This window comes from Amycolatopsis sp. CA-126428 (assembly GCF_002904335.1).
GTDB lineage: Bacteria > Actinomycetota > Actinomycetes > Mycobacteriales > Pseudonocardiaceae > Amycolatopsis.
Map to the genome: position 1 here is coordinate 1 of NZ_PPHF01000169.1, position 106,422 is coordinate 106,422.

Here is a 106,422-nt window from a genome sequence, read left to right on the forward strand (position 1 = left end):
GGGCTGTGTGTGCCGGGCGGGGCTGTGTGTGCCGGGCGGGGCTGTGTGTGCCGGGCGGGGCTGTGTGTGCCGCCTGGCTACCGAGAACAGGTACGCGGGCAGCCGTCGCACTCGGAGGACGATGGCAGCAAGTACGAAAAGCAGCAGCTCTCGCGCCGCCGCGTCCACTCGCGGTGGCCCTCCGGGCCCTCCCTCAAGCGCAACGTCGACGCCGACGTCAGTGGCGCGTACCGCGCGTCGAGCACCAGGGCCGCGTCCGCCACGCCCGCTCCCTCGGCCTCCGGGGTCCCGCCCTGGCGGCCCGCCCACCACAGCGAGTTCTCCAGCGCGTCCGTCGCCGCCGCCCACAGGGTTCTGCGGCCCAATCTGCTGAGCGGTGCGTACGCCCGGACGAACTGGGCCGCGTGAGCCAGGTAACGGGCCCGGAGGACCGCCGCCAGTGCGCGCTCGTCGCGGACCACCGTCGCCTCGGGGCGGGCCGAGCCCGGGTCGGTCGGGAGGCAGTGGAACGCGTCACCCAGCACCGCCATGCCGTCCGGGTGCGGGCGGTCGTCCGCCAGGCGGAACGCCAGCTCCGTGGGCTTCAGCGATGGCACCCGGCGCTCGTGGTGCCACAACAACCCCGCGACGTACGCCGGGACGTGCAGGTACCACGTCAGGACCCAGCTGGCCGTGGTCGGCGAAGGCGCCGAGGAGTGCTCGCGCAGGAGCCAGTCGCCCAGCAGGCCGCGCCACTCGTCGAAGTACGCCGGCGTCTCCAGCAGCTCCGAACAGCGGATCCAGCCGGCCGGGACGTCGCGGCGCAGCTCGGTGCGTTCCTGCAGGCCGGAGACCCGCCGCAACGACGACGCGAGGCCGTCGCCGACCTCGCGTGCGTCACGGAAGGACCGCTGCTGGCTCAACCGCGGCCCTCCTTGTGGCGCCGTAGTGGATTAGGCGTGCCTAACCTTACAGACTTCCGCAAGCTCCGCCAATCGGGTGGGGGACTCTCAGCGTGCGGACTGTTCGCGGTGAGCGGACAGAGCGCGGATGGCGGAATCCCGGTGGCCGTTCGCACGTTGGGCTTGACGTAAAGGTGCAGGGCAACCTGATGATGGAAGCACCCGGCGGACCCCACGTCCGGGTGCGGAAAAGACCGCGAACAGCCGTAGTGGTAAGCCAGCGCGACCGCTTGGCTACTAGAGTGGTCTCACGGTGCTGAATCCATCGCGGTGAAAGCACGATGGAAACGGGCCGCCGGCGCAGCAGTCGAGGGAGTGCACATGTTTGAGAGGTTCACCGACCGCGCGAGGCGGGTGGTCGTCCTGGCTCAAGAAGAGGCCAGGATGCTCAACCACAACTACATCGGCACCGAGCACATCCTCCTGGGTCTGATCCACGAGGGTGAGGGTGTCGCCGCCAAGGCGCTGGAGTCGCTGGGCATCGCCCTGGAGGGCGTGCGCCAGCAGGTCGAAGAGATCATCGGCCAGGGCCAGCAGGCGCCGAGCGGGCACATCCCGTTCACGCCGCGCGCCAAGAAGGTGCTGGAGCTGTCGCTGCGCGAAGCGCTGCAGCTCGGCCACAACTACATCGGCACCGAGCACATCCTGCTGGGCCTGATCCGCGAGGGCGAGGGCGTCGCCGCGCAGGTGCTGGTCAAGCTGGGTGCGGACCTCAACCGGGTCCGCCAGCAGGTGCTGCAGCTGCTCTCGGGCTACCAGGGCAAGGAGTCCACCGAAACCGGTTCCGGCGGCCGTGGTGAGGGCACCCCGTCGTCGTCGCTGGTGCTGGACCAGTTCGGCCGCAACATGACCGTGCTCGCCCGCGAGGGCAAGCTCGACCCGGTCATCGGGCGCGGCAAGGAGATCGAGCGGGTCATGCAGGTGCTGTCCCGCCGGACCAAGAACAACCCGGTGCTCATCGGCGAGCCGGGCGTCGGCAAGACCGCCGTCGTCGAGGGCCTCGCGCAGAGCATCGTCAAGGGCGAGGTGCCCGAGACGCTCAAGGACAAGCAGCTCTACACGCTGGACCTGGGCTCCCTGGTCGCCGGTTCCCGCTACCGCGGTGACTTCGAAGAGCGCCTGAAGAAGGTGCTCAAGGAGATCAAGACCCGCGGCGACATCATCCTGTTCATCGACGAGCTGCACACGCTGGTCGGGGCGGGTGCCGCCGAGGGCGCGATCGACGCGGCTTCGATCCTGAAGCCGATGCTCGCCCGCGGTGAGCTGCAGACGATCGGCGCGACCACGCTCGAGGAGTACCGCAAGTACATCGAGAAGGACGCCGCCCTCGAGCGCCGGTTCCAGCCGATCCAGGTCGGCGAGCCGTCGCTGGAGCACACGATCGAGATCCTCAAGGGCCTGCGTGACCGGTACGAGGCGCACCACCGCGTCTCGATCACCGACTCGGCGCTGGTCGCCGCCGCGACCCTGGCGGACCGGTACATCAACGACCGGTTCCTCCCGGACAAGGCGATCGACCTGATCGACGAGGCCGGCGCGCGGATGCGCATCCGCCGGATGACCGCGCCGCCGGACCTGCGCGAGTTCGACGAGAAGATCGCGAACGTCCGCCGCGACAAGGAGTCCGCGATCGACGCGCAGGACTTCGAGCGGGCCGCCCGCCTGCGTGACGAGGAGAAGACCCTCCTCGGCCAGAAGGGCGAGCGGGAGAAGCAGTGGAAGGACGGCGACCTCGACGTCGTCGCCGAGGTCGACGACGAGCAGATCGCGGAGGTGCTGGCCAACTGGACCGGCATCCCGGTGTTCAAGCTGACCGAGGAGGAGACCACCCGGCTGCTGCGCATGGAGGACGAGCTCCACAAGCGCATCATCGGCCAGGAGGACGCGGTCAAGGCCGTCTCGCAGGCGATCCGCCGTACGCGTGCCGGTCTGAAGGACCCGAAGCGCCCGTCGGGCTCGTTCATCTTCGCCGGCCCGTCCGGTGTCGGTAAGACCGAGCTGTCCAAGGCGCTGGCGGCGTTCCTGTTCGGCGAGGACGACGCGCTCATCCAGATCGACATGGGTGAGTTCCACGACCGCTACACCGCTTCGCGGCTCTTCGGTGCCCCTCCGGGCTACGTCGGCTACGAAGAGGGTGGCCAGCTGACCGAGAAGGTGCGGCGCAAGCCGTTCTCGGTGGTCCTCTTCGACGAGATCGAGAAGGCGCACCAGGAGATCTACAACACGCTCCTGCAGGTGCTGGAGGACGGCCGCCTGACCGACGGTCAGGGCCGCACGGTCGACTTCAAGAACACGGTCCTCATCTTCACGTCCAACCTGGGCACGTCGGACATCTCGAAGTCCGTCTCGCTCGGGTTCGCCGGGTCCAACGACACCGGCACCCGGTACGAGAAGATGAAGCAAAAGGTCAACGAGGAAATGAAGAAGCATTTCCGCCCGGAGTTCCTGAACCGGATCGATGACATCATCGTGTTCCACCAGCTGACGCAGGAACAGATCATCATGATGGTCGACCTGATGATCGGCCGCGTGGAGAAGCAGCTCAAGGCCAAGGACATGGAGCTGGAGCTCACGGCGAAGGCCAAGTCGCTGCTGGCCAAGCGCGGCTTCGACCCGGTGCTGGGTGCGCGGCCGCTGCGCCGCACGATCCAGCGCGAGATCGAGGACCAGCTGTCGGAGAAGATCCTCTTCGGCGAGGTCGAGCCCGGCCAGATCATCCTGGTCGACGTCGAGGGCTGGAGCGGCAACCCGGAGGACAAGGACGACCAGGCGAAGTTCACCTTCCGCGGTGAGCGCCGGCCGTCGTCCATCCCGGATGCCCCGCCGGTGAGCATCGGCGCGGGCCACGAAGAGCAGGGCGGCGAAGCCGAAGGCGAGTGATCGTCGCGTAGTCCGCCAGGAGGGCGGTTCCCCGAGTGGGGAGCCGCCCTTCTCGCTGTCCAGGGCCGTGAGACGATGCCCGCGGACCTTGGGAGGGGGAATCCGCGTGGACGTGCTCTCGATCGACTTCGGGACTTCCAGCACCGTCGGGGTCCTCTCCGCCTTCGGGCGTGGACCGCGGGCCATCGAGGTCGACGGGTCCGTCACGATGTCTTCCGCCGTCTACGTCAACGATGACGGCCTGCTCGTCGTCGGCCAGGACGCCGAGCGGCGGGCGCGGCTCGACCCCAGCCGGTTCGAGCCGAACCCCAAGCGGCGCATCGACGAAGGCACTCTCCGGCTCGGCGAAACCGACGTCGACATCGCCGACGCCTTCGCCGCCGTCCTGCGCCGGATGGGCGAGGAAGCCGAACGGCAGCTCGGCCGCCCGCCCGCGCAGACCCGGATTTCGCATCCCGCCGGCTGGGGTGCCGGCCGGCAGGACGTCCTCCGGGCCGCCGCCGCGAAGGCCCGGTTCGCCGACGTGCGGCTGATCCCCGAACCGGTGGCCGCCGCCGCCCACTACGCCAGCCTGGGAAGCCGGGCCGGCGGCCCCATCGGCGTTTACGACCTCGGGGCCGGCACCTTCGACTGCGCCGTCGTCGGGATCACCCGGCAGGGCTTCACCGTGCTCGCCGAGGACGGCCTGCCCGATCTCGGCAGCCTCGACATCGACCAGGCCCTGCTCGTCCACATCGGACGTTCCGTCTCGCACGCCGATCCGGCGCAGTGGCAACGTCTCCTGCGGCCGCAGACCACCGCGGACCGTCGCACGCGCCGCGCGTTGCTGCAGGATGTCCGTGACGCCAAGGAAAGCCTCTCGCGGCACGCGCAGACCCACGTGCCGATGGCCGAGCCGTTCGGGGACGTCCTCGTCAGCCGGGACGAGCTCGAAGCGCTGGTGCGGCCCAGCCTGCTGCGCAGCGCCGAGCTGCTCGCCACCACGATCCGCCGCGCCGGCCTCACGCCCGCGCAGCTCGCCGGCGTCTACCTCGTCGGCGGGCCGAGCCGGATGCCGCTGCTGGCCACGCTGCTCGGCCGGCAGCTCGGCGTCGCACCGACCACGCAGGACCAGCCCGAGACGGCCGTCGCGTTCGGGCTCCACCACGTTCCGCTGGGCACCACCACCGACCTCACCGTGCCCGCGTTCGCGCCCGTCCGCCCGCCGGTGACGCCGCCGCGGCCGCAGCCCTGGCAGCAGCAGGCCCCGCGGCCGCCGCAGCACCCGCCGCCGCCGGAACCGCGCCGGAAACCGAAGCGCTGGTTCCTCGCGCTCGCCGTGCTCCTGGTCGCCGCGGTCGTGGCCACCGTCGTCGTGTTCGTCCTCCGCGACCAGGCCGCGCAGGCCGCAGCGGACTGCACGCAGACGGCACAGCGCGACCGGGCCGGGTTCACCCCCTGCCTGCGCACCCTGGCCGGGTCCGTCCCGGACCGGAGCACCTGCAAGGAAAACGACCACTTCGCGCAGCTACTGGGCGGCCGGCTTTCGGTCGTCTGCAACTTCACGGGCGGCAGCGTCCGCTACTTCCAGGGCATGACCACCGAATACGTCGAGGTGAACACGAAGCTGACGGCGGCCGGTAGTGCCGTCGGCCGCGGCGCCTGGGACGGCGGCGGGCTGCACGGCGAGTACGTCGCCACTGCCGACAAGAAGTCGTCGATCGTGCTCTTCGGCGTGAAGGAGCGCCGGGTGGCCGCGATCTACCTCACGGAAGCCCCCAGCCGCCTCGATGCTCTGATCGCCGGCTTCATCCGCGAGGTCAAGCCGGCCTGACGGCTCACCACTGCCCGTACCGCCGAACGGGCGAAAGTCGTCCGTGGCGGGCAGGCTCGCCGCTCCTTCCTGCATGAGCACAGCCACGAGAACGAGCACGGTGACGGAACCTCGCGCACCGACCGTGCGGAGCCAGTTGCGCGAGGCCAAACGCTTTTCCTGGACGGGCTTCGCGGTCACGGTCGGGGCGTCGCTGCTCGGCACGCTCGTCCCGGCGGCGATCGGGGCCGGTCCGCAGGCGACGCTGATCTCCACGCTGGTGGTCACCGTGCTGGCGGCCGGCGGGTTCACCGCCAAGGACGGCAGCGCCCGCGGCATCAAGGCGATCGCGATCCTGCTGCTGGCCACGGGTGCGCTGGTCCTGACGGTGACCGGGGTGACGGTGCTCGACCTCGTGCGCGGGCGCCCGGCGACGTTCCCCGGCGTGCCGGAGGTGGCCGCCGAAGCGCGGGTCATCGTCCCGGAGTCGGTCACCTGCCCCGCGGCACCCGTGCACACGACCACGACCTGCGTGGTGGCGGTCCGCAGTGTCGGCGCGAGCGCGTTGCGGGTCAGCGGGATCGAGCTGGACAGCACGGACTTCGCGGTGGACGCGAGCGCGTGCGTCGGCCACGAGGTGGCGCCGGGCCACCGCTGCACGCTGGTCGTCAGCTTCACCCCGGCGCGCAGCGGCGACCGGGTCGCGGACCTGACGGTCCACCACAACGTCCCGGGCCCGGCGGCGTTCGTCGAGCTCACCGGCCGCGGTGGTTAGTGCTCCGCGCCCGCGCTGACCGTCAGGTCTGCGGTGACCCGCAACGCCGTGTCCGCCAAGGCTTCCAGCGCGTCGGCGATCCGGTCCACGCTCAGCGACGGCTCGGGCTTGCCCGCGGCCGCGACCTGCTCCGGGCTGAACGGGACGTGCACGAACCCGCCGCGCACGTCCGGGAACTCCGTGGCCAGCAGGTGCATCAACCCGTAGAACACCTGGTTGCACACGTACGTCCCGGCGGTGTGGGAGACCGACGCCGGGACGCCCGCCGCGCGGATCGCCGCCACGCAGGCCTTCACCGGCAGCGTCGTGAAGTACGCCGCCGGGCCCTCCGCGACCACCGGGGCGTCCACCGGCCGGGCGCCCGCGTTGTCCGGGATGCGGGCGTCGACCAGGTTGACGGCCACCCGTTCCGGGGTCACCTCGGCGCGGCCGCCCGCTTGGCCGGCGCAGACCACCAGCGACGGCCGGTGCTCTTCCAGCGCCCGCCGCAGCGTGGGCAGCGACGTCGCGAATTCGCAGGGCAGCTCCACCGCCGCGACGTCGTCACGACGCGCGCCCACCAGCGAAACCGCCTGCCACGACGGGTTGACCGGCTCGCCGCCGAACGGCGCGAACCCCGTCATCAGCACCCTGGCCATGCCGCCTCCCGGAGCGGAGTGAAAAACGTCGAGGCCACCCTACGTCCGCAGGGTGGCCTCGACGACGAGCGCTATCAGGCGGCGGGCTTCAGCCCACTCGGGTAGAGGTACTGGTCGGCCGGCTTGCCGGTGCCGTACACCCACGCGTCGAAGAAGCCCTGGAGGTTCCGGTGCGCGGCGAATTCGGTGAACCGCTGGAACTCCTGCATGCTCGCGTTCCCGTCGCGGTGCAGCGACGGCCAGGTCTTCAGGACCCAGGAGAAGGCCTGCTCACCGATGTAGTTGCGCAGCGCGTGCAGCATCATCGGGCCCTTCGAGTACACGTACGTGAACTCCTGGCCCTGGCCCATGTCGTACAGCTTCCCGTTCCAGAACGCCGTGGAAGCCTTCTTGGCGTTGTCGGCGTACTGCTTGTTCAGGTCGACGCCTTCCTTCCCCTCGTTCCACAGCCAGGTGGCGTAGGAGGCGAAGCACTCGTTGAGGCAGACGTCGCGCCAGTGCGCGACCGCGACCGAGTCGCCGTACCACTGGTGGGCGTTCTCGTGGACGATCGTCGGCACCGTGCCGGCCCAGCCCGCCGAGTAGATCGGCCGGCTCATCGTCTCCAGCGAGAAGCCGATCTGCTCGTTGAGGAAGATGCCGCCCGCGGCGTCGATCGGGTACTTGCCGAACTTCGACTCGAGGAAGTCGAGGATCTCCGGCAGCCGCGCCTCGGCCTGCTTCGTCGAGTCGGGGACGCCCGGGGCGAAGGCGCTGACGATCGGGGTGCCGTCCTTGCGCTTCTGGCGGTCGAAGGTCCACTTGTCGATCGCGACCGTCGTCATGTACGGCACGATCGGCGTCTCTTCGGCCCAGACGTGCGTGGTGCCGCCCGGCGCCTTGACCGACGGCTTTTCGCGGCCGTTGGAGATCACGCCCCACTCGTCGGGCACGGTGATGGCCAGGTGGAACGTGGCCTTGTCGAGCGGGGTGTCGTTGACCGGGTACCAGGTGGTGGCCGACTTCGGCTCGCCGGCGACGAACGCCCCGCCCGCCTGGGCGAACTGCCAGCCGTTGTTGCCGAGCGCCGGGTCGTCGATCGGCGCGGGCACGCCGTGGTAGGCGATGTTCACCTTGAAGCGCTGGCCCCGCCAGAGCGCCCGCGACGGCGTGATGACCAGCTCGTGGTCGCCGGTGCGGCTGAACTTCGCGTCCCGGCCGTCGACCTTCACCGAGTCGACGGTCAGGCCGTGCAGGTCCAGGTTGAACGAACTGAGCGACTGCGTCGCCCGCGCGGCGATGTCCTGGTTGCCGGTCAGCTGGTGCGACGCCGGGTCGTAGGTGACCTTGAGGTTGTAGTCGGCGACGTCGTAGCCGCCGTTGCCGTCCTGCGGGTAGTAGCTGTCGCCGGTGCCGTCGCTGCCTGGCTTCGGCGCGCCCCAGCCTTCGCCGGCCGCGGCGACGCCGGTGCCCAGGCAGAGACTGGCGACCACGGCGGCCGCCACCACGGCCGGTTTCTGTCCCCTCATGAACGCTCCTGTCCGTGTCGGTGGACCTCTGCCGCAACGTATCGCCACGAACGGGTGATCCGGGAGACCGCGTCGCTTTTGTCCGGATAATCAGCACTTCCGTCGGCCCGCCCCGGCGCGGCCCCGCCGTCTGGAAAGCTGGGCACATGCGCGTTGCGCTGCTGGGCCCGCTGCGGGCGGTGGAAGACGACGGCACGCCGATCGACATCGGCGGCGCCCGCCTCCGCATGCTCCTGGCCAGGCTCGCGCTGGACGCCGGGCGCGCGGTCCCGGCCGACGCGCTCGTCGACGGCCTTTGGGGCGCCGGACCGCCGGCCGACGCGGCCAACGCCTTGCAGTCCCTGGTCTCGCGGCTGCGGAAGGTGCTGCCGGTGGCCGTCGAATCCGGGCCGGGCGGGTACCGGCTCGCGCTGGCGGCCGGTGACGTCGACGCCGAACGGTTCGAACGGCTCGCCGCCGAGGGCCGCCGCGAGCTGGCCGCGGGCCGTGACGCGCGCGCCGCCGGCCTGCTCACCGAGGCCCTCGCGCTGTGGCAGGGCGCCGCCCTCGCCGACGTCCTCGACGCGCCCTTCGCGCCGGGGCCGGCGCGGCGGCTCACCGAGCTGCGGGCCGAGGCGGCCGAGGACCGGTTCGAAGCGCTGATCCGGCTGGGCGAGCACGCGACGGTCCTCGCCGACCTGGCCGTGGCGGCCGATGCCGACCCCCTGCGCGAGCGGCTCACCGGGCTGCGGATCCGCGCGCTGTGCGCGGCCGGGCGGCAGCCGGAAGCGCTGGCCGTCTACGCCGGGATCCGCCGCACCCTGGCCGACCAGCTCGGCGTCGACCCCTCGGCCGAACTGCAGGAGATCCACGTCGCCGCGCTGCGCGGCGAATTCGCGCCGCCGTCGCCGGTGGCCGACCGGCTGCCGACCCGGCTGACCACGTTCGTCGGCCGCGACGACGAGCTCAAGCTGCTGGCCGAGCTCCTTGCCGGTGCCCGGCTGGTCACCCTGAGCGGGCCGGGCGGGGCGGGCAAGACCCGGCTGGCCACCGAGGCGGCGTCGCGGCACCCCACGCACCAGCGCGGCCGGGTGTGGTTCGCCGCGCTGGCCGGCGTCCGCGACCCCGACGACGTCGCGGGTGCGCTGCTGGGCGCGCTCGAGGTCCGCGACATCCGCCCCGAGGCCGAGGTCCACCGGCGGCCGCCGGATCCCGTGGCGCAGGCCGTCGAGGTGCTCGGCGGCGAGGAAGCACTGCTGGTCCTGGACAACTGCGAGCACGTCGTCGACGCCGCCGCGCGGCTGGCCGACGAGCTGCTGCACCGGGCACCGCGGCTGCGGATCCTGGCCACCAGCCGCGAGCCGCTGGCCATCACGGGAGAGGCGCTCTGCCCGCTCGGCCCGCTGCCGGTGCCCGCGGAACGCGCCGCGCCCGCGGAGGCCGCCGAGCTCGACTCCACCCGGCTGTTCCTCGACCGGGCCGCCGCGGTCCGCCCCGACTTCGTCCTCGACGAGTCCACTGTGGATCACGTCGGGCAGATCTGCCGCCGGCTCGACGGGATGCCGCTGGCGCTGGAGCTGGCCGCGGCGCGGCTGCGGTCGATGACCGTGGCCCAGATCGCCGGCCGGCTCGGCGACCGGTTCCGGCTGCTCACCTCGGGCAGCCGGACGGCGCTGCCGCGGCAGCGGACGCTGCGCGCGGTCGTCGAGTGGAGCTGGGAACTGCTGGCCGAGCCCGAGCTGGTGCTGGCCCGGCGGCTCGCGGTGTTCGCCGGTGGCGCGGAGCTGGCCCCGATCGAAGCCGTCTGCGGTGATGAGCTGCTCCCCGCGGCCGACGTGCCGTACGTGCTCGGCAGCCTGGTCGAAAAGTCCATAGTGGACACCGTGGACGCCGGTGGCGAGCCGCGGTACCGGATGCTCGAGACGCTGCGGGTGTACGCCACCGAGCGGCTGGTGGAGTCGGGGGAGCACGACCGGACGCGCCGGGCGATGGCCCGCTACTACGCCGAACTCGCCCAGCGGCTGGAGCCGACGCTGCGCACGGCCGACCAGCTGCGGGCGATCGACCAGTACGAAGCCGAGAGCGCCAACATGATCGCCGCCCTGCGCGGGGCCATCGAGATGTCCGATGTGGACAACGCGGTCGCGTTGCTGGACGGGATGTTCTGGTACCTGACCATCCTGGGCCAGGGCGGGCGGATCGGCTCACTGCTGCGCGAGACCCTCGAGTTCGGCGACCGGCTGCCCCCGGCGGCCCTGGCCGCTTACCAGGCGCTCGGCTACCTCATGGACGCGGTCCCGGTCCGGTCGGACCAGCCCGAGATCCTCCGCCTGGTCGACGCCTGCGTGCGCACCGAGGCGGTGGACCGCTACCCGGGCCTCGCGGTGGCGCTGCCGATGCTGGCCTTCCTGGGCGGGGATCGCGAGATCGCCGTCCGCGAGGTGAGCCGGGCCGCGCGGCACCCGGACCAGTGGACCCGCGCCGGCGCGCACTGGGTGGAGAGCTTCCTGCTCGACGACGAGGGTGACGTCGAGGGCGCCGACCGGGCGCGCGACCTGGCCCACACCGGGTTCGAGGCGGTCGGCGACCGCTGGGGCATCGCGATGACGCTGAGCTTCAAGGCGTACTCGCTGTCGCAGAACGGCGACAGCGCCAAGGCCATCGAGACCTACCAGCGAGGTCTCGCGCTTTCGATCGAGCTGCGGTCGTACGAGGACGCCGTGCAGCACTGGTGGCGGCTGGCCGTCGAGCGGGCGCGCGCCGGGGACTTCGAGGGTGCCTGGCGCGATCAGGAGGCGGCGGAGCGCTACGGCGAAGGCATCACGAACCTGCAGCACCGGGCCATCCTGATGTTCGGCCGGCTCGAGCTGCTGCTGCGCACGGACCGGCTGGCCGAAGCGCGGGCGCTGCTCGACCGCGTCGCCGCGATGGGGGGCGACGACTGGTTCCCCGGCGGGATCGGCGACGAGTTCATCCACGCCTTCGAGGCGCGGATCCTGCTGGCCCAGGGCCGGGCGGACGAGGCCGAGCCGCACGCGGTCATCGCGATCCGGGCGACGAACCAGCGCGGCGACATGCCCGACCTGGCCGGGGTGGTTGAGCTGCTGGCGATCATCCGCGAACGGCAGGGCCGTCCCGAGACGGCGGCCCGGATGCTCGCCGCGTCCGCCGTCATCCGCGGGCGGCTCGACCTCGGCAGCCCGGAGGTCCGGGCCCTCATCGAGACCCTGCGCGCGGCGCTCCCGGACTACGACGCGCGTTACGGAGAAGCCCGCCGGATGTCCAAAAAGGACGCGATCGGCCGGCTGCTGGCCGAGCTCGGCCCGGCCTGACCGCGGACGTGCCGGCGGGGACGTCCGCCCCCGCGAACGTCCCCGCCGGCATCCCCCTGGCGCGACTCACCCCCGTGCGTCGGCGCCTCTCAGACCCGCCGGCGGTAGGCCCAGGTGGCCAGCGGGAAGAACACGATCACCGCACCGGCCATCCAGGCCAGCGCCCCGGTCAGCGGGCCGGCCACCGCACCGCCGTTCATCAGGCCGCGCAGCGCGTTCGCCATCAGGCTGACCGGGCTGATGTCCGCCCACGCCCGCAGCCAGCCCGGCATGGTGTTCGTCTGCACGAACACGTTGCTGCCGAAGGTCAGCGGCATGATGAAGACGAACATCAGCGCCTGCGCCGAGCCCGGCGACTTCATCACCATGCCGACGAACACCGAGGCCCAGCAGAAGGCCAGCCCGAACGCCAGCGCGAGCAGGATCGCCACGGCGAACTCGCCGGGGCTGGTCGCGATCCGGTAGCCCATGATCGTCGCCACGACCATCAGCACCGCCAGGCACACGACGTACCGCACGACGTCGGCGAGGACCGCGCCGATGAGCGGGGCCGAGCGGGCGATCGGCATGCTCCGGAACCGGTCGAACACACCCTTGGTGACGTCGGTGTTGAGGTTCGTGCCCACGGTGAGGCACGCCTGCAGGATGTTCATCACGATGATGCCGGGCACGACCATCTGCAGGTACGCGTCGGTCGAGCCGGACAGCGCGCCGCCGAACAGGTAGACGAAGATCACCAGGAAGACGATGGGCATCAAGGTGACGTCGGCGAGCTGTTCGGGGTTCTTGCGGATCTTCAGGATGCCGCGCCAGGCCAGCGAAAGCGCGTGCTGGAAGCCCTTGCCGGGGCTGATGTGCCGCGGCGGGGCCGGGCGGTCGAGGGCCAGCGTCGTCATGCCAGGCTCCCTTCGAGGGTCTTGTCTTCGGTGGACTGTTCGGCGGTGTGCCCGGTGAGGGCGAGGAACACCTCGTCGAGGCTGGGCAGCCGCAGCGCCAGCTCGTCCGCGGTGATCCCGGCCTCGTCGAGTTTGCGGACCAGGGTGGACAGCAGCACCGGGTCGTTGACCGGCGCGGTGAGCAGCCCGGAGGCGTCGTCGCGGGTCGGCCGGACGCCCGAGAGGTCGCCGAGGATCCGGTTGACGGCGTCCATGTCGGACAGCTGGGTCGGCCGAACCTGCAGCGTCTGCCCGCCGACGCGGCGCTTCAGCTCGTCCGCGCGGCCGTCGGCGACGACCCGGCCGTGGTCGAACACGGTGATCTTGTCGGCCAGCTGGTCGGCCTCCTCCAGGTACTGCGTGGTCAGCAGCACCGTCGCGCCTTCGGCGACGAGGCCGCGGACGACGTCCCAGACCTCGTTGCGGGCGTGCGGGTCGAGCCCGGTGGTCGGCTCGTCGAGGTAGAGCACCTCGGGCCGGCCGACGAGGCTGGCGGCCAGGTCCAGCCGCCGCCGCATGCCGCCCGAGTACGTCCGGATCGGCCGCTTGGCCGCCTTCGTCAGCTCGAACCGCTCGAGCAGCTCGGCGGCGCGGGCCTTGGACTGGGCGCGGGAGTGGCCGTACAACCGTCCGATCAGGACCAGGTTCTCGATGCCGTTCAGGTCCTCGTCGACCGACGCGTACTGCCCGGTCAGCCCGATCAGGCTGCGGACGCGGACCGGGTCGGCGACCACGTCGTAGCCCCCGACCGTGGCTCTGCCGGCGTCCGGTTTCATCAGGGTCGCGAGGATCCGGACGGCGGTCGTCTTGCCCGCGCCGTTCGGCCCGAGCACCCCCACGACCTGGCCGAACGGGACCTCGAGGTCCACCCCGTCCAGCGCCTTGGTGTCCCCGAAGTGTTTGACCAGGCCCTCGGCCTGGATCGCGTGCGACATGGGCGTCCTCCTTCGCTCGTCGCTTCTGCGATCACAGTGGGGGTTCGCGCTGGCAGGCCACGCACAGCGCGCTGTCAGCGGCTGGCAGGCGCTGGTGGAGATCTTGTGGAGGAGTTGTCGGCGCCCGGGCCGCCCGGCGCCGGTCTCGGCATACTCGGCAGCATGGTGCTTGCGGAAGAGACGCGGTCGCGGCGGAAGAACCCGCTCGTCACGGGCCTGCTGGTGGTCCCGGTGGTGCCGTTGGCGCTGCTGGCGGCGCTGCGCCTGCTCGGCTTCGACGGCGGCTGGTACACGCTGATCGCCCTGGCGCTGACGCCGTTCGGGGCGGCCGCGGGTGCGCTCGCCGGCGGGCTCGCGCTGGCGTTGCGGCGGTGGTGGATCGGCGGGGTCGCGCTGGTGCTGGCGCTCGCGCTGGCCGTCCTCGTCCTGCCGCGGATGTCGGCGAGCGAACAACGCGCCGTGCAGGGCAAGACCCTGCGCGTCCTCGCGTCGAACCTGCTCTACGGCCGGGCGGACCCGAAGGCCGTCGTCGACCTGGTGCGCGAGCAGCGGATCGACGTGCTGAACCTGGTCGAGATGACGCCGTCCGCGGTCGACCGGCTCACCGCGGCCGGGCTGTTCGACCTGCTGCCGCACCGGGTGCTGCACCCGGCGCCCGGCGCGTTCGGCTCGGGGATCGCGGCCCGCTTCCCGCTGAAGGAGGTCAACCTGACCGGCGACTCGGCGGCCAAGCAGCCGGGCGCGGAGGCCGACCTGGGCGACGGCGTGGTGGCCGAGATCGTCGCCGTCCACCCGATCTCCCCGGACGTCGACACGCCGGGGTGGGAGCGCGAGATCAAGGACCTCTCGCAGCCGGCGGGCGAGCACGGCCTGCGCATCCTGGCCGGCGACTTCAACGCGACGCTGGACCACGCGGCCTACCGCACGGTGCTGGCCCGCGGCTACCGCGACGCGGCGGAGGAGCGCGGCGAAGGGCTGGCCCCGACGTGGCCGTCGTCGCTGCCGGTGGTGACGATCGACCACGTGGCGGTGGACAACCGCGCGGCGGTGCGGGACTACCGCGTGTTCGACGTCGCCGGCAGCGACCACCGGGCGGTGTTCGCCGAGGTCCGCCTGCCGTGACGCTCGTGAGTGGTAATTAGGGTTAGAACCCTAATTACCACTCACGAGAACCTGCACCGTCTCCAAGGCGCCGGCCGCGATCGACACGCCACGGCCGTGCCGGATCTCGGGTTCCCGCGGGTTGATGCGGATCAGCGCGCCGGTGGCCGCGCTGGCCAGTTCGGCGTAGCGGCGGACGGTCGGGACGGCTTGGCCCGCGCCCAGTTCCACCACCACGAGGTCGCGGGCGGTCCGGCGCCACGCCGTCAGCTCGTCCAGCTGCGCCTGGCTGCGGTCCGGGACCCAGGAGACGTCGCCGAACATCAGGATGTTGGGCCGGGCGAGGCCGCCGCAGCGGGGGCACGACGGCAGCGGCGGCACCGCGCGCATCGTTTCGGGGTCGATCGGCACAGTGACGCCGGTGGCCGGCCAGATGTCGTCCGTGCACCCGGCCAGGCACTGCAGGTGGTGGATGGAGCCGTGCGCCTCGGCCACGCACTCGAAGCCCGCCGCCTGGAACTGGCCGTCCACATTGGACGTGAACACCCGGGCGCCGTGGGGCAGCTTCGCGCCGAACTCGCGCAGCAGCCGGAACCCGTCGTGCGGCACGGTCTTGCGGTAGAGCTCCAGCCGGTGCCCGTAGAAGCCCCAGGCCAGCTCGGGGTCGCCGGCGAAGTGCCGCGGGTCGGCGAGTTCCTCGAACCGCAGCCCGAGCCGGGCGTACGGCGGATACGCGCGCCAGAACCCTTCGCCGCCGCGGAAATCCGGCAGCCCGGAGTCGACGCCCATGCCGGCGCCGGCGCAGATCAGCAGCGCGCCGGCGCCGTCCAGGAGCTTGGCGGCGAGCTCACTCACCCGGCTGCGAACCGAGGACGACCTCGAACTCGAGCAGGTTCGCGCCGGTGGACACGGGCTTGGCGCGCTCGCCCGCGTGCGCCGCCGCGGCCGGGCCACCGGTCGCCCACACCTGGTAGTGCTCCTCGGTCTCCCACTTCGTGTACACGAAGTAGCGCGTCTCGCCGGAAACCGGCCGCAGCAGCTCGAAGCCGAGGAAGCCCGGCTGCTGGTCGACGGAGTGCATGCGCGCGGCGAACCGCTTCTCCAGCTCGGGGCCGGCCCCCTCGGGGACCTCGATCGCGTTGATCTTCACGACACTCATGCCGTCCACCATAGTTGGCTCGGCAGTGTGATCCGTGCCACTGTGGGAGACATGGGGAGCACCGAGCGCGACCTCGCCACCGATCTCGCCCGGATCGTCCGCGCCACGGCCGACGAGGTCGCGGGCGGCGGGGGCAGCGAACTGCTCGAGCGCGTGACCGGCCACCTCGGGGCGCCGTTGCCGGAGGTGGTGGTCGTCACCCGCAACTGGCCGATGTGGGAGCACGCCAACATCCAGTCCGGAGTCGACGCCTACCTCGCCGCGCACGGCACGGCCGTGGGCTGGTTCGGCATCGCGGGCGGCCAGCGCACGCACGAAGACCTGATCGGGATGCTCGCCACCGCGCGCAGGCACGGCATGTACGAGCTCGGCTCGGTGGACTACACGACCACGGCGATCGGCCCCGACACCGCGACCGAGGCGGTGCAGCTCGGGCTGGTCGGCACGCACGCCCCGGGCGGCGAGCCGGTGCTGCTCGCGATCCGCGGCGCCAACCCGCAGTGGGGGCTGGAGCAGTGCCGGCTGGAGGTCCTGGCGACGTCGCGGGCGACGGCCACCGAAGTGCGCGACCGCGTCGAGCGCCTGATGGCCGAGCGCGACCTCCTGCGCGGCCAGGTGCTGGCCTTCGGCACCAGCGAGCACCGCGGCAACGAGCTGCTCACGTTTCTCCCGCGGCCGGCGCTGACCGTCGAGGAGGTGGTGCTGCCGGACGGCGTGCTCGACGCGATCGAGCGGCACACGATCGGCATCGCACAGCACGGCGAGCGGCTGCTGGCGGCGGGCCAGCACCTCAAGCGCGGGCTGCTGCTGCACGGCCCGCCCGGCACCGGCAAGACGCACACGGTCCGCTACCTGATGGGCCGCCTGCCGGACACCACGGTGATCATCCTGACCGGCACGGCGATGAAGCTGGTGGGCAAGGCCGCGGAGCTGGCGCGGCGGCTGCAGCCGAGCGTGGTCGTGCTGGAGGACGTCGACCTGATCGCGCAGGACCGCAGCTACGGGCCGATGGTCCAGCCCCTGCTGTTCACGCTGCTCGACGCGATGGACGGCGTGGGCGGTGACGCCGACGTCACGTTCCTGCTCACCACCAACCGGGCGAGCGAGCTGGAGAAGGCCCTCGCGGACCGCCCGGGCCGCGTCGACCTGGCGGTGGAGATCCCCCTGCCGGACGCGGCCGGACGTGAAGCACTGCTGCGGCTGTACGCGCGCGGCCTGAACCTGACGGCGGACCTGAACCCGGTCGTCGAGGCGACGGCGGGGATGACGGCGTCGTTCGCGAAGGAGCTGCTGCGCCGGGCGTCGCTGCTGGCGCTGGGGGCGCGGCCGGAGGAGGACGTCGTGGTCGGGGACGCGGAGCTGACCACGGCGTTGCGGGAGATGCAGGACGCGCGGAGTGCGTTGACGCGGTCGCTGCTGGGCAGTTCAGCTGCGCAGTGAGCCGGGGAACAGGTCGGCGTCCGCCGGGAGCTTCGTGCCGCGGAACCAGGTGTCGAAGAACGGCCGCAGGTTCTTGCCGCCGAGGCGGGTTGCCGTGGCTTCGAAGTCGGACCAGATTGCGTTGCCGTGGCGGTAGCGGGATGGCCACTCGCGCAACAGCTTGGCGAACGCCGGGTCGCCGATTTCGCGGCGCAGGGCGTGCAGGGCCAGGATGCCCTTGTTGTAGACGCCTTCGAACTCGTGGCCCTGCCCCATGTCGACCAGCTTCTGCGCCCAGAAGTCCGTGCTGCCGCGGGTGATCTCGATGGCCGCACGGTAGCGGTCGTCCAGGTTCTGGCCCTCGCGCTCGGCCCACAGCCACTGCGAGTACGACGCGAAGCACTCGTTCAAGCAGACGTCGGACCAGTTGCGCACCGAGACCGAGTCGCCGAACCACTGGTGGGCGTTCTCGTGCACCAGCGTCGGCAGGTCGGCCCACTTCGCGTACGTCGGCCGGGTCTGCGTCTCGAGCGAGAACGGGACGTCCTCGTTCAGGAAGATCCCGCCCGCCGCCGACTGCGGGTACGGGCCGAACTTGGCGGTCAGGAAGCCGAGCACCTCCGGCAGGCGGCCGCCGACCGCGCGGCGGCCTTCGACACCCGGCGCGTACGCCGAGACCACCGGGGTGCCGTCCGGCAACGTCGATCTGTCGACACCGAACTTGCCGATCGCGATCGTCGTCAGGTAGGTCGCCACCGGGTTGACCTCGGTCCAGGTCCCGGGCGGCCCTTCGCGGCCGTTCGAGAGCACCGTCCAGCCCTCCGGGACGTGCGCGGTGAGCGTGAAGGTGGCCTTGTCGCGCGGGGTTTCGTTCGCCGGGTACCAGAACGCCGCCGAGTGCGGCTCGCCGACCATGTACGCGCCGCCGTCGGAGGAGTGCTTCCAGCCGTTCTCGCTGCCGCCGTCGTGCGGGGTCTTGGCCGGGTCGCCGCCGTAGCGGACCCGCGTGCGGAACGTCGTCCCGGCCCGGATCGGGGCCGGTGGCGTGATGACCAGCTCGAAGGTCTTCTCGCGGCTGAACTTCGCCGGCCGGCCGTCGACCTCGACGCTGTGCACGTCCAGCCCGCGCAGGTCGAGATCGAACCGGCTCAGGTCCTGGGTGGCCTTCGCGGTCACCGTGGTGTCGCCGTCGAGGTGGCCGCTCGGTGGGTCGTACTTGACGTCGACCTGGTAGCCGAGCGCGTCGTAACCGCCGTTGCCGTCGTCGGGGTAGTACGGGTCGCCGGCGCCGGCCGCGCCCGGCACGGGGTGCATGGGCGGCAGCGGAGGCGGCGCGGGCGGCAGGGCGACGGCGTCGCCTCCGCACGCCGCGGCGACGATCACCGCGGCGCAGACGGCCAGGGCGGTGAGTCGGCGGCGCACACCCACCACCATAGGTGATGGACAGCGACGGTTTGGTCACGTTCCGCACCAGGGGTTTTGTGGTTAGGTGGCCGCGTGCTCTGTTTCGGCGGCAGCGGCGTGCCGATCGTTCTGCTCCACGGCCTGATGGGCCGGGCGCGGACGTGGTGGCGGGTCGCGGAGTGGCTCCGGCCCTACGGCGCGGTGTACGGCCTGGACGCGCGCGGCCACGGAACCGCCCCGCGCGTCGGGCCGTGGACGACCGAGCGCTTCGCCGACGACGTCGCCGAAGCGCTGCGGACCCTCGACGCGGGCCCGGCGGTGCTCATCGGGCACTCGATGGGCGGCCTGCACGCCTGGGCGACCGCCGCGCGGCACCCGGAGCTGGTGCGCGCGGTCGTGTCGGAGGACTTCGCGCCGGATCAGCGCGGCCGGACCGTGGAGACCTGGCGCGGCTACTTCGAGAGCTGGCCGGTCCCGTTCTCCTCGCTCGACCACGTCCGGGAGTTCTTCGGTGACGCGGGCAGGTACTTCGCGGACTGCGTCGAGGAGCGTGCCGATGGGTTCCACCTGGTCGCCGACCTCGAAGACCTGTACGTGATCGCCGCCGAATGGGGCCGCCGGGACTACTGGGACGTCGTCGAGGCGATCCGCTGCCCGTTGCTGCTGGTCGAGGGCGAGCACACGGCGATGCCGCCGGGCCAGCAGGCCGAAGTCGCCGACCGCGTCCCGGGTGCGAAACACCTGGTGGTGCCGGGTTCGGCCCACTTGCCCCACGACGAGGCCCCGGAGATCTACCGCGGCGCGGTCGAAGCCTTCCTCGCCCAGGTCATGACCCGCTGAACCGGACGACACGCGTGATTGCCGAGTCGACACGCGTGATCAGAGGGACGACACGCCGTGCACGCCGTTGTGCCGCCGTGTCGACCCTCCAATCACGCGTGTCGACCTTTCAATCACGCGTGTCGACCCTTCAGGACCGGGCCAGGTCCGCTCGCCAGGCCGCCGTGGAGCGATCCGAGGGGACGATCAGCGGCCAGACGTCCGCGCCGAGGAAGCCGGTCTCGTCGGACGCCTTCGCCGCGGTGCACGTGTCGCGGGCCAACCCGGCCTGAACGGACAAAGCGGCCACCGCGTCCTTTGTGGACTTTCCGAAGACGCCGTCGGTGGGGACGCCGAACCCGGAGGCACGCAGGAACTGCTGCGCCACCTGCACCTTCCGGCCCGTGTCGCCCGGCTTGAGCAGTGGCCACTCGGCCTCGGCACGCGTGATCGCGACGCCGAGGACGCGGCCGACGGCCGTCCGGAGCTCCGGCAGCCGGTTGTAGAGCACCTGGCCGGGGCATTCGGTCGAGTTGAAGTCGCGGTGGCCCTTGATGAACTCCGGGGCGATGCCGTACTGGCTCGCGATGTAGGCGACGAGCGAGACCAGAGAGTTCCACAGGGCCGGCGGCACGTCGACCGTGCTGTACAGGCCCTCGTTCTCGATGCCGATGACCTCGCTGTTGTGGTTGCCGACGTTCGCGCCCTGGACGTGCTGCGTGCCGCCGCGCAGGATCTCGAGGCTGCGGTGCCGGCCTTCGGTGATGAACCCGCCGCGGCTGTTCGTGAATTGCTGGCCGCTGTCGATCCAGCCGTTCTTGTCCATGTGCAGGTTCTGGATGTAGCGCGAGACGTAGAACGCGCGCGCCAGCGAGAAGTCGTCGTTCATCGGCGGGTCGACCGCGTGGTGCACGACGATGTACGTCGGCTTGTGGTTCTCGACCACGATCGTGCCGGTGGCGGGCCGGGCGCCCCAGTCGGACGTCGGGTGGATCGTCGGTGCCGGAGCGGCCGCGCCGGCCGTTCCCGTGGTCGTCATCCCCAGTGCGCCGGCCGCGGTCGCGGTCACCCCCGCCTTGAGCAGGGTCCGGCGGTCAACAGTGACCATGGGTGAAACGGTAACTCCGGAACGCGCCGATGACAACTATTGACCAACTTTGGTCGTAACGCGTCAGTGTTCGCCCGGGAGGGCGAACAGCCCGTCTCGGGTCTGCTCCAGCAGGCCGTCGACCAGCAGGGAGTCCAGGCAGCGGTCGCGCTGGCCGACGTCGTGCCAGACGAGGTCGAGGCGGGCCTTGTCGACCGGGCCTTCGCTGCCGCGCAGCACGTCGAGCAGCCGTCCGCGGACGTACCGGTCGGTGCCCGCGTACCGCTGCACCGGCTTGGCCGGGCCGGCGTACTCGGGCCGGCCGGCGTGCTGCCACGCGCACTCGGCGTAGATCGGGCAGTCCGCGCACTTCGGGGCGCGCGCGGTGCAGATCAACGCGCCCAGCTCCATGATCGCCGCCGAGAAGCGCGCCGCGGGTGCGTCCTCGGCGGGCAGCAGCGCCTCGACGTCGGCCATGTCCCGGGTGTTGGACGCCGGCCCGGCGTCCCCGGCCCCGTGCACCGCCCGCGCGACGACCCGCCGCACGTTCGTGTCGACGACCGGCGCCCGCCGGCCGTAGGCGAACGCGGCGACGGCGCGCGCGGTGTAGGCGCCGATCCCGGGCAGCGCGAGCAGAGTGTCCACATCGGACGGAACGACGTCGCCGTGGTGGCGCGCGATGACCCCGGCAGCCTCGTGCAACCGCAGCGCCCGGCGCGGGTAGCCGAGCTTGCCCCACGCCCGCACGACCTCGCCCTGCGACGACGCGGCCAGCGCCGAGGGCACCGGCCAGCGCGCCATCCACTCGAGCCAGATCGGCTGCACCCGGACGACGGGGGTCTGCTGCAGCATGATTTCGCTGACCAGGACGCCCCAGGCCGAGCAGGTGGGCTCGCGCCACGGGAGATCCCGGCCGTGCGCGGAGAACCAGTCGAGCAGTACGTCAGCGTCCACAGCCACGCCGGGAGGCTACTTCGCGTACTTCGGCAGCTCGCGAGCGACCTCGCCCGGCGACGGCATGGCGGCGATCTCGTCGGCGAACGCGCGGGCCGCGTCGCGGCAGGAGGACGCCTTCCGGGCCTGTTCAGTGACGGCGTCCGCGCTCAGTTCGCCGGGCAGGAGGCGCCGTGCGGCACCGGCGGCGACGAGTGTGTCGGCGTTGGCGAACTGGTCGGCCCCTTGCGGCAGGACCAGCTGCGGCACGCCCGCGGCGAGCGCGCCCAGCGTGGTGCCGCTGCCGCCGTGGTGCACGACCAAGCCGGTGTGCGGCACCACCGCCGCCTGCGGCACCCAGGCCCGCAGGGTGACGTGGTCCGGCACCGGCCCGAGGTCCTCGGGAGGCACCCGGCCGGTGGCCACCACGAGGGGAACGTCGAGGGCGGCCAGCCCCTGGATCGCCGTCGTGAGCACCTCCGGGGTGCCGAAGGCGGTGCCGAGGGTCAGGTAGATCAGCGGCCCCCGGAAGTCGCCCGGCTCGGCGAAGGGAACGGGACGCAGGGCGACGCGCTCGGCGGTCGCGAGGAAGTCCGCCTCCTGCAACGACGGCGGGCAGATGTCGAGGTGCACGCCGCCGGTCGGCCGTTCGAAACCGATGTCACGCGGGAACATCCGGCCGAACCCGTGCCAGAGCGACGGGATCCCGGCCCGCCGCGCGGCGACGCCCACCTCCGGGACGCCCCAGCCGTGCACGACCAGGTCCGGGCGCAACCGCGCCAGGTCCGGTTCGAGGTCTTCGGCGTAGATCTCGTAGAACGAGTCCGCGGGCCGGAACGGGTTGAGCCCGAGCCGGCGCAGCGGCGCGTGGACGTGCTCACCGGCGGCGAAGTCCACCCTGTGCCCGATGTCCCGCGCCGCGACCGCGAGCGGGACCATCGGGTAGGTGTGACCGGCGGACGCGAGCCCGGCGAAGAGAATGCGCATGCTCGCCCCATTCGGATGTTAAGAACATCTGAATGGGAACGATAGCCTACTGGACCTCGGTGAGCTTCCCGGTCTTCACGTCGTAGACGAACCCGCGCACGTTCTCGGTGTGCGGCAGGTAGGCACTGCGCCGCACCCGCTCCACCGACGTCCGGACACTGTTCTCGACGTTGCGGAACGCCTCGACCGACCACGTCGGCCGCAGGCCCGTGTCGCTCTCGAGCTCGTCCTTGAAGTCGTCCTCGGTCACCATCGAGAGGCCGCACTCGGTGTGCTGGACGATCAGCACCTCGCGCGTCCCCAGCTTGCGCTGGGACAGGGCCAGCGAACGGATCATGTCGTCGGTCACCACGCCGCCCGCGTTGCGGAGGACGTGCGACTCGCCTTGCAGGAGGCCGAACAGCTCGAACACCCGGATCCGGGCGTCCATGCAGGTCAGGACGGCCACCTGGAGGGACGGCTTCGGGGACGACCGATCGCCGGGCGTCACCTCGCCGAGTTCCTGGTTGCGCTTGAGCAGTACGTCGATCGAGGTCATCGGTCACCTTCCGGCCAGTGGCCCCGCGGCGCGGGCGTACCACTCCATTTGACCTGGTGGGTACCCCGGCGGGCAATGCACTAAGGGCAATGTCACGACGTCAGCCGCCGAACCACGGCTCCTCGACGGTCCGCGGCGGGGCCGACGTCCGGCCGACGCGCAGCTCGGTCGGGAGGGTGATCGTCTTGGGTGCGCTCCGCTCGCCCGAGCTGAGCAGCAGCCGCCCGGCCACCTTGCCCTTCTCCAGGACCGGCTGGTGGACCGTGGTGAGCCCGATGCGCTCGGCTTCGGCGATGCCGTCGAAGCCGGTGACCGTGAGGTCCTGCGGCACCCGTAGCCCGCGGCGCTCGGCCTCCGCCATGGCGCCAAGTGCGAGGATGTCCGAGGTGCAGATCACCGCGGTGATCTGCGGGTAGGCGTCCAGCAGCTGGCGGGCCGCGGACGCGCCGTCGTCCACCGTGTGGTCGAAGCGCTCGACCACCGGGACGCCCGCCCAGTCGACGCCCGCCGCCGAGAACGCGACGGCCAGTGCCTCCAGCCGGGTGCGCTGGACGTGGAAGTGCGCGCCGCTCTGCCGGGTCGCGGAGACGAAGTCGTCGTTGCGCTCGCGGGCCAGCCGCATGCAGATCACGCCGACCTGCCGGTGTCCCAGCGTCACCAGGTGCTCGGCGATCTTGCCGACGGCGGCGGCGTCGTCCGGGCCGACGCGGTCGATGCCCTCGAGGCTGGGCTGGTCGATGATCACCGTCGGCACCGGCCGCTCGAGCACCGCGGCCAGGTGCGGGTCGTCGTCCGGTACGGAGTAGACGACGAAGCCGTCGACGCCCGCCCGGTGCACCGCGGCGACGTCCTCGCGGCCCGGGCTGGCCGGCACCAGGTGCAGGCCGACGCCGGCGTCTTCGCAGGCCAGCGCCAGTCCTTCGAGGACGCCGACGGCGGCGGGGTCGCGGAAGGCGTAGGAGAGGTTTTCGGTGAGCAGCAGCCCGACCGCGCCCGCCTTGCGCGTGCGCAGGGAGCGGGCGACCGGGTCAGGGCCGGGGTAGCCGAGGCGCCGCGCGGTCTCGAGGACGCGGCGGCGCAGTTCGGGGGACAGCTGGTCCGGCCGGTTGTAGGCGTTGGACACCGTGGTCCTGGACACACCGAGCTCCGCCGCGAGCGACGCCAGTGTCGCCTGCCTCCGGGTGCGAATAGGACGTCCCATCAGCAAACCGTAACGGTTCAGATCGGTTTCCTGAAGAGACACCCCGCGTGGTCGATGTCTCGATCCGCATGCGCGGAGACGCATACACCAATGCGCGATCTGATGGCCAGAAAGTCATCCGGATGGGGTAAGGTGAATCTGACAACGGTTTCCATTAGCGTCTGTGCCCCTCTCAGGAGTCAACCGATGAGTTCCCGCCGCACCAGGAGCGTGCTCGCCGCCGCTTCGGCCCTGTCCGTGCTCGCCCTGGCCGCGTGCTCCGGCGGCGGCGCGCAGTCCGGCGGGTCCGGCAAGATCGAGGTCGTGGCTTCGACGGACGTCTGGGGCAGCGTCGTGAACGCCGTCGGCGGCGACAAGGTCGAGGTCAAGTCGATCATCCACGACCCGTCGGCCGACCCGCACTCGTACGAGACGACGGCTGATGACGCGTTGGCGGCGAAGGACGCGAAGCTGCTGCTGTCCAACGGCGGCGGCTACGACGAGTTCTTCGGCAAGCTCACCGCGCAGGCCGGAGACGCGAAGAAGCTCGTCGCCTACGACATCGCCGCGACCGGCGACGAGAACGAGCACGTCTGGTACGACCTGCCGGGCGTCGGCAAGGTCGCCGACCAGGTCGCGGCGCAGCTGGGCGAGCTGGAGCCCGCGTCGAAGCAGGCGTTCACCGACAACGCGACGGCGTTCAAGGCGAAGGTCGACGCGCTGGAGAAGCAGCTCGGCGAGCTGGGCGCGGCGCACCCGGGCACGAAGGTCGTCGTCACCGAGCCGGTGGCGCACTACCTGCTCCAGAGCGCGAAGCTGACGGACGCGACGCCGAAAGCCTTCTCGGACGCCGTCGAGAACGACACCGACGTCCCGGCCGGCGCCGTGAACGAGTACCAGCAGCTGATCGCGACCAAGCAGGTCAAGGCGCTGATCAACAACGCGCAGACGGTGACCCCGCTGACCCAGGACGTCGTCGGGCAGGCGAAGGCCGCCGGGATCGGCGTCGTCGACGTGACCGAGACGCTGCCGCTGGGTGCGACCGACTACATTGGCTGGATGACCGGGGAAGTAGACGCGCTGGCAGGAGCGTTGAAGTAACCATGTCTCCCGTATCGGACGACGTACGCCCCGCGGTCCGGGTCCGCGGAGCGGGCCTGGCCTTCGGACCCCGGACCCTGTGGTCGGGGCTGGACCTCGTCGTCGAGCCGGGTGAGTTCCTCGCCGTGCTGGGGCCGAACGGGTCCGGCAAGAGCAGCTTCCTCAAGGCGCTGCTGGGCATGCAGGACCTGTCGGCGGGCACGGTCGAGATCGCGGGTGGCCGCCCGGGCGGCGCGAACCGCAAGGTCGGGTACATCCCGCAGCAGCGCGCGATCGACGAGTCGCTGACGCTGCGCGGCGTCGACCTGGTCGGACTGGGCCTCGACGGGCACCGCTGGGGTTTCGGCCTGGCCGGTATGGCGGCCCGGCGGCGGCTCGTTTCCGAAGCGATCGACGCGGTGGGGGCCACGAGGTACGCGAAGCAGCCCGTCGGCCGGTTGTCCGGCGGCGAGCAGCAGCGGCTGCGGGTGGCGCAGGCCCTGGTCGGCGACCCCGAGGTGCTGCTGTGCGACGAGCCGCTGCTGTCGCTCGACCTGGCGCACCAGCGCGCGATCAGCGAGCTGATCGACTCCCGGCGGCGCTCGGCGGGCACGGCGGTGCTGTTCGTGACGCACGAGATCAACCCGGTGCTGCCGTTCGTCGACCGCGTCCTCTACCTGGTCAACGGCCAGTTCCGGATCGGCAAGCCGGACGAGGTCATGACGACCGAGACGCTTTCGCAGCTGTACGGGACCCGCGTCGAGGTGCTCAAGGTCGGCGGCCAGATCCACATCGCCGGCGCGCAGAGCGCGTTGTGCGAGGGGGAGCCGCACCACCACGAACACGACGTCGAAGAACAAGTGGGCTGAGTCTTGGATCTGTTCGACTTCGGCAAGACCTGGGAGCTGATCACCGAGCTCGACGGCGTCCAGACGGCGTTGCTGGCGGCGGCGATCCTCGGCCTGGTGGCGGGCGTGCTGGGCCCGCTGATCGTGATGCGGCGGATGTCGTTCGCCGTGCACGGCACGTCCGAGCTGGCGTTCACCGGCGGCGCGGCGGCCCTGCTGCTCGGGATCGGCGTCGAGTACGGCGCGCTGATCGGCGCGGTGGTGGCGGCGCTGCTGCTGGGCATCCTCGGCGCGCGTGACGCCGACCGCGACTCGGTGATCGGCGTGATCCTGTCGTTCGGCCTCGGCATGGGCGTGCTGTTCCTGTCGTTCTACAAAGGACGGTCCGGGAACAAGTTCGGGATCCTGACCGGCCAGATCATCACGATCGACTCGACGAACCTGACGTTGTTCGTGGTCTCGTCGGTGGTGGTGCTGGCGGTGCTGGCGCTGGTGTACCGGCCGTTGCTGTTCGCTTCGGTGGACCGGAACGTGGCGGTGGCGCGCGGGGTCCCGGTGAAGACGCTGACGGTGGTGTTCGCGCTGCTGGTGGGTGTCTCGACGGCGCTGAGTGTGAAGGTGGTCGGCTCGCTGCTGGTGGTCGCCCTGATGGTGACGCCGGCGGCCGCGGCCGCTCGCGTGACGGCGTCCCCCTGGAAGGCGACGGTGCTTTCGGTGGTGTTCGCCGAGGTTTCGGCGATCGGCGGGATCGTGCTGTCGCTGGCCCCCGGCCTGCCGGTGAGCGCGTTCGTGACGGCGATTTCGTTCCTGATCTACGTCGTCTGCCGGGTGCTCGCCTGGCAGCGCGACCGCCGGACCCGGGTCCGGTCGGTGGACCCGGCTCCCGATCTGATCGCGGCGGCCTAACCCAGCATCAGCAGGACCTGCAGCTCACCCACGACGAACCCGATCACCCCGCCGACGGCGATGAGCTTCCACTCGTCCTGCCGGAACGCCGGCCGCAGCAGGCCCTCGAACTCCAGCGGCGTCAACGCCAGCATCCGCTGCTCGATCACCTTCGCGACGTCCATCGCCTCGGTCAGGTAGCCCTCGGCGTACCGGGCCGTGTCCGGCAGCTGCTCCAGCGCCTTCCGGGCCGCCGCGTGCTTCATTTCGCGCAGGCGCGTGCCGCCCACCGTCCAGGCCAGGGGCATCTGCGCGTCGACCGTTTCCGACACCAGGTGCTCCACGCGGGCGGCCAGCCGGTCGGCGCGGGGGCCGCGCAGGATCGCGTCGAGCAGGTTCTGGACGGTGAGGACCTCGGTCGCGATCAGCTCGCCGTACTGCCGCGCCACCTCGGCCCGGCGGCGCTGGAACTTGCCCTGGAAGATCACCCGCCCCACACGCACCGGCTCGCGGGGGACGAAGATCAGCTTGATCGCCAGCCAGTCCGTGCACAGCCCGATGACGCCGCCGAACACCGGCAGCACCCACGGCTCGCGCGTGAACGCCCACACGATCGTCTGCACGACACCCAGCCCGAACCCGAAGTAGATGCCCATCCGCGCGATGAACGCCATCTCCGGGCGGGACGTCTCGCGGATCAGCCGCACCAGCAGCTTCTTGTCGCGGGTCAGCCGCTGGACCGTCATGTGCTGGACGTCGAGCACCTCGTCGAGGTTCTCGCGGACGTCGTCGAGGAAGTCCCGCACCAGCCGCGGCGCCGATGCCTGGACCTGCTTGATCAGCAGCTCCTGCGCCAGCGTCGGCAGGACCTCCCACAGCCGCGGGTGGTGCTCGGCCAGCACCTCGCGGGCGATGTGGTCGACCGCGCGCAGCAGCGGCTGTTCCAGCTCGCTGGTGATGATCACCGGGTCGATCCGGCCCAGGACCTCTTTGAGGTCCAGCAGGTTCGCCGTCAGCAGCTCGGTCGCGACCGCGGCCATCCGCCCGCCGTGCTTCGGGACGACGCCCTGCCAGCCGAGCAGCGGCGGGATCCCCACGAACTCCAGCGGCCGGAACATCATCTCGATGGCGACCCGCTTGGTGACGTACCCGATCAGCGCGGCGACGAACGGCATCGCCGCGTACAGCGGCCAGTGCAGGGCGAGGTCGTGCAGGACAGCGTCCATTCCGGCCTCCCTCGCGATCCCGAGATCGAAACCGTACCGGCTACCCGAGCAGCAGGAGCACCTGCAGTTCCCCCACCAGGCCGCCGATGACCGCGCCGACGGCGATGAGCTTCCACTCGTCCTGCTTGAAGGCCGGCCGCAGGATGCCCTCGAATTCGAGCGGGGTCAGCTGCTGCATCTTCGTGACGATCGTGTTCCGGACGTCGAGGGCGCCGGTGGCGTAGCTCTCGACGTGTTTCACCGTTTCGGGGAGGAATTCGATCGCTTTGGCGGCGGCCGCGCGCTTCATCTCCTGGTATTGCCGGCCGCCGATGGTCAGCGCGACCAGCGGCTTGGCGATGCTCGCCTGCGCGTCGATCGTGCGCTGGACCTCGCGGGTGACCATGGCGAACAGCTTGTCGGCCCGCGGCCCGGTGAGCACGGCCTCCATCACGTTCCGCACGGTGAGCACCTCGTCGGCGATCAGCGCACCGTAGTCGGCGGCGACCTCCTGGCGGCGCTTCTGGAACATGCCCTGCCAGCGGAAGACGCCGAACCCGCGGGGCTCGCGTGGGTAGAAGATCATCTTGAGGGCGAGCCAGTCCGTGACGAAGCCCGTGACGAAACCGAAGACCGGCATGATGAGCGGCTCTTTCGTCAGCGCCCAGGCGGCGAACTGGACGAGCCCGATCACGAACCCGAACCAGATCCCCGACCGCGCGATGAACCGGAACTCGGGCGCGGCGACCTCGCGGATCAGCCGGCAGGTCAGCGACTTGTCGCGGACCATGGCGTTGATCAGCATGTCGTCGACGTCGAGGACGTCGTCGATGTTGGCCGAGACCTCCCGCAGCAGCCGCTTGACGACGATCGGCGCCTGCGCGCGGACCTGGTCGACGAGCAGCTGCTGCGCCCGCGCCGGCAGCAGTTCCCAGAGCCGCGGCTGGTAGGTCTCCATGACCTCCCGCGTGATCTCCTCGACGGCCTTCAGCAGGGGCGGTTCGAGCTCTTTGACCATTTCTTCCGGATCGAGCCGGGCGAAGATCTCCTGCGGGTCGACGAGGTTGCGGGTCAGCAGGTCGACGGCCGTGGTGGCCATCCGCCGCGCGTTCGCCGGGATGACGCCCTGCCAGCCGAAGGGTTTGACGCCGGCGAACTCCAGGGGCCGGAACATCATCTCGATGGCGACGCGCTTGGTGAGGTAGCCGATCAGGGCGGCGATGAGCGGCATGGTGGCGTAGACGGGCCAGTGCGCGCCGATGTCCGCGAGGACGGCCGGTATGTCCACAGTGAACTCCTCACGTCCGGCCGACGGTTCAGGATGCCATGCGTCACCGGGGGTTCCAATATTCGTGATGCATCCGTTTGGCGGTACGCATCGAAGGACCCTTGCTCATTAAGGTGGCCCGATGGTCGCGCCTGAGAAGCCCCAGTCCGCTCCGAAGACTGCCCAGTTCGCCGTCGGTGTCCGCGGCTACAACCAGCGTCAGGTCGACGCGCGCCTCGCCGAGCTGACGAAGGAGCTTCGCGAGACGTCCCGCAACCGCGACGACGCCGTCGCGACGTCCTCGGACCTGACGAAGGCCCTCGCGTACGCGCAGAAGGAGCTGGCCGAGACGAAGGCCGCCCTGGCCAGGATGAGCTCGAGCCCGTCCGGCGCGGGCGCGATGGCCGAGCGCGTCCGGATGATGATGCAGCTCGCCGAAGAGGAGATCGCGGACCTGCGTTCGGCCGCCGAGGCGGATGCGGAATCGACCCGCGACCAGGCGGACAAGTACGCGCACGAGACCCGCCGCACGGCCGACAAGCTGGCGAAGGACGCGGAGGAGGAGCGCGCCCGGCTGCTGTCGCAGGCGAAGAGCGAGATCGAGAAGCTGAACGCGGCGGCGGGCGCGAAGAGGGTCGAGCAGGCAGCGGCGGCCGAGCGAGCCCGCAAGGAAGCGGACGCGGCGGCCGAGGCGGCCGCGGCTGCGCTGCGTGAGGAAGCGGACCAGAAGGCGGCCGCGGAGCTGGCCGCGCGGAAGAAGGCCTTCGAGGAGGAGTTCGCGCGGAAGAAGCAGGAGACGGAGGCCGCGCTGGCTTCGGCTCAGGCGGCGCAGGCTTCGGCGGATCAGAACCGGAAGCTGGCGCTGGACCTGCGGGCGAAGATCGCGGAGCGGATCGCGGCTACGGATGTGGCGGTGAAGGAAGCTATGCGGCTGCTGGCGCCTGCGGAAGATGCTCCTGCTGCTCCGGCCGCTTCTGCTGCTCCTGCTGGTCCCGGCGCTCCTGCCGCTCCTGCCGCGAATGGGGACCGGAAGCCTGCGCCTGCTCCGAAGGTTTCGGCGGCTTCCGCTGGTTCTTCGGCTGCTCCGGCTGCTCCGGCGAAGGCCTAGTTGTCTTGGGTTGTCCGTAGATTTTGGGAGTCCCACCACCCCGAAGCCGAATTGTGACTACGGACGGTGGCGCCGCGTCAAGGCGGGAAAGATGCCTTGACCCGGCGCCACCGTCCGTGTTTTGGCTTCGGATCGGGGTGGCGGGGAGGTCTGGGTGGGGTGCCGGTCATGCGCGGGCCTGCCGGTTTCGGCGGCCTGCGGCCTGCGGCCGGGCGAACCGCGGCCTGCGGCCGGGCGGACGGGGGCGGACGGCGGCGGGCGGACCGCGGCGGGCGGCCGCGGCGGGCGGCCGCGCGGACCGCGGCCTGCGGCCCCGTGATCCTCTGCCGATGCGCAAGCCCGACCCGACCCGACCGGCGTGGCCCGACCTGGCCCGACCCGACCCAACCTGGCCCGGCCCGGCCCGGCAAAGCGAATAAATCCCCCGCGCGGGGAGGTGGCCGAAGCTTGTGGGTGGCTGGCAGTGTTCAGCTCAGTTGCTGATCACCCACTAGACGGGACCTGCGCATGATCCTCGAGACCGAGCGGGCCGCCGTGTGTGCCTATGCGCGCCGGATGGTCGGTGATGGCCTGGTCGTCGGTACCTCCGGCAACGTCTCGCTGCGGGCCGGTGATCTCGTCGCCGTCACGCCCACCGGTGTCGCTTACTCCAGCCTGACTCCCGGCGACATCGCCGTCGTCGATCTTGGGGGGCAGGTTGTCGATGGCTCGCTCAAGCCGACTAGTGAACTGCCGATGCACCTGTCCGTGTACTGGGATGTTCGTGACCCGGACAGTGAGCCCGTCACCGCCGTCGTGCACACGCACTCGCCGCACGCCACCGCCGTCTCGACGCTTGTGCGTGAGGTTCCGCCGATTCACTACATCATCGCCACCATCGGTCCCTCGGTGCGTGTCGCGCGCTACGCCACCTACGGCACGCCGGAGCTTGCGGCCGCCGTGCTGGAGGCGCTCGAAGGGCGCCGTGGCTGCCTGCTGGCCAACCACGGCACCCTCACCTACGGCGACGGTCTGGAGGCCGCTTACCACCGCGCCCAGCAGCTCGAATGGGCCTGCCGCGTGTGGCTGCTCGCGCAGAGCGCCGGCCGGCCCAGCCTGCTGCCGCCGCCCGAGGTCGCCAATGTCGTCGAACGGCTGCGGGGTTACGGGCAGGGCTAAGACGCCACCGCGGCCAGCAGCTCCGCCACCGTCGGGTCGTCCACCGCCTCCTTGATGCAGCGCCACAGCTGCAGGTTCGCCGTCGCCCAGCGGGAGTACGTGGCCGCCGCCTCCGGGTTGTAGAAGTAATACCCCTCGTCGTGGACGTCGCACTGCTCGCCGACGATCTTGTCCGCCAGCTCGCGCAGGCTCAGCCCGTTCTCGCGCAGGTACCGGTGCGCCAGCACCACCGGCGTCACCGGCAACGCCTTGAACAACGTGTCCGCGTCGCTCAGTGCCTGCGCTTCCAGCGAAATGTCGCGGCCGCGCGTGGCCATTTCCGCTTCGTCGACGATCTCGTCGATCCACCGCGCGATCCACGCCGGAACGCCGCATTCGGCGAGGATTTCCCGCCGCAGGCTCCGGCCCGCCGCGGCGGGCGAGTTCCGGAGCACCAGGTAGTTGACGTCGTGCACCAGCGCGGCCACTTCCACCACCGCCGCGTCGGCACCGTTGTGCCGGGCGAAACCGGCCGCCTTCGTGCGGACGAAATTCACGTGGTGCCACCCGTGGAACGGCAGCCGATCGGCGTACTCCCGGCAGAGCCGGTGGACCCGATTACCGATGGCGTCGACGATGACGTGGTCGATCGTGCTTTCCTGCGTGCGCATACACCTCTCCCATCCCGGCCGTGGTGTTCAGACGGGTGGAGTAATGGTAAGCGCCGCTGACGCCGGTGTGTAGCTAGATGCGGTCGGCCAATTCCCCCAATCGGACCTCTACCGGAACGTGACGATGACCGATTCCGCCGGCCGGATCGAACGACAAGCTGAAACTGCTCACCGGGCGTGATTTGACGAGGAAAGTCATCGTTCCGGTGGCCGCTTCCGGGATCCGGTGGAATTCGTCGGCGAGCATGGTGGCGCACGCGCCGGCCAGGCACCGCGTCCGGCGGCGCAACCGCGCGGACGTGATCAGCCCGGTGCCGGCGTCGATCGTCGTCTCGTACCTTTCGTGCAGGTAGTCACCACGGAGGATCGTGGTGCAGAAGTGGTACCTGTGGTTGTGCACCGAGTCCGCGTACCCCTCCCGCCAGTCCTGCTGCGCCTTGTATTCGTGCAGCCAGAAGGAAAACGGGTCGGTCGGCGAATCGAGCAGGCACCAGGCGAAGTGGGTGGTCGTTTCCCGGGACGAGCGCAGGACCTTGGTGGCCTGCGCGGCGGACAGTGCGCGGAGCTGCGTGCGCAGCTCTTCCCGCAGCCCGGCCTGGGCGGCCCACGGCCGGAACCAGCCGTCGACGGCGCGCCAGTCCGCGGCGAGCGGGAACCTGGCCGTGCGCAGGCGCGTGGCCAGTTCGGAAAGGGGGGACAGGCGGGTGAGCAAGGTCAGCTCCCTAGCTCGGCGACTGCGGAGAACTCCGCGCGGAAGGCGTGGAACTTGCCCTCCAGCTCGCGGAACTGCTCCTCGGACAACGGGGATCCGGTGATCTTTTCGAACAGCGCCAGGAAATCCGTCCGCGTCGTCGCGGACGTGATGCGGAAGTGGCGGCCGGTCCGGGACTGCGAGACGCGCACGAATTCGGCGCGTTCCATGTTGTAGAGGAAGGAACCTTCGGTGAATCGCAAGGACCGCGGGTACAGCTTGGTGGCGCCGCGGACGTCGCTGTAGAGCGACACCCACACGCTGGCGTCGAACATCTCGAGCCGGTCCAGCGGCGGGTCGGCGACCACGGTGATGTCGACCGACGCGCAGCGGCTGCGCGCCAGGAAGAGGCCGACGAGCCCGATCCGGATCTCTTCGTCGAGCCGGGTCTGGATTCGTTCGTAGTCGACGTCGGCCGCCTCACGCCGCAGCAGGTACCGGGCGCGCCCGCTGATCGAGCTCGCGTCGCGCGGATCGGCGATGACGGCCCGCAGTTCCCGCTCGGTGCGGGAAAGCAGCAGCCGGGCGGCCGCGTGCCGCCCGGAGAAACCGCGGAAGAAGTACTGCCGGGTCGCGTCGAGGTCGGCCATCAGCGCGCGGTTGAACGCGGGGTCGGGATCGGTCGTCGCCTCGAAGACGTCGGTGGGGAAGAACTCCTTGTTCAGCGCGCGGTATTCGGCGCTCAGGTCCTCCAGCGCGCGCCGGCTTTCCTCGATCACCGGGGTGACGAGTGCCTTCTGCGACGCGCTGGCGGTGATCAGTGTCTGGCCGAACCCGACGATCGCGGAGATCAGGGTGCCGGTGCCCAGCGACGTCACCAGGTTCTTCCCGGTGCCGGGGTCCATCAGGCCGGCGATCCACAAGCTCAGGCCGGCGACCACGACCAGGACCGTGAGGAGCAGGCTCGTCCTGGTCCAGAAGATCTCTTGCAGCGGGGTACGGCGGAGGCGTCCGTCAGCCGCGGCCACGTGCTTCACCTCCCTCGAACCACCCGAACGGACGTATGCGTAAAGTGTCTGTTCGAGCGCGGGGAGTCACTTTACGCGCCTATCGAGGTGTGCGATATAAGAAGTTCGGGGGACAGGACTGACGGACGGACGTCACTCTCGGCAATAATTCACCGAGTCGGCCGGTTTTCCGAAAATAGGGAAAACCATGATCAAAGCGTGCGCGGGAGCCCCTTTTCGTACCAGCCCGGGCCCGGTTCGGCGGTCATCAGGTAGTCCACCACGACCGGGGCGGGCGCCGGGTGGATCTCCGGGTGGTCGCGTTCACCACGGGCCAGGTCGACCGGCCAGGCCAGTTTTTCTTCGTCGAGCGAAAACTCGCCGCCGGCACCCGTGCGGTTGCCGCGGGCGTCGAGCCGGGACCACTTGCCGTGCAGGTACACGGCATTCAGCCCGTGCAGCGCGGAGAGCTCCTGGTAGCAGAAGCCGGCCGGAATCCCTTGCGCCCGCAGCAAAGCGGCGAGCAGGTGCGACTTCGCGTAGCAGATCCCGACGCGCTCGCGCAGGACGTCCGACGCCCGCCAGGTGACCCGCGGATCACCGGCGTCGATGACGTGCTCGACCTCGTCCCGCACGAAGAGGAAAGCGGTTCTGGCGGCTTCGGCGGGATCGTCGCCGCCGGCGCGCAGAGCGTCGGCGAGCGCGCGGATCGAGGGGTGCTCGTGGTCGACGACGGCGTCGGCGGCGAGGTAGTCGCCGAGCCGATCGGAAGTGGGCGCCGGAACCGGATGCATCCACGCATCCTGACACGTTCGGCCATTCGGGCGAGAGCCGTTTTCCGGGGCGGACACGCTTCGCGGTTGCCGGCTACGGAACGTAGAAGTCGGGCGGGAAGCCGGTCCAGCGCAGTTCGGCGGGGAGGTGGCTCAGGTCGTTGTAGGTCAGCAGCGCGGCGGGCCGTCCCGGGGAGTACCGGATGACGGTCAGGCCGGCGTTGGCGTGGGTGAGGGTGAGCCAGCGCCACGGCGGTGCGTCCTGGGCCGCGCGGATGAGCCAGCCGGCGAGGAAGTTGTGCGTGACGAGGACTTCGTACCTGGGCTCGCTTCCCGGCACCGGACCGCTGAACCGGCGTTCGGCGTCGGCGGCCAGTTCTTCGTCGGCGGGCGGGAATTGGCGGGTGAAGGCGAGCAGGAGGTCGCCGGAGGTTTCCGGGAGTTCCTCGCGCTTCGGCGTGTACGGGACGAAGTCGCCGGCCGCCTTCTCGACGTGGAGGGGAACAGCCGGGAGCTGGCCGGCGACGAGGTGGGCGGTCTGTGCGGCCCGCGGCAGGGGGCCGTGGTGGATCGAGGTGACCGGGACGTCGCGGAGACGACGTCCGAGCAGGACGGCTTGGCGCCGGCCCGCTTCGGTGAGCGTTCCGTCCGGTCCCGCTTCACCGTGACGGGTGAGGAAGAGGTACCGCGTGGTCAGCACGGGGTCAGGGTTTCACGCTTGGGCCGTTCGGGTGAGCGGGTTGGGGATAGTGAACGGATGAGCGAGCCCTGGGGGCTTCCTCAGGCGAGGGGGACGAGCGCGCCTTCGGGGCTTTTCGCTCGGGGTTTGGGCGGCTACCGATCATGCTGCCGGTTTGCGGGCTTGGTTGTGCTGCCGGTTCGGCCGTCTGTCGGCAGGGGGGTGTGGTCGGTGCGGTTGGTGTGGCCTTGTGCGGTCGGGGGTGTGGTTTTAGAACTGGTAGTACAAGAACGGGCTGAATGTTCCTGTTGCGATCAAGATTGCCGCGTACAGCAGGCCTGCCGTCATCACTCCGATTCTCAGTGCCGTTGCCGGGCGGCTTCGGCTCGACTCCAGGAGTGGTCCCGTTACCGGGTGGGGTGGGAGGGCGAATACCGCCAGTGCCGCCAGGAGCAACACCAGGCGCTGGTTGGTGAATGCCTGCTGCACCCCCGCTCCCAGGCCGTCGAAGTCGGGGATCAGCATGTGGCCGAGCATCGACAGTGCGTGGCCCAGGTCCGGGGATCGGAAGAACACCCAGCCGATCACCACCAGCAACATCGTCAGGGCCCTGCGGAGGTAGCGCTTCCACGGTGTCGATGGGTCCAAGTCCAAGCCGAAGCGGCGCTCGATCACCAGGAGTGCGCCGTGGTAGCAGCCCCACACCAGGAACGTCCACTGGGCTCCGTGCCAGAAGCCCGTCAGGACGAACACTATGCAGAGGTTGCGGTACGTCTTGGCCGCTCCGCGGCGGTTGCCGCCCAGGGGGATGTACACGTAGTCGCGGAACCAGCGGCTCAAGCTCATGTGCCAGCGGCGCCAGAACTCCGTGATCGTCACCGAGGAATACGGTCTCGCGAAGTTCTCCGGCAGCCGGAAGCCCAGCATGCGGCCGAGGCCGATGGCCATGTCCGAATAGCCCGAGAAGTCGAAGAACAGCTGGAGGGTGTAGCCGATCGCGCCCAGCCAGGCCGTGCTGAACGTCAGCTGGTCCGAGGGGACCTTGAAACACGCGTCCACCAGCGGGCTCAGTGAGTCCGCGATGATCGTCTTCTTGCACAGGCCCAGCGCGAACCGGGGAAAGCCCGCCGCGATGTCGTCCAGGCGGTGCGAGCGCAGCTGCGGGAGCTGGTCGGCGATCTCGCGGTAGCGCACGATCGGGCCCGCCACCAGCTGCGGGAACATCGCGATGTACGCCGCGAAGGACACCGGGTTGCGCAGCGCCGGACGCTCGCCGCGGTAGATGTCGACCACGTACGAAATGTGGTGGAACGTGAAGAACGAGATGCCGATCGGGACCACCAGGCTCGCCACCGGCACGCTGCCGCCGAACCAGTGGGCCACCGCCGCGATCTGCTGGGTCGCGAAGCCCGCGTACTTCCAGACCAGCAGCACCGCGACGTCGAACGACACCACCGCGATGAGGATCCGGCGCCTCCGGACGCCGTGGACGTCCCAGGGGCTCGGGGCCAGCAGCGGCCCCGCCAGGAAGTTGACGACCATGCAGCCGAGCAGCAGGAACACGAACCCGCCGGCGCCGATCGTGTAGAACAGCAGGCTGGCGACCGCGATGATGCCGTTTCGCCAGCGCTGCGGGCACACCAGCACGGCGATGAGCACCGCCGGCATGAAGTACCACAAGAAGAGCGGCGAAACGAACGACATCGGGTCCCCTCGGTCTATCCGACGGTGACCTTAACCCGGCTGGGTGGTCGTGTCAGACCCGCCCGGCGAGACGACGGCGGCGCGCCACCTCCGCGAGCAGGACCCCCGCCGCCACCGAGGCGTTGAGGGATTCGACGCCCGCGGCCATCGGGATCGACACCGTCGCGTCACACGTTTCCCGCACCAGGCGGGACAGCCCGCGGCCCTCCGAGCCGAGCACGATGACCAGCGGGTCGGCCGCCAGCTCCAGCTCGTCGATGTCCACCGAACCGTCGGCGTCCAGGCCCACCAGCATCAGGCCGTCGTTCGCCCACGCCTTGAGCTGCCGCGTCAGGTTCGTCGCCACCGCGATCGGCAGCTTCGCCGCCGTGCCCGCGCTCGTCCGCCACGCCACCGCCGTCATGCCCGCGCTGCGCCGCTCCGGCAACAGCACGCCGTGGGCGCCGAACGCCGCCGCCGAGCGGATGACCGCGCCCAGGTTGCGGGGGTCGGTGACGCCGTCGAGCGCGACGAACAGCGGGACCTCGCCCGAGTTGCGCGCCGCCGCCATCAGGTCGTCCGGGTGCGCGTACTCGAACGGCGGAACCTGCAGGCCCAGGCCCTGGTGCACGGCCCGGTTGGTCTTGCGGTCCAGCTCCTCGCGCGGGATCTCCAGGATCGAGATGCCCTTGTCGCCGGCCAGCCGGACGGCGTCGTTCACGCGGTCGTCGATCTCGATGTTCAGCGCGACGTACAACGCCGTCGCCGGGACGCCCGCGCGCAGCGCCTCGACCACCGGGTTGCGCCCGGCGATCAGCTCCGGCTTGTCGGCCTTCTTCTGCCGCGCCTGGTCGCGCTTCGTCGCGGCGTTGGCCGACCGGTAGGCCTTGTGCCCGGGGCGGTCCTCCGCCTTCGGGGTCGGGCCCTTGCCTTCGAGGGCCTTGCGGCGCTGACCGCCCGAGCCGACGACGGCGCCCTTCTTGGTGCCCGTCTTGCGGATCGCGCCCTGGCGCCGCGAGTTGCCTGCCATGGTGAAAGTTCCTTGCGTAGAAAGCCGGTTCAGTCGGACTTCACAGTCCACTGAGGACCGTTGGGGGTGTCCTCCACCACGATGCCCGCCTGCTGGAGGCGGTCACGGGCGGCGTCCGCGCGAGCGAAGTCCTTCTCGGCCCGGGCCTGCTGGCGCTCGGCCAGCAGCCCTTCGACGATCCGGGACAGCGCTTCTTTGGTGGGCGTTTCGGAACCGCCCGCCTCGGACCAGCGCGCGGACAGCGGGTCGAGGCCGAGCACGTCGGTCATCGCGCGGACGGCCGCGGCGAGTTCGAGTGCCTTTGAGGTGTCGCCCGCGTCGAGGGCGGCGTTACCGTCCCGCACCGTGGTGTGGACCACGGCGAACGCCTGCGGGGTGGCGAGGTCGTCGTCGAGCGCGTTCGCGAACGCCTCGGGGATCGTGCCGACCGGCACGTCGCCCGACGCGGCGGCGCGGCGCAGGAACGTCTCGATCCGCCGATAGCCCTGCGCGGCCTCGGAGACCGCGGTGTCGGAGTACTCGATGGTCGACCGGTAGTGCGGCTGGACCAGGTAGTACCGCAGCTCCGGGGCCCGGTAGCGGTCCAGCATGGCGGGGATCGACACGGTGTTGCCGAGCGACTTCGACATCTTCTCGCCCGACATGGTCACCCAGGCGTTGTGCAGCCAGAACCGCGCGAACGCGTCGCCCGCCGCGTTGGACTGGGCACGCTCGTTCTCGTGGTGCGGGAAGACCAGGTCGATGCCGCCGCCGTGGATGTCGAACTCCGCGCCGAGGTACGACGTCGCCATCGCCGAGCACTCGAGGTGCCAGCCCGGCCGGCCGTGGCCCCACGGCGTCGGCCACGACGGCTCGCCCGGCTTCGCGCTCTTCCACATGGTGAAGTCGCGCGGGTCGCGCTTGCCGCGGGTCGGCGTCTCGCCCTGCTGGACGTCCTCCAGGACCTGGCCGGAGAGCTTGCCGTAGTCGTCGAACGACTTCACCGAGAAGTAGACGTCGCCGTCCGCGACGTAGCCGTGGCCGCTCTCGATGAGGCGATCCATCAGCTCGACCATCTGGGTGACGTGCCCGGTCGCGCGCGGGTTGATCGACGGCGGCAGGCAGCCCAGCTGCTCGTACGCCTCTTCGAAGGCGCGTTCGTGCGTCGCGCCCCACTCCCACCAGGGCCGCTCGTTCTCGGCGGCCTTGGTCAGGATCTTGTCGTCGATGTCCGTGACGTTGCGGACCAGCAGCACGTCCAGTCCACTGTGGACGAGCCAGCGGCGCAGGACGTCGTAGTTCAGGACGCCGCGGACGTGCCCGATGTGCGGAACGCCCTGCACGGTGGCACCACACACGTAGATCGACGCCGTTCCGCTACGGACGGGGTGGAACTCCCGTACGCTCCGGGTCGCTGTGTCGAAAAGGTGAAGGGCCACCCTGAAAGGGTACGGGGTGGGCGTGAGCGGCGTCGCAGCCGGTCAGCCGACGCCGTGGGTGCGCAACGCCGTGAGCAGGGCGTCCGGCCGTTCGGCCGTCGGCAGCGGGTCGACCAGCGCGAACTCGCAGCCCAGGGCGCGGGCGCCGCCGTCGGCCTCCTCGCTGTCGCCGACCATCAGCGTCTCGGTGGCCGGCACGCCGAGGGACTCGACGGCCTTGCGGAAGATCTCCAGCTCCGGCTTGATCGCGCCGACCTCGAAGGACAGCACGAACTCGTCGACGTAGGCGTCCCACCCGCGTGCGGTGAACGCGGGCCGGATGTCGAAGGCGATGTTGCTCAGCACGCCGACCTTCAGCCCGCGCTCGGCGGCCGCCTTCAGCGCGGCTTCGGTGTCCGGGTACGGCGTCCACTGGCTGGGATCGATGAGCCGGTCGTAGAGCGCCCGCGCCTGGTCGGCGTGCGGGACGCCGGACTTCTTGAGCACCTCGAGGTACACCTTCCGGTGCAGCGCGGGGTCGCGGTCCCGGTGGTGCCAGGCGTGCACGTGCTCGGCGTCGAGCTCGACGACCTGCCCGACCGGGGCGGTCATCCGGCGCATCAGCTCGGCCTGCGCCTCGATGTCGAGCGGCTCGCCGTCGTGGTTCGTCAGTTCGGTGAGCCAGGTCTCGTCCTGCTCGAGCCGGAAGAGCGTGCCGGAGAAGTCGAACAACACCGCCCTGATCGTCATGGGTTCAGCCTATCGGGATCATCAGGCCGAATGCCCTGTGATGTGTTCGGGAACAACGCGCACGAGCACGCGCACGACGTCGGCCGGCTCGGGCGGGAAGTCCGTGCCGAGGTACTTGCGGGCCAGCTCGTCGTTCAGCTCGCGGCCGCCCTCGACGGTGACCTCGGCGCGGCCGCGGATCTCGACGTAGTTCTCCGGGTCCGCCAGGTCGAAGACGGAGAGCGACACCCGCGGGTCGCGGCGGATGTTGCGTTCCTTGCGCCGGCCCTGGACGGTCACGAAGACCACGGTGTCGCCGTCGCGGCGCGCCCAGACGACGGAGCTCTGCGGCGAGCCGTCGGCGTTGGTGGTGGCCACGACCGGGTAGTTGCGGCCGTCGAGCAGGGCCTTGGTGGCTTCGTTGAACATGGTCTGGACCCTATTTCACGTTGCCGGCGATCTTCTCGGCTTTCAGGCGCACGATCACCCGCTGGACGTCGGTGCCCTCGGGTGGTGGGTCCTGGGCTAGGTACTTGTGGCTGAGCGTCTTCGGGAGGGCTTTGCTTGGGTCGGGGGTGATCGTGACGGTGCCGCGCAGCTGGGTGTGCCGGTAGGGGTTCTCGGCGTCGGTGATCGAGATGCTGATGCGGGGGTCTCGGCGCAGGTTGCGGACTTTTCGGCGGTCCTCGGTTGCGCTGAAGACGAGGTCGCCGTCGTCGAGGCCGATCCAGACGACGGAGGTCTGGGGTCCGCCGTCCGGGTCGATGGTGGCGACGGTGGCGAAGTTCCGGGCGTCGATCAAGGCTCGGACGGGGTCCGGGAGGGTGAGGGGCATATCACGGCGAACCGGCTTGGGTGGGGGGCTATTCCGCCGCTGCGGGAGGAGCGGTCGTGCCCACTACCCCCGCACTCGAGAGCAGCGCTCGTTGCCCATCACCCCGAAGCCCGATTGTGACTACGGACGGTGGTACCGCGTCAAGGCGGGAAAGATGCCTTGACCCGGCACCACCGTCCGCGTTCTGGCTTCGGATCGGGGTGGTGGGGGAGGGCTGGGTGGGGGGCCTGTTATGTCTTCGGCTTGCGTTCACGTCCTACGAAAGCGGCAAAGTTCACATTCGGTCGGCGCTGGGCTGTCCACGCGCCGGCCCTGGAGGTGCGCCACCCGCCGCTGAGGTGCGCCCCTCGCCTACTCCGCTGTGAGCAGCAACGCTGTCGCGAAGGCCGCTATGCCCTCGCCGCGGCCGGTCAGGCCCAGGCCGTCGGATGTGGTTCCGGACACGCTCACCGGGCCGCCCACCGCCTCCGACAGGACCTTCTGTGCCTCTTCGCGCCGCTTTCCTACGCGGGGGGCGTTGCCCACGATCTGGACCGTGGCGTTTCCCACCCGCCAGCCCGCCGCCTCGATCAGGCCGCGGACTTCGGCCAGCATGTCGGTGCCGTGCGCGCCGTCCATGCGGGGGTCGCCCATTCCGAACACTGTGCCCAGGTCGCCGAGGCCCGCGGCCGACAGCAGGGCGTCGCACAGCGCGTGGGCTGCGACGTCGCCGTCGGAGTGGCCCGCGCAGCCGTCGGCGTCCGGCCATGACAGGCCCGCCATCCAGCACTCGCGGCCCGCTTCGATCGGGTGGACGTCGACCCCGTTGCCGATCCTCACAGCGTCTCCTCGTTCTTCGGTGCCGCCGCGATCGCCTCGGCCAGGGACAGTTCGAACTCGCTGGTGACGCGCATCGCGTCCGGGTGGCCGGGGACCGTCGCCGCGCCGGCGGGCACGAGGTCCGGCCGGAACGCCGTGAATGCGTACCCGACCGGTGTCTGGACCGTGCGCAGCCGCGTCCGGTCTTGCGTGCCGATGATCAGCGATGCCGCGTCGGTCACCTTCACCGTGTCGGCCATCGGCAACGCCGGGACCACGACCGATGCGCCGTCACGGACCGCGCTGATGACGTCACGCACCGTTTGCGCAGGCGTGAAGGCTCGCAGTGCGTCGTGGAGGAGTACAACGGAACCAGGGGCGAGTTCGGGCTCGACGGCGGCGAAAGCCTGCCGGAGCGAGCCGGGGACGACCCGGCAGGCGAGGCCGCGAACGGCCTCGGAAAACGACGAAGCACACCGCTGGGGGGCCGCCACCAGCACCAGATCGATCTCCGGCACGTCGAGCAGCCCCCGCACGGTGTGCGTGAGTAGCGCATCACCATGGACCGGCGTGAGAGCGGACTCCCCGTCGGAGGCATGGTGTGCGACGGTCACGATCGCGACGACGTTCATCGGTACGCGAGCGTAGAGGCACCCACCCGCCCGTCGAGCGGGATGCCTGCCTGGGCTCAGACCGTCGCGGTTTCCAGAACTTCGTCGAGGAGGACCTCAGCCTTGTCCTCGTCGGTGCCCTCCGCGAGCGCGAGCTCGCTGACCAGAATTTGCCGCGCCTTCGCCAGCATGCGCTTCTCACCGGCTGAAAGTCCGCGGTCCTTCTCTCGCCGCCAGAGGTCGCGCACCACTTCGGCCACCTTGTTCACATCGCCGGAGGCGAGCTTCTCGAGGTTGGCCTTGTACCGACGAGACCAGTTGGTGGGCTCTTCGGTGTGCGGAGCACGCAGAACGTCGAAGACCTTGTCCAGTCCTTCTTGCCCGACGACATCGCGGACGCCGACGATTTCGGCGTTGTCTGCGGGCACGCGAACCGTGAGATCCCCTTGCGCGACCTTGAGGACGAGGTACTTCTTTTCCTCGCCCTTGATCACGCGGGTCTCGATGGCTTCGATGAGTGCGGCACCGTGGTGCGGGTAGACGACGGTCTCTCCGACCTTGAAAACCATGTGTCCTCTGCCCCTTTCGCTGACTCCATCCTAGCACGAGCCGCCAGTGCCCACCTAGCGGGCCGGACTCGTCCTCGCAGGTCAGCGGCCTGGCCAGGGGTTGACAAACGTCGGACCCCCGTGCTCACGCAGGTAGCGGGGAAGCGTTTCGTCACAGGCCAGGAATTCCTTTGTGGACGGTTGATCTTGGTCGCCGCGTCCTGGCAACCCACACCCGTTCCGCGGCGGAGATCGACCCCGGCTAGTCTTCGGGGCGACGAGGCCGTGAAAAGGGAAGGACTGCGACGTGAGGCTGCAGAATCGTCGCGTGCTCGGTGCGGGCGTGCTGGCGCTCGGTGCCGCGCTCGCGCTCGCCGGGTGCGGGGCCGGCCAGATCACCCAGACCGCCTCGCAGCAGCCCGCGGTCAACGGCACGCACGCCCAGGTCAAGACCATCGAACTGCGCAACGCCGCGGTCCAGTACCCGAAGTCGGGCCCGGGCTACCCGGCCGGCGCGACCCCGGCGCTGACCCTGACGATCGTCAACAGCGGCCAGCAGGACGACTCGCTCGTCTCGGTGACCACCGAAGACGGCGCCCAGGCCACCATCGAAGGGTCCAAGACCATCGTCGCGATGCACTCGCTGGTGATCGGCCCGGACGACGCCGTCGAGTCCACGAACGAAGCGCAGCCCACGTCCTCGGCCGCGCCGTCGTCGTCGGGCGCTCCGACGTCCAGTGGCACGCCGACCGGCAGCAGCTCGGCCTCCAACAGCCCGGGCAGCCTCACCGCCACGGCCACCTCCGAGGTCCCGTCGTCCGGCCCGGCCGCGACGCCGACCGCGCCGGAGAAGGTCGGCCAGGCCAAGGTGACGCTGCCCCCGCTGAAGCAGCCGCTCTGGCCGGGTCAGGTCATCAAGGTCACCTTCGTCTTCCAGAACGCCGGACCGGTCACCGTCGAGCTGCCGGTCGCGGCGCCGGCGCACGCCAAGGAGTAGGTCCCCGGTTTTGTCGGTGGTCGCCGATAGCCTCACGGGGTGAAGAAGGGGACCACCTACCGCTGCGCGAGCTGTGGGTACGAAGCGGCCAAGTGGCTGGGCCGGTGTCCGGAGTGCCAGGAGTGGGGCTCGCTCGAGGAGCGCGGGGCGCCGGTCAAGCCGGCGATCCAGCGCGTCGCGGCCGGGGCGCCGAGCGCGCCCGCGCGGCCGATCGGCGAGGTCGACGTCGAAGCGGCGCGAGCCCGGCGCACCGGTGTCCCGGAGCTCGACCGGGTGCTCGGCGGCGGCCTGGTGCCCGGCGCGGTGGTGCTGCTCGCGGGTGAGCCGGGTGTCGGCAAGTCGACCCTGCTGCTCGAGGTCGCCTACCAGTGGGCGAAGACGGTCGACCGGTCCCTCTACGTCACCGGCGAGGAGTCCGCGGGCCAGGTCCGGTTGCGCGCCGAGCGAACGGGCAACGTCCACGACCGGATGTATCTGGCCGCCGAGAGCGACCTTTCGGCCATCCTCGGGCACGTCGACGACGTCAAACCCGGGGTGCTGATCGTCGACTCCGTCCAGACCATGGCGTCCCCGCAGGTCGACGGCTCACCCGGCGGCGTGACACAGGTCCGCGCGGTGACGTCCGGGCTGGTCGCGCTGGCCAAGGAGCGCGGGCTGCCGGTGGTGCTGGTGGGGCACGTCACGAAGGACGGCTCGGTGGCCGGCCCGCGCGTGCTGGAGCACCTGGTGGACGTCGTGCTGCAGTTCGAGGGCGACAAGCACTCGACCTTGCGGATGCTCCGCGGCATCAAGAACCGGTTCGGCGCGTCCGACGAGATCGGCTGCTTCGAGCTGCAGGAAGAAGGCATCGTCGGGGTGCCGGACCCGTCGGGGCTGTTCATGAGCCACACGGCCGAGCCGGTGTCCGGCACGGCGATCACGGTGTCGATGGAGGGCAAGCGGCCGATGCTGGGCGAGGTCCAGGCGCTGGTCTCGGCCACCGCGGCGCCCCAGCCGCGGCGCGCGGTCAGCGGCCTCGACTCCGCGCGGGTGGCGATGGTCCTGGCGGTGCTGGAGAAGCGCGGCGGCCTGAAGCTCGGCGACAAGGACGTCTACGCGGCCACGGTCGGCGGCATGAAGATCACCGAACCGGGCATCGACCTGGCGCTGGTGCTGGCGCTGACGTCGAGTTTCGAAGACGTCGCCCTTTCGCCGCGGCTCGTCTCGGTGGGCGAGGTCGGGCTGGCCGGGGAGATCCGGCGCGTGCCGAGCGTGGGCCGCCGCCTGGCGGAGGCGGCCCGGCTCGGGTTCACGCACGCGCTGGTCCCGCCGGACTCGGGCAAGCCGCCCGCCGGGATCCGGGTCCTGGAGGTGGCGAACGTCGCGGACGCGCTGAACGCGGCCGGGCACGCGCGCTGATCACCCCGAGGTCCGCGTGATGGCGTAGGAGTACTGCGTGTCCGGGGCATCGGGCCGGTTCGGGGCGAGGGGGAACCGGGTCGTCGTGGGGTTCGGCGGGGGCACGCTGCTCGGTGGCGGGTTCAGCGGTGTCTCCTTGTTGCGGATCGCCGCCGGGGTCGGCGCGCTGTCCGCGGCCAGCAGGCGCGCCGTCGCCGGGTCGAGGAACAACCGCAGCCCGGAGTCCTTGGCGACGTAGACGGCAGCCTGCCGCTGGTCCGGCAGCGTCCAGTGGGGCACGACGAAGATGCCCGGGAAGTTCGCGAGCGCGTCGCGCAACGCGAGCCGGACGTCCGGCCGGAGCAGGCCGGTTTCCAGCACGCTCCGGACCATGCCGAGCGCCTCCGTGGCGGAGTGCAGCCGCCCTTTGCGGGGGTCGTCGACGTCGAGTGTGTCCGAGGTCAGCCGCCCGACCAGCTTTTGCCGGTCGGGGGCCAGCGAGGCCACGAACGCCGCGTCGGGGGTCAGCCAGTTCAGGTAGTGCTGCGCGGCGAACACCCCGCCCGGCCCGTACTCGTCGATGGGGCTGGGCAGCGGTTCGGACTTGCCGTCCGCCCAGCGGCCCGTCAGCGTCGTGCGCCGGTGCCACACGCCGTCGGGATCGGCCGGGATCCAGAGCTCGATCCGGCGCTGGGCCTTGGTCATGAACCCGTTGCCGGTCTGCGTCACCCAGTCGCGCATCTCCGTGTAGTGGAACTCGCCGGGCGCGAGCGGGCGGTCGAGGTCGGGGAGCTCGGCGGCGGGCCGTGCCGTCTCCAGCGGGTCCGGCGTCCACACGGCGGCGGCGACGCCGAGCCCGCCGACCAGGGTGACGACGGCCGCGGCCACCGCGAGCCACCGCCACGCCCCGGTCCGGCGCGACCCGGCGGCCGGCGCCTCCTCACCCCCGGCCGCCGCGAGCAGGGACGCGCGGGCGAAGGCGAGCCCGTCGCCCGGGCCGACGTCGCTGTTCAGGTCCGCCAGCGCCGCGTCGAGTTCGGTTTCGGACCAGATCTTCCGGACGTTGTCTTCACGCAAGGTCCTGCACCTCCTCTTGGGCCGGGGCGTTCGTCCTGAGCCAGCGTCTGATCCGGTGCAACCGCGACCGGACCGTACCGGGCGGTATCCCGAGGGCCTCGGCGACCTCGCCCGGCTCCAGCCCGGCCCACGACACGAGCAGCAGCGTGTCGCGGTCGGCCGGGCTGAGCCGGGCCAGCGCGCCGGCCAGCTGCGCGGCCCGCACCTGGGCGTCGACCTGCTCGGCGACGCGGCCGTCGTGGTTCGCGTGACTGACTTCGCCGGTCCGGGCGAGCCGGGCGGTGGCCTGCAGCCCGCGCAGTTCGGATCGCACGTGGTGGCGCAGCAGGTTGGTGGCGATGCCGTAGAGCCACGACCGGGCGGTACCCAGCTCGGGCCGGTAGGTCTCGCGCCGCCGCAACGCGACCAGGAAGGTCTCGGCGACGAGATCGTTCGCCGGTTCCGCCCCGACGCGGCGCGCGAGGTACCGCCGCAGCTGCGCGGCATGGGCGTCGAAGAGCCGCCCGAACGCCGGCCCGGGCTCGGGTCCGCCCAGGTCCGGGCGGTCGGGCCCCCAGCGCTCCGAACCCTCGTGGATCACCTGCATGCCCCCAGTTGCCCGCAGGCGCCGACAGCGTTCACGGCGAAGCTAGACGCCCAGCAGGCCCCAGTAGATCGCCCACGGGACGAACACCACGCCCCCGGCCAAGAGGACGCCGAGCCGGGGGCCGCGGTTGCGCCACCACGCCACCGCTGTGCCGATGGTGGCCGCCACCGCGCCCAGCGACAGCAGCTGCAACGCCAGCCACGGCAGCGGGCGGCCGGCGACGACCGGGCCCAGGCCCTTGCCCATCGACAGCTGGATCAGCACGTCGACGACCAGGAAGCCGAGCACGGCGAGCAGCCCGGTCGCCGACAGCCAGCGGGCCGGCCGTGCCGCGGGGCCGCGCCGGAACAGCGGGTACCAGGCGAACGCCACCAGCAGGAACACCGGCACGGCGAGCTGCAGCCACGTCGGCTCGTACCAGGCGAGCGGCGTCACGGCGGTGCTCGGCCGGTCCTGTACCGGTGGCGCGTCGGCGGTGGAGACCGCGGGCGGGTGGTTCACCCAGCTGCCCACCAGTTCGAGGTAGCCGGGTGCGTACCCGGGCAGCTTGTCGAAGCCGTCGGTGGTCCGGCGCAGCTGGTGCTGCGCGTCCGGGAAGACCCGCAACGTGTGGTGCGCCACCGATTCCCGGAAGATCCGGACCGCTTCACCGGGCGGGGTCAGGATGTCCTTCGCGCCCCACAACCCGAGCACCGGCTGCCGCAGGCTCGTCAGCACCGGCACCGGGTCGTAGTGCGCTTCCGGGAACACCCCGGCGCCGGCGAGCTGACGCAGCATCGCCGACGCCATCCGCACGATCGAGCCGTCCATGCCCAGCCGCCGGAACTGGTTCTCGACGGCCCACGCCTGCTGCCGCGACGGCTCGACACCGTTCGCGCCCAGCGTCACCACGAAGGCGACGTCCGACGAACGCGATGCCGCCAGTGGTGCCACCCAGCCGCCTTCGCTCAACCCCCACACGCCGACCCGCGCCGGATCGACGTCGGATCGCTTGCGCAGCACGGAAACCGCGGCCAATGCGTCGTCCGCGAGGGTCGAGTACGAGCGTTCGAACTGTGAATAGCCGTCCGTGCGCTTGTCGTAGATGAGGGTCGCGATGCCTTGCCGCGCAAAGGCTTCCGCCTGTTCGCGGTAGTCCTCCCGGCTGTGCGCCCCCGAGCCGTGGACCATCACCAGGCCCGGCAGTTTCGTCCCGCCGGGTGGTGCGATGACGGTGCCGTGCAAGGTCACCCCGCCGTTGGCGAACGTCACGTCGTCGTTGGTCACGGACGCCGCCGACGCCGGTGGCGCCAGCGCCGTGACCGCCAGGATCACCCCGGCCAGTAGAACCGCTTTTCGCATGGAAATCCCCCTGTGTCATGTCATTCCCCTGGATCCGGGAAGGCGAGCCAGCGCACGAGCACGCGCCGCGCTTCCGGTGACCGGTCGCCTGACCGGTCGCCTTCGGTCCGCCAGTACCGGCGGAACAGCTCCATGTAGTCCTGCCAGAACTGCTGCAGCTCCTCTTCGGTGAGCCACGTGCCGCCGCGCGCGAAGAGCAGCGCGTCCGGCCAGCCGCCGGGCAGCTCCTCGCGCTGTTCCGCGAACCGGTTGAGCTTTTCGAGGTCGTCCTCGAACCCCTGCCGCTGCATGTCGTCGAACAGCATCCGGGATTCGGCGCTCTGCTCACTGCGGCGCGGCCAGCGGATGTCCCGCCGCCGCGTCCGCCACCACCGTTCCTTGCCCCGCGCGAGCTCCGGGACGTCCTCGACGAACCCGAAGCGAGCCAGCTCCCGCAGGTGGTAGCTGGTCGCGCCGGTGTTTTCGCCCAGGGCTTGGGCGAGTTTCGTGGCGGTCGCCGGGCCGGCCGACAACACGCCGAGGATCCGGCGGCGCAGCGGGTGGGTGACGGCCTTGAGGGCGTCCGGGTCGAGCTCTTCCGGTGGTGGAGCGCTGGTCATGGCTCCACGGTAGCCGTGCAGAGAAGATTGTGCAAAGAAAGTTCTGCAACTTGGCGCAGGCCGGTGCCCGAGAAGGTTCAGCGAGGTGCTGATTTGTCTACAGTGGACTTACCAGATCGGGTGGTCGCTGTACTTCCTGAGCGTCTGCACGGACGGCCGCAGGTAGAGCATCCCGCCCAGGAACCCCATGGTGGCGAAGGCGAGCGTCGAGAACGTCGTCAGCAGGTCGGGTGCCCGCAGTTCCGGGGTGTCGCGCCACACCCGGAAGACGATCGGCACCGCGAAGGCGCCGAAGATCAGCACCAGCGTCAGGACGTAGGTGAGCAGCAGCGCGCTGCGGGTCGCTTCGGCGCTGGCCACCACGAGGTAGTCGCCGCGCAGGCAGCGGCGGCAGGTCAGCACCAGGACCGCGATCGCCAGCACGCCCAGCGGCGGCAGCGCCGTGGCGGCCTTGCCGAGCAGTGTGTCCGGGAACGCGTGGCCGTGCACGATGCCCTGCAGGTACGTCGTCAGCCCGAACAGCAGCACCATGCCGGCGATCATCGAGCAGCCGACGACCACCGACCCCCAGCGCACCCGGTCAGCGAAGCGGGGCGGCAGCGGCACGAACTCGACCTGGCCGAACGTCCCCTGCACCGGCTCACCTCCAGAACGCACTGAAGGCCACCATAAGGGCACTGGGTGCCGTCATGGTGGCCTTCAGGGGCTTTCGGACCGAAAGGGCTAACTGGCCGCCAGCAAGTTGGCGCACCGGATGAGCCCGATGTGGGAATAGGCCTGCGGATGATTGCCCAGCGACCGTTCCGCGATCGGGTCGTACTGCTCCGGCAGCAGGCCGGTCGGGCCGGCCGCCGCGACGATCTGGTCGAACAGCTCCTGCGCCTCGGTGCGGCGCCCGGTGAGCAGGTACGCCTCGATCAGCCACGCCGCGCAGATGTGGAAGCCGCCCTCGCCGCCCGGCAGGCCGTCGTCGCGGCGGTAACGGTACACAGTGGACCCACTGCGCAGCTCCGCCTCGATCGCGGTCACCGTCTGCTGGAAGCGCTCGTCGGCCGGGTCGATCAGGCCGGTGAGCCCGACGAACAGCGAGGCCGCGTCGAGGTCCGTGCCGTCGTAGGCCGTGGTGAACGCCTGGACCTCGTCGTTCCAGCCGTGCGTCAGGACGTCGGCCTTGATCTCCTCGCGCAGGCCGTGCCAGTTGCCCGGGATCTCCCGGCCGTACTGCTCGCCCAGCTTGATCGCGCGGTCGATCGTCACCCAGCACATGACCCGCGAGTAGACCCGGTGGCGCGGCACGTGCCGCTCCTCCCAGATCCCGTGGTCCGGCTCGTTCCAGCGCCGCGTCACGGCTTCCGCCATCGCGCGCACCATCTGCCAGTCCTCGTCGCGCAGCTCGTGGCGCGCCGCCGCGAGCGTCTGCACGAGCTCGACGACCGGGCCGAAGACGTCCAGCTGCACCTGGTGGTTCGCCAGGTTGCCGACCCGGACCGGGCGGGAACCGGCATAACCGGGCAGGGATTCGATGACCGCTTCGGCGCCGATGACGCTGCCGGCGAGGGTGTACAGCGGGTGCAGCCGCTCCGGGCCGGCCAGCGTGGCGAGCACGCCGTGCAGCCACCGCAGGTAGCCCTCGGCCTCCTCGATCGAGCCCAGGTGCACGAGCTCCCGCACGGTCATCGCGGCGTCGCGGATCCAGCAGTAGCGGTAGTCCCAGTTGCGGACGCCGCCGATCTCCTCCGGCAGCGACGACGTCGCCGCCGCCAGCACGCCACCGGTGTCGGTGTTGACCAGGCCGCGCAGCGTCAGCGCGGACCGCAGCACCAGGTCGGTCTGCACCTTGGGCAGCTGCAGCTTCGACGTCCACTCGCTCCAGTAGCGGCCCGCGCGGTCCCGGCGTTCCACTTCGGACAGTTCGTGCGGGCCGAGGTCCGTGGTGCCGCAGCGCAGCTCCAGCACGACCGGCCGGGTCGGTGTCGGCTGCACCAGCGCGGACGCGGTGTCGTGCAGGCCGTCGGAGGTGATGGTCCACTCCACGCCCGGCGAGTACAGCACGAACGGCTCCGACGTGCCGAGCACCCGGACGCCGCCTTCGGTGACCTCGAGCTTCACCGGCACGCCGCCGAACTCGGGGCGCGGCGCGAACTTGACGCTCGCCGCCGCTTCGCCCGAGATCACGCGCACGAGGTCCGTCCGGTGCGGCGCGCTCTCCGGCTCGAGGTAGTCGGTGACGAGCAGGCGCGACCAGCGCGTCTCGACCGTCATCGTGTTCGGCAGGTAGCGCTGGCCGAGCGGGAGGCCGTTGCGGTGCGGCTTGATGGAGAAGTGGCCGGCGCCCTCGCCGCCGAGGAGGTCGGCGAACACCGCGGGCGCGTCCGGCCCGGGGTGGCACAGCCAGGTCAGCTTGGCGTCCGGCGTCAGCAGCGCGACCGAGCGCTCGTTGGCCAGCAGCGACAGCCGCTCGATCGGCGGGGCCGACTCGCCGTACAGCCAGTTGCGGCGCTCCTCGAGGAGGAAGCCGAGGACCAGCGCGACGTCCACGGTGTCGGGCACCCGGAACGCGGCGAGGGTCTCCCCGTCGCCGACCTTGATGCCCAGGTCCGGGCCGGACAGGCGGGCGAACGCCTTCTCGTCGGTGACGTCGTCGCCGAGGAAGATCGCGGCCGTGGCGCCCACCTGGTGGCGGAGGATGTCCAGTGCGTGGCCTTTGTCCGTTTGGACGACCGCCAGCTCGACCACCTCCTTGCCGTCGGTGGTCGACACGCCCTCCCACGTGGACGGTCCGGAGTGGACGTCCGCGAGCACGCGGCGGCCCGCCTCGTGCTCGGCGCGCCGGACGTGCACCGCGATGCTCGCCGGCTTGACCTCCAGCGACACGCCCGGGACGTCCAGCACGAGTTGTTCGAGCTCGGCCTCCAGCCGCCGGTGCAGCCCCCGCGCCTTCTCGTCGAGGGCGTGGATGAAGCCGATGTCGAACTCCGAGCCGTGGCTGCCGACGAGGTTCACCTCGGACGGCAGCCGGGAGAGCGTGGCCAGGTCACGCAGCGCGCGGCCGGAGATGACCGCCGTGGTGGTCTCGTGCAGGCCGGCGAGCGATCGGAGGGCCCCGACGGACTCGGGCAACGGGCGTGCCTCGTCCGGGTTGAGCGTGATGGGTGCCAGCGTGCCGTCGTAGTCGCAGGCGACCAGCAGACGCGGAGTACGGGCGATCTGGACGATCGCGCGCCGTAGCTCGGCGGGCAGGGCCTCGGCAGTCAACACTCCTCCTCAGGAGCTCGTGCATGGGTGCGGACTGTCAGTCGACTCCTTCGGCACCCAACGCTTGGAGGAACGAGCGCGCCCAACGATCGACATCGTGCGTGAGGACCTGGCGACGCATGGCGCGCATCCGGCGACGGCCCTCTGCCGGGTCGAGCGTAATGGCAGCCACTAGCGCGTCCTTCACCCCGTCCAGATCGTGGGGGTTCACGAGGAATGCGCTAGAGAGCTCCGCGGCCGCACCCGCGAACTCGGACAGCACCAGCGCCCCGCCCAGATCGTGCCGCGTGGCGACGTACTCCTTGCACACCAGGTTCATGCCGTCGCGCAGCGGCGTCACCACCATGACGTCGGCGGCGGAGAAGAAACCGGCCAGCTCGGTGCGGTCCACGGACTGGTGCAGGTAGTGCACGACCGGGTGGCCGACCCGGGAGAACTCGCCGTTGATCCGGCCGACCATCTGCTCGATCTCGCCGCGCATCCGCTGGTAGTGCTCGACGCGCTCCCGGCTCGGGGTGGCGAGCTGGACGAACGTGACGTCGTCCGGCTGCAGGCGGCCCTCGTGCAGCAGCTCGTGCAGCGCCTGCAGCCGCAGGTCGATGCCCTTGGTGTAGTCGAGCCGGTCGACGCCCAGCAGGACCGTCTTGGGGTTGCCGAGGTCGCGCCGCAGCTGCGCGGCCCGCTCCTGGACGCCCTTGGTGCGGGACAGCTGGTCGAGCCCGGCGGCGTCGATGGAGATCGGGAAGGCGCCGACCCGGACGGTCCGGTCGCCGACCTGCATGGTGCCCGGCCGCGACCGGACGCCGACCGCACCGCGCGTCGACTCGAGGCCGATCAGCTGGCGGCACAGCCAGAGGAAGTTCTGCGCGCCGCCGGGACGGTGGAAGCCGACCAGGTCCGCGCCGGTGAGGCCGCGGATGATCGCGGCGCGCCACGGCATCTGCATGAACAGCTCGACCGGCGGGAACGGGATGTGCAGGAAGAAGCCGATGCGCAGGTCCGGCCTGAGCTCGCGCAGCATGGCCGGCACCAGCTGGAGCTGGTAGTCCTGGATCCACACGGTCGCGCCGGGGGCGGCAACCTCGGCGCTGGCCTGGGCGAACCGGCGGTTCACCTTGACGTAGCTGTTCCACCACGCGCGGTCGAACACCGGGCGCTCGACGACGTCGTGGTAGAGCGGCCAGAGCGTCGCGTTGGAGAAACCTTCGTAGTAGTCGCGGACTTCGTCGGCGCTCAACGAAACCGGGTGCAGCACCAAGCCGTCGTCGTCGAACTCGTCGACGTCGACGTCGGGCACGCCCGGCCAGCCCACCCAGGCGCCCTTCCTCGACCGCAGGAACGGCTCGAGCGCCGACACCAGCCCGCCCGGGCTGGCCGTCCACCGGCGTTCGCCCTCGGCGGTGCGTTCGAGGTCCACCGGTAGCCGGTTCGCCACCACGACGAAATCGGCCTGGTTCGAGTTCTCCTTCTGGTCACTCACGTCGCCTGCTCCTCGCGTCTGGGTCGCGGCCCCAGAGTGAAACCCTATCGCGTGAGCGATGAACAGCCGGTGACCGCTATGTTACTCCGCCGATGCCCCCGCCACCGCCCTCAACGGAGGCACTTCGTGCCGCTCTGCTAGTCAAGACTCCGTTCGGTCGGTTCGAGCGGACCAGCCATGCGTGGTCCGGCGAACCGCCGCTCGAGCCGGCCCAGTCCGGTGCGCACCGGCTGGGCCAGCCATTCCCCGAGTACCACGCCCGCGGCCAGCGCAAGCCCGATTGCGACGGCCGTCATGAGCGTCGAGATGTTGCCGCTCGGCTCGACCCCGATTTGGTACAGACCACGGTAGGTCGACAGGCCCGGAAGCAGGGGAGTGATCCCGGACACGGCCACCACGAGCGGGGTGACGCCGAGCCGCCGGGCGAGCACGCCACCGCAGAACCCGACCAGCGTCGCGGCCACCGCGGACGAGCTGACGCCGTCCAGCCGGGCCAGCATGAGCGCGCCGTAGACGGCGGCCCCGATGCCGCCCGCGGCCGCCGCGACCAGCATGGCGCGCATCTTGGCGTAGCTCGCGAGCGCGAAGCACGCGGCCGCGCCGGCCCCGCCGAGCACGACGAGCGGCAGCTGCTGCGGCGTCGACCCGGTCACCTCGGGCAGCGGCGTGCGGGGCAGGCCGAGCATGACGGCGATCCGCAGGGCGAGCACGACCCCGGCGATCAGGCCGGCCGACATCAGCGCGGTCTCCATGGTGCGGCCGGCGGCGGTGACGTTGTAGCCGGTGATGGCGTCCTGCACGGCCGAGACGGTGGACAGCCCGGACAGCAGCACGGTGACCGCCGCCGCGACGACCAGCGTCGGCTTGTCGGTGGTGAGCACGTTGCTGCTCACGATGACCATGGCCGACAGCGTCGCGACCAGGCCGCCGATCACCTGCTGGAAGAAGAACGGCAGCCCGTAGCGGTTCACCACCCGGCCGACCCGGTCGATGACGCCGCTGATGGCGAAGGCGACGAGCGCGATGTCGAACCCGCCGCCGAGCAGGATGGTCACGAACGCGGCGACGCCGCCCCAGGACAGCGTCGCGACCCAGCGCGGGTACGGGTGCGGCGCGGAGGTGATCCGCTCCAGCTCGGTCTGCGCCTGCTCGGCACCCAGGTGCCCGCGCACGATCTTGCGGACGAGCTTCTCGGTCTCGGTCAGCCGCGTGTAGTCGAGGCTCCGGCTCCGCACGACGCGCAACGCGGTGATCGGCGTCAGGTCGGTGCCGCGGTGGCAGGTCACGGTGATCGACGTGAAGATGACGTCGACCTCGCAGTGCGGCAGCCCGAGCGCCCCGGCGATGGCGATGATCGTCGCGGTGACGTCCGACGCGCCCGCGCCGCTGGCCATCTGGACCTCGCCGATGCGCAGGGAGAGGTCGAGGACGAAGTTGACGGTGGCCTCGTCGGGCAGCTGCGGGCCCATGGCCTCGTCGGCGTCGACGGCGGGCAGCTCGCCGGTCGGCGCTTCGAGGACGTGCCACGGACGGCGCTTGAGGAGGTTGGGCCGGTGCGCGCGCGGCCGCTGGGCTTGCTCGGGTGGTTCCAGGAGCGGCCATCTGGTCGCCCGGCCCCCGTTGGTGCGCTCGCTGATCTTCATGATCCATCCACCTCCTCGCTCGTTCCCCGATGACCATCGACGGCTACCCGCCGACCGTTGCACGGATCATGGAGTGGCGTCCACCACGTTGGTCCATGGTCGCCTGGACCTGCGGATCTTGCCTCCCGAACGGATCATGGGCGGCGGCTCGGTACACTGTGTCCGGCGCCTCGGCGCCAGGCCGCTATAGCTCAGCTGGTAGAGCATCTGTCTTGTAAACAGAAGGTCAGGGGTTCGAGCCCCCTTGGCGGCTCCGAAGAACAAGCCGGCGCGTAGTCGCGTTCGTGCGAGCCGCCGCGTGCTCCCCCTCCGAAGACCGCCGAATGGACTAGTCTGAGCCGGGAAGAGCGGCGGGGGTGCGGGGATGCTGGAAGGGCTGCTGTCGACCGAAGCGGGAGCGCTTTACGACGCCATGGTGCGGTCCGGGCCGGTGCCGCTGGACGATCCGCGGGCCACGACTCCCGAGATGCAGGAGCTGGTCGACCGGGGGTTCGTCCGCCGGGACTACCGCGATGACCCGGTGCTGGCGCCGATGGAACCGGTGCGGGCGGTCGATCACGCCATCCTCGGCGCGCAGCAGCGGCTGGTCGAGCAGCAGCGGCAGATCCTCGCGGCGCGTCAGCAGCTGGACGTGCTCCAGACCGTCTACCGGGCGGCCTACGGCGGCGGGAGCGACGCCGCCGTCGAGGTGCTGTCCGACCCGCAGCGGATCGGTGCCCTCTCCCTCGAACTGTGCCTGTCCGCGAAGGAGGAGTTCCTCACCTTCACCACGCGGCACTTCAAGCGCAAACCCGACGCGAACACGGCGATGGCCCTGCCCGACGCGGTGACCGAACGCGGAGTGCGGCTGCGCAACGTCTACGAGCGCGCCGCGCTGGAGTTCGAGGGCGCGAAGGGCGTCGTCGAGGCCAGCATCGCCGCCGGCTGGAACATGCGGGTGGCGCCCGAGCTGCCGATGAAGATGGTGATCGCCGACCACCACTCGGCGCTGATGCCGCTCGATCCCAGCGGGATGGCGGGGGCGGTCTTCGTGCGCAGCCCGACCATCGTGGCCGCGCTGCGGATGCTGTTCGAACTCGTGTGGACCCAGGCCGTGCCGATCGGCGACGGCGGCGGGCAGCAGCGCCACGGGCTGACGCCGACCCAGGCCAAGGTGCTCGACCTGCTGGCCACCGGGATGACCGACGGCGCCATCGCGCGGCACCTCGACGTCAGCGAGCGGACCGTGCGCCGCCACGTCCAAGGCCTGCTCGACGCCCTGCAAGCCGACAACCGGGTGGCCGCGGTGCACGCGGCCACCCGGCTGGGCTGGCTCGATTAGGACCAGTGGCACGTCGGCTCGCCGGCGGTCCAGATCCACACGCAGTTCGTCGGAGGCTTGCCCGTAGCCGACGCCTCGGGCGCCACCACGGTCCCGAACGCGAGCGCCGCCAGGGCCGCCGCCACCACACCGGTCACCATTCGCTTGATCATGTCGTCCTCCCCTGCGAAAGCAATCTCTGATGTGTGACAAGTTAGGCGGCGATGTCTTACGCCGGGAGAGCAAGTCCGGCCACTGTCCGGATCCGGTCACGCGGGGCCGGGCGGCGCCGGACCGTGGCTGCCCGGCGGTTCCTCCTCCGGTCCCGGCCCCCGTACCCAGTGCAGGCTGTCCGGTTCGGGCCACCAGCCCTGGGGGACCGGGCGGGGACCGCCGCCCGGCTCACCCCACCAGCGTCCGGCCGCTTTGTCACCCATGCTCCGGCAGGGCTAGGCGCCGAACGGCTGGGCCGACAGCAGCGTCTGCGTCCAGCCCTGCGTGTCGACCGGATCGGTGCCGAACCCCTGGATGTCCGAGCCGTCGAGGTCGAACGGATTGTGGTCGTGGTAGCGGTACAGCGCGCCGTCGCGGGTCTGGCCGTAGTACAGGCCGTAGCCGGGCGAGACGATCTGGTCGAACGTGCTCCACCGCTCCGCCAGCGTCGTGCCGGTCCAGGTGTAATCGGCCGCGATGTGGTACGAGCGCAGGACGCCGGTGGTGCTGATGCCGATGAGCCAGTCGTCGCCGGTGGCGGCGATGGTGCGCATGGTGAACCCGGTGCCGATCACCGCGCGCTGGCCGATCTGGTTGCTCGCGGGCTTGGGCCGGGAGACCACGTAGGACATCAGGGTGCTGCCGGCGATGCCGTAGAGGTGGCCGTGGCCGTCGTAGGTCAGCATGTCGTGGGTCCAGCCGCTGCCGAGCGCGACGGGGGTGCCGAGCTGCAGCGAGTTGTTGTTCGTGATGACGTCGACGCGGTAGAGCACGCCGGCGGGTGAGGTCGCGAGCACGGTGTTGAAGTTCAACGTGGCCAGCGCCTTCGGCGTGAACCCGAGGTTGTCGGACGAGACGAGGGTCTTGGTGCGGTCGCCGGTCTGCGAGTTGATCGTGCTGTAGGTCAGCCGTCCGTCGGACAGCGCGCCGTAGACCGAGACGGTGGTCGCGGCCGGGCTGCTCAGCTCGTCGACGATGCGCTGCGCGTCCGCGGCCTGCGGCTGGTAGCGCTCGGGGTAGGCGGAGCGCTGGACCCGCTGGCAGACGTCGCCGATCGGCGCGGTGCGCCAGCTGCCGTTCGGGTAGAAGTCCTGCATCACGTCCAGGAACGCGTTGGTGGCCCACGCCGGGTTGAGCCGCTGCGACTCGGTGCCCCACGAGTCGAGCTGCTGGAACAGTCCGAGGCTGGTGTGGTCGACCCGTTCGCTGATGTTTTCGAGCAGGGATTCGACGATCGTGGTGGTGATCGCGATGACGGCCGCGCGCTCGTCCAGCCCGCGCGCCTGCACCGCGTCGATGACGGCCCGGGCGCAGGAGACCCGGTAGGGCGTCATGTGCCCTTTCAGCGTGCCGGTCAGGACGCTGTTGAGCCGGGCCGCCGAGGCGGTGTCGGCCGCGGTCGGGCCGCCGGGGACGCAGGCCGCGGTCGCGTAGGCGGCCAGCTGCTCCATCCGGACGGCCATGGCGTCGGATTCGGTGGTGGCGCTCGCGGCGGTCGCGCCCGCGGTCAGGATGGACAGCGCGGCGAGGCCCGCGGCGATCGATCTCGTGGTGGTGCGCATGAGAACTCCAGGTGGTGGGGCGGTGCCGCGGCTCGGGGCCGCGGCACCGCGCGGAAGGGACGGATCAGGCGCCGGGCGGGGAGACGTAGCCGGAGATCAGCTGCTCCTCACGGCCGGACCGGGCGGTGTCGGGGTCGATCACCCGCCGCGTGACCTTGTTGCTGACGTTGCCGCCGACGACGGTGAGCGTGCCGTCGGGGTGCACCGCGGTGATCACGTCGACGTGTCCGCCCGTGCTGCCGTTCGGCGGGCCGTAGATCACCCAGTCACCGATCTTCGGGCTGCCGTGCGAGCTGCCGGTCCGGGACTTGAACAGGCCGTGCTCGACACCCCACTCGCCGAGGCCGCGGGCGACCCACGTGCCGCGCGGCACGTTCGCCACGCCGGCCGCCGCCCAGGTCCAGGTGGCGAACATCGCGCACCAGTCGTTCGCGCCCTGGTTGCACCCGCTGTTGTACTTGTCGCAGTTCGCCTCGGTGGTGCCGACCTCGCCGGTGGCGAGGGTGGCGATCTTCGAGCGCAGCGGCTTGACCGGGGTGGCGCTGGTGCAGCCGGCCGGGTCGGCCGAGAGCAGGTACTGCGTCCAGCCGCGCGAGGCGACCGGGTCGTCCAGGTGGTAGGCGATGTCCGCGCCGGACCCGTCGGCCGGGTCGTCGTCTTCGTACCAGTACATGGCGCCGTCGGGGTTCTTGCCGTAGTACAGGCCGCCGCCGGGGGACACGAGGTTTTCGAAGCTCTGCCAGCCGGCGTCGTCGAGCTGGGCACGGGTGTAGGTGGTGCCGGTCTGCGAAACGGCGTAGCTGATCAGCTGACCGTCGGACGCGGTCGCGATGAGCCGGTCGTCCCCGGCCGTGGCGAGCGTCTTGAGGGCGAACCCGCCGCTGCCGATTTCGCGGCGCTGCCCGATCTGGTTCGCGCCCGGCTTGGGCGCGGAAACCAGGTACTGCAGCAGGGAACCGCCGGAGGTCGTGCCGTAGAGGTGGCCGTGTCCGTCGTAGGACAGCAGGTTGTGGGTCCAGCCGTGCTGGACGTCGATCGGGTCGTCGAAGGTCAGGCTGCCGCTGTTGGTGACGATGTCGACGCGGTAGAGGACACCGGCCGCCGAGGTGACGAGCAGCGTGTTGAAGTTGAGCGTGGCCAGCGCTTTCGGGGCGAACCCGAGCGACTTGGAGGAGACGACGACGTGCGTGATGTTGCCGCTGTCCGGGTCGATCGTGGTGTAGGTGAGCTTGCCGTCGGGCAGTACGCCGTAGACCGACACCCCGCCGGTGCACGACGCTGCGGCGGAGGCGGGAGCGGCGGTCAGCGTGGCCGTGGTGAGGCCGCTCAGCAGCACCGAGAACGCCAGCACCGCGGCGCGCACTCTGTTTTTGAACATGGGAAAACCCCTCGTCGAATGGAAGATTGGTGTCGGCTGCGGCCCCGGGTAAGCGGCTCGACGAGGCAGAGCTTAGGAGAGGTTTCGGTGGCGGCGCATGAGCGAATCCGGCCACTGTCCGCATGCGGACACCCGGGGTGGGTTCGCAGCCCTAAATGCGTTGACCGCACGTGGTCTTGTGCGTGAGGATGGATCCACACGAAAGAAACATCGGGAGTGATCATGACGCACATGCGGACGCGAGAGGCGCGGCACACCGCGGCTGCCGCGTGTGCGCCGGCAGCCCGCCACCTCCGGTGGCATGGCCTTCCTGGCTCCTCGTCATGACGTAGTGCTCGTCATGGCTCGGGAGCCGCCCATCGGGAAACCGATTCGGGCGGCTTTCTCTTTTCGTGTGTTCGGAATTCTTTTATCGGCGTGCTTCGGAAGCGGCGCGGTCCCCAAAACCGCGGCCCGAGGGTTCGACTCCTTCCGCCGGTGCCGTTTTTCTCTGCGCTCGTCTCGGCCGCAAACAGAGCGGGCGACGCGAGTGCGCCCCCGTGGCTCAGTGGACAGAGCAGCGGCTTCCGAAGCCGCAGGTCGCAGGTTCGACTCCTGCCGGGGGCACCGCAAGGATGGGAACGGGAGGGATGTCGGACATGACATCCTCCCCTTTCTTGTTTTCACGGTTGCGCCGTTCGAGTCGCCTGTCTCGGTCGAACGGCAAGATGGACGCTTCGTGAGCAGCCTGGCGTGCCGCCGCGACGGTCGGCCCGAGCAAGGTGACCCGTGCACTTCACCCGGTTGGTGCTCTTGCAGTAGCGGAGTTCGAGCCGGAGGGCTTCGAACAGTCGCCGGGCGACGTCCTCCGGTAGCTCCTCCACGCGGACCTCCCCGCCGGCAAGGCGTCAAGCAGGTTGGGGTTGGCCGTCTGCTGGATCTGCTCTTCGGCTTCGGCGAGCTGAGCTTCGAGCTGAACTTTGCGTTTGTGAAGAGTGTCGCGTTCGTCGTTGACTTCGTCGACGAGGTCCTTGGTCGACCTGTCGAACAGAGCCAGGCTGCGGACGAGGTTCTTGATCATGCGCGTGGTGTCGTCGGATCTGGCCCCGCTTGGTCTCCGACGTGCGCGCGATCCGCAGCCGCGGCAGATACCCGAACTGCGCGGCCTGGGCCACCACCGAGTACGCCTCGGTGATCACCGCCTGGGACGCGACTATCGTCGCCGCCAGCGCCACCTGCAGCAACCTGCCCTAGCGGGAAGAACGGCTGCCGCCGTTCGCGGAGCTTTGATGATCAACGCACCTTGGCCGGGTGTGATGTACGGCCTTTTGTTCGGACCGCTTGTGTCTCAATGCGACCACGACGGGGCCGATCGGCCGCCACGTGGTCCGGCAGGAGTAGGCCGCCGTGCTCGACCAAGCCTTTGATCTGGTCGAGCACGGGTCCGCGACTTTCCCAGCACGCCGGACTGGCGCCTTGGTGCAGCAGCAGCCAGAGGCGAAAAGCGAAAACCCCAGCCTCGTAAGGCTGGGGCCGGGTGTCGAGTCGGTTCGGGTCTGACGTCAACCTGTGTCCACGTCTGGCCATCCTCCGCTCCCCTGGGATTCAGTGTATCAGCCGGGTCCGCTGCTGTCACTCCCTCCGTGCGGATAGGTGACGTGGCGCCAAGCACCCAGACCGTGCGGGTCGAACAGCGCACGGGTGGTCACGGGGTTGCCGAACACGTCGAAATAGTCCAACTCCAGCCAGCAGCATGCCGGGCCGTCCGGCGCGGCCGCCGCGAACTCGGCCGGAAGCTCCGACCCAGTCTCAGAAAGCTGTGCGGTCAGGATCGCCGTTCGACCGGCAGCCAGAGCGGTCGGCCCGACGAGTTCGCCCCAGGCCCGGTCACTGCGCCACAGCCGGCCGGCCACCTGGAGCGCTGGTCCTTCGCCGACGTTGTCGATCGGTACTACGAACCGGTTGTCGTTGTCCGCGACGAATGCGTAGTTGCCGAGCTCGGGTGGCAACAAGCGGAATCGTTCGGCAGTGGGCGGGTGGAAGGAAATGGCACCGCCGGAGCCCGGGAAGCTCACCGACTGGTGTAGGGGCAACAGCAGCGGATAGCGGCTGAGAACCATCTCCCGGCGAGCGCCGGCCAACTGTCGATCAGTCCGTTTGAGGGCTTCACGGGACAGGTGCAAAGCGGTCAGCGCAGCTGTAGTCGAGGCAAGCGCTGCCAACGCGCCGCTGAGTGCACCGGCACGGGTGTCCGTTCCGGTTGCGGCGAAACAGAACGCGGCGACGACCGCGGCGGCCGCGAGGACTGCGATGAACCACAGCCGGGGTGTTCCGGTTTTCGGTCGCAGGTTCACCGCCGGATGCCAACGGCCGATTCGCCCCAGGCATGCCGTTGCATGACAACGACGTTGTCCCGCACGGCCGCGAGCCGGGACTGCGACATCACCCGCAGCACCCGGTGCCGGTCCCTCGTGTCGTAGCCGAACAGGGGCACTGCTTTCGCCGCGTCCGCATCCGCCATGGCCTGCAGCACCTCGGCTTCCGGAATCGGCTGGCCGAGGCGATCAGCGAGCAGCCGGTAGAGCTGGTGGTAGGCCTGCTCGAACGGCCGGGTCAGCGGCGAGGTCGGGGCGATCACCTGCCGGCTGCCGTCCACCACGACCGTGTCGATCACCCCGGCCGCCCTCGCGTAGCTGACCGCCTCCCGGATGCGGCCGACGCTCCGTGATTCCTTGCCCTGCCCGATCCCCCGCTTGTTCAGCAACGATTCCAGTTGGTTGTAAGGAACACCGGATTGCCGCCGCCAATAGCACTCCGCCGTGAGGCAAGCGTAGACGCGCCAAAGCTGTTCGAGGTAGCCGAGTTGCAGCGGTGCCTCGGCAATGGTGAAGGCCTCCTTTGCGTCTTTACGAATGTGTCCCACCGCTTGCAGTGCGTCCACGACGCGGTCGGTCAGCTTGCCGTCGTCGGACTGGAATGGACCGGTGAATCTGCCGACCGCGACACCGTCGAGCCGTCCGGAAATCTGCCGAATCGCGTAGTCGATCGCCACGATGTCGGACAGCCGGTCCGGGGTGAGGTGCAGGTATGTGCGGTCACGGCGTTGTGCTACCCACCGACCGTCGGTGCCGCGCACAGCCGTATTGGGGCGCGTCACCTTCTCGGTCAGGTCGTTAACCAGGGACCAGTACCCGTTCTCGTCGGTGTTGGCGAGAACCGCCCATTGTGCGAGCAACCCGACTCGGTCGCCTTTCTCCCGGCCGCCGAGGATGTGACCTCGACGCTGGAGTTCGAGCAGTCCGAGCAGCGACCGGCAACCGGTATCCGGCTGGCGCGCGGTCAGCGGAGTGATTTCCGCGATGTCGAGAGACATCACGCCCGGTGACTCCAGCATCCGCGCGAACTCGCCGCTGAGTTTGCGAGCGTCGCCGTACACCACTGTCACCTTGCACCCGTCACGGTGCAGACGGTTGATCAAGGGAATGAAATCCTGGTCGCCGGTAACCAGGACGAAGTGACTGACGCCCGCGTGCAAGTAGTCCATCGCCAGCACGGTGAGCAGGATGTCGGCCTGTTCCTTACGGCTTTCCACCGGCTCGGGTTCGATCATGCGGTCACGCATCGCGATGGCGATCGTCGGATCGAACTTGGCCGCCGCCATGTGTTTGTAGTGCAGCTGGTCACCGCACACCCGGTTGGCGTAGGTCCACAGGTCGTCCACTTGTTTCCGCTCGACCAGCATGCCCCGGTTGAGGATCGCTCCGGTTAGGTTCTCCCAGTCGACCAGCAGGACACCGACCTCGGTGGCGGTCATCGCGCTCCCCTCACGTCAAGGCCGTCGATGTCGAGCCGGCCGTCCAAAGTGTGGTTCAACGACTTCTCGATCCCGATCAAGCCCCGGTGCAGGTCGTCGACCACAGACCGGAGCAGGTTGACGGGATAAGAGCCGTATTCACCCCAGTGCGCAGCGCAGGTCACGTACTGACAAGCACCGCCGACCGTGAGGATCAGGTTGCGGCAGAACCGGTCCGAGGCGCTCGCGGTGTCGTGCGGCAACCGCGCCAGCACGGTCTGCAGGCCGTACCAGCCGTCGGCCGGCACGTAGTCTTCCGGGAGATCGAGAGCGGTGGCCAACGCGCGTGCCGACCCGGCAAGTTCGGTCGGAGCGTGCCGCTGGGTCAGTCCCCACAGCCGCGAGACAACGCTGATGCCGTCCCACTTCGCGGGACGGAACCCCGGCACGCTCTCGACGTTGCGGGCCGCGTTGTGTGCTGCGGAGAGCACGGCGCGCCAATCGGGATCGGTGCGTTTTCCGATCACCTGAAAGAGTTCGCGGTGCAGGTGCGGCGACTGATCGTGAACCTGGATCAAGTGGCGGAGCAGGGCTTCTTCGACGGCGTACAACGCGGCCCCTAGCCGGGAGACACCCACCTCGACTGCGTTCAGGCGAACCACGACGGCGTTGGTGATGTCGGCAACGTGACACAGGATTTCCCGGCCACCGACCACGGGAACCCAATCCGGCAGTGTGACCGGCGAGCTGCTCTGACTTAGCCGGAGCTCGTTGTGCGCCAGCAGAACCATGCCCAGTCGTTGTGGGCTCCGATGGGGGCGCGACCACGCGCCGAGTGCGCGGTTCCGGTTGGTTTCGAGCAGCCGGACCAGATCACCCATCAGGGCGTTCGGGTTGTCGAAGCCGCTTTGCCGCACGATCACCACGGGTATTCCGCTGTCCCAGAGTAAGGCTTCGAGCCGATCGGCGTACGAGTCGCGATGACCGGAGACCGCGAGCCAGTAGGCGTCCAGCGGTCCGGCCGAATCACTGGCCATGCGCACGATAGTGCCGGCGATCAGCTCCGGGTTCGGATCAGTCACTTGCGGAGACCTTCCTGGGCAATCACACTGCGGCCGCGATCCGCGCGAGCAGCCGGATCTTCGGCCGCACGACGCCACCGTCGAAGGTGAGGAAGTTCGCCCGACTCGCGGTCGCCAAGAGTGCCTCGGGCGAGACGCCGACGCAGTGGCGGCGAACCATGCCGGTGAACTCGTCAACTGGCATCGAGAACGTGTCGGGCGAGTCGAGGACCAGCTGCCGCATGCCGGCATAGACGGAGTGCAACCACGGGTGCTGTTCTCGTCCTCTCTCGGACCTGTGTTCGCTGGCCGCGGCCAGGAACATGTCGTACTGGCGGTTGTAGACAATCTTCGTGGGACGCAGCTGGGATCGCACGAACTCGTTGAACAGTTCGGGACGCACGGGTTGCAGGCTGGACAGGGAGCGTCGGGTGTCGATCAACCAGGTCCAAAACGACACGAGCAACTTGGCGGTCAGGAAGGGATGCCCCGCGGTTTCCAGGTAGACCTGATCGACGAACGCGGACTCCAGCTCGGCATGACTGCTCATGATCTTCTGCACGAGTTCGTGGAACTCGTCGAAGAAGTTCGCCGCCGACTCGTGGGAGAACAGTGGGAAGGGATCTTGCGTCAGGATCGGGCTCAGCTGGTTCTGATCGGTCAGGATCCAGTGTGCGTTCGGTTGCTGCCCGACGAAGATCAGCAGGTTGTCTCGCGTGAACGCGACCAGCTGGTTGAGGAGTGGTTGTACCACGGTGTAACGGAGCCGTGGGTCGTACTCCATCGATGTACGCAGGTGGCCGAACAGTGTCTCGTACTCGTCGAGCACGAACACGATCCGGCGATCGGCCGGAGCGGACTGGCACTGCGTGATCGTGTGGGTGACGAAGTCGTCGTTGAGCTGGCGGCCCGAGGTCAGTGCGTCACAAACTTTGCGGTAGAAGGTACCTTCGGCAGCTTGGTCGGTGTAGTCGCAGGTCTGCGCCACTACCTCGGATTCGCCGGATGTGGATCCGATGTCGGACCGGCATGCCGTCGTCTTGCCACTGCGCCGGACGCTGCACCACAGCCGAGCGCCGTTCCGCAACTCGAACGAGGCCATCAGGCGCCGGACCGATCGGCGGTAGACGTGATTGAACAGACTGAGGTTTTTGTTGTCGAGCGGGAACGATTCTGCGTAGTTGACGTCGACGACATGATTGCCCGAAGTGACACCGGCGTTGTGGACTCGTTCGGCGAGGAGGGCCAGAAGCCGCGAGTGGGGCTCGTGGCCATCGATCGTCTCGGTGGCGACCAGCATGTCGGCGAGATGGTGGGGACGCATCATTTCACTTCGCAGATCGGCGCGCATCGGCGCGACCACGGCGCTGACCGCACGGGTGGCGGCTTCCTCGATCTCGAACCGTTCGACGGAGGCCGCCGAGAGATAGCAGTGGACCTCGATACGCCGAGAACCGACGTCCTTCTGCGGTAGTTCGAGGAACACTTCGAGCCGGCGTCCACCGACGTACTGCGAAAGGGCTGGCAGTGGAGCGCCGTCCGGGTCCCGCTGCAGCAGGGTGTCCACGGCGCGGGCCAAGGGCAGCACCGAGTCATGCACACTGTCGGTGAGTTCGCCGGGCTCCAGGCTCGCGAGCACTTCGCGCAGGTCGTCGGCGGCGAGAAAGGGCAGAGCATGCCCCCATGCGCCGGCTGCGCCAGGTAGTACCCAACCGCCGCGACGGTTGAAGACCGCGGTCGAGTAACCGAGCAAGATGCCCGAGACCATCGCGGAACACAGCCGGCGCAGCGCCGCCGCGTTGTTGTCGTGATGGGCATCGATGCGCCGGGTCGAGTAGAACTCCAGTGGCAGGTCCAGGAATCTTTGCAGGCCGGCGAGCGACTTAGCCAGGGCGTAGTGGCTGTTGCCCGGGTTGAGGACGAGCTGATGCCGGTAGCCTCGCTGGAAGATGTCCGACGCGTGTTCGCGCATCGCCTTCTTCATGACGATCAGCCAGGTTCCCTGCGGACCACCGAGAGTCAACTGGTGGAGGAACTCGTCGAAGTAGGCGTTGAGGACGTCCCGGTAGAAAGTCGCCCACTGGAAGATGTGGTGGTCGGCCAGCTCGCCCAGGTCGCGGTGAAGCCGATCCCGCGAATATGCCACGAAGTTCTCGTCGACGACCGGAGTAGACGTGTCGGCGATCTGGGTTGCGGCAGGCGACGCACCGTCCCGGCTCACTTTTTCGAGCAACTGAGTGAGCGACTTCTGGCGCTTGCGCAGGAAGCTGCTAATCGCCAAGGCGATCTCGGCTTCCAGTGTCCCGAGCTCCTCGAGCGTGCAGCCCTGCAGCACCTCGGTCATCAATGCCTCCGCTTGGGTCGGCTTGACTGTCCGGTTCAGCTCGATGACCTGCCGCAGCGAATCGTCCCATCTGGTCATGTGTCCTCGTCCCACGTGCTCCGCCAACGCGTGCCCTACCAATCGCCGCCGACCGCCGTGGTGCAACGGACAGGCGGGGATGTGACGGGAACGTGATCTACCGGAAGGAGGGGCAGACGCTCGCCCACGCCTGGCTTCCACCTCGGCGGCGCAGTGGGCGATCGAGCGGTTCTGGCAACGCGCCGATGAAAGACTCGTCCCCTCGTCGCAGGACCTCCCCAGGGCGCCACGTTATGTCCTGAACACATCACGCCTGCAATGCGGTCAACCGCCCGGCATGTCCCAGTCCGGCCAATATCACGGACCTCAGCAGCGGAAGGTTGCACGCGGAGAAGCAACCACAAACAAGCCATTGGACGAAAATTACCCGACACCTGGCACAGTCAGATAATCATCACCCAGATATTTGACTACGTTGCCTTAGGCATCTCACGATAGAAAGGACAAATTATGGACAACCGAAGCAAGAAGTGATCTATATCACACACTTGAATAATAAATCGCGGCACTGGCGATATGTCGAACGCTCATGGTGAGCGCCAGGCCCCTCGAGCCGGCGGCCACATCAGGGAGAGGCGTCAGAGTGCGATTTCTGGAATTTGTCGCCGTGATCGGCGGCGCCGACCCGGAGGACCCCTTCGAGCCAAACGGCAAGGCGCGTCACCTCGCGGTCGGTACTCTCATGCTGGCTATCGCCTCGTGGGCATTCCTAGCCGCAATGCTCGCCTTCCACAGCAACCTGCACGCGCCCTGGCCCATGGCAATCCTTGGCGCCGCGCTCCTTGCGTCGATTGTCTTCCTGTTCGACGTCATCATCACGGTGGTGCCCCTGAAGGACGACTCCGTCTGGTCACGGGTGCGGGTCGTCCTGATCCGCGGAATCCTGTCTTTGGCCGTCGGAGTAGTTGTTTCACACGCCACCATCCTGTTCATCTATCGTGATGATCTCGCGACCATGGTGACCGATTCCAACAACAAGAAAATTGAGCAAATCACCAACGAGACAACGGCGGCGTCGCGTTGGACGCAGGTCATCACCCAAGCGCAAGCGCAGATCGCGAAGGACCAACAGCGGCTCTCCTCGGAGGACGCCGCCCTCGACGGCGCCCGTAAGCGGCTTGACCAGCTGAAAGCGGCATGGGAAAACGACGCGGTGTGCGTCAACGGCAACCTTGCCGCCAACGGCGACCGCTGCGGCCAAGGCCCTGAGGCGAACATACTCAAGCAGGCCTACGAGTCCTACCGCGACTCCGCGTTCCCTCAGGCGCAGACATCACACGACGACACTGTCAAGGCCGTCCAGGCGGACATCGACGCGCAGAACAAAATACTCAACGACGCGAACACCCAGCGCGGGGAGGAGGTGACGGCCGCCACCGACGCCGCCCGTCACAACCTGGGGCTGCAAGCGCAGAATGTGGCGTTGCTTCAGCTGCTGCGCGCCGATTGGACAGCGTGGCTCTGGCCGTTGTTCTTCCTGCTGATCGACATCGCCGTCGCGTTCATGAAGGGCGTTCTGCCCGAATCCGCGTTCGACCTCAAGCGGCGCACCCAGGCTCCGGTGAAGACGATGATCGACGCGGCTCTGACCAGCCCCGTCCCGCCGAAGGATTCGTCGCCGCAGCTCACCGCCGTCCTCGAGCGAGCGGCCGCCCGCCAAGCCGAAGTCGCGATCGCCGGCATCGACAGCTGGGCAGATCGCCAGCTCGCCGCACGGCGCAACACCGCGCGCGAATGGCGACGCAGGCCGCGGCGGCAGCGGCTCCGATTCGCCGGCGCCACCGCGTCCCTGGTCGTTCTCGCTGTGGTCGTGTCCTTGATCGTGTCCGGCAGCAGCGGCGACAACCACGCCGGCCCGGCATCGAGCAGCGACCAATCCATGCAGTTGCGGGACGGCATGACCCTGTCAGTGCCGCGTGGATCGATCAGCGGCAGCACGAGCGTCCGCGCCTCCTACCCCGCACCGTCACCGTGGCAGGATCACGCCCCCGTCTCGCAACCTGTCGAGCTGTCCACCCTGGGCCAGGTCGTCGGCGCTCCCGAGCTGAGCATCCCGGTTCCGGAGCAACTGCAGCACGCGGCCGCCGCCGGCGGCCTGCAGCTGGCCTTCCGCTCGGCCGACCCGACGGGGTGGACGACGTATCCGGCCGACTACGACACCCACACTCATCGCCTGTCGGGCCGCCTGACGCATTTCTCCACCTGGCAGTTCTGGACCTGGGACTGGGTCGGCATCGGTGCCAATGTCAGTCAGACACTGGGGCAGCTCACCGGACGGCGCTCGGCCGACCAGCCCCAATGCGACACCCACCGTCACCCGAAGCCCGCGTGGTTCAACACCGCGGCCGGCGTCACCAACGACGCAGCGATGGTCATCCGCTCCTGCGTGCAAGGCCACGACGGCGACGACACTCTCGACGTCCAGATCGTCAACAACCGGCCCTACGGGATGATGCTGCTCTACAGCGGCGCACCGATCGCCTACGGCTGGCACGAGACAGCCACCGCGCTCCCGTCGGGCGCCGCTGGCCGTAGAGCGGGACCCTCTGCAACCAGCGCGCGAAGGAGGCCTGGCCCGGCCTCAGCCCACTCGATCAGCAGGAGCGGGCCGACCGAGTCGAACGCGGCCTTGCCCCACTGGCCAGCGAACACCGGGGCGGCGACGTTCAACAACAGGGTCACCGCGCTCGCCGCCAGCAACAGGTGCCGTGCCGGCCGTAACACGGCATCACTGGCCCCGGACAGGGCCAGATGCCGCGTACCGACCAGCAACCCCAGCACCATCAAGTCGACAGCCGGCGCCACGAGGGGTGCCACGAACACGGGCACCTGCAGCTTCAACGGGAGGTTCAACACGTTCCCGAGGCCGAACATGAAGGTGAGCCCGATGACCAGGCCCATCGTCGCCGTGACGAACCGAGCAACCGCCTGCGAGTGGGCGCTCATGACCGATCTCCACCGAGGTCCGAAAGCTCGAAGCTTGCCTCGACCGCCAACGTGCCGACGTAAAGTCCCTGGTCAGACCCGTTCCCATCCTTCGGCGATCCTGCCGGGGGCTCTCCGCGGTGCGTCCTGGACGCGCCGCCCGGGCGTGGCCGATGCCGAAGGAGACGAGGCCCCGGGCTGTGGCCCCGGGCGAAGCCGGTGCGAGTCCGGTCGGCCACTCAAAACTGTCGGTGCCCCGGCCTACTCTCCCGAGGAGACCTGACCGGGGAGGAACCATGGCCACCACGCACACACTGGAAACACCGGAAGCCGACATCGTCTACGACGTCCACGGCCCGGCGCCCACCGGGAGCCCGCGGCCGCCGCTGCTCATGATCGGGCAGCCGATGACCGCCGAAGGGTTCGGCTCCTTGGCGTCGCACTTCGCCGACCGCACCGTCGTCACCTACGACCCGCGCGGGCTCGGGCGCAGCGCCCGCAAGGACGGGCGGGAGGACCACGTGCCCGCCGTCCAAGCCGAAGACGTCCACGCCGTCATCCGGGCGCTGGGGGCCGGCGCTGTCGAGGTGTTCGGGAGCAGCGGGGGCGCGGTCACCGCGTTCGCGCTCGTCACCGCCCACCCCGGGGACGTCCGCACCCTGGTCGCCCACGAGCCACCGCTCATCGGGTCGTTGCCCGACGCCGCCGCGGCCGGGCGCGCCGGCCAGGCGATCCGGGACGCCTACCAGGCCAAGGGGTTCGGTGCCGGGATGGCGGCGTTCATGGCGATGACCTCGTGGCCGGGCGAGTTCACCGACGCCTACTTCGCGCTGCCACCGGCGGACCCGGCGCAGTTCGGGCTGCCGGTCGAAGACGACGGCCGCCGCGACGACCCGCTGCTGACCGACCGGTCCCTCGGGGTGACCACCTACCGGCTCGACGTCGAGGCGCTGGCCGCGGCGCCGACGCGGATCGTCGTCGCCGTCGGCGAGGAATCCCGTGAGGTCTTCACCGGGCGCGCCGGGGCCGGCACGGCCGGGCTGCTGGGTCAGGAGGCGACCGTGTTCCCCAGTCACCACGGCGGTTTCCTGGGCGGCGAGTTCGGCTACGCCGGCCAGCCCGAGGCCTTCGCCAAGAAGCTGCGGGAGGTGCTCGAGGGCTGACTTCGCGCCTCTCCGGCGCCCGGCGGACTCAATCAAACATTTGGTTGACAGAGTCGTCCGCCTGGTTGACGATGGCTGCGTCAAGGTCGTCGCTGGGGAGAGGTACGTCGTGGAGAAGCACTCGCTCAGGTGGTGGGCACTGGCGGTCGCGGTCCTCGCGGTGCTGGTGGACATGATCGACAACCAGATCGTCGCGGTGGCGCTGCCGACCATCCGGCGGGAGCTCGGCACCGGCGAGGCCGCGCTGCAGTGGATCTCGGCCGGGTACGCGCTGGGGTTCGCGCTCACGCTGATCACCGGCGGGCGGCTGGGCGATCGCCACGGGCCGAAGAAGCTGTTCGTGGCGGGCATGCTCGTGTTCACCGCCGCCTCGCTCGCCGCCGGTCTCGCCGGGCACGTCGGCGTGCTGATCGCCGCGCGCGTGGTGCAGGGCGTCGGGTCCGGGCTGATGGTGCCGCAGGTGCTGTCGTTCGTGCACGCGGAGTTCGACGAGCGGGCGCGGCCGAAGGCGATGACCTGGTACGCGGCCGCGTTCCCGGTCGGCGGGCTCGCCGGGCCGCTGCTGGGCGGCGCGCTGACGGAGGCCGATCTGTTCGGGACCGGCTGGCGGGCGATCTTCCTGGTGAACCTGCCCATCGGCGTGCTCGCGCTGGCCGGGGCCCTGATCACCATGCCGGGCCGGCCGGGGTTCCGCCGGCACCGCATGGACCCCGTGGGGCTGGCGCTGCTGACCGCCGCGTTGTTCGCGGTGTTCTACCCGCTGGTGCAGGGGCGCGAACTGGGCTGGCCGGTGTGGTCGATCGTGCTGCCGGTGGCCGCGGTCCCGCTGTTCGGCGGGTTCGCCTGGCACCAGCGGCTCCAGTTCCGCCGCGGTGGCGAACCCCTGCTCCCGCCGGACCTGCTGCGGCACGTGGCCGGCAGCCAGGCCGTCCTGCTCTGCGTCAACACCGGGGTCGGCGTGTTCTTCGTCCTGACGTTGCACCTGCAGGCCGGGCTCGGGTTCTCGCCGTGGGAAGCGGCTCTGACGTTCGCGCCGTCGACGCTCGGCATCGTCGCGGGCAACGTCCTGGCCATGCGCCTGGCCCCGAAGTTCGGCCGGGCGTTCACCGCCGGCGGGGTCGCGGTGCTGCTGGCCGGGCTGGTACTGCTCGCGGTCCTGGTGGCGCAGCAGGACTCCGCGCTGAGCGGATGGGCCCTGCTGGTGCCCGTGATCGCCGTCGGGCTGGGCCTGGGTGCGGTGCTGAACTCGCTGTTCGCCGCCTCGATGGCGGGGATCCGGCCCGAGCGGGCCGGGGCGGCGTCCGGCGTCGTGAACACCACCGTCCAGCTCGGCACGGCGACCGGGATCGCCTTGTCCGGCACGGTCTTCTTCGCCCGGCTGGACAGCGGATCCGCCTCCGCGACGGCGGGCGCGCTCGCGGTCAGCGCCGGGGTGCTCGTGCTCGCCCTCGCCCTGACGGCCGCGCTGCCTCACCTGTCTGTTCCACAGAGTCAAGCGGTTGGTTGACGTATAGTCGCGGCGTGACCGCGTCGAAGCCCCGCCGTTCGCCGAAGCCCCAGGAACGCCAACGGGATCCGGAGCGCACCCGCCGGCTGATCCTGGACGCGGCGGGCGCGGAATTCGCGGCGAAGGGCTACGCCGGAGCGCGGATCGCGGCGATCGCGGCGCGGGCCGGGGTGAACCAGCAGCTGATCTCGTACTACTTCGACGGCAAAGAAGGCCTGTACCGCGCGATGTCGGAGGAGTGGGGGGAGCGGCAGAGCGAGCTGATGGCCCCGGACCTGCCGCTGTCCGAACAGGTGCGCCGGATGGCGCTGGAGGCGCTGGCGAGCCGCGACGGCGCCCGGCTGCTGGCGTGGTCGGGCCTGGAGTACGAGGGCCCGGACACCGACCCGGACCACGCGCCGCGCACGCAGCGCCTGGCGGGGTCGGTGGCGCAGATCGCGGCGCTGAAGGCCGAGGGCCGCCTGCCGGAGTGGGTCGACCCGGCGTGCCTGACGGTCCTGCTGATGGCGGCCGCGATGGCCCCGGTGACGTTGCCGCACGTGGTCGACGGACTGACCGGCACCGACGGGGACTCGCCCGAGTTCGTCCGGCGCTACGCCGACCAGCTGGCCCGGCTGGTGGAGCACCTGGGGCCGTGACGGCCGTCAGTGCGTGACGGGTTCGGAGGTGGCGGGCGACCCGGCCGGCCCGGAGCCGGGCGTGCTCGCCGGCGCGGCGGGCCCGGCGAGCGCCAGCCCGGCGACCAGCGCGAGCAGGACGATGACCAGGGTCGTGCGGACGAGGGCGGAAACGGAACAGACGACCACCATGGCAGGCTCCTCGGAATTCCCCGTCGAAGGGGAGGCGATGGATTCCGCGGCCTCCGCGAAATCCGGACTGCTTTGATGGTGCGCTCCGGAAGCGGTGCGCGAAAAGCTGTTTCCCGTTGCCTGGCAAGGCTTTCCGGGGAAACCCGGCCGGTGGCACGGACCACCGGCCGAGTACTGCTGCTGCCCCGTCTGCGGAACTCAATGCGTAGTCATGATGACCTCACCACGGTTTCGGCTTCCCCGCCGTTGATCGCCGCGCGAGGTGCCTTCGCTACCGCGATGGCGGCCGTGGCCGGTAAGTGTCCTGCTTTTGACCCGTTTCCGGCGTCCCGGATGGACCATCCGCCGGTCATTCCGCGAAGGCAAGCCGGTTCCGGTAGCCGGCCTCGCCGAGCACGGCCGGGTCGAGCGTGACCCGGTACGCGGCCGCCTCCGCCCACCACCGCTCCGCCTCCGGCCGGTCCCCGCGGGCGGCCGCCGTGTTGCCCCGGCCGGTCAACGCGCGGGCCCGCTCGTACTCGCTTCCCGCGTCGTCGGCCACTTCGGCCGCCCGCCGGTAGTCGCGCGCGGCTTCGGCCCAGTGGCCGGCGCGGAAGTGGACCCAGGCCGCGCAGTTGACCGACATCGCCCGGTCGACCGGCAGCTGGGCGAGCCCGGCCGCCTCCTCGGCGGCGGCCAGCGCCTCGGCGAACCGGCCCAAGACCACCGAAGCGAGCGCGATCCCGCGCAGCGCGATCACCACGTTCCGGGTGCGCCCGGTCCGGCGGTAGGCGGCCAGCACCGTCCGCAAGCCGGCCACCGCCGGCTCGGCTTCGCCGCGGTACAGCCGCGCCCACGCCAGGCTCGACAGCGCATCGATCGAGCCCCGGTCGTCGCGGGCCAGCGCGAACTGCTCCTGGGCCTGTTGGTGGAAGCGGACCGCGGCGCCGGGGCGGCCCGACTCGACGTGCGCCATGCCCAGGTTGTTGAGGATCATGCCCGTCGCGCTCGGGTTGCCGGCCGCGCGCGCGGCTTCCAGTGCGCACTCGTGCGTGCGGATCCAGGGTTCGAACAGCCTCTCGCGGAAGAAGAACGCGCGGAGCACGAACGCCAGCTGCCAGCAGCGGTCGTACAGCCCGTGGCGGGCCGCGGAATCGACGATGTCCGCGAGCACCGGCCACTGCGCGCCCAGCCAGGCGAGTGCGCTGTCGGCGTCCGAAAAGGGCACGGCGGCCGGCGCCGGCAGGCCGGTGGCCGGGCGGAAGCGGTGGGGCTCGGCGAGCTCGTCGGCCGCCACCGTCAGCGCGACGAGGTGCTCGACCAGCCGGTGCACGGCGGCTTCGCGGTCGTCCGGCGCCACCTGGGGCAATGCGTGCTTCGCCGCGAAGGTGCGCATCAGGTCGTGGAGCTCGAGGTAGCCCCGTTCGTCGCGGACGACCAGGTTCGCGTCGTGCAGCCGGTCGACCAGGCGGTCCGTTTCGCCCGCGCCGAGACCGGCGAGCGCTTCGACGGCGCCGGTTTCCGCGGCGGCCGCGGGATGCAGGGCGAGCAACCCCAGCAGCCGCTGCTGGTCGCCGGGCAGCGCTTCGTACGAGACGGCGAACGCGGTCGCGACGCTCCGCTCGCCGTCCTCCAGCGCGCCGAGCCGGGTGGTCTCGTCGGCCAGGCGGTCGTGCAGCTTCGCCGCCGTCCAGCCGCCCGCGACGAGCCGGGCGGCCACGATCCGCACCGCGAGCGGCAACTGCCCGCAGGACCGGACGATCCCGGTCGCCACGGCGTCGTCGTCCGGTGCGTGGTCGCCGGCGACGGATCGCAGCAGCCGCACGGCGTCGCCCGGCGGCAGCACGCCGACGGGGAAGTGCCAGGCGTCGTCGAGCGCGGGCAGCCGTCCCCGGCTGGTCACCAGGATCCGCGACGGCGTCTCGCCGCCGGCGATGGCCCGGATCTGTCCGGCGGACCGGACGTTGTCGAGCACGAGGATCATCCGCCGGCCGCGCAGCTGGTCGCGGACCAGGTTGGCCAGGCCGTCTTCGTCGGTGGGGAGCTGCTCGGCCGAGACGTCCAGCAGCCGCAGCAGCCGGTGCAGGGCCTCGCCGGGCGAAAGCTCGACGGCTCCGGGGGTGTGGCCCCGGAGGTCGAAGAAGAGACAGCCGTCCGGGAAGGCGTCCGCGACCCGCCGGGCGGCGGCGACGGCCAGTGCCGTCTTGCCGGCGCCCGCCATCCCGTGCACCACGCCGACCCGGGCGTCGGCCGGCCCGAGGAGCAGTGCGGAAAGCGCTTCGAGTTCGGTTTCGCGGCCGACGAAGTACCGGCCGGTGTCGGGCAGCCCGGCGATGCCGCCGGCGCTGCGGCGCGCGGGGAATGCCGATTCCGAGATCAGGGCGAGCAGTTCTCCGCCGGCACCCAGTGCCCGGTCGCAGGCCCCGGCGAGGTCCCGGTTCGCGCGGACCTTGCCGTTCTCCACTTTGCTGAGGTAACCCTTGGTGAAATGGACGGACGCGGCGAGTCCGGTCAGCGACATGCCGGCCGACATCCGTCGACGCTTCAATTCCGCTCCAAAGTCCGGCATGGCTCGATCATCCTGTAATCGGCGAACGGGGGGAAGGTCCACCGGCGGCCCGGGCCCGCCGGCAGTACTGGTCAGCCCAGCAGGGAGACCAGCTGGCCGAGCACGATGACGAGGTGCGTGTGCATCGCGTTCCCCTTTCCGGATCACCGTCACCGCGGTTTCCCGCGGTGGCTTCCTCGGTTGCCGGAGTATTCCGGCGAGCCAAGCTTGACCCGGTGAATTGCCCGGCGACAGCCGTTTCCCGTTGCCACTGCGGAGAAAGCGCCGACCTGCGCTGTTTCCCGGATCCGGAAACGGCCGGAAACGGATGACGGCGTCGTGCGGTGCGGAGAAGGTGAGTAGACTTCCCCGCAGCGACCAAGACGGAGGTGACGGCTTGGCTCAGGAGGCGGCCGAAGCGAAGATCAACGCTCTCTCAGCGGAGCTGAAACTGCTCCGCAAAGGGCTGGGCATCCAAGCGAAGACGCTGCCTGGGCTCGTCGGCGAACAGTTGCGCGAAGTGTGCGGTGTGCACGAAGACGACAGTCCGGGAACGGTGCGCGGCAAGGTCGTGGAAACGCTTCGCCGGTTGATCGAAACGCTGCCCGAATCGCACCGCCGGACGGCGCGGATCGTCCTGGGCTTCGGCACCGGCGCGAACGAGCGCTACACCCAGCGCCTCGAACTGCTGGGCACGGGAGCCGACCGGAACGTGCGCACGATGCAGCGCCGCGCCGACGACGTCATCTACCTGATCGCCGAGGCCGCGTACGGGGCACCGTCGCCGTACGGGGTCGCCGCCACCAGCGAAGACGGCCCGTGGCACACGTCGGCCTTGGCGGTCCGGCTGACCTTGACGGGTGCGACAGCCGAGGTCTTCGAGACCCGGCGGGTGGTCAGCCACGTCGCCGGGCTCGCCGACGTCGAGCACGCGATCTCCCTCGCCCGGCCCGCCAGCACCACCGGCCAGCCGGACCTCTCGGGGCTCGGCTTCGACGTGGTCGCCGGCGGCGAGGTGCATTCCGTGCGGATGGTCAGCTCGTCCCGGGTCGCCTTCAGCCTGCGGCCGCCGCAGCCGCTCGACGCCGGCGACGAGCACGAGTTCTTCTTCCGCATCCGGGTGGCCGAGCTGCCTTCGCCGTTCTACTGCTGCACGCCGGAATTCTCGTGCGAGAGCTTCGACCTCAACGTCCGGTTCGACCGCCGGCGGCCACCGCAGCGCGTCTGGCGCATCGACGGTGAACTCTCGAAGGACGCCCAGGACCCGCTGACCGCGCGCAAGCCGCTCTTCCTCGACAACGCGGGCGAAGTGCACACGGGTTTCCGCGAGCTGCGGCCCGCGAGGTCCTACGGCGTGGGCTGGCAGCCCGCTTCTTGAGCCACCAGCCGCCGCGTCCCCGGGAGCCGGAGCGAACAGCCGGCTGTGCGGTGTGCGCCCCATGCTCCTCCTCGCCGTGACCGCCACCGTCCACGATGCCGTATCGAGCGGGGACGGAACACGACAAAAACGCGACAGTTGGTACCAAGTCCGAACGGGCTGAGCAGCGGTGTCCGTGCCATCATCGGGCATGGTCACCAGTGAACCCGAGCTCAACAGCGGGGTGCTGCCCGGGAACGTGCGCGCCGACGACTGGATCATGCTCGTGCTCGCCGCCGGGTCGGTCGGGTTGCTGGGGTTCATGGTGCTCAGCCCGCCCTCGCGCGACGCCGGGCTCGTCATCTTCGCCGTCGACTGCGGGATCTGCGGGATCTTCCTGCTCGAGTTCCTGTGGCGGTGGCGGAAACGGCGGTGGGCCAGGAAGTTCCTCGTGCGCAACTGGTACGAGCTGTTCGCCATGATCCCGGTGGCGCACCCCGCCATGGCCGCGCACAAGTTCATCAGCGTCGTGCTGCTGCTCGTGCGGATCGGGCGGGCCGCGGACCGGGCCGTCGGCGAGCAGTTCACCTACCGGCTCGTCGACAAGCTTTCCGAGCCGATCGTCAAGGCGATCAAGAAGCCGGTGACGATCGCGGTGCTCGACGAGGTCGTCAAGGTGCTGGAAACCGGCAATTACCCGGAGAACCTGGCCAAGTCGCTCGGGGCGCACAAGGACGAGCTGCGCTCGATCATCGCCGAGAAGATCGCCGCGGACCCGCAGCTCGGCAAGCTCAAGCGGCTGCCGTTCCACGACGAGATCGTGCGCGCGTGCGTCGACACGTCGTTCCGGGTGCTGCTCGAAGTCCTCCTCGACCCGCGGATCGACGACTTCTTCTCCGCCGTGGTCCGGGAGAACCGCGAGCAGATCCGGCTGGCCGTGCAGCTCGGGCTCAACGAGGTCGACGACGAGGATGAGGAGAAAGCGCTGCCGGTGCGGACTCAGCGTTCGGCCGCGCACGAGTACGACCGGCTGCACCCGGGGTCACGGCCGTGAGGCGAGGTACGCGCTGAGCCGGCCGGCTGCGTCGAGCATCGCCAGGCCGCGCGCGGTCAGCCTGTCCTGCCAGGTTGCGAGCGCCTCGGCCAGTGACTCGGTGCCGCCCGCGGTGCGGACCTGCTCGACCACCGTCGCGATGTGGGCCAGCGGGTAGCCGCCGCGGCGGAGGAGGTGGGTCAGTTCCGCGTCCCGGATGTCGGCCGGCTGGTAGAGCCGGTGGCCGGTCGCCCGGTTCCGCGAAGGCACCAGGAGCCCCGCGCGTTCCCACGCCCGCACGGTCGCCGCGGTGACGCCGAGGCGGTGCGCGAGTTCGCCGATCGACCAGCCGGCCGGGGCCGGCCCGGGGGCCGGACCGGTCGTCAGGTGCCCGATCGCCTTGCGGACCGTGTTGAGGGTTTCGCGGTCGCGGAGCAGCAGCTCGTGGCCGCGGTCGACGAGGGTCAGCGCGCGGGCGAGGTCGTCGGCGTGGACGGCGTGCATGATCCCGCCGGCCGTCGCGTGGCCGTACGCCGGGACCAGCGCCAGGAACGCACGCAGGGCCGAGGCGTGGACCTCGGTGTAGATCCGGTACCCGCTGGCCGTGCGGGCGGCCGGCGGGAGGAAGCCGTCGCGCTCGTAGTTGCGGACCGCCTGCGTGGAGAGGCCGTGCTCGCGGGCGAGATCGGCCGGTCTCAATCGGGTCTTCAAGGATACGATTCAACCACATGGACATCACGGAGGTCACCGCCGAACTGCTCGCGTTCGGGGAGCCGACGCACTTCGAACCGGCCTTCGCGCGGATCCGCAACGAGCTGTTCGCCCGGCTCGCCGAGCACGGCTTCCGGTCGATCGCGCTGGAGACCGACCGCGTCGCCGCGCTCGACGGCGGGTTCTCGCACGGCTTCGGCGAAGTGCCCGCCAACCGGCGGCTGCTCGACTGGCTGCGCGAGTACAACGAGACCGCCGGCGAACCGCTGACCTTCCACGGCTTCGACGCCCCCACGGAGATGTTCAGCGCGCCCAGCCCGCGTCGCTACCTCGAACACGCCCGCGACCACCTGGGCCTCGACGTCGACATCGCGGCCCTGACCGGCGACGACGAACGGTGGAGCCGGTCCGAAGCGATCCTCGACCCGGCCGCGTCGCCCGGTGCGTCACCCGAGGCCCGCGAGCTGCGGGTCATCGCCGATGACCTGGTGGCCGCCCTCTACGCCGCCGCACCCGGCCTGGACGCTGCCTGGTGGCGCGCCAAGGTGCACGCCGTCGCGGGGCGCGGTCTGCTGCGCTACCACGCGGCGTCGGCTCAGCCCGGCGACCGGGACACGAGGATCGCGCGCCTCGCGGGCGTGCGGGCGGTGCTCATGGCGGAGAACCTCCTGGACATCCGGGCCATCGAAGCCCGTCGCGGTCCGACGCTGGTGTTCGCGCACAACGGTCACCTGCAACGCTCGGGGTCCGGCGCGGGCGCGATCGTCGGCGCGCTGCTCGGTGACCGGTACACCTTCGTCGCCGGCAGCCTGGGTCACAGCGAGGCGATCGGCCTCGGCGAGCCGGCGCCGGACACCTACGAAGGTCGGCTGCAGCGCGAGACGGAGACCTGGAAACTGGCCGGCCTCCCGCACGGCCGCAAGCGCACCGACACCAAGCCCGAACGCGGCTACTTCGGACTCGACGCCGACGTGCTCGACGGCGCCGCCGCGGTGTGGCACATCGCCTGAACCCCGTGCCCGGGTCCCGGCGAGCAAAGCCGGTGTGTCCCCGCCCGGGATTGTGCTTAGCTGTAACTGACAGAAGTTTCACATTTGGGGGGTTCCGATGAGAGTTCGTCATGGGGTCACCACGCTCCTGGCCGTCGGGGTGATGGCGTTCGGCGCTGTCCCGGCCCAGGCCAGTGCCGCCACTCCGATCGCCGAGCCGACCGTGACGTCGGCCGAGTACCCCGACGACGGGGCCTGGCACCCCGGCGCCGGCGTGCCGGGCTCGTTCACCTTCGATGCCGGCGGCGACGCCGCGGTCGTCGGGTTCTCCTACGGGAACAGCGATCCCGCGGGCACCTTCGTGGCGGCGGATCACCCCGGCGGGTCGGCGACGGTTTCCTACACACCGCAGGCTTCCGGTCCCAACGATCTCTACGTGGCGAGCGTCGACAGCGAGGGCAACCGGTCGCCGCAGCACGTCCACCACTTCTACGTGCAGTCGACGGAGCCTCGGGTCAACGGACCGAGGGAAACCGGTGTCGGAGTGCCTGCCGAGTTCCGATTCTCGCCCGGTATGGGCGATGTCGTCTCCTACACCTACGTGATCGACAACGGGCCCGAGACCACCGTTGCGGCCTCGGCCGACGGAACCGCGACCGCGAACATCGTCACGGCGACCCTGGGTTACCACACGCTCAAGGTGTGGAGCACGACCAGCACCGGGTTGAAGTCCGGTATCGCCGGCAAGGGCTACCCGGCCAGTGACGCTCCGCTGGTGGCGAGCACCGAATACCCGGACTCCGTGGGCGGCGGAGGCCCCGGCGTCACCGGCGTCTTCAATCTGACTCCCCGCACGCCGGGTGTCGTCGAGTACGTCTACTACCTCTACTGGGACTACGACAACCCGACCGTGGTCCCGGCGGGCCCCGACGGCCGGGCGAGCTTCACTTACACCCCGGACGCGTCGGGTTTCTACCCCGTCCAGGTCTTCAGCCGGACCGCCGACGGCAAACAGTCGAACAACGGCCGCGACTACTACATCGTGGTGAAGTGATCCCGCGAAGGACGCCTTCAGCGCATCGAGTGCGCTGAAGGCGTCCTTCGCCGCTTACGGGTAGTTCACCACGTTGACCGGCACCGTGCCCGAAGGCGTGACGCCGCCGGTGTCGTTGATGACGTGCGTGATCGTGCCGCGGTAGTTGAGCGACACCGTCAGCAGGCTGTGGAACCGGACGCCGCTGTTGTTCGGCACCTCGAACGCGTGGTAGCTGGACACCGCCGGGTTCGTGTCGAAGAAGCAGTAGCTGCCGAGACCCCAGGCCTCATGGGACGTCACGTTCGCCCCGACCTTGTAGGCCGCGTACCCGGCGACTCCGGATGGTGCGTTCCACGAGGCCTGGTTGGGCACGTCGTAGGGCATCTCGTTCTGGAAGAAGATGGTCTTCCCGCCCTGGCCGTTCCAGATCACCTGGTACTTCTGGTAGTGCTCGACGAACAGGCCGGTGGCCAGCACGTTCGCCCCGTTCACGACCAGCCCGGTGTCGGCGGTGTTCGTGTTCCAGCCGACCGTGCCCGCGTTGCCGTGGTCGGCCCGCCACGCCCAGATGTGGTCGATGATCGTGTTGGCGCTGTTGACGATCAGGCTGTTCGTGGCCTTGCCGGCGAGCGCGCCGCCGATCCGGAAGAACACGTCCTGGACCGTCGTCGGGTTCGAAGCGTGGGAAGCCGACGAGCCGGACTGGCCGACCGTGAGCAACGCCTGCGAGTTCGTCGTGCCCGCGTCGAAGAGCAGGCCCTTGAGCCGGACGCCGTCCACATCGGACACCTGCATGGCGTTGACGCCGTTGTCGGGCACCAGCGTCGGGTAGCCGATGCCGAGGATCGTCGTGCCGGCCTTGGTCACGTTGAGCGTCTGGTTGAGGTGGTAGACGCCCGGCGTGAAGAACAGGTTGCAGCCCGCCGCGAGCGCGTTGTTGATCGACGAGGCCGTGTCACCGGACTTGACGACGTAGAACTGGCTCATCGGTGCCGACGTGCCCGGGGTGCTGCCGTTCGCCCAGCTCGGGCCGGACGCGTTGGTGCGCAGGGAGGGCAGGAACACGCGGTACTTGCCGGTGCCGTCGACGTAGAGGTAAGGGACGTCGCGCGAGACCGGGGTGGTCGCCAGCGTGGTCTCGGGCGGGTTCGGGAACGTGGTCGCCGGCGCACCGCTCGTGCCGGAGAAGACCATGTTCCACACGCCGCCGTTCCAGCTGCCGAGCGCCGAGTCGCGGGTGTACCACTGCTGCTGCGAGACCGACGCGGCCTGGCCGGCCACCTTCGTGTCGGCGATGTAGCCGCCGCTCGCGTAGCCGTAGCTCGCCGGGTACAGCTGCAGCCCGCCGCGGACGTCCATCCGGCGGAACGGCGCGGCCTGCGCGACCGCCCAGCGTTCCTGGCCACCGGACGGGTTGACCGCCATGTTCTCCGCCGAGCGCCAGAAGTTCTGCAGCGCTACGCCGTTGTCGGAGGCGTTGAAGGCGTCGACCGTGACGTCGCCGTTGATCAGCACGTCACCGGGGTTCTGGCCGAGGCCGGCCACCGACGTGTAGAAGCCGACGTTGTCGTGCACGCCTGAGTACGTGCCCGGCTTGAACAGGTGGGCCACGCGCCGGTCCGCCATCTGCGCGGTGAGCGTGTCCTTCTGGTTGTTGAAGTCGGTGTCCAGCTGCGCCTGGATCGTCGCCGCCGACATGCCCGGGTCGAAGATCCGCACGTTCGGCCCGAAGTTCGGGGTGTCGGACTGCGTCGGGCAGCCGGCCTGGGTGCCGATCGTGTAGCTCGCGCTCGACACCGGCGAGGTCGTCGACCCGGACTTGAGCGCGATCGCGTTGACCGTGCGGGAGTTCGGGACGCTGATCGGTCCGCTGTAGAGGGTCGAGGACGCCGTCGGCGTCGAACCGTCCACGGTGTACCGGATGGTGGCGCCCGCGGTGGCGCTGCTGATCGTCACCGTCTGGGCGGCCGAGTACGTGCCGCCGGGCGGGCTGAACGTCGGCGCGGCGACCGTCGTGGTCCCGCCCCCGCCGACGGTGTAGCTGAAGTGCGGGGTGTCGTACTGCGGGCCGTTCTTCTCGTAGGTGAACCAGTAGTCGAGGACGTTCCCGCTGCTCAGGCCGTTGACGGTGGTCTGCCAGGTGCCGGAGCCGTTGGTCATCCGGACGTTCTGCTGGCCGACGCCCGGCACGCCGGTGTAGTGGACGTCCACGTACAGCGCCGGGGTCGTCGGGGTGAAGTTGATCTGCGCCTGCGTCGAGCTCGGCTGCGTGACGCTCTGCGTGTAGTCGTCCGCGGCGAGCGCGGCGGGGGCGGTGAGCCCGGCCGCCACCAGCAGTGCCGAGGCGACGAGCGCGAGCCCCGGGCCGCGTCGTCGTAGCTTGTCCAAGGTCCGGTTCACGCCGTGACACCTCCGCCGTTGGGGATCCACGAGGCAATTTGTTGCCAGTCGCAACAAAGTAGCTCCCGGTCAGCGGTGCTTCGATCACTTTTAGATAACACTTGTCTGGACCAATGCGCAAATGGGTGAAGCGGTTCGTCACTCTTCGCCGGGTTGCCGCCACTCTGGGCGAATGACTGAACCGAGAAACCATCTTCTGACGGGTGACCTCGATCGTGTGACATGCGACGATCCGCTGCCACCTCGTCCCCTACCGAGGAGTAGGCCATGGCGTCTCCACGGTTGTTCCGGTCCCTCGTCGTCCTCTCCCTGATCGCGGCCCCGGTCACGGCGGCCACCTCGACCGCCGAAGCCGCGCCGCTGCAGAGCGGCGGTGTCGTGAACTTCGGCTGCGCGACCTCCGGCAAGCTGCACTGCCTCGGCAAGGCGGTCCGGTCGCCGAACGGCAACGGCCCGCTGGTCGTCTCGACCCCGGTCGGCTACGGACCGGCCGAGATCCAGGCCGCCTACAACCTCGGCGGGCTGCACGCGAACGGCCGCACCGTGGCCATTGTGGACGCTCAGGACGCGCCGACCGCGGAAGCCGACCTGGCCAAGTTCCGGTCCGCGCGCGGGCTATCCCCGTGCACGACGGCCAACGGCTGCTTCAAGAAGGTCAACCAGAACGGCGCGGCGAGCCCGCTGCCCGCGCCCGACTACGGCTGGGCCGAAGAGATCAGCCTCGACCTCGACGCGGTGTCGGCGACCTGCCCGGACTGCCACATCTTGCTGGTGGAAGCCAACTCCCCGGACACCGACCCGCTGATGACGGCGGTCGACACGGCCGCGGCGACGCCCGGCGTGGTGGCGATCTCCAACAGCTACGGCGGTGCCGAGGACTCGACGATCCTCGCCGCGGACGCCCACCTGAACCACCCGGGCATCGCGGTCACGGCGTCCTCGGGCGACTCCGGGTACGGCGTCAGCTGGCCGGCGTCGTCGCCGTACGTCACGGCGGTCGGCGGCACCACGCTGAAGAAGGCGGCCACCACCACCCGCGGCTGGACCGAAACGGCGTGGAACGGCAGCGGCAGCGGGTGTTCGGCCCTGGAGGCGAAACCGTCCTGGCAGCACGACACCGGGTGTGCGAAGAGGACGGTCGCGGACGTCTCGGCGGTCGCGGACCCGGCCACCGGGCTCGGCGTCTACGACACCTACAACAGCTGCGGCAGCTCGTCGTGGTGCGACTTCCTGCTGTCGCTGGGCCTGGCCCAGGGTGCGGACGGCTGGGTGCAGGTCGGCGGCACGAGCCTGTCGTCGCCGGTGATCGCGAGCGTCTACGCGCTGGCGGGCAACTCGGTGACGTCGGGGTCGTACCCGTACGCGCACACGAGCGGGCTCTACGACGTCACGTCGGGCTCGAACGGCAGCTGCGGCGGGAGCTACCTCTGCACGGCGGGCGCCGGGTACGACGGGCCGACCGGGCTGGGCACGCCGAACGGCACGTCAGGGTTCTGAGCGCCGGATCGGCTCGCCGAGCGCGGCGGTCAGCTCGGCGTCGATCCGCGTGAGCAGCTCGCCGAAGACGCAGACCGTCGCCTCCCACGGGTGCCCGAAGGTGCCCAGGCGGAGGTCTCGCGTCAGGTAGCTGTGGTAATCCCCGTCCGGGAAGACGGCGCCGGGCCAGCGCGGTCCGGCGCCGTCGACCCGGGCGGGGTCGAAGCGGTAGCCGACGTGCTGCCAGTCGAGCCAGTACAGCTCCTCGCCGGGCTCGACGGACTCGCGCAGTCCCTTGTGGACGATGTCGTACAGCGCGTCCGGCTGGGCGTCGTCGAGGGCACCGACGTGCCAGGTCGCCGAGCCGGCGGGTTCGGTGATGCCGGGGAACTCCCGCGTGTCGGGGCGGAAGGCGAACCGCTCCTCGAAGCGGGACCAGATGTCGTCGTACTCCGGCTCGGAGAACAGCCGGCGAACCGGCCGGGTCCGCGCCGGTTCGCCGGGCGAGCTCAGGTGGTAGCGGGTGACCGTGGTGACCTCGCGCATCCCGGCGGCTTCGAACGCGTCCCGCAGGGCACCGGTGGCTTCCGCGAGCAGGAACCGCAGCCCCAGGTGCGGTCCGGCGAGCCGCCAGTCGTGGGCGGCGAGCGTGGCGGCGAGGCGGGGGTCGGTGACTCCGCCGACCGCCATGACCTCCCCGGATTGTTCCAGCCAGGCGGCGCGATCGCCGTCGAGGACGACCGCGGCCGACTGGTTCAAGTAGGCGGAGTCGGCCAGGAATTCCGAGAACGCGCGGCGGTGCGGGCCGGTCTTCGCGGCCAGCTCCGCGACCCGCTGGTGCCCGGTCCAGTCGTGGCCGACCAGGGGGAGTGCCGTGGTGTCCGTCCCGATCGGACAGCGGAGCACCGCACGCTCCGGCTCCGCGGCGAAGCCGGCGGCGAGCAGGGCCTCGGCGAGCCGGGCATCGCCGTGGACCGGCCAGAGCACCGGCTCGTTGCGGCGCGCGAAGGCATCGACCTGCCGGGCCACCAGCGCTTCGAGGTCTCCGTCGGGCAGCGGCCCGTGACTCACCTCGCCGTGCGTGCCGTAATGGGTTCGCACCACCGGGCCGTCACGGTCGACCACCGCGCCCACCGGTGGGAGCTGCGGCCGGCCGCTCAACGCCTCTTCCATGCCGTTGATCATCCCCGGTCGGGTGACGTTCGCGCAGCGCATTTTCGCGGCTCCGCGCGCGGGGTAAGGATGTCTGCATGCTGGACACCGAAGTCCTTTCGCGGACGGCCCCGCGGGCGCTCGACGTCGTCACCCCGCTCGGGGACGTGCGGTTCGCCGTCCGCGTCGGCGGCTGGGACGTGCCCGCGAGACCGGAACTGACCTGGGGCCTCGAGTCCGGTGCCCGGCTGTGCCGGTGGCGGCACAGCTCCGTGCGGCTCGACGTCGTGTCCGGACCCACCGCGTCCGGGCTGCCCGGGATCACTCGCGAGACCACCATCCTCCGGGTGCTGGCCCGCGAGGACGTCGGCGAGTTCGTCGTCCACGCCGAGCTGGCCGGCGCGCCGCACGAGGACCGCATCTGGGAAAGCGCCTTCACCGCCGAGACCGCCGACGCCGCGGTGAGCGTCGGCGGCCCCGGGGCCGAGCTGCTGCGGCGGTGTTCGCGGGCCGGGCAGCACGTTCCGCCGTACTGGTCCCGGCTGGTCGGCGGGGACGCCGTCGAGCGGACCGGAGGCCGGCTCACCTGGCGGCTGCCCCGCATCGACCGCGGCGACTACGCCGAGCTGTGGGTGTCCGTCGCGTGGAGTGCGGCGGGCGGGGACCCGGGCCGCGCCGTCGACATCGACGCGGCCCGGGTGCTGCGGGAGCTAACCCAGTGAAATCCGGTCCAGGTCCGGAGCCCCGGCGCGGTCGTTGCCGATCCGGATCGTATTGGCGCCCGCGGTCAGCGACACCGGGACCGAAGTGGTGTACGGGGTGTTGTTCCCGGCGCCGCTGACCTTCACCTCGGCCGGCGCGCCGCCGTTCACCGAGACGAAGTACGACCGGTCGCCGTTGACGGTGAAGTCCAGGTACAAGGTGTACTGGCCCGCCGCGGGCACCGTCACGCCGGGGAAGGTCACCGCCGCTCCCGGGCCGATGTTGCGCACCTTCTGCCCGCCCGAGCACGGCGAGCAGCTCGTGACGCCGGCGTCGCCGATGTCGTTCGCCGAGTCCTCCGCCTCCCGCATGAACACCCGGTCCGCGGGCCGCGGCTTCACCTGCACCGGCTTGCTCACCGACTTCGCGCGCCCGAGCGTCCGGAAGGACGCCGTCACCGGGATGCTCACCTCCTGGGCGGTCGGGGCGGTCACCGTCCAGGAGCCGCTCAGCACCTGGCCGAGCCCCAGCGCGGACGCCGTCACCGGATCGCCCGACACCGTCCAGCCCGCCGGGACGACCGGGGCCAGCGACACCTGGTCGATCGGGTCGTCGACGTCGAGCCGCAGCGACGCGGTGATCCGGAGCGACTGCTGACCGGGCGAAACCCATTGCACACCGGCGGGTTGCACGGTCAGCGTCGTCTTCGGCGTGTACGACTCCGGCGGCATCGGCGCGACCGCGATCCGGTCGAGGTCCACCGTTCCGGAGACCTTGATCGTGTTGGCGCCCGCGTTGAGCGGCACCGGGATCGCGCCTGGTGCGGTGACCGCGATCGGGGCCGCGCCGTTGACGCTCACCGAGAGCGTGCCCGGTCCCGTCGTGTCGAGCTGCAGCCGGGACGGACCGGTGGCCTGGACGTTGCGGAAGACGACCGCGCCGCGGTCGAGGCCGGTCACCGCGTTCGTGCCCGAGCACGCCTCGCACCACACCGGCGTCGCCTGGCCCTCGAAGCCGTTGCGCCACGACTCCGCTTCCAACGGCACCTCGCCGCGCGGGTCCGGGTAGCCGTAGGCGACGTCGATCTCGTCGAGCGCCAGCTGCCGGTAGAACGGCTTGGCCTGCGGCCCGGACCACGTGTTCAGCACCTCGAGCTTCAGGTACCGCGCGTGCACCTCGCCGACGTCGATGAACTGGACGCCGCGGTTGCTGGGCAGGGCGCCGGTGCGCACCGTGCGCCAGTTCGTCCCGTCGTCACTGGCGTGGACCCGGTAGTCCTTGATCCGCGCGGAGTCCTCGGCGCGGCCGAAGGACTCCCGCGCGGAGGTCGGCGACGACTCGCGCTCGTGCACCGCCAGGTAGGCCGTCGACCGCTTCCGGCCCAGGTCCAGCGTCACGGACACCGGCAACTGGCCGCCCGCGTCCCAGTAGTTCAGGTAGCTGCCGTCGACGAGGTTTGCCGCCGGGTGCCCGTCCGCGGAAGTCGACGCGGTCGCCTTGATCGTGCTCTTGTCGTAGAAGTACTGCTGCCCGGCGGTGTCCACTTTGAACACCGTGTCGTAGGTGTCCCAGTTCTGGATGTCCAGAATGGACAGATAGCCGCCGGACTGGGCGAACCGCATCGGCTTCCCGGTGCGCAGATCGGACACGCCGGTGACGCGGTAGCCGTTGTCCCGCAGCCGGACCAGGTTCGTCGACGGCCGCGTGACGACGTGCACGTACTGCGTCCGCGCGCCGGGCTTGACGGTGATCACGCCGTGGGCGCCGTCGTTCCAGAAGCCGGGCTGCAGGCCGCCGTACATGTACCCGCCGCCCTGGGTGCCTTCGAGGGACTCCCGGATCGGCTGGGTCCAGGACGCCATGAAGTTGTTGAACGCCTCCTGCTGCGGCGGGAACTTCCCGTTCAGCATGGCGGTTTCGGCCATCAGCGACTTGATCGACGAGCCCGCGTTCGTGATGTACCGGCCGGTGGAGAGCCGGAAGTCGACGGCCTGGTCGCCGCCGCTGTACCACCAGTCGCCGTTGGTCGGCAGCTTGTAGTCGGCCTCGGTGAGCCGCGGCATCGGCGTGTAGACCGCCTGCGGGTAGTCGTAGGACGGGGTCATGCCGGTCTTCTGCTCGTTGCTGACCGTGTCCATGATCGGCGTGTCTTCGTTGTTGTTGCTCAGCAACCAGGACGGCCGCTTCTCGCGGATGTGTTCGTAGAGCCCGTGCTGCTCCCAGTACTCGTTGTCGTTGTCGATCCAGAACCCGGCGAGGCCCGAGTACCGGTCCATGACCTCGTCGAACAGGTCGTAGGAGTACTCGCCGAAGCCGGGCCGGGTGGTGAGGTCGACCTGGTGGCCCTTGTACGCCGAGTAGGCGGCCGAATCGAGGGATTCGTGCCCGGTTTCGTTGTGCCACTGGGGATCGTCGGTCATGTAGAGCATGACCCGCACGCCCTTGGCCTGGCCGGCGGCGATCAGCTCGCCGAGGAAGTCACGCTGCGTCGAGCAGCTGCCGGGGATCTTCGACGGCCACGGCCGCGCGTAGCCCAGCCGGCTGTGGAAGGTGGTGAGGACGACGTAGGACGCGCCCAGCTTCTTCGCCTCGTCGATCCAGTAACCCGGCGTCCAGCCACCGTCGGTGACATCGCGTTCCCAGGCGGCGCAGTCGGTGTGCCGCGGCGCGGTGAACATGCCCCAGTGCAGGAACAGCCCGGCCGTCGAGGCCCGCAGCCAGTCCTGGCGCGGGTGGTACAGCTCGGCGTTCGCGGGACTGACCAGGCTCGCCACCAGCGCGACGGCGGCGGCGAGGCAGGCAAGCAGTCGGATTCTCAAGGGACCTCCTCGTCCGAGAGATCCGATGATTAGTTCCTGATATATCGTACGTCAAGGGAGGATGCCGCTCATCGGCACACAATCGTCTGATCTGTCGGCTATCGCTCTTGATCAACTGCCTCGGTGTGGTCGGTGCTCGATGTAACCGAAGGCTGAGCCCGCGCGACTAACGGGGTGGCCGAGTCAGGAGGTGGCGATGCACCGCTGCGCTGTCCTGCGAAGTTCCGCTGTGTTGCGCCATCTCTCCGGCGACGGCAGGCCGGGTCTGTCGGCGGGGAAATCGGTTACGATCCGGCGAAGGCAAAACGTAGCGACATCGGTACTCGGTGTAAGCATTGGCGGCGCAGTCGTCGTGAAGCGCCTGTCCAGGAGTGTGCGTCGCACCTTTATGGGCCGCGGCCAAGATCACTCGAAGGTTGAACGCTCAGTGTTTACTGTGGACTGTTCGGCTGATCATGCGCTAGCGTCGCCGCGTGTCGCAACTCGGGCTTCTCGCCCTGCGTCACGTGATAGTCGTTATCCCCGCAACTCCTCGTCTGCCCTTCCTGGGCGGGCGTGCACTTTGTACGCGACACGAAGGTGACTTGTTCCATGGGCGGTTCTGAAGGCGGCGACTGACTGCCGGGGTAGTCCGAGCCGCATGCGGACGGGCTACCCCACGTCCAGCTTCATGCCGTACTTGGCGTCGACGGGCACGTGGTCGATGTGCAGGGTGACGACTGTGCGGCCGTCAGCGTCGGTGTCCGACGTGATGAAGGTGCCGCTCGATCGGTCGTCCTGGAAGCCGATGGCGTCGTAAGAAACGGCGAACTTGCCGGGAAAGACGACTCGGTAATTCACCTTGTCGATCTGTATGACTTTGCCCGAGTGGAAGTCGAAGTCCTCGGCATCTCTGTCGCACATGATCGGTTTGCACTTCTTGGGCCAAAATCGCTCTATGTCGAGGCGGATCTCTTCGCCTTGCCGAATCGGCGCGTGCAGATGAACGATCATCGCCATCTGCCTGCTGGACAACCAAGACTTGGTGACGTTCCAGTGTGGCCCGGGCTTGCCGTTCACCTTCAAGCTGCGGGCGTTGATCCGGACCTTGTCCCGGTCCTTCTCGGGTTGGTCCCACTGGCTGCCGGCGTAGAACCTGATGAAGTGGACCTCTTCGCGCAGCGCCACCGCTTTGATGATCAACCTTTCGCGAACGTCGCCGTTTCGCTGGATGAACACCGTCTGATCCCAGTCGTTCACCAAGACCAGTGGCTCGGGCCGGTGATCGATGATGAAGTCGCAGTACTGGGCGAGCAACTCCCGGTACACGGCGTAGTCCCGCCGCAGCCGCCGGTTGCCGGCTAGGACGAACAGGATCCCGACGATCACGAGCAACCCCGCGGCCAGGAACGCCCCCGCGCGGACCATTTGACTGCCGAACAGCGTCCCCAGGAGGCCTGCGAAACTCAGCACCCCGACAAGGTCGCCGATCACCCCCGGCGCACCTCGCTGAGCGGTATACGAATCGAGCCAGGAGACGAAGCTCTTCAACATGCGCTCCGCCTCCTCCCATGCGACCGAAGCAAGCGAGCGACCCGGATTCGCTGTCGACCTTCGCGTCGATCATCAGAGTAAGGGCAGGTCAGACTGCGTCAGCTAGTGCAACGGGGTGAAGTTTCAACCATAGCTCGCAGCTTTTCGTAACGCTCGGGAGCTTCTCCGAGACGTTATCCACTTGTGCCGGAGAAGCGCCGAACCGCATTCATACTGGAGCTCCGTTTGTCGTGAAACGGGACAACAAGTGGACAGAGTAAAAGATCACAGGATATCTCTGCGAGTTCCACTGAGGGGGATCTCGTCAAGTCGATCTTCGCGGCCGCTGTGTTGCCGATGCTGATCGATGACTGTGTCCCAGGGCGTGTCCGGGACGTCACCAACGGCTCGTCCCGGATCGCGTTCGCATTGTTGCACGGGGGCGCGCGCCTGGAGGAGCCCGCGCGCGATCATTGTCGGCGTTCTTGCCGGTCGGACCGGACCGTCTGTCGGCTACCGGTCCGCGGTCACCGGCAGCAGCCCGCGCTCACCGAACACCTTCTTCGCCGTGAAGGTCGCGTTCAGCGCCTTCGGGAATCCACAGTAGACAGCGGAGTGCAGGAGGGCCTCGACGATCTCCGCCGGCGTGAGGCCGACGTTGAGTGACGCGTTGACGTGCACTTCCAGCTGCGGCTCGCAGCCGCCGAGGGCGGTGAGCATGCCGAGGGTGACCAGCTGGCGGTCGCGCGGCGCCAGTCCCGGCCGCGAGTAGATCTCCCCGAACCCCCACGACAGAACGGCCTCGCCCAGCGCGGGGGCGACGTCGGCGAGCGCGTCGATCACCCGCTGCCCGCTCTCGCCGTCGATCTCGGTCAGGGTCTTCAAGCCGCGTTCGAAGCGCTCGTCGGTCATGTCGGGGTTCCTTTCCTCGGCGATCTTGGCTCGACCGACGCTAGGTGCTGGAGCGCGCTCCAGGTCAAACGTGACGGGAGGCCTGTCACAAATTCCCGCCCGCGTTCGTCAAGGTGGTGATCGCACCGCGAAAGGACGAACCCGTGAACGAGGAGCTCCTGGCCCGCAGCTTCGAGACGCACCGCGGCCACCTGCGGTCCGTCGCCTACCGGATGCTGGGTTCGCTGAGCGAGGCCGACGACGCCGTCCAGGAGTCGTGGCTGAAGCTGAGCCGGAGCGACACCGCGGCCGTCGAAAACCTGGGTGGGTGGCTGACCACCGTCGTCGGGCGGGTCTGCCTCGACATGCTGCGGTCGCGCAAGGCCCGGCGCGAGGAGCCGTGGGAAGCGCTGGTGCCCGACCCGATCGTCAGCCGCGAGGACGACGGCCCCGAGCACGAGGTGCTGCTGGCCGACTCGGTCGGTCTCGCGCTGCTGGTCGTGCTCGACACGCTCACCCCGGCCGAGCGGCTGGCGTTCGTGCTGCGGGACATGTTCGCGATGCCGTTCGAGGAAATCGCGCCGGTCGTCGGCCGGTCCGAGGCGGCGACCCGGCAGCTGGCCAGCCGCGCGCGGCGGCGGGTGCAGGGCGCCCCGGTCGCGCCGGACCCGGATCTCGCCCGCCAGCGCGAAGTCGTCGACGCCTTCCTGGCGGCCGCCCGCGGCGGTGACTTCGACGCGCTCGTCTCGGTCCTGGACCCCGAGGTCGTGCTGCGCGCCGACCGCGGCGCGGCGCGGGGCGGCTCGACCGAAGTCCGCGGCGCCGCGGCGGTGGCGAACCAGGCGCTGACCTTCTCGCGCCTCGGCGCCGGCGGCGGCGTCGTGCACCGGGCGCTCGTCAACGGCGCGGCGGGCGTGGTCGCGACGCGCGAGGGCCGGCCGTTCTCGGTGCTGGGCTTCACGGTCGCGGGCGGCCGGATCGTCGAGATCGACATCCTCGCCGACCCGGACCGCCTCAGCCGGCTGGACCTGGCGGTGCTGGACTGACCGTGCCGTGCTCGTCGGTCACCAGGGCGATTTCGCCGGCGTCGTCGAAGTGCAGGTACCGCCGCCTGCCGTCCGCGTACTGCCGCACCGCACCCGCCACCACGACCACCAGCTCGCCGTCTTCGATGGTGTACAGGTCATCCGGGGTCAGGACTTCGTGGATGCGCGTGCCGTCGGTGACCAGCGTGCGCACCCGCCGGCCGGTGTGGTCGTAGCTGTAGAGCGCGTTGACGCCGTCGTCGCCGTGCACCCCGCGCAGCCGGCCGAACGCGTCCCGGATTTCGCTGCCCGGCGGCGTCTCCGGGGCCGGCCCGGAACCGATGTCGCGCACCAGCCCACCCGGGCCGGTGAGCACGTGCTGCCCGCCGGCGAAGTGCTCGCTGACGCCGTTCGCGTAGTGCACCGCGGTGCGGCGGCCGCTCAAGTCGTAGGCGACGGCGTCGACGAACCCGGGCACGCTCACCAGCCGGCCGACCTCGTCGTACTGGTGGTGGACGGTCAGCCGTCCGTCGCCGGCGTCGGGGTAGACCACCTCCGCGACCCGCCCGTCGGCCCGGTGCGCCAGGTCGAGCCGGTACTCGACGGCGACGTGCGCCGGGCGCCAGCGCTTCTCGGCCGCGTGGCCGAGAGCGTCGTAGCCGAAGTGGGTCACGCCGCATTCGTCGGCGACGCGCACCAGGCGCCCGCAGCTGTGCGGCCCCGCGCCGAGCGGGACCGGCAGCCCGCCGTCGTGGTGGGTGAACGTGGTGACCGCGGTGCCGCGCGGATCGTCGACCAGCACCGCGACCACCCGGCCGGCCGCGTCGTGCACCCGGAACACCGTGTGCCCGTCGCCGGTCCGCGACTCGACCACGTTCCCGGCCGCGTCCCGGACGTGCACCACCCCGTCCGCATCCCGCAGTTCGCGCCCGAGCAGATCGTGCGCGCTGCCCTTGTCGGGGGCGTCGTCACGAGCGTCCGCGCCCAGCGGGCGGCCCAGTGCGTCGTACCGGAACTCCGTGGGCGGGGGCGGCGGATCGCCGTCGCGGAACGCCCGGCTCGTGCGGCACACCAGGCCCCGCGCGCAGTACTCGTGGTGCTCGTCGACGACGTCGCCGAGCAGTTCCGCGTGCCGCCGCTCCAGCAGCCGCCCGGCGCCGTCGCGCAGCTCGGCGGTCACCAGCACCTCCGCCTCGCCGGACACCGCGCGCTGCTCGGTGGTCACCCGCACCGGTCCGCCGTGGTCGTAGCGGTACCGGACGGTGGGCAGGTCCGCCGAGTCACCCGGCCGCACCACCGTTTCGGGCCGCCCCAGCGGGTCGTGGGTCCACGTGGTCACCGCCCCCGCCGGATCGGTCACCCGGCACACCCGTGCGGTGCGGACGTCGTGGCGCGTGATCGTCACGTTCCCCAGCGGGTCCGTGGTCACCTCGGGGAAGCAGTGGTCGGCGGAATACCGGACCTCCCGGGTGTGGCCGAGCGGATCGGTCGTCGTGGTGCGCAGCCCGGCGACGGTGCCGAGCCGACCGTGGAACGTCGTGACCCACCAGCCTTCCTCGCCGGGACGGCGGTGGTACCCGTGGTGCCGCAGGTCCGGCGGGCGCGAGCCGTAGAGGTCGGCGACGAGCGCGTCGGTGAGCACCAGCTCCTCCCGTGCGGTGCGGAAACCGTGCGAACCGGCGAAGCCATCGGGCTCCTCGTCGTACCGGAAGATCCTGTCGGACAACACTTTCCCGGTACCGTCGACCTCGCGGACCCGTGCCGGGAGCGCGGTGAACCGGCGTTCGGGGTCGGCCGCGTACTTCGTCCGCGTCTCGCGCACGACCGGCTCGCGGCCGGGCCGTTCGGTCGTCTCCACCTCCCGGGCCGGGTTCCCGGCCGCGTCGAAGGCCGTCTCCTTCGTGGTGACCGAAACCGGGGTCTCCCGGCGCTCGAACACCGTCGTCACCGACCGTGTCCACTGTGGACGCCGCAGGTGCTCGACGCGGCGGTACGGCCGGTCCGCCGCCGGTGAGCCGTCGAGGCCGTAGGTCTCCTCCTTGTCCAGGAGCCCTTCGTTGCCGAACCAGCGCACGGTCCGCAGGGTGGGCGCGTACTCGTCGCCGAGGTCGTCCTGGACCACGCGGCCGAAGCCGGGCGGCCGGCTGTCGTGGTACTCGAACTCCGTGACGCCCACGTGGCCGGTGGCCGATTCGCGCAGCGAAACCCGCCGGACCACCGGCACCGACGCGACGGTCGCGTACTCGATCGCGGTCCGCAGCCCCAGCCCGTTGTCGATCTCGCACAGCCGTCCGGTGCGGGACAGGTCTTCGAAGGAGTGGTACGGCACGGCGTCGAGCACGGACACCCCGCCGCCGGCCCGCGCTCGCGCGGACAGCCGGACCCGCCGCGGGGTCGCGGCCGCCACGGAGGCGTAGGCCAGCCGCAAGACCGGGGCGGCGGTTTCGGCGCCGTGGGTGTCGAAGCCGGTGAGCGCCACCGACGTCAGCAGGGACGCGCCGGTGACGTCGTCGGCGTCGTAGCCGAGGGTCCACCGCCGCACGAGCGGCCGGGTCGAGGCGGGCACCCGCAGATCGATCCGCGCGCACCGCAGGGCCGTCGTGACGAGGGCGCCGTCGCGGCCCCGGCGCAGCACGTCCGGTCGCGGCTCGTAGCTGAACTCCACTTCGTACGGGCCGTAGGAGACGCGCGTGAGGTAGGCCTGGCCACTGTGGTGCGCCCAGCCGAACGTCGCGGTGGTGCCGAACGCGTCCTCGGTCCGGTCGAGGTACCAGGTGGCGCCGTCGCCGGGCTCGAGGAAGTGCCGCAGGCCCGCCGCGGTGGTGAGCAGGAAGCCGTCGCCACGGCGGACGAGCCGGCCCGCGGCCCCGGGAGGCGCGTGCTCGTCCGCCGGCCCGACGTGCGGCAGGGGCAGGGTGAACCCGCCGCCGAACGGGCCGTCCGGCGCGCCGGTCGTGTACCGCAGCGCGAGCGCGGGTGCGCTGCCGCCGGGACCGGGCGGCAGGTCGAGCGGCACCGTGAAGCAGCCGCCACCGGTCGCCGGTTCCGGTGTGAAGGCGGCTTCGTGCGTGCTCGGCCGGAGCACAACCATGGTGATCTCCCCGCAGGCCTCTCGTGCTGTGCTGATCGTTACCGATCCGCCCCCAGCCACGGCCGAACGCCTTCGCGGCGACGGTTGCGTGCCGCTTGGGGGCGGCCTGCTTTGGGGCGGATCGGTAACTCCGGAGGGCCAAGTGGGTGAGCCGGGGGCGCCAGATACGTCGTCACCCGTTTGCCGTGGCCGTTATGCATTCGTGACGTCGGTGTCGTATCCCGGTGGCGGCCCACGGGTCTTTCCCGGGTGCCGTTGGTGATCAGTGGCGGGGGCAGAGGCAGCAGGAGGGTGGACCCGATGGTCGTCAGGTTCTTGCGAGACGAGACCACGGAAGCAGCGGCGGAGGACGCGAGCACGCTCAACGAGCTCCCGGCCCCGCCAAGGCAGTTGCTGGACCGGCACGGCGCCCGCGTGCTCGATCCGGCGACGGCGGTCGTCGCGGCCGGGCAGCCGGCCCCGCGCACCACCGTGTACCGGCCGGGCGTGTTCCTCATCCCGCAGCGGTACCTCCGTGACCAGCAGACGCTGGCCGCCATCAACGGCGTCCTGGCCCGCATCGGCCTCTACGCCGAGCCGGCCGGCGGGGGCGATACCAAGGAAGCGGCCCGGTACCGGCAGCTCGACGAACTGCCCGTCCGCGCCCTGCTGCGCGTCCGCGAAGACGCCGACCCGGTCGTCGTCGACTGCTGGAAAGCGCTCCAGCTGCTGCGGTCCGCCGCGTCGGGCGAGCGGCCCGAGCTCGACCCGGAAATCGTCCGGGAGATGTCCGTCGAGCACCTGCTGTTCACCACGCCGGTGTTCGGCGGGGTGCCGTGGGAGACCAGCGGCCTCGGCGGCACGCCGTGGGAGACCAGCGGGTTCGGTGCGGGCAGCTCCTACGGGCGCACCCGCGGCGCCAACCGGATCCCGGTGACGCTGGCCGCGGCGCCGCCCTACCGCAGCGAGAAGGCCGAGCAGCGGCGGCCGGTGATCGCGGTGCTGGACACCGGCATCGGCCCGCACCCGTGGTTCGGCCTGACCGACCGCAGCGGCCCGCCGGCCGCCGGGTCGGGGCTTGCCGTCGCGCCGGGCATCCAGGCGGCGATCCTGCAGGCCGAGCTCGCTTCCGGCACGACGTTGCCGACCCAGCTGCTCTCGGACTACTGGGACGCGCCGACGACCGGCCAGCCGCTGATCGGCGACGTCGACACCGACACCGGGCACGGCCTGTTCATCGCCGGCATCGTCCGGCAGGCCTGCCCGGAAGCCGACACCCTCGCGATCCGCGTGGTGCACAGCGACGGCGTCGCGTACGAAGCCGACGTGCTGCTCGCGCTGCACCTGCTGGCCGACCGCGTCCGGAACGCGCAGGCGAACAACCGCCCGCAGGACATGGTGGACATCATCTCGATCTCGCTGGGCTACTACGTGGAGGACCCGGCGGACGTCGCCTTCACCGGCCAGTTCGGTTCGGTGATCGCGGAGCTGCTCGGCCTCGGCGTGCTCGTCACCGCCGCCGCGGGCAACGACGCCACCACGCGCCGGTTCTACCCGGCGGCCTTCGCCGACCAGCCGCTCGGCGGCGGCAGCGGCCCGCAGGTGATCAGCGTCGGGGCGCTCAACCCCGACGTCACCGCGAGCAAGGCGCTGTTCTCCAACGAAGGCCCGTGGGTGCGCGCCTGGGCGACCGGCGCCGGCGTCGTCAGCACCTACCCGACCGACGTCCGCGGCACCGCGACCGCCGACCACGAGGTGCCGGGCTTCGGCCGCAACTCCTTCGACCCCGACGACTACAGCGCCGGCTTCGCGGTCTGGGACGGGACGTCGTTCGCCGCGCCGCTGGCCGCCGCCGAGCTCGGCAAGGCCCTGCTGCAGTCCGGGGACCTGGCCACGGTCGACCGCGAAACCGTCGTCAAGCGCGCCTGGACCGCGCTGGGCACGCTGTGAACGTGGCCAAGACCGACCACGCTCGCGTGGCGACCCTGTTCGACGCCGCGCGGGAGGGCGACCGCGCGGCGCTGGACGAGCTGGTTTCCCTGCTCACGCCGTTGCTCTGGCAGGTGGCGCGTGATCAGGGGCTGGACGCCGAGCACGCGGCCGACGTCGTGCAGACGACGTGGCTGCGGCTGCTCGGCTCGTTCGCGGAGATCCGCTCGCCGGTCGCGCTGACCGGCTGGCTGATCACCGTCACCAAGCGGGAGGCCTGGCGCACGGGGGAAAAGCGCCAGATCGAGCGGCCGCTGCCGGAGCTTCCGGAGCGGCTTTCCGAAGCATCGCCGGCACCCGAGGAGGGGGTGCTGCGCGAGGACCAGCGCGTGCGGTTGTGGCGCGCGGTCGACAACCTGCCCGAACGCTGCCGCAGCCTGCTGCGGATCGTGGCGTTCGTGCACCGGCCGGACTACGCCGAAGTCGGCGCCCGGCTGGGAATGCCGAGGGGGAGTATCGGCCCGACCAGGGGACGTTGCCTCGCGCGCCTGCGCGAGCAGCTACTCGCCAACGGCGAAGGAGATTGGCTGTGACGACCGTCGAACCACCAGGCGCTAACGAGCCCTTGGACGAGCTCGACCTCCGGTTGCTGGCCGGTGTGCGCGAGCTGTGGGAAGACGCCGACCCGATGCCCGCCACGCTGGTGGACCAGATCCGGTTCGCGATCCGGCTGGAGGACGTCGACCTGGAGGTGATGCGCATCCGCGACCTGGCGCAGCTCGCGGATGCGCGCAGCGCCGCCGAACAGGGCAGGCTCATCACGTTCGACAGCGAAAGCCTGACGATCATGGTGAACGTCAGCCCCGAGCCGGGCGGCACGATCCGCCTGGACGGCTGGTTGACGCCCCCGGCCGAGCACCCGATCGAGGTCCGCGCGAGCTCGGGCCCGCTGACCACGACGTCGGACGCGGAGGGCCGGTTCGCGGTCGGCGGCGTGCCGCACGGGATGGTCCAGGTGCTGGTGCGCACGGCCGGCCGCTCGAGGACGGTGAGCACCCCGGCGATCGAACTCTGAGCGCGAGCCGCGGAGCCGGATCACGGCTCGGTGAGGTCCTCGGCGGGCCACCGCTCGAGAAACGCTCCGAGCGCGTCGTCGATGAGCGCGCCCCGCGGGGTGGGTTCGTCAAAGGGGCCGAGGTGGTCGACAAAGGCGTCGACCAGCACCTCGAGCACGCCTTCCTGCTGGGCGAGGGTCGGTTTGGCCTGCGTTCGCAACGCGGCCAGCAGGTCCGGGGCGCGGTCGCCGAGCAGCTCCACGATGATCCCGCGGTACCGGCGCGGCAGTGCTTCGATGACCGTCGACACGGGAGAGGACATTCAGCCACCGTAATGACCCGGGCTCCGGGAGCTGCCTGATACCTCTGACTCGGAGGTACGATCCGGGGCGTTCTTCCCCGGCCGAAAGGGCAGCCCGTGGTCGCGTCGCCGAGGGTCGAAGACCGGGTTCGCGACCTGCACCGGCGGGCGGTCGCGGCGACCAACAACGGTCAGCCCGTGGTCGGCGGGCGCCTGATCCGCTCCGCCGCGCGGCTCCTCGGCCTGCCCGCCACCGAACCACCGGCGGGGTGGCCCGCCTGGCCCGACCTCGCGACACGCGTGCTGGGCACCTACGCGGCCGTCGAAACGGCGCTGGGCCACAGCGCCCGCGGGCTCGCGCTGCTCGACGAGGCCGACACCCTCGTGTCGGACGCCGGGCGCGGGATCCTGCGCCAGCAACGGGGTCTCGTGCTCATCCTGATCGGCCGGATGGACGAAGCCCTGGTGTGCTTCGACGAGGCCATCCCGCTGCTGCGGCAGGCCGGCGAGTTCGTCGTGCTCGCCAGGACGCTGCTCAACCGCGCGATGCTGCACCAGTACGCCGGGCGCGTCCGGCTCGCGCTCGCCGACCTCGACCAGTGCGAGCAGATCGGGGCCGGCCATCCCGAAGAGGACGGCCTGGCCCGGATCTTCGCCAAGGCCGCGCACGGCCGCGGCCAGGCGCGGGTGCTCACCGGCGACATCCCGGGCGCCCTGCGCGACTTCGACGCGGCGAGCGGGTTCTACGCCGAACAGAGCGTCGGGATGCTGCCGGTGCTGGCCGTCGACAAGGCGCGGGCGCTGCTGGCCGCCGGGCTGCCCCACGAAGCCGCCGCCGAACTCGACGCCGCGCTCGAGCAGTTCCCGCGGCTGCGGATGAACCAGGAACACGCCGAGGCGGAGCTGACCAGGGCGCTGGCCGCGCTGGCGAGCGGCGATCCGGCGGCCGCGCGGGCCTGGGCCGGCCGGGCCGAACGCAGGTTTCGCCGTCGTGGCAACGAAACCTGGGCGGCGGTGGCGCAGCTGACGGTGCTGCGCGCGGACTTCGCGGCCGGGCGGCGGATCTCCCGCATCGGCGCGGAGGCGACCGCGCTGGCCGATCGGCTCACCGCGCTGGGCCTGCGCAACGACGCCGAAATCGCGGCCCTGCTGGCCGCCCGGGCCCGGATCGCGCTGGGCGATCTCGACGGCGCCCGCGCCGGGATCGCCCCGCGCGACCGCCGGACCGCGCCGCTGGAAAACCGCCTGGTGCGGCGGCTGGCGCTCGCCGAACTCGGCGCCGCGACCGGCCACCGGCGCATCACGTTCGCGAACGCGCGGGCCGGGCTGACGCAGCTGCAGCGGCACCGCAGCCGGTTCGGCAGCGTCGACCTGCAGACCGGGACGACGTCGCTGGGCAAGGAACTCGCCGACGCGGGGCTCGCCGCGGCGCTTGCCCAGCGCTCGCCGGGCGTGGTGTTCCGCTGGCTCGACCGCTCGCGCGCCCAGGCGTTCCGGTTCCGGCCGGTGCGCCCGCCGTCCCACCCCGAGATCGCCGACGCCGTCGCCGAGCTGCGGTTCCTCTCGATGCAGATCCGCGCGGGCGAGCTGGCCGGGAAGCCGGACACCCAGGCCGTGAAGCGGTGTGCCGCGCTGGAACGGGAGATCCGCGCCAAGGGCTGGCAGGCCGAGGGCGTGGCCGCCGACCACGCCGAGGCGAAGCTGCGCGAGATCGGCGACGAGCTCGCGGCGACCGGCAGCGCGATGGTCTGCTTCCTCGCCGACCGCGGCGCGTTGTGCGCGCAGGTGCTCGCGAACCACCGGGTGGCGCTGGTCGAGCTCGGCCCGGCGTCGGCCGTGGCGGAGCCGGTCGCGCGGCTGCACAGCGACCTCGATGCGCTGTGCGGGCGCCAGCTACCGCCGCAGCTGGACCGGGTCATCCGCCGTTCGGTGCGGACGCAGGTCACCGCGCTGGACGCGGTCCTGCTGGCCCCGCTGGCGTCCCGGCTCGGCGACCTCGACGTGGTCGTCGTGCCGACCGGCGCGCTTTCGGCGATCCCGTGGGGGCTGCTGCCGACGCTGCACGGCCGCCCGGTGACGGTCACGCCGTCGTCGTCGGCCTGGTTCGACGCGGGTCCCCGCTCCGGCCGGGCGACCGGAGCCCCGCTGCTCGTCGCGGGTTCCGACCTGACCCACGCGGAGGCCGAGGTGACCCGGCTGGCGCCGCTGTACCCGGACGCCGAGGTCCTGATCGGCCCGGACGCAACGGTCGCGGCCACGCTCAAGGCGTTCGACGGCTGCCGCCTGGCCCACTTCGCCGCGCACGGCCACCACGAGCAGGAGAACGTGCTGTTTTCTCGGCTCAACCTGGCCGACGGGCCGCTGATGGCCTACGACGTCCAGCAGTTGGCGACGGCACCGGAGCAGGTGGTGCTGTCGTCGTGCGACGTCGGCCAGGCGGTGGTCCGCGCGGGCGACGAGGTCTTGGGTTTCACGGCGGCGCTGCTCTACGGCGGCAGCCGCACGGTGGTTTCGAGCGTGGCCCGCGTCGACGACCGCACGGCGGGTGGGGTGATGCTGGCGTTCCACCAGGCGCTGGCGGTGGGCACGCCGCCGGCGCGGGCGTTGGCGGACGCGGCGCGGGCGGAGCCGTTGATGCCGTTCGTGTGCTTCGGCCGCAGCTGACCAGCCTCCAGCGCCCAAGTCAGGTGGTCACTGCTGCGACCCTACGTTGATTTGTCACATCAATGTGGCAGTTATAAATGTCTCGTCAGTGTGGCAATTATCCCTAGGGTAACGGCGTTGGGTGCGGGAGACGCCACCAAGGCCGTCGCCTCGAACGCTTGAAGGTGGGCCAGCGTCACTCGATCGAGTGAAGCGCAAACCCGGGCGTCATTCCTCAAGCAGGGTTCCCTCTTCCTCGGTGCGGCGGTAACCGGCCGGCACGCCCCCCGACTGGCCGGTTACCGCTGCGAGTTTCCTACTCACGGTGGAGCAGCACGACGGAGTCCGTCCCGTCGACGCGCCGGTATCCCGTGTCCTCCAGCTCCGTCAGCGCCGCGGCCTTCGACGCCAGGGTGGTCGGCCAGGACTGTTCCGGCTGCGCGACGGCCACCCACTCCGGCCGCTCGCCGGTCACGCCGTCGAAGAACAGCACCGTGCAGCGGGACGTCAGCCGCGGTGCCAGCCGGTTGGACGCCAGCACCGTCGCGCCGTCGGGAATCCGCGCCAGGACCGCGTCGATCCCGGTCCGCTGCGCCGGCGTCCAGACGCCGTCGGTCAGGTGGGCCGCTTGCAGGCCGGACGACGCCAGCCCGGCGACCACCGCGCACACCGGCAGGTACCGCTTGAACCCGCCGAACCGGCGGGCGCCGTGCACGCCGGCGATGAACACGATCGGCATCAGCACCGCGCTGTAGTGGTAGCCCATGCCCCAGTAGCGGTCGTTCGCCGAGGCCAGCCGCCACAGCAGCGTCGGCACCGCGAGGAGGAGCAGGGGCGACCGCAGGGCCGCGAAGGCCGTCGGCGCCAGCAGGGCCAGCAGCATCGAAACCTTGACGATCGCGCCGCCGAACGGGTCGAGGCCGCTGCCGTGCGCGTACGCGCCTCCCGGGTTCAACGCCGGCAGCACGACCAGGAACAGCAGCGCGGACGTGACTACGCCGAAGACGAGCACCGTCCAGCCGAGCCGCCGCTGCCGGTTGAGCACCAGCACCAGGCCGACGGCCGCGAGCGTCAGCGGCAGGTCCTCCTTGACCAGCACCAGCGGCAGCGCGCACCAGACCGCGGCCCGCCACCGCTCGTGCAGCAGGTGCTCGGCGGTGAAGGCCAGCATCGGAACGGCGAAACAGACCTCGTGGAAGTCGAAGTTCACCGCCGACAGCAGCCCCCACGACAGCACGTACCCGGCGCCCGCGAGCGCACCCCGGCGGACGCCGAGCAGCCGGATCGCGCAGCGCGTCACCGGCACCGCGGACAGCGCGAACAGCAACGCCTGCGCGACCAGCAGGCACCCCGGTGACGGCCACAGCAGGTAGAACGGCGCCAGCAGCGCCAGGATCGGGTGGAAGTGGTCGCCCAGCGTCGGGTAGCCCGCGCCGAGCAGGTCCGACACCGGCCAGTGCCCGTGCGCGTAGGACCGCACCGCCTGTTCGAAGAGCCCCAGGTCGAACCCGCTCGCGTCGAACGTCCGCAGCCGCTGCAGCGACCAGGCGGCGTACCCGGCGAAGGCGACCGCGGCGACGACGTAGGGGACCGCGCGGCGTTCGCGGGTGCGCGCCGGAGCGGGCGCGAAGTCGATCAGCATGGCGGGATGCTCGTGCGGCCACGCTGAACCGAAGCTGAAGCTGCCTGAAGAAGACTTCAGGCAAGCGGCAGGCGCAGCTCGAGGCAGGCGCCGGACGTGCTCTCGGCGACGAGCAGCGTGCCGCCGTGCGTCCGCGCGATCTCCGCGGCGATCGCCAGCCCCAGCCCCGAGCCGCCGTCGTCTTCGCGCGCGCGGTCGTCGTCGAGGCGGACGAACCGGTCGAAGACGCGCTCGCGGTGTTCGGCCGGAATGCCGGGGCCGTCGTCCCGGACGGCCAGCACCGCGTGGCCGCCGGCCTCGGTGAGCGTGATCGTCACGCGGCTCGCCGCGTGCCGCTCGGCGTTGTCGGCGAGGTTGCGCAGCACGCGTTCCAGGCGTCCCCGGTGCCCCTGGACCACCGGGCCGGCGTGGATCTCGGTGCGCACCTCGACGCCATCACGCGGGAGCCGCGCGGCGACGTGCCCGGTGACGAGGTCCGCCAGCGCGATCCGGGTGACCCCGGCCGGCTGGCCGGCGTCCAACTTGCTGAGCAGCAGCAGATCCCCGGTGAGCGTCTCCATCCGCGAGACGTCCAGCACGGCGTTCTCGCAGCTGCGGCGCCAGTCGAGCCGGTCGGGGTGGGCGAGCTGGACCTCGAGCTGGGTACGCATCGACGCCAGCGGCGTGCGCAGCTCGTGCGACGCGTCCGCGGTGAACTGGCTCTGCCGCTGCACGGACCGGTCGAGCCGCGCCAGCATCTCGTTCATCGTGACGGCGAGTTCGGTGATCTCGTCGCCGGAGTCGGGCACCGGCACCCGGCGGCCGAGGTCGCGCGCGCGGACGCCGTCGACCCCCGCGCGGATGGCCCCGACCGCGCGCAGCGACCGGCGGACGGCGAACCAGGCGACGGCCCCGATGAGCAGCGAAGCCGCCGGCACCGCGCCCCAGAGGAGCTGCTCGGCATTGGCCACGGTCTCGAGGCCGATCGGGTCGAGCGCGGTCTGCGCCTGGACGAAGTACTTCCCGCCTTTGGTCCCGGTGACCGACTGGATGCCGCCGTCGATCGGGAACGGCATCCCCACCACGCAGCCGGGCCCCAGGACGCGCGCCTTCCCGACGACGGTCCCACCCTGGTCCAGGCGCTCCGGGCAGCCGCTGTCGTCCCCCTTGCCGAGGCTGATCTGGTAGCCGCCGTAGTTCAGCTGCCCGGCCACTTCGGTGGGCGACACGCCGGCCTCGAGCAGGCCCGCGATGGCGGCGACCTTTTCGTTGGCGACCCGCACCGCGGCGAGGTCCAGGCCGCTGCGCAGCGACCGCACGAACCAGTACGACCCGAGGCCGAGCACGACAGCCGACGCGAGGGCGGCGAAGAGGGCGACCCGCCACCGGGTCGACCGGGGCAGCAGCCGGGTCATGCCCCGAAGATAACCGCACCTTCGGAGACTCGGGCCGGTGTGCCCGCGGGTTAACGTCGGAAACCGTGACGGTCGAACAGTGGCACCAGGTGCGCGCGGCCTTGCCCGAGGTCGGCGGCCGGTTCGCGGACCTGCTGACCGGGGTCGGGGACCCGCACGAGCGGGCGCTCGGCGAGTGGTCGATCGCGGAAGCGGCGTCGCACGTGGGGATGATCGCGCTGATGTACACGGCGATGATCCGCGGCGACGGCGGCCCGCTGCCGCTGCCGGGTCTCGAAGAGCCGATCGACGCGGCGAGCGTCGACACGATCTCCCGGATGAACGCGCTCGCGCTGGAGCTCTACCCGGAGCGCGACCCGGTCCGGCTGGCCGCGCGGCTGCGCGCCGACATCGCCGAGGTGCTGCTGGTCAGCGCGGACCTCGACCCGGAGAAGCCGGTGTGGTGGCTGGGCGGCTCCCGGGTGCCGGTGGCGGGTGTCCTCGCGCACCTGGTCAACGAAATGCTGATCCACGGCCTCGACATCGCCCACGCCCTCGGGCGGCCGTGGCACGTCCCCGCGCGGCTCGAGGCGCTGTTCCTGGAGCTGTTCCTGTTCGGCATGGTCCGCAACGACATGGGCCACCTCCTCGACGACGCGAAGCCGTCGCCGCGTCGCATCGCGGTGGAGTTCCGGTCGGCGTACACGAGACCGGCGGTGCTGGCGCTCCAGCACGGAAAGCTGCGCTACGAGGAACCGGACGGCACCACGGACGTCCGCCTGCGGTTCGACCCGGCGGTGCTGGTCCCGATGATGTTCGGCCGGATTTCCCGCCTCCGCGCGGCTTTGCTCGGCGGCGTGCGAATCGGCGGCCCGCGGCCGTGGCTGCTGCCGGCCTTCCTGCGGACGGTCCGGATGCCCTAGACGAGTAATGCGTAAGTCTGGGTGTTGACCGGAGATGGGCGAAGGGTGTTCAAGATCCGTTTGTG

88 protein-coding genes, 3 tRNA genes and 1 pseudogene are annotated in these 106,422 nt (G+C 70.6%); 34 read left to right on the forward strand and 58 right to left on the reverse strand.

All coding sequences use genetic code 11. The features are described 5' to 3' along the window. Positions 1-77: 77 nt before the first annotated feature. Positions 78-902, reverse strand: a complete 825-nt coding sequence (locus C2L58_RS44060; RefSeq protein WP_103343574.1) for a (2Fe-2S)-binding protein — start codon at positions 900-902, stop codon at positions 78-80. 360 nt (positions 903-1,262) lie between these two features. Between C2L58_RS44060 and C2L58_RS44065 the strand changes: the two genes are divergently transcribed. The 3 genes from C2L58_RS44065 to C2L58_RS44075 all read left to right on the forward strand — a co-directional run bounded on the left by C2L58_RS44065 (position 1,263) and on the right by C2L58_RS44075 (position 6,388). Continuing rightward, positions 1,263-3,821, forward strand: a complete 2,559-nt coding sequence (locus C2L58_RS44065; RefSeq protein WP_103343575.1) for an ATP-dependent Clp protease ATP-binding subunit — start codon at positions 1,263-1,265, stop codon at positions 3,819-3,821. Between the two features lie 106 nt (positions 3,822-3,927). Continuing rightward, positions 3,928-5,634, forward strand: coding sequence for an Hsp70 family protein (locus tag C2L58_RS44070; RefSeq protein WP_103343576.1), 1,707 nt, complete (start codon positions 3,928-3,930; stop codon positions 5,632-5,634). 100 nt (positions 5,635-5,734) lie between these two features. Continuing rightward, positions 5,735-6,388 (forward strand): Ig-like domain-containing protein, encoded by a 654-nt coding sequence (locus C2L58_RS44075; protein ID WP_103343577.1) that lies wholly within the window; start codon positions 5,735-5,737, stop codon positions 6,386-6,388. Here C2L58_RS44075 and pcp read toward each other — a convergent pair. Both pcp and C2L58_RS44085 read right to left on the reverse strand, forming a co-directional pair. Further along, positions 6,385-7,026, reverse strand: a complete 642-nt coding sequence (gene pcp / locus C2L58_RS44080; protein WP_103343578.1) for a pyroglutamyl-peptidase I — start codon at positions 7,024-7,026, stop codon at positions 6,385-6,387. The genes C2L58_RS44075 and pcp overlap by 4 nt on opposite strands. A gap of 74 nt (positions 7,027-7,100) precedes the next feature. Continuing rightward, positions 7,101-8,534 carry a M1 family metallopeptidase gene (locus tag C2L58_RS44085; protein ID WP_103343579.1) on the reverse strand — a complete coding sequence of 478 codons (1,434 nt, stop codon included), beginning with the start codon at positions 8,532-8,534 and terminating at the stop codon, positions 7,101-7,103. A gap of 146 nt (positions 8,535-8,680) precedes the next feature. On the opposite strand from C2L58_RS44085, the gene C2L58_RS44090 reads away from it, so the two are divergent. Then, a complete protein-coding gene (locus tag C2L58_RS44090) occupies positions 8,681-11,845 on the forward strand; it encodes a BTAD domain-containing putative transcriptional regulator (protein WP_103343580.1) in 3,165 nt (1,054 codons plus the stop codon). A gap of 89 nt (positions 11,846-11,934) precedes the next feature. Here C2L58_RS44090 and C2L58_RS44095 read toward each other — a convergent pair whose 3' ends face one another. Beyond that, positions 11,935-12,741, reverse strand: coding sequence for an ABC transporter permease (locus C2L58_RS44095; protein WP_103343581.1), 807 nt, complete (start codon positions 12,739-12,741; stop codon positions 11,935-11,937). After that, positions 12,738-13,715, reverse strand: coding sequence for an ATP-binding cassette domain-containing protein (locus tag C2L58_RS44100; RefSeq protein WP_103343582.1), 978 nt, complete (start codon positions 13,713-13,715; stop codon positions 12,738-12,740). The genes C2L58_RS44095 and C2L58_RS44100 overlap by 4 nt, the downstream gene beginning before the upstream one ends. 105 nt (positions 13,716-13,820) lie before the next feature. Between C2L58_RS44100 and C2L58_RS44105 the strand changes: the two genes are divergently transcribed. Continuing rightward, the gene (locus C2L58_RS44105; protein WP_103343583.1) at positions 13,821-14,837 is read left to right on the forward strand and encodes an endonuclease/exonuclease/phosphatase family protein; all 1,017 of its coding nucleotides are present in this window, start codon (positions 13,821-13,823) and stop codon (positions 14,835-14,837) included. A gap of 30 nt (positions 14,838-14,867) precedes the next feature. Here C2L58_RS44105 and C2L58_RS44110 read toward each other — a convergent pair whose 3' ends face one another. Next, positions 14,868-15,671 (reverse strand): SIR2 family NAD-dependent protein deacylase, encoded by an 804-nt coding sequence (locus tag C2L58_RS44110; RefSeq protein ID WP_103343584.1) that lies wholly within the window; start codon positions 15,669-15,671, stop codon positions 14,868-14,870. Next, positions 15,664-15,975 (reverse strand): antibiotic biosynthesis monooxygenase family protein, encoded by a 312-nt coding sequence (locus C2L58_RS44115; RefSeq protein WP_103343652.1) that lies wholly within the window; start codon positions 15,973-15,975, stop codon positions 15,664-15,666. The genes C2L58_RS44110 and C2L58_RS44115 overlap by 8 nt, the downstream gene beginning before the upstream one ends. 51 nt (positions 15,976-16,026) lie before the next feature. Between C2L58_RS44115 and C2L58_RS44120 the strand changes: the two genes are divergently transcribed. Then, positions 16,027-17,415, forward strand: a complete 1,389-nt coding sequence (locus tag C2L58_RS44120; RefSeq protein ID WP_103343585.1) for an AAA family ATPase — start codon at positions 16,027-16,029, stop codon at positions 17,413-17,415. Here C2L58_RS44120 and C2L58_RS44125 read toward each other — a convergent pair. Next, positions 17,401-18,816, reverse strand: coding sequence for a M1 family metallopeptidase (locus C2L58_RS44125; protein ID WP_199191724.1), 1,416 nt, complete (start codon positions 18,814-18,816; stop codon positions 17,401-17,403). The two genes, C2L58_RS44120 and C2L58_RS44125, sit on opposite strands and share 15 nt — an antisense overlap. 75 nt (positions 18,817-18,891) lie before the next feature. Between C2L58_RS44125 and C2L58_RS44130 the strand changes: the two genes are divergently transcribed. Beyond that, on the forward strand, positions 18,892-19,638 hold the full coding sequence (locus C2L58_RS44130; protein ID WP_103343587.1) for an alpha/beta fold hydrolase: 747 nt from the start codon (positions 18,892-18,894) through the stop codon (positions 19,636-19,638). Between the two features lie 130 nt (positions 19,639-19,768). Here C2L58_RS44130 and C2L58_RS44135 read toward each other — a convergent pair whose 3' ends face one another. The 5 genes from C2L58_RS44135 to C2L58_RS44155 all read right to left on the reverse strand — a co-directional run bounded on the left by C2L58_RS44135 (position 19,769) and on the right by C2L58_RS44155 (position 24,363). Beyond that, positions 19,769-20,725 carry a peptidoglycan recognition protein family protein gene (locus tag C2L58_RS44135; protein ID WP_103343588.1) on the reverse strand — a complete coding sequence of 319 codons (957 nt, stop codon included), beginning with the start codon at positions 20,723-20,725 and terminating at the stop codon, positions 19,769-19,771. A gap of 63 nt (positions 20,726-20,788) precedes the next feature. Further along, a complete protein-coding gene (locus tag C2L58_RS44140) occupies positions 20,789-21,664 on the reverse strand; it encodes an A/G-specific adenine glycosylase (RefSeq protein ID WP_103343589.1) in 876 nt (291 codons plus the stop codon). Between the two features lie 9 nt (positions 21,665-21,673). After that, positions 21,674-22,624: a glycosyltransferase gene (locus C2L58_RS44145; RefSeq protein ID WP_103343590.1), complete on the reverse strand. Its 951-nt coding sequence runs from the start codon at positions 22,622-22,624 to the stop codon at positions 21,674-21,676. Positions 22,625-22,670: 46 nt separating this feature from the next. Continuing rightward, complete coding sequence (locus C2L58_RS44150) at positions 22,671-23,162, reverse strand: beta-class carbonic anhydrase (RefSeq protein WP_013230422.1); 492 nt, start codon at positions 23,160-23,162, stop codon at positions 22,671-22,673. A 100-nt stretch (positions 23,163-23,262) separates the two neighbouring features. Next, on the reverse strand, positions 23,263-24,363 hold the full coding sequence (locus C2L58_RS44155) for a LacI family DNA-binding transcriptional regulator (protein ID WP_103343591.1): 1,101 nt from the start codon (positions 24,361-24,363) through the stop codon (positions 23,263-23,265). 186 nt (positions 24,364-24,549) lie between these two features. On the opposite strand from C2L58_RS44155, the gene C2L58_RS44160 reads away from it, so the two are divergent. Genes C2L58_RS44160 through C2L58_RS44170 form a run of 3 tightly spaced genes read left to right on the forward strand, consistent with a single transcriptional unit; the run spans position 24,550 to position 27,176 of the window. Further along, positions 24,550-25,443 (forward strand): metal ABC transporter solute-binding protein, Zn/Mn family, encoded by an 894-nt coding sequence (locus C2L58_RS44160; RefSeq protein WP_103343592.1) that lies wholly within the window; start codon positions 24,550-24,552, stop codon positions 25,441-25,443. Between the two features lie 2 nt (positions 25,444-25,445). After that, the gene (locus tag C2L58_RS44165; protein ID WP_103343593.1) at positions 25,446-26,291 is read left to right on the forward strand and encodes a metal ABC transporter ATP-binding protein; all 846 of its coding nucleotides are present in this window, start codon (positions 25,446-25,448) and stop codon (positions 26,289-26,291) included. Between the two features lie 3 nt (positions 26,292-26,294). Next, a complete protein-coding gene (locus C2L58_RS44170; RefSeq protein WP_103343594.1) occupies positions 26,295-27,176 on the forward strand; it encodes a metal ABC transporter permease in 882 nt (293 codons plus the stop codon). Here the strand turns inward: C2L58_RS44170 and C2L58_RS44175 are convergent. Together C2L58_RS44175 and C2L58_RS44180 are read right to left on the reverse strand one after the other, a co-directional pair. Continuing rightward, positions 27,173-28,381: a DUF445 domain-containing protein gene (locus C2L58_RS44175; RefSeq protein WP_103343595.1), complete on the reverse strand. Its 1,209-nt coding sequence runs from the start codon at positions 28,379-28,381 to the stop codon at positions 27,173-27,175. The two genes, C2L58_RS44170 and C2L58_RS44175, sit on opposite strands and share 4 nt — an antisense overlap. 40 nt (positions 28,382-28,421) lie before the next feature. Continuing rightward, on the reverse strand, positions 28,422-29,648 hold the full coding sequence (locus C2L58_RS44180; RefSeq protein WP_103343596.1) for a DUF445 family protein: 1,227 nt from the start codon (positions 29,646-29,648) through the stop codon (positions 28,422-28,424). Positions 29,649-29,769: 121 nt separating this feature from the next. Here C2L58_RS44180 and C2L58_RS44185 point away from each other — a divergent pair, with 121 nt between their 5' ends. Then, positions 29,770-30,735: a hypothetical protein gene (locus C2L58_RS44185; RefSeq protein WP_103343597.1), complete on the forward strand. Its 966-nt coding sequence runs from the start codon at positions 29,770-29,772 to the stop codon at positions 30,733-30,735. 507 nt (positions 30,736-31,242) lie between these two features. Next, positions 31,243-31,893: a class II aldolase/adducin family protein gene (locus C2L58_RS44190; RefSeq protein ID WP_103343598.1), complete on the forward strand. Its 651-nt coding sequence runs from the start codon at positions 31,243-31,245 to the stop codon at positions 31,891-31,893. Here the strand turns inward: C2L58_RS44190 and C2L58_RS44195 are convergent. From C2L58_RS44195 to C2L58_RS44260, 14 genes are all read right to left on the reverse strand, one after another. Then, positions 31,890-32,543, reverse strand: coding sequence for an HD family phosphohydrolase (locus C2L58_RS44195; RefSeq protein ID WP_103343599.1), 654 nt, complete (start codon positions 32,541-32,543; stop codon positions 31,890-31,892). The genes C2L58_RS44190 and C2L58_RS44195 overlap by 4 nt on opposite strands. 73 nt (positions 32,544-32,616) lie before the next feature. After that, on the reverse strand, positions 32,617-33,255 hold the full coding sequence (locus C2L58_RS44200) for a hypothetical protein (RefSeq protein ID WP_103343600.1): 639 nt from the start codon (positions 33,253-33,255) through the stop codon (positions 32,617-32,619). 2 nt (positions 33,256-33,257) lie between these two features. Beyond that, complete coding sequence (locus C2L58_RS44205; RefSeq protein ID WP_199191725.1) at positions 33,258-34,271, reverse strand: hypothetical protein; 1,014 nt, start codon at positions 34,269-34,271, stop codon at positions 33,258-33,260. Positions 34,272-34,453: 182 nt separating this feature from the next. Then, positions 34,454-35,035, reverse strand: coding sequence for a transglutaminase-like domain-containing protein (locus C2L58_RS44210; RefSeq protein ID WP_103343601.1), 582 nt, complete (start codon positions 35,033-35,035; stop codon positions 34,454-34,456). Positions 35,036-35,108: 73 nt separating this feature from the next. Then, complete coding sequence (locus tag C2L58_RS44215) at positions 35,109-35,714, reverse strand: histidine phosphatase family protein (protein WP_103343602.1); 606 nt, start codon at positions 35,712-35,714, stop codon at positions 35,109-35,111. Positions 35,715-35,963: 249 nt separating this feature from the next. Continuing rightward, positions 35,964-37,397, reverse strand: coding sequence for an MBOAT family O-acyltransferase (locus C2L58_RS44220; protein ID WP_103343603.1), 1,434 nt, complete (start codon positions 37,395-37,397; stop codon positions 35,964-35,966). 52 nt (positions 37,398-37,449) lie between these two features. Then, positions 37,450-38,406, reverse strand: a complete 957-nt coding sequence (rlmB, locus tag C2L58_RS44225) for a 23S rRNA (guanosine(2251)-2'-O)-methyltransferase RlmB (protein ID WP_013230407.1) — start codon at positions 38,404-38,406, stop codon at positions 37,450-37,452. A 29-nt stretch (positions 38,407-38,435) separates the two neighbouring features. After that, positions 38,436-39,824 carry a cysteine--tRNA ligase gene (gene cysS / locus C2L58_RS44230; RefSeq protein WP_103343604.1) on the reverse strand — a complete coding sequence of 463 codons (1,389 nt, stop codon included), beginning with the start codon at positions 39,822-39,824 and terminating at the stop codon, positions 38,436-38,438. Between the two features lie 42 nt (positions 39,825-39,866). Beyond that, a complete protein-coding gene (locus tag C2L58_RS44235; RefSeq protein ID WP_103343605.1) occupies positions 39,867-40,553 on the reverse strand; it encodes an HAD family hydrolase in 687 nt (228 codons plus the stop codon). A 21-nt stretch (positions 40,554-40,574) separates the two neighbouring features. After that, a complete protein-coding gene (locus C2L58_RS44240; RefSeq protein ID WP_103343606.1) occupies positions 40,575-40,961 on the reverse strand; it encodes a PPOX class F420-dependent oxidoreductase in 387 nt (128 codons plus the stop codon). 10 nt (positions 40,962-40,971) lie between these two features. After that, entirely contained in the window at positions 40,972-41,367 is a 396-nt protein-coding gene (locus C2L58_RS44245) for a PPOX class F420-dependent oxidoreductase (RefSeq protein ID WP_103343607.1), read from the reverse strand. Between the two features lie 351 nt (positions 41,368-41,718). Continuing rightward, positions 41,719-42,186, reverse strand: a complete 468-nt coding sequence (gene ispF / locus C2L58_RS44250; protein WP_103343608.1) for a 2-C-methyl-D-erythritol 2,4-cyclodiphosphate synthase — start codon at positions 42,184-42,186, stop codon at positions 41,719-41,721. Next, on the reverse strand, positions 42,183-42,797 hold the full coding sequence (locus C2L58_RS44255; RefSeq protein ID WP_103343609.1) for an IspD/TarI family cytidylyltransferase: 615 nt from the start codon (positions 42,795-42,797) through the stop codon (positions 42,183-42,185). The genes ispF and C2L58_RS44255 overlap by 4 nt, the downstream gene beginning before the upstream one ends. 56 nt (positions 42,798-42,853) lie before the next feature. Continuing rightward, positions 42,854-43,345: a CarD family transcriptional regulator gene (locus C2L58_RS44260; RefSeq protein WP_004559016.1), complete on the reverse strand. Its 492-nt coding sequence runs from the start codon at positions 43,343-43,345 to the stop codon at positions 42,854-42,856. 286 nt (positions 43,346-43,631) lie between these two features. Here C2L58_RS44260 and C2L58_RS44265 point away from each other — a divergent pair, with 286 nt between their 5' ends. Next, positions 43,632-44,321, forward strand: coding sequence for a hypothetical protein (locus C2L58_RS44265; protein ID WP_103343610.1), 690 nt, complete (start codon positions 43,632-43,634; stop codon positions 44,319-44,321). A gap of 39 nt (positions 44,322-44,360) precedes the next feature. Then, positions 44,361-45,719: a DNA repair protein RadA gene (gene radA / locus C2L58_RS44270; RefSeq protein WP_103343611.1), complete on the forward strand. Its 1,359-nt coding sequence runs from the start codon at positions 44,361-44,363 to the stop codon at positions 45,717-45,719. Here the strand turns inward: radA and C2L58_RS44275 are convergent, their stop codons facing one another. From C2L58_RS44275 to C2L58_RS44310, 8 genes are all read right to left on the reverse strand, one after another. Next, positions 45,720-46,775, reverse strand: coding sequence for a hypothetical protein (locus tag C2L58_RS44275; RefSeq protein ID WP_103343612.1), 1,056 nt, complete (start codon positions 46,773-46,775; stop codon positions 45,720-45,722). Continuing rightward, entirely contained in the window at positions 46,768-47,361 is a 594-nt protein-coding gene (locus C2L58_RS44280) for an RNA polymerase sigma factor (RefSeq protein ID WP_103343613.1), read from the reverse strand. The genes C2L58_RS44275 and C2L58_RS44280 overlap by 8 nt, the downstream gene beginning before the upstream one ends. A 42-nt stretch (positions 47,362-47,403) precedes the next feature. Next, a complete protein-coding gene (locus C2L58_RS44285) occupies positions 47,404-48,675 on the reverse strand; it encodes an alpha/beta hydrolase family protein (protein WP_103343614.1) in 1,272 nt (423 codons plus the stop codon). Positions 48,676-48,722: 47 nt separating this feature from the next. Beyond that, entirely contained in the window at positions 48,723-49,301 is a 579-nt protein-coding gene (locus tag C2L58_RS44290; RefSeq protein ID WP_103343615.1) for an ArsR/SmtB family transcription factor, read from the reverse strand. A gap of 108 nt (positions 49,302-49,409) precedes the next feature. Continuing rightward, positions 49,410-49,937, reverse strand: coding sequence for a hypothetical protein (locus C2L58_RS44295; protein WP_103343616.1), 528 nt, complete (start codon positions 49,935-49,937; stop codon positions 49,410-49,412). Positions 49,938-50,024: 87 nt separating this feature from the next. Then, on the reverse strand, positions 50,025-52,556 hold the full coding sequence (gene otsB, locus C2L58_RS44300) for a trehalose-phosphatase (protein ID WP_441296376.1): 2,532 nt from the start codon (positions 52,554-52,556) through the stop codon (positions 50,025-50,027). A gap of 37 nt (positions 52,557-52,593) precedes the next feature. Further along, positions 52,594-54,036, reverse strand: a complete 1,443-nt coding sequence (locus C2L58_RS44305) for an alpha,alpha-trehalose-phosphate synthase (UDP-forming) (RefSeq protein ID WP_103343618.1) — start codon at positions 54,034-54,036, stop codon at positions 52,594-52,596. 137 nt (positions 54,037-54,173) lie between these two features. Further along, positions 54,174-55,679, reverse strand: a complete 1,506-nt coding sequence (locus C2L58_RS44310; RefSeq protein WP_103343619.1) for a threonine/serine ThrE exporter family protein — start codon at positions 55,677-55,679, stop codon at positions 54,174-54,176. A 180-nt stretch (positions 55,680-55,859) separates the two neighbouring features. On the opposite strand from C2L58_RS44310, the gene C2L58_RS44315 reads away from it, so the two are divergent. Together C2L58_RS44315 and C2L58_RS44320 are read left to right on the forward strand one after the other, a co-directional pair. Further along, a tRNA-Thr gene (locus C2L58_RS44315) sits at positions 55,860-55,932 on the forward strand. Between the two features lie 111 nt (positions 55,933-56,043). Further along, positions 56,044-57,000: a LuxR C-terminal-related transcriptional regulator gene (locus C2L58_RS44320; protein ID WP_103343620.1), complete on the forward strand. Its 957-nt coding sequence runs from the start codon at positions 56,044-56,046 to the stop codon at positions 56,998-57,000. On the opposite strand, the gene C2L58_RS49580 is transcribed toward C2L58_RS44320, so the two are convergent. The 3 genes from C2L58_RS49580 to C2L58_RS49585 form a co-directional block, all read right to left on the reverse strand. Further along, positions 56,997-57,152 carry a hypothetical protein gene (locus C2L58_RS49580; protein ID WP_158264243.1) on the reverse strand — a complete coding sequence of 52 codons (156 nt, stop codon included), beginning with the start codon at positions 57,150-57,152 and terminating at the stop codon, positions 56,997-56,999. The two genes, C2L58_RS44320 and C2L58_RS49580, sit on opposite strands and share 4 nt — an antisense overlap. Positions 57,153-57,428: 276 nt before the next feature. Continuing rightward, positions 57,429-58,754, reverse strand: a complete 1,326-nt coding sequence (locus tag C2L58_RS44325) for a tachylectin-related carbohydrate-binding protein (RefSeq protein ID WP_199191726.1) — start codon at positions 58,752-58,754, stop codon at positions 57,429-57,431. 64 nt (positions 58,755-58,818) lie between these two features. Next, positions 58,819-60,132 (reverse strand): tachylectin-related carbohydrate-binding protein, encoded by a 1,314-nt coding sequence (locus C2L58_RS49585; RefSeq protein ID WP_158264244.1) that lies wholly within the window; start codon positions 60,130-60,132, stop codon positions 58,819-58,821. A 411-nt stretch (positions 60,133-60,543) separates the two neighbouring features. Here C2L58_RS49585 and C2L58_RS49590 point away from each other — a divergent pair. Together C2L58_RS49590 and C2L58_RS44335 are read left to right on the forward strand one after the other, a co-directional pair. Beyond that, positions 60,544-60,612: transfer RNA gene (locus C2L58_RS49590), tRNA-Trp, on the forward strand. A 53-nt stretch (positions 60,613-60,665) separates the two neighbouring features. Then, positions 60,666-60,738, forward strand: a tRNA-Arg gene (locus C2L58_RS44335). 169 nt (positions 60,739-60,907) lie between these two features. Here the strand turns inward: C2L58_RS44335 and C2L58_RS51110 are convergent. The 6 genes and pseudogenes from C2L58_RS51110 to C2L58_RS44360 form a co-directional block, all read right to left on the reverse strand. Further along, entirely contained in the window at positions 60,908-61,192 is a 285-nt protein-coding gene (locus tag C2L58_RS51110; protein ID WP_233226273.1) for a hypothetical protein, read from the reverse strand. A gap of 76 nt (positions 61,193-61,268) precedes the next feature. Beyond that, positions 61,269-61,346 (reverse strand): annotated as a pseudogene (locus tag C2L58_RS51645) (hypothetical protein); the annotation flags it as partial. 378 nt (positions 61,347-61,724) lie between these two features. Further along, positions 61,725-62,465: a hypothetical protein gene (locus tag C2L58_RS49010; protein WP_146073796.1), complete on the reverse strand. Its 741-nt coding sequence runs from the start codon at positions 62,463-62,465 to the stop codon at positions 61,725-61,727. Beyond that, the gene (locus C2L58_RS44350) at positions 62,462-63,925 is read right to left on the reverse strand and encodes an NYN domain-containing protein (RefSeq protein WP_103343624.1); all 1,464 of its coding nucleotides are present in this window, start codon (positions 63,923-63,925) and stop codon (positions 62,462-62,464) included. The genes C2L58_RS49010 and C2L58_RS44350 overlap by 4 nt, the downstream gene beginning before the upstream one ends. Continuing rightward, positions 63,922-64,986, reverse strand: a complete 1,065-nt coding sequence (locus C2L58_RS44355) for a hypothetical protein (RefSeq protein WP_103343625.1) — start codon at positions 64,984-64,986, stop codon at positions 63,922-63,924. The genes C2L58_RS44350 and C2L58_RS44355 overlap by 4 nt, the downstream gene beginning before the upstream one ends. A gap of 22 nt (positions 64,987-65,008) precedes the next feature. Further along, positions 65,009-67,387, reverse strand: a complete 2,379-nt coding sequence (locus C2L58_RS44360; protein WP_103343626.1) for a hypothetical protein — start codon at positions 67,385-67,387, stop codon at positions 65,009-65,011. 583 nt (positions 67,388-67,970) lie between these two features. On the opposite strand from C2L58_RS44360, the gene C2L58_RS51650 reads away from it, so the two are divergent. From C2L58_RS51650 to C2L58_RS44380, 4 genes are all read left to right on the forward strand, one after another. Further along, entirely contained in the window at positions 67,971-70,595 is a 2,625-nt protein-coding gene (locus C2L58_RS51650; protein ID WP_158264245.1) for a DUF4407 domain-containing protein, read from the forward strand. A gap of 13 nt (positions 70,596-70,608) precedes the next feature. Continuing rightward, complete coding sequence (locus C2L58_RS44370; protein ID WP_103343628.1) at positions 70,609-71,475, forward strand: alpha/beta fold hydrolase; 867 nt, start codon at positions 70,609-70,611, stop codon at positions 71,473-71,475. A gap of 109 nt (positions 71,476-71,584) precedes the next feature. After that, entirely contained in the window at positions 71,585-72,982 is a 1,398-nt protein-coding gene (locus C2L58_RS44375; protein WP_103343629.1) for an MFS transporter, read from the forward strand. Positions 72,983-72,996: 14 nt separating this feature from the next. Further along, positions 72,997-73,620 carry a TetR/AcrR family transcriptional regulator gene (locus C2L58_RS44380; RefSeq protein ID WP_103343630.1) on the forward strand — a complete coding sequence of 208 codons (624 nt, stop codon included), beginning with the start codon at positions 72,997-72,999 and terminating at the stop codon, positions 73,618-73,620. A gap of 6 nt (positions 73,621-73,626) precedes the next feature. On the opposite strand, the gene C2L58_RS49595 is transcribed toward C2L58_RS44380, so the two are convergent. Both C2L58_RS49595 and C2L58_RS44385 read right to left on the reverse strand, forming a co-directional pair. Then, a complete protein-coding gene (locus tag C2L58_RS49595; protein ID WP_158264246.1) occupies positions 73,627-73,791 on the reverse strand; it encodes a hypothetical protein in 165 nt (54 codons plus the stop codon). A gap of 349 nt (positions 73,792-74,140) precedes the next feature. Next, complete coding sequence (locus C2L58_RS44385; RefSeq protein WP_103343631.1) at positions 74,141-76,339, reverse strand: helix-turn-helix domain-containing protein; 2,199 nt, start codon at positions 76,337-76,339, stop codon at positions 74,141-74,143. Between the two features lie 376 nt (positions 76,340-76,715). On the opposite strand from C2L58_RS44385, the gene C2L58_RS44390 reads away from it, so the two are divergent. Both C2L58_RS44390 and C2L58_RS44395 read left to right on the forward strand, forming a co-directional pair. Continuing rightward, complete coding sequence (locus C2L58_RS44390) at positions 76,716-77,696, forward strand: hypothetical protein (protein ID WP_103343632.1); 981 nt, start codon at positions 76,716-76,718, stop codon at positions 77,694-77,696. A gap of 190 nt (positions 77,697-77,886) precedes the next feature. Beyond that, the gene (locus C2L58_RS44395) at positions 77,887-78,729 is read left to right on the forward strand and encodes a hypothetical protein (RefSeq protein WP_103343633.1); all 843 of its coding nucleotides are present in this window, start codon (positions 77,887-77,889) and stop codon (positions 78,727-78,729) included. On the opposite strand, the gene C2L58_RS44400 is transcribed toward C2L58_RS44395, so the two are convergent. Beyond that, a complete protein-coding gene (locus C2L58_RS44400; RefSeq protein WP_103343634.1) occupies positions 78,718-79,419 on the reverse strand; it encodes a TioE family transcriptional regulator in 702 nt (233 codons plus the stop codon). The genes C2L58_RS44395 and C2L58_RS44400 overlap by 12 nt on opposite strands. A 17-nt stretch (positions 79,420-79,436) precedes the next feature. On the opposite strand from C2L58_RS44400, the gene C2L58_RS44405 reads away from it, so the two are divergent. Together C2L58_RS44405 and C2L58_RS44410 are read left to right on the forward strand one after the other, a co-directional pair. Beyond that, on the forward strand, positions 79,437-80,429 hold the full coding sequence (locus C2L58_RS44405; protein ID WP_103343635.1) for an erythromycin esterase family protein: 993 nt from the start codon (positions 79,437-79,439) through the stop codon (positions 80,427-80,429). A 97-nt stretch (positions 80,430-80,526) separates the two neighbouring features. Continuing rightward, entirely contained in the window at positions 80,527-81,462 is a 936-nt protein-coding gene (locus tag C2L58_RS44410) for a hypothetical protein (protein WP_233226271.1), read from the forward strand. A 54-nt stretch (positions 81,463-81,516) separates the two neighbouring features. On the opposite strand, the gene C2L58_RS44415 is transcribed toward C2L58_RS44410, so the two are convergent. Further along, positions 81,517-83,844, reverse strand: a complete 2,328-nt coding sequence (locus tag C2L58_RS44415; RefSeq protein WP_103343637.1) for a chitobiase/beta-hexosaminidase C-terminal domain-containing protein — start codon at positions 83,842-83,844, stop codon at positions 81,517-81,519. 267 nt (positions 83,845-84,111) lie between these two features. Between C2L58_RS44415 and C2L58_RS44420 the strand changes: the two genes are divergently transcribed. After that, entirely contained in the window at positions 84,112-85,341 is a 1,230-nt protein-coding gene (locus C2L58_RS44420) for a S53 family peptidase (protein ID WP_103343638.1), read from the forward strand. Here C2L58_RS44420 and C2L58_RS44425 read toward each other — a convergent pair. Continuing rightward, complete coding sequence (locus C2L58_RS44425; RefSeq protein WP_233226272.1) at positions 85,330-86,535, reverse strand: DUF2716 domain-containing protein; 1,206 nt, start codon at positions 86,533-86,535, stop codon at positions 85,330-85,332. The genes C2L58_RS44420 and C2L58_RS44425 overlap by 12 nt on opposite strands. 35 nt (positions 86,536-86,570) lie before the next feature. On the opposite strand from C2L58_RS44425, the gene C2L58_RS44430 reads away from it, so the two are divergent. Then, on the forward strand, positions 86,571-87,194 hold the full coding sequence (locus C2L58_RS44430) for a hypothetical protein (protein ID WP_103343639.1): 624 nt from the start codon (positions 86,571-86,573) through the stop codon (positions 87,192-87,194). Here C2L58_RS44430 and C2L58_RS44435 read toward each other — a convergent pair. The 3 genes from C2L58_RS44435 to C2L58_RS44445 form a co-directional block, all read right to left on the reverse strand. Then, the gene (locus tag C2L58_RS44435; protein ID WP_103343640.1) at positions 87,183-89,993 is read right to left on the reverse strand and encodes a discoidin domain-containing protein; all 2,811 of its coding nucleotides are present in this window, start codon (positions 89,991-89,993) and stop codon (positions 87,183-87,185) included. The two genes, C2L58_RS44430 and C2L58_RS44435, sit on opposite strands and share 12 nt — an antisense overlap. A 651-nt stretch (positions 89,994-90,644) precedes the next feature. After that, positions 90,645-91,526, reverse strand: a complete 882-nt coding sequence (locus C2L58_RS44440) for a hypothetical protein (RefSeq protein WP_103343641.1) — start codon at positions 91,524-91,526, stop codon at positions 90,645-90,647. 492 nt (positions 91,527-92,018) lie between these two features. Next, complete coding sequence (locus C2L58_RS44445) at positions 92,019-92,417, reverse strand: carboxymuconolactone decarboxylase family protein (RefSeq protein WP_103343642.1); 399 nt, start codon at positions 92,415-92,417, stop codon at positions 92,019-92,021. 143 nt (positions 92,418-92,560) lie between these two features. Here C2L58_RS44445 and C2L58_RS44450 point away from each other — a divergent pair, with 143 nt between their 5' ends. After that, on the forward strand, positions 92,561-93,442 hold the full coding sequence (locus tag C2L58_RS44450) for a sigma-70 family RNA polymerase sigma factor (protein WP_103343643.1): 882 nt from the start codon (positions 92,561-92,563) through the stop codon (positions 93,440-93,442). On the opposite strand, the gene C2L58_RS44455 is transcribed toward C2L58_RS44450, so the two are convergent. Continuing rightward, on the reverse strand, positions 93,411-96,512 hold the full coding sequence (locus C2L58_RS44455; protein WP_103343644.1) for a SpvB/TcaC N-terminal domain-containing protein: 3,102 nt from the start codon (positions 96,510-96,512) through the stop codon (positions 93,411-93,413). The genes C2L58_RS44450 and C2L58_RS44455 overlap by 32 nt on opposite strands. 300 nt (positions 96,513-96,812) lie before the next feature. Between C2L58_RS44455 and C2L58_RS44460 the strand changes: the two genes are divergently transcribed. From C2L58_RS44460 to C2L58_RS44470, 3 genes are read left to right on the forward strand one after another with little or no spacing between them, the layout of a single operon-like run. Next, a complete protein-coding gene (locus C2L58_RS44460) occupies positions 96,813-98,441 on the forward strand; it encodes a S8 family serine peptidase (protein WP_103343645.1) in 1,629 nt (542 codons plus the stop codon). Continuing rightward, positions 98,438-99,013, forward strand: coding sequence for an RNA polymerase sigma factor (locus C2L58_RS44465; RefSeq protein WP_013230377.1), 576 nt, complete (start codon positions 98,438-98,440; stop codon positions 99,011-99,013). Before C2L58_RS44460 ends, C2L58_RS44465 begins: the two co-directional genes overlap by 4 nt. Next, positions 99,010-99,495, forward strand: a complete 486-nt coding sequence (locus C2L58_RS44470) for a hypothetical protein (RefSeq protein WP_103343646.1) — start codon at positions 99,010-99,012, stop codon at positions 99,493-99,495. The genes C2L58_RS44465 and C2L58_RS44470 overlap by 4 nt, the downstream gene beginning before the upstream one ends. Positions 99,496-99,515: 20 nt before the next feature. Here the strand turns inward: C2L58_RS44470 and C2L58_RS44475 are convergent, their stop codons facing one another. Further along, entirely contained in the window at positions 99,516-99,797 is a 282-nt protein-coding gene (locus tag C2L58_RS44475; RefSeq protein WP_146073797.1) for a hypothetical protein, read from the reverse strand. Between the two features lie 96 nt (positions 99,798-99,893). On the opposite strand from C2L58_RS44475, the gene C2L58_RS44480 reads away from it, so the two are divergent. After that, entirely contained in the window at positions 99,894-102,440 is a 2,547-nt protein-coding gene (locus C2L58_RS44480; RefSeq protein WP_103343648.1) for a CHAT domain-containing protein, read from the forward strand. A gap of 295 nt (positions 102,441-102,735) precedes the next feature. Here C2L58_RS44480 and C2L58_RS44485 read toward each other — a convergent pair whose 3' ends face one another. Next, positions 102,736-104,061 carry a DUF2079 domain-containing protein gene (locus C2L58_RS44485; RefSeq protein ID WP_103343649.1) on the reverse strand — a complete coding sequence of 442 codons (1,326 nt, stop codon included), beginning with the start codon at positions 104,059-104,061 and terminating at the stop codon, positions 102,736-102,738. 56 nt (positions 104,062-104,117) lie between these two features. After that, positions 104,118-105,455: a sensor histidine kinase gene (locus C2L58_RS44490; RefSeq protein ID WP_103343650.1), complete on the reverse strand. Its 1,338-nt coding sequence runs from the start codon at positions 105,453-105,455 to the stop codon at positions 104,118-104,120. A 65-nt stretch (positions 105,456-105,520) separates the two neighbouring features. On the opposite strand from C2L58_RS44490, the gene C2L58_RS44495 reads away from it, so the two are divergent. Then, on the forward strand, positions 105,521-106,357 hold the full coding sequence (locus tag C2L58_RS44495; protein ID WP_103343651.1) for a maleylpyruvate isomerase N-terminal domain-containing protein: 837 nt from the start codon (positions 105,521-105,523) through the stop codon (positions 106,355-106,357). Positions 106,358-106,422: the final 65 nt, after the last annotated feature.

Excerpts from the sequence above, each read along its gene's own strand:
- C2L58_RS44255 (WP_103343609.1), bottom strand. The coding sequence starts at position 42,797 with ATGAACGTCGTCGCGATCGTGACCGTCGCACACCATGCCTCCGACGGG.
- C2L58_RS44120 (WP_103343585.1), top strand. The coding sequence starts at position 16,027 with ATGGGGAGCACCGAGCGCGACCTCGCCACCGATCTCGCCCGGATCGTC.
- C2L58_RS44100 (WP_103343582.1), bottom strand. The coding sequence starts at position 13,715 with ATGTCGCACGCGATCCAGGCCGAGGGCCTGGTCAAACACTTCGGGGAC.
- C2L58_RS44245 (WP_103343607.1), bottom strand. The coding sequence starts at position 41,367 with ATGCCCCTCACCCTCCCGGACCCCGTCCGAGCCTTGATCGACGCCCGG.
- C2L58_RS44290 (WP_103343615.1), bottom strand. The coding sequence starts at position 49,301 with ATGACCAGCGCTCCACCACCGGAAGAGCTCGACCCGGACGCCCTCAAG.
- C2L58_RS44430 (WP_103343639.1), top strand. The coding sequence starts at position 86,571 with ATGCTGGACACCGAAGTCCTTTCGCGGACGGCCCCGCGGGCGCTCGAC.
- C2L58_RS44210 (WP_103343601.1), bottom strand. The coding sequence starts at position 35,035 with ATGCATCCGGTTCCGGCGCCCACTTCCGATCGGCTCGGCGACTACCTC.
- C2L58_RS44485 (WP_103343649.1), bottom strand. The coding sequence starts at position 104,061 with ATGCTGATCGACTTCGCGCCCGCTCCGGCGCGCACCCGCGAACGCCGC.
- C2L58_RS44115 (WP_103343652.1), bottom strand. The coding sequence starts at position 15,975 with ATGAGTGTCGTGAAGATCAACGCGATCGAGGTCCCCGAGGGGGCCGGC.
- C2L58_RS44455 (WP_103343644.1), bottom strand. The coding sequence starts at position 96,512 with ATGGTTGTGCTCCGGCCGAGCACGCACGAAGCCGCCTTCACACCGGAA.
- pcp (WP_103343578.1), bottom strand. The coding sequence starts at position 7,026 with ATGGCCAGGGTGCTGATGACGGGGTTCGCGCCGTTCGGCGGCGAGCCG.
- C2L58_RS44135 (WP_103343588.1), bottom strand. The coding sequence starts at position 20,725 with ATGGTCACTGTTGACCGCCGGACCCTGCTCAAGGCGGGGGTGACCGCG.
- rlmB (WP_013230407.1), bottom strand. The coding sequence starts at position 38,406 with ATGGCAGGCAACTCGCGGCGCCAGGGCGCGATCCGCAAGACGGGCACC.
- C2L58_RS44385 (WP_103343631.1), bottom strand. The coding sequence starts at position 76,339 with ATGCCGGACTTTGGAGCGGAATTGAAGCGTCGACGGATGTCGGCCGGC.
- C2L58_RS44475 (WP_146073797.1), bottom strand. The coding sequence starts at position 99,797 with ATGTCCTCTCCCGTGTCGACGGTCATCGAAGCACTGCCGCGCCGGTAC.
- C2L58_RS44175 (WP_103343595.1), bottom strand. The coding sequence starts at position 28,381 with ATGGACGCTGTCCTGCACGACCTCGCCCTGCACTGGCCGCTGTACGCG.
- C2L58_RS44220 (WP_103343603.1), bottom strand. The coding sequence starts at position 37,397 with ATGTCGTTCGTTTCGCCGCTCTTCTTGTGGTACTTCATGCCGGCGGTG.
- C2L58_RS44260 (WP_004559016.1), bottom strand. The coding sequence starts at position 43,345 with ATGGTTTTCAAGGTCGGAGAGACCGTCGTCTACCCGCACCACGGTGCC.
- C2L58_RS44425 (WP_233226272.1), bottom strand. The coding sequence starts at position 86,535 with ATGCGCTGCGCGAACGTCACCCGACCGGGGATGATCAACGGCATGGAA.
- C2L58_RS44195 (WP_103343599.1), bottom strand. The coding sequence starts at position 32,543 with ATGCGCACGCAGGAAAGCACGATCGACCACGTCATCGTCGACGCCATC.
- C2L58_RS44280 (WP_103343613.1), bottom strand. The coding sequence starts at position 47,361 with ATGCAGGTGATCCACGAGGGTTCGGAGCGCTGGGGGCCCGACCGCCCG.
- C2L58_RS44160 (WP_103343592.1), top strand. The coding sequence starts at position 24,550 with ATGAGTTCCCGCCGCACCAGGAGCGTGCTCGCCGCCGCTTCGGCCCTG.
- C2L58_RS44360 (WP_103343626.1), bottom strand. The coding sequence starts at position 67,387 with ATGACCAGATGGGACGATTCGCTGCGGCAGGTCATCGAGCTGAACCGG.
- C2L58_RS44235 (WP_103343605.1), bottom strand. The coding sequence starts at position 40,553 with ATGACGATCAGGGCGGTGTTGTTCGACTTCTCCGGCACGCTCTTCCGG.
- C2L58_RS44065 (WP_103343575.1), top strand. The coding sequence starts at position 1,263 with ATGTTTGAGAGGTTCACCGACCGCGCGAGGCGGGTGGTCGTCCTGGCT.
- C2L58_RS49595 (WP_158264246.1), bottom strand. The coding sequence starts at position 73,791 with ATGGTGGTCGTCTGTTCCGTTTCCGCCCTCGTCCGCACGACCCTGGTC.
- C2L58_RS44350 (WP_103343624.1), bottom strand. The coding sequence starts at position 63,925 with ATGACCGCCACCGAGGTCGGTGTCCTGCTGGTCGACTGGGAGAACCTA.
- C2L58_RS49580 (WP_158264243.1), bottom strand. The coding sequence starts at position 57,152 with ATGATCAAGCGAATGGTGACCGGTGTGGTGGCGGCGGCCCTGGCGGCG.
- C2L58_RS44240 (WP_103343606.1), bottom strand. The coding sequence starts at position 40,961 with ATGTTCAACGAAGCCACCAAGGCCCTGCTCGACGGCCGCAACTACCCG.
- C2L58_RS44325 (WP_199191726.1), bottom strand. The coding sequence starts at position 58,754 with ATGCGCACCACCACGAGATCGATCGCCGCGGGCCTCGCCGCGCTGTCC.
- C2L58_RS44155 (WP_103343591.1), bottom strand. The coding sequence starts at position 24,363 with ATGGGACGTCCTATTCGCACCCGGAGGCAGGCGACACTGGCGTCGCTC.
- C2L58_RS44095 (WP_103343581.1), bottom strand. The coding sequence starts at position 12,741 with ATGACGACGCTGGCCCTCGACCGCCCGGCCCCGCCGCGGCACATCAGC.
- C2L58_RS44410 (WP_233226271.1), top strand. The coding sequence starts at position 80,527 with ATGAGAGTTCGTCATGGGGTCACCACGCTCCTGGCCGTCGGGGTGATG.
- C2L58_RS44395 (WP_103343633.1), top strand. The coding sequence starts at position 77,887 with ATGGTCACCAGTGAACCCGAGCTCAACAGCGGGGTGCTGCCCGGGAAC.
- C2L58_RS44090 (WP_103343580.1), top strand. The coding sequence starts at position 8,681 with ATGCGCGTTGCGCTGCTGGGCCCGCTGCGGGCGGTGGAAGACGACGGC.
- C2L58_RS44420 (WP_103343638.1), top strand. The coding sequence starts at position 84,112 with ATGGCGTCTCCACGGTTGTTCCGGTCCCTCGTCGTCCTCTCCCTGATC.
- C2L58_RS44405 (WP_103343635.1), top strand. The coding sequence starts at position 79,437 with ATGGACATCACGGAGGTCACCGCCGAACTGCTCGCGTTCGGGGAGCCG.
- C2L58_RS51110 (WP_233226273.1), bottom strand. The coding sequence starts at position 61,192 with ATGATCAAGAACCTCGTCCGCAGCCTGGCTCTGTTCGACAGGTCGACC.
- C2L58_RS44370 (WP_103343628.1), top strand. The coding sequence starts at position 70,609 with ATGGCCACCACGCACACACTGGAAACACCGGAAGCCGACATCGTCTAC.
- C2L58_RS44165 (WP_103343593.1), top strand. The coding sequence starts at position 25,446 with ATGTCTCCCGTATCGGACGACGTACGCCCCGCGGTCCGGGTCCGCGGA.
- C2L58_RS44190 (WP_103343598.1), top strand. The coding sequence starts at position 31,243 with ATGATCCTCGAGACCGAGCGGGCCGCCGTGTGTGCCTATGCGCGCCGG.
- C2L58_RS44185 (WP_103343597.1), top strand. The coding sequence starts at position 29,770 with ATGGTCGCGCCTGAGAAGCCCCAGTCCGCTCCGAAGACTGCCCAGTTC.
- C2L58_RS44440 (WP_103343641.1), bottom strand. The coding sequence starts at position 91,526 with ATGTTGAAGAGCTTCGTCTCCTGGCTCGATTCGTATACCGCTCAGCGA.
- C2L58_RS44320 (WP_103343620.1), top strand. The coding sequence starts at position 56,044 with ATGCTGGAAGGGCTGCTGTCGACCGAAGCGGGAGCGCTTTACGACGCC.
- C2L58_RS49585 (WP_158264244.1), bottom strand. The coding sequence starts at position 60,132 with ATGTTCAAAAACAGAGTGCGCGCCGCGGTGCTGGCGTTCTCGGTGCTG.
- C2L58_RS44490 (WP_103343650.1), bottom strand. The coding sequence starts at position 105,455 with ATGACCCGGCTGCTGCCCCGGTCGACCCGGTGGCGGGTCGCCCTCTTC.
- C2L58_RS44145 (WP_103343590.1), bottom strand. The coding sequence starts at position 22,624 with ATGCGCATTCTCTTCGCCGGGCTCGCGTCCGCCGGTCACACCTACCCG.
- C2L58_RS44310 (WP_103343619.1), bottom strand. The coding sequence starts at position 55,679 with ATGAAGATCAGCGAGCGCACCAACGGGGGCCGGGCGACCAGATGGCCG.
- C2L58_RS44460 (WP_103343645.1), top strand. The coding sequence starts at position 96,813 with ATGGTCGTCAGGTTCTTGCGAGACGAGACCACGGAAGCAGCGGCGGAG.
- C2L58_RS44445 (WP_103343642.1), bottom strand. The coding sequence starts at position 92,417 with ATGACCGACGAGCGCTTCGAACGCGGCTTGAAGACCCTGACCGAGATC.
- C2L58_RS44085 (WP_103343579.1), bottom strand. The coding sequence starts at position 8,534 with ATGAGGGGACAGAAACCGGCCGTGGTGGCGGCCGCCGTGGTCGCCAGT.
- C2L58_RS44150 (WP_013230422.1), bottom strand. The coding sequence starts at position 23,162 with ATGACCTCGATCGACGTACTGCTCAAGCGCAACCAGGAACTCGGCGAG.